General features: G+C 53.2%; 98 protein-coding genes (1 of these 98 running past the window's edge). 53 read left to right on the plus strand and 45 right to left on the minus strand.

Annotation, left to right across the window (positions count from 1 at the left end):
* Positions 1-130: 130 nt before the first annotated feature.
* A complete protein-coding gene (locus Pla22_RS23840) occupies positions 131-559 on the minus strand; it encodes a hypothetical protein (RefSeq protein ID WP_146517413.1) in 429 nt (142 codons plus the stop codon).
* A 125-nt stretch (positions 560-684) separates the two neighbouring features.
* Positions 685-993, minus strand: coding sequence for a hypothetical protein (locus Pla22_RS23845; protein WP_146517414.1), 309 nt, complete (start codon positions 991-993; stop codon positions 685-687).
* A 193-nt stretch (positions 994-1,186) separates the two neighbouring features.
* On the opposite strand from Pla22_RS23845, the gene Pla22_RS23850 reads away from it, so the two are divergent.
* Together Pla22_RS23850 and Pla22_RS23855 are read left to right on the plus strand one after the other, a co-directional pair.
* Positions 1,187-1,408, plus strand: a complete 222-nt coding sequence (locus Pla22_RS23850) for a hypothetical protein (protein ID WP_146517415.1) — start codon at positions 1,187-1,189, stop codon at positions 1,406-1,408.
* A 95-nt stretch (positions 1,409-1,503) separates the two neighbouring features.
* Positions 1,504-1,758 (plus strand): hypothetical protein, encoded by a 255-nt coding sequence (locus tag Pla22_RS23855; protein WP_146517416.1) that lies wholly within the window; start codon positions 1,504-1,506, stop codon positions 1,756-1,758.
* Between the two features lie 31 nt (positions 1,759-1,789).
* Here the strand turns inward: Pla22_RS23855 and Pla22_RS23860 are convergent, their stop codons facing one another.
* The 3 genes from Pla22_RS23860 to Pla22_RS23870 form a co-directional block, all read right to left on the minus strand.
* Complete coding sequence (locus Pla22_RS23860) at positions 1,790-2,140, minus strand: hypothetical protein (protein ID WP_146517417.1); 351 nt, start codon at positions 2,138-2,140, stop codon at positions 1,790-1,792.
* Between the two features lie 64 nt (positions 2,141-2,204).
* Complete coding sequence (locus Pla22_RS23865; RefSeq protein WP_165440815.1) at positions 2,205-2,546, minus strand: hypothetical protein; 342 nt, start codon at positions 2,544-2,546, stop codon at positions 2,205-2,207.
* A gap of 279 nt (positions 2,547-2,825) precedes the next feature.
* A complete protein-coding gene (locus Pla22_RS23870; RefSeq protein WP_146517419.1) occupies positions 2,826-6,185 on the minus strand; it encodes a DUF6797 domain-containing protein in 3,360 nt (1,119 codons plus the stop codon).
* Between the two features lie 62 nt (positions 6,186-6,247).
* Here Pla22_RS23870 and Pla22_RS23875 point away from each other — a divergent pair, with 62 nt between their 5' ends.
* Positions 6,248-6,448: a hypothetical protein gene (locus Pla22_RS23875; RefSeq protein WP_146517420.1), complete on the plus strand. Its 201-nt coding sequence runs from the start codon at positions 6,248-6,250 to the stop codon at positions 6,446-6,448.
* Positions 6,449-6,528: 80 nt separating this feature from the next.
* Here Pla22_RS23875 and Pla22_RS23880 read toward each other — a convergent pair whose 3' ends face one another.
* Both Pla22_RS23880 and Pla22_RS23885 read right to left on the minus strand, forming a co-directional pair.
* Entirely contained in the window at positions 6,529-7,896 is a 1,368-nt protein-coding gene (locus Pla22_RS23880) for a Gfo/Idh/MocA family protein (protein WP_146517421.1), read from the minus strand.
* Positions 7,897-8,384: 488 nt separating this feature from the next.
* The gene (locus Pla22_RS23885; RefSeq protein ID WP_146517422.1) at positions 8,385-9,398 is read right to left on the minus strand and encodes a PIG-L deacetylase family protein; all 1,014 of its coding nucleotides are present in this window, start codon (positions 9,396-9,398) and stop codon (positions 8,385-8,387) included.
* A 555-nt stretch (positions 9,399-9,953) separates the two neighbouring features.
* Between Pla22_RS23885 and Pla22_RS23890 the strand changes: the two genes are divergently transcribed.
* A complete protein-coding gene (locus tag Pla22_RS23890; protein WP_207310474.1) occupies positions 9,954-11,951 on the plus strand; it encodes an alpha/beta hydrolase family protein in 1,998 nt (665 codons plus the stop codon).
* A gap of 41 nt (positions 11,952-11,992) precedes the next feature.
* Here the strand turns inward: Pla22_RS23890 and Pla22_RS23895 are convergent, their stop codons facing one another.
* The 3 genes from Pla22_RS23895 to Pla22_RS23905 form a co-directional block, all read right to left on the minus strand.
* The gene (locus Pla22_RS23895) at positions 11,993-12,829 is read right to left on the minus strand and encodes a hypothetical protein (RefSeq protein ID WP_242632304.1); all 837 of its coding nucleotides are present in this window, start codon (positions 12,827-12,829) and stop codon (positions 11,993-11,995) included.
* Between the two features lie 418 nt (positions 12,830-13,247).
* Entirely contained in the window at positions 13,248-15,329 is a 2,082-nt protein-coding gene (locus Pla22_RS23900; RefSeq protein WP_146517423.1) for a CehA/McbA family metallohydrolase, read from the minus strand.
* Between the two features lie 119 nt (positions 15,330-15,448).
* Positions 15,449-15,691 (minus strand): hypothetical protein, encoded by a 243-nt coding sequence (locus tag Pla22_RS23905; RefSeq protein ID WP_146517424.1) that lies wholly within the window; start codon positions 15,689-15,691, stop codon positions 15,449-15,451.
* Positions 15,692-16,056: 365 nt separating this feature from the next.
* On the opposite strand from Pla22_RS23905, the gene Pla22_RS23910 reads away from it, so the two are divergent.
* The 6 genes from Pla22_RS23910 (at position 16,057) to Pla22_RS23935 (ending at position 26,325) form a co-directional block, all read left to right on the plus strand.
* Entirely contained in the window at positions 16,057-17,298 is a 1,242-nt protein-coding gene (locus tag Pla22_RS23910; RefSeq protein ID WP_146517425.1) for a right-handed parallel beta-helix repeat-containing protein, read from the plus strand.
* A gap of 257 nt (positions 17,299-17,555) precedes the next feature.
* On the plus strand, positions 17,556-19,313 hold the full coding sequence (locus Pla22_RS23915) for an SMP-30/gluconolactonase/LRE family protein (RefSeq protein WP_146517426.1): 1,758 nt from the start codon (positions 17,556-17,558) through the stop codon (positions 19,311-19,313).
* Between the two features lie 153 nt (positions 19,314-19,466).
* The gene (locus tag Pla22_RS23920) at positions 19,467-20,990 is read left to right on the plus strand and encodes an ATPase domain-containing protein (protein ID WP_146517427.1); all 1,524 of its coding nucleotides are present in this window, start codon (positions 19,467-19,469) and stop codon (positions 20,988-20,990) included.
* Positions 20,987-22,654 (plus strand): response regulator, encoded by a 1,668-nt coding sequence (locus Pla22_RS23925; protein WP_146517428.1) that lies wholly within the window; start codon positions 20,987-20,989, stop codon positions 22,652-22,654. The genes Pla22_RS23920 and Pla22_RS23925 overlap by 4 nt, the downstream gene beginning before the upstream one ends.
* Positions 22,632-25,778 (plus strand): PAS domain S-box protein, encoded by a 3,147-nt coding sequence (locus tag Pla22_RS23930; protein WP_146517429.1) that lies wholly within the window; start codon positions 22,632-22,634, stop codon positions 25,776-25,778. Before Pla22_RS23925 ends, Pla22_RS23930 begins: the two co-directional genes overlap by 23 nt.
* Before the next feature lie 37 nt (positions 25,779-25,815).
* The gene (locus Pla22_RS23935; protein ID WP_146517430.1) at positions 25,816-26,325 is read left to right on the plus strand and encodes an MgtC/SapB family protein; all 510 of its coding nucleotides are present in this window, start codon (positions 25,816-25,818) and stop codon (positions 26,323-26,325) included.
* A gap of 68 nt (positions 26,326-26,393) precedes the next feature.
* Here Pla22_RS23935 and Pla22_RS23940 read toward each other — a convergent pair whose 3' ends face one another.
* From Pla22_RS23940 to Pla22_RS23950, 3 genes are all read right to left on the minus strand, one after another.
* Positions 26,394-27,467, minus strand: a complete 1,074-nt coding sequence (locus Pla22_RS23940) for a CNNM domain-containing protein (protein WP_146517431.1) — start codon at positions 27,465-27,467, stop codon at positions 26,394-26,396.
* A gap of 83 nt (positions 27,468-27,550) precedes the next feature.
* The gene (locus Pla22_RS23945; RefSeq protein WP_146517432.1) at positions 27,551-28,381 is read right to left on the minus strand and encodes a transglutaminase-like domain-containing protein; all 831 of its coding nucleotides are present in this window, start codon (positions 28,379-28,381) and stop codon (positions 27,551-27,553) included.
* Positions 28,382-28,451: 70 nt separating this feature from the next.
* Positions 28,452-29,183: an Ntn hydrolase family protein gene (locus Pla22_RS23950; protein WP_146517433.1), complete on the minus strand. Its 732-nt coding sequence runs from the start codon at positions 29,181-29,183 to the stop codon at positions 28,452-28,454.
* Between the two features lie 1,070 nt (positions 29,184-30,253).
* Between Pla22_RS23950 and Pla22_RS23955 the strand changes: the two genes are divergently transcribed.
* Positions 30,254-31,624, plus strand: coding sequence for a Gfo/Idh/MocA family oxidoreductase (locus tag Pla22_RS23955; RefSeq protein ID WP_146517434.1), 1,371 nt, complete (start codon positions 30,254-30,256; stop codon positions 31,622-31,624).
* Between the two features lie 234 nt (positions 31,625-31,858).
* Here Pla22_RS23955 and Pla22_RS23960 read toward each other — a convergent pair whose 3' ends face one another.
* Both Pla22_RS23960 and Pla22_RS23965 read right to left on the minus strand, forming a co-directional pair.
* On the minus strand, positions 31,859-32,851 hold the full coding sequence (locus Pla22_RS23960) for a hypothetical protein (RefSeq protein ID WP_146517435.1): 993 nt from the start codon (positions 32,849-32,851) through the stop codon (positions 31,859-31,861).
* Between the two features lie 189 nt (positions 32,852-33,040).
* Complete coding sequence (locus Pla22_RS23965; RefSeq protein ID WP_242632305.1) at positions 33,041-34,459, minus strand: sulfatase family protein; 1,419 nt, start codon at positions 34,457-34,459, stop codon at positions 33,041-33,043.
* Positions 34,460-35,134: 675 nt separating this feature from the next.
* Between Pla22_RS23965 and Pla22_RS23970 the strand changes: the two genes are divergently transcribed.
* Positions 35,135-36,166, plus strand: coding sequence for a transporter (locus tag Pla22_RS23970; protein ID WP_146517436.1), 1,032 nt, complete (start codon positions 35,135-35,137; stop codon positions 36,164-36,166).
* A gap of 229 nt (positions 36,167-36,395) precedes the next feature.
* On the opposite strand, the gene nhaA is transcribed toward Pla22_RS23970, so the two are convergent.
* Both nhaA and Pla22_RS23980 read right to left on the minus strand, forming a co-directional pair.
* Positions 36,396-37,619, minus strand: coding sequence for a Na+/H+ antiporter NhaA (nhaA, locus tag Pla22_RS23975; protein ID WP_242632326.1), 1,224 nt, complete (start codon positions 37,617-37,619; stop codon positions 36,396-36,398).
* Positions 37,620-37,996: 377 nt separating this feature from the next.
* Positions 37,997-39,013 (minus strand): NAD(P)H-dependent flavin oxidoreductase, encoded by a 1,017-nt coding sequence (locus tag Pla22_RS23980; RefSeq protein ID WP_207310476.1) that lies wholly within the window; start codon positions 39,011-39,013, stop codon positions 37,997-37,999.
* A gap of 27 nt (positions 39,014-39,040) precedes the next feature.
* Between Pla22_RS23980 and Pla22_RS23985 the strand changes: the two genes are divergently transcribed.
* The 6 genes from Pla22_RS23985 (at position 39,041) to Pla22_RS24005 (ending at position 41,195) form a co-directional block, all read left to right on the plus strand.
* On the plus strand, positions 39,041-39,307 hold the full coding sequence (locus Pla22_RS23985) for a hypothetical protein (RefSeq protein ID WP_146517439.1): 267 nt from the start codon (positions 39,041-39,043) through the stop codon (positions 39,305-39,307).
* Between the two features lie 33 nt (positions 39,308-39,340).
* On the plus strand, positions 39,341-39,505 hold the full coding sequence (locus tag Pla22_RS25435) for a hypothetical protein (protein WP_165440816.1): 165 nt from the start codon (positions 39,341-39,343) through the stop codon (positions 39,503-39,505).
* 134 nt (positions 39,506-39,639) lie between these two features.
* Complete coding sequence (locus Pla22_RS23990; RefSeq protein ID WP_146517440.1) at positions 39,640-39,837, plus strand: hypothetical protein; 198 nt, start codon at positions 39,640-39,642, stop codon at positions 39,835-39,837.
* A 27-nt stretch (positions 39,838-39,864) separates the two neighbouring features.
* Positions 39,865-40,296, plus strand: coding sequence for a hypothetical protein (locus Pla22_RS23995; RefSeq protein WP_146517441.1), 432 nt, complete (start codon positions 39,865-39,867; stop codon positions 40,294-40,296).
* Positions 40,297-40,312: 16 nt separating this feature from the next.
* Positions 40,313-40,729, plus strand: a complete 417-nt coding sequence (gene rnk, locus Pla22_RS24000) for a nucleoside diphosphate kinase regulator (protein ID WP_146517442.1) — start codon at positions 40,313-40,315, stop codon at positions 40,727-40,729.
* A 109-nt stretch (positions 40,730-40,838) separates the two neighbouring features.
* Positions 40,839-41,195 (plus strand): hypothetical protein, encoded by a 357-nt coding sequence (locus Pla22_RS24005; RefSeq protein ID WP_146517443.1) that lies wholly within the window; start codon positions 40,839-40,841, stop codon positions 41,193-41,195.
* Between the two features lie 14 nt (positions 41,196-41,209).
* On the opposite strand, the gene Pla22_RS24010 is transcribed toward Pla22_RS24005, so the two are convergent.
* Positions 41,210-42,610: a sigma-54-dependent transcriptional regulator gene (locus tag Pla22_RS24010; RefSeq protein ID WP_146517444.1), complete on the minus strand. Its 1,401-nt coding sequence runs from the start codon at positions 42,608-42,610 to the stop codon at positions 41,210-41,212.
* Between the two features lie 69 nt (positions 42,611-42,679).
* Positions 42,680-43,927: a two-component system sensor histidine kinase NtrB gene (locus Pla22_RS24015; protein ID WP_146517445.1), complete on the minus strand. Its 1,248-nt coding sequence runs from the start codon at positions 43,925-43,927 to the stop codon at positions 42,680-42,682.
* A 358-nt stretch (positions 43,928-44,285) separates the two neighbouring features.
* On the opposite strand from Pla22_RS24015, the gene Pla22_RS24020 reads away from it, so the two are divergent.
* Positions 44,286-44,591, plus strand: coding sequence for a hypothetical protein (locus Pla22_RS24020; RefSeq protein WP_146517446.1), 306 nt, complete (start codon positions 44,286-44,288; stop codon positions 44,589-44,591).
* A gap of 73 nt (positions 44,592-44,664) precedes the next feature.
* On the opposite strand, the gene Pla22_RS24025 is transcribed toward Pla22_RS24020, so the two are convergent.
* The 8 genes from Pla22_RS24025 to Pla22_RS24060 form a co-directional block, all read right to left on the minus strand.
* The gene (locus tag Pla22_RS24025) at positions 44,665-46,017 is read right to left on the minus strand and encodes a dihydrolipoyl dehydrogenase family protein (protein WP_146517447.1); all 1,353 of its coding nucleotides are present in this window, start codon (positions 46,015-46,017) and stop codon (positions 44,665-44,667) included.
* 113 nt (positions 46,018-46,130) lie between these two features.
* On the minus strand, positions 46,131-46,643 hold the full coding sequence (locus Pla22_RS24030; protein ID WP_146517448.1) for a carboxymuconolactone decarboxylase family protein: 513 nt from the start codon (positions 46,641-46,643) through the stop codon (positions 46,131-46,133).
* Complete coding sequence (locus Pla22_RS24035; RefSeq protein WP_146517449.1) at positions 46,631-47,863, minus strand: AI-2E family transporter; 1,233 nt, start codon at positions 47,861-47,863, stop codon at positions 46,631-46,633. Before Pla22_RS24035 ends, Pla22_RS24030 begins: the two co-directional genes overlap by 13 nt.
* A gap of 303 nt (positions 47,864-48,166) precedes the next feature.
* Positions 48,167-48,346: a YqaE/Pmp3 family membrane protein gene (locus Pla22_RS24040; protein ID WP_146517450.1), complete on the minus strand. Its 180-nt coding sequence runs from the start codon at positions 48,344-48,346 to the stop codon at positions 48,167-48,169.
* 119 nt (positions 48,347-48,465) lie between these two features.
* Positions 48,466-49,674, minus strand: a complete 1,209-nt coding sequence (locus Pla22_RS24045; RefSeq protein WP_146517451.1) for a mechanosensitive ion channel family protein — start codon at positions 49,672-49,674, stop codon at positions 48,466-48,468.
* Positions 49,675-50,004: 330 nt separating this feature from the next.
* A complete protein-coding gene (locus tag Pla22_RS24050; protein ID WP_146517452.1) occupies positions 50,005-50,361 on the minus strand; it encodes an ATP synthase F0 subunit B in 357 nt (118 codons plus the stop codon).
* Positions 50,362-50,517: 156 nt separating this feature from the next.
* Positions 50,518-51,615, minus strand: a complete 1,098-nt coding sequence (locus Pla22_RS24055; protein ID WP_146517453.1) for a baeRF3 domain-containing protein — start codon at positions 51,613-51,615, stop codon at positions 50,518-50,520.
* Between the two features lie 133 nt (positions 51,616-51,748).
* Positions 51,749-52,666 (minus strand): metallophosphoesterase, encoded by a 918-nt coding sequence (locus Pla22_RS24060; protein WP_146517454.1) that lies wholly within the window; start codon positions 52,664-52,666, stop codon positions 51,749-51,751.
* Positions 52,667-52,834: 168 nt separating this feature from the next.
* Here Pla22_RS24060 and Pla22_RS24065 point away from each other — a divergent pair, with 168 nt between their 5' ends.
* Complete coding sequence (locus Pla22_RS24065) at positions 52,835-53,038, plus strand: hypothetical protein (RefSeq protein ID WP_146517455.1); 204 nt, start codon at positions 52,835-52,837, stop codon at positions 53,036-53,038.
* On the opposite strand, the gene Pla22_RS24070 is transcribed toward Pla22_RS24065, so the two are convergent.
* Positions 53,035-54,633, minus strand: coding sequence for a glutaredoxin family protein (locus Pla22_RS24070; protein ID WP_146517456.1), 1,599 nt, complete (start codon positions 54,631-54,633; stop codon positions 53,035-53,037). The genes Pla22_RS24065 and Pla22_RS24070 overlap by 4 nt on opposite strands.
* A gap of 337 nt (positions 54,634-54,970) precedes the next feature.
* Here Pla22_RS24070 and Pla22_RS24075 point away from each other — a divergent pair, with 337 nt between their 5' ends.
* Entirely contained in the window at positions 54,971-57,721 is a 2,751-nt protein-coding gene (locus Pla22_RS24075; protein ID WP_242632306.1) for a cation-translocating P-type ATPase, read from the plus strand.
* Between the two features lie 61 nt (positions 57,722-57,782).
* Here the strand turns inward: Pla22_RS24075 and Pla22_RS24080 are convergent, their stop codons facing one another.
* Positions 57,783-58,829 carry a dihydroorotate dehydrogenase-like protein gene (locus Pla22_RS24080; RefSeq protein WP_146517457.1) on the minus strand — a complete coding sequence of 349 codons (1,047 nt, stop codon included), beginning with the start codon at positions 58,827-58,829 and terminating at the stop codon, positions 57,783-57,785.
* A 172-nt stretch (positions 58,830-59,001) separates the two neighbouring features.
* Positions 59,002-61,425, minus strand: coding sequence for a phosphoenolpyruvate synthase (ppsA, locus tag Pla22_RS24085; RefSeq protein WP_146517458.1), 2,424 nt, complete (start codon positions 61,423-61,425; stop codon positions 59,002-59,004).
* Between the two features lie 325 nt (positions 61,426-61,750).
* On the opposite strand from ppsA, the gene Pla22_RS24090 reads away from it, so the two are divergent.
* From Pla22_RS24090 to hypE, 12 genes are read left to right on the plus strand one after another with little or no spacing between them, the layout of a single operon-like run.
* Positions 61,751-62,260, plus strand: a complete 510-nt coding sequence (locus Pla22_RS24090; protein WP_146517459.1) for a cyclic nucleotide-binding domain-containing protein — start codon at positions 61,751-61,753, stop codon at positions 62,258-62,260.
* Entirely contained in the window at positions 62,257-63,378 is a 1,122-nt protein-coding gene (locus tag Pla22_RS24095; protein ID WP_146517460.1) for a 4Fe-4S dicluster domain-containing protein, read from the plus strand. Before Pla22_RS24090 ends, Pla22_RS24095 begins: the two co-directional genes overlap by 4 nt.
* Complete coding sequence (locus tag Pla22_RS24100; RefSeq protein ID WP_207310477.1) at positions 63,375-64,247, plus strand: FAD/NAD(P)-binding protein; 873 nt, start codon at positions 63,375-63,377, stop codon at positions 64,245-64,247. Before Pla22_RS24095 ends, Pla22_RS24100 begins: the two co-directional genes overlap by 4 nt.
* Positions 64,247-65,035: an NADH-quinone oxidoreductase subunit B family protein gene (locus Pla22_RS24105; protein ID WP_146517461.1), complete on the plus strand. Its 789-nt coding sequence runs from the start codon at positions 64,247-64,249 to the stop codon at positions 65,033-65,035. The genes Pla22_RS24100 and Pla22_RS24105 overlap by 1 nt, the downstream gene beginning before the upstream one ends.
* The gene (locus Pla22_RS24110; RefSeq protein ID WP_146517462.1) at positions 65,032-66,324 is read left to right on the plus strand and encodes a Ni/Fe hydrogenase subunit alpha; all 1,293 of its coding nucleotides are present in this window, start codon (positions 65,032-65,034) and stop codon (positions 66,322-66,324) included. The genes Pla22_RS24105 and Pla22_RS24110 overlap by 4 nt, the downstream gene beginning before the upstream one ends.
* Positions 66,321-66,797 carry a hydrogenase maturation protease gene (locus Pla22_RS24115; protein ID WP_146517463.1) on the plus strand — a complete coding sequence of 159 codons (477 nt, stop codon included), beginning with the start codon at positions 66,321-66,323 and terminating at the stop codon, positions 66,795-66,797. Before Pla22_RS24110 ends, Pla22_RS24115 begins: the two co-directional genes overlap by 4 nt.
* Positions 66,790-67,161, plus strand: coding sequence for a hydrogenase maturation nickel metallochaperone HypA/HybF (locus Pla22_RS24120; RefSeq protein ID WP_146517464.1), 372 nt, complete (start codon positions 66,790-66,792; stop codon positions 67,159-67,161). The genes Pla22_RS24115 and Pla22_RS24120 overlap by 8 nt, the downstream gene beginning before the upstream one ends.
* Complete coding sequence (gene hypB / locus Pla22_RS24125; protein WP_146517465.1) at positions 67,158-67,829, plus strand: hydrogenase nickel incorporation protein HypB; 672 nt, start codon at positions 67,158-67,160, stop codon at positions 67,827-67,829. Before Pla22_RS24120 ends, hypB begins: the two co-directional genes overlap by 4 nt.
* The gene (gene hypF / locus Pla22_RS24130; RefSeq protein ID WP_165440817.1) at positions 67,826-70,153 is read left to right on the plus strand and encodes a carbamoyltransferase HypF; all 2,328 of its coding nucleotides are present in this window, start codon (positions 67,826-67,828) and stop codon (positions 70,151-70,153) included. Before hypB ends, hypF begins: the two co-directional genes overlap by 4 nt.
* Entirely contained in the window at positions 70,144-70,395 is a 252-nt protein-coding gene (locus Pla22_RS24135) for a HypC/HybG/HupF family hydrogenase formation chaperone (RefSeq protein WP_146517467.1), read from the plus strand. Before hypF ends, Pla22_RS24135 begins: the two co-directional genes overlap by 10 nt.
* Entirely contained in the window at positions 70,395-71,498 is a 1,104-nt protein-coding gene (gene hypD / locus Pla22_RS24140; protein WP_146517468.1) for a hydrogenase formation protein HypD, read from the plus strand. The genes Pla22_RS24135 and hypD overlap by 1 nt, the downstream gene beginning before the upstream one ends.
* The gene (gene hypE / locus Pla22_RS24145; protein WP_146517469.1) at positions 71,495-72,553 is read left to right on the plus strand and encodes a hydrogenase expression/formation protein HypE; all 1,059 of its coding nucleotides are present in this window, start codon (positions 71,495-71,497) and stop codon (positions 72,551-72,553) included. The genes hypD and hypE overlap by 4 nt, the downstream gene beginning before the upstream one ends.
* A 117-nt stretch (positions 72,554-72,670) precedes the next feature.
* Here the strand turns inward: hypE and Pla22_RS24150 are convergent, their stop codons facing one another.
* Entirely contained in the window at positions 72,671-72,865 is a 195-nt protein-coding gene (locus Pla22_RS24150) for a hypothetical protein (RefSeq protein ID WP_242632307.1), read from the minus strand.
* A 92-nt stretch (positions 72,866-72,957) separates the two neighbouring features.
* A complete protein-coding gene (locus Pla22_RS24155; RefSeq protein WP_146517471.1) occupies positions 72,958-74,010 on the minus strand; it encodes a class I fructose-bisphosphate aldolase in 1,053 nt (350 codons plus the stop codon).
* Positions 74,011-74,514: 504 nt separating this feature from the next.
* Here Pla22_RS24155 and Pla22_RS24160 point away from each other — a divergent pair.
* The 4 genes from Pla22_RS24160 to Pla22_RS24175 all read left to right on the plus strand — a co-directional run bounded on the left by Pla22_RS24160 (position 74,515) and on the right by Pla22_RS24175 (position 82,051).
* A complete protein-coding gene (locus Pla22_RS24160) occupies positions 74,515-75,897 on the plus strand; it encodes a 2Fe-2S iron-sulfur cluster-binding protein (RefSeq protein WP_146517472.1) in 1,383 nt (460 codons plus the stop codon).
* A 167-nt stretch (positions 75,898-76,064) separates the two neighbouring features.
* Positions 76,065-76,727: a carbonate dehydratase gene (can, locus tag Pla22_RS24165; RefSeq protein WP_146517473.1), complete on the plus strand. Its 663-nt coding sequence runs from the start codon at positions 76,065-76,067 to the stop codon at positions 76,725-76,727.
* 139 nt (positions 76,728-76,866) lie between these two features.
* Positions 76,867-80,481, plus strand: coding sequence for a family 16 glycoside hydrolase (locus tag Pla22_RS24170; RefSeq protein WP_146517474.1), 3,615 nt, complete (start codon positions 76,867-76,869; stop codon positions 80,479-80,481).
* 55 nt (positions 80,482-80,536) lie between these two features.
* A complete protein-coding gene (locus Pla22_RS24175; protein ID WP_146517475.1) occupies positions 80,537-82,051 on the plus strand; it encodes a DUF7133 domain-containing protein in 1,515 nt (504 codons plus the stop codon).
* Between the two features lie 21 nt (positions 82,052-82,072).
* On the opposite strand, the gene Pla22_RS24180 is transcribed toward Pla22_RS24175, so the two are convergent.
* The 3 genes from Pla22_RS24180 to thiD all read right to left on the minus strand — a co-directional run bounded on the left by Pla22_RS24180 (position 82,073) and on the right by thiD (position 84,775).
* On the minus strand, positions 82,073-83,467 hold the full coding sequence (locus tag Pla22_RS24180; protein WP_242632308.1) for a sulfatase family protein: 1,395 nt from the start codon (positions 83,465-83,467) through the stop codon (positions 82,073-82,075).
* Positions 83,454-83,849 (minus strand): hypothetical protein, encoded by a 396-nt coding sequence (locus Pla22_RS24185; RefSeq protein WP_146517476.1) that lies wholly within the window; start codon positions 83,847-83,849, stop codon positions 83,454-83,456. Before Pla22_RS24185 ends, Pla22_RS24180 begins: the two co-directional genes overlap by 14 nt.
* Positions 83,850-83,923: 74 nt before the next feature.
* On the minus strand, positions 83,924-84,775 hold the full coding sequence (thiD, locus tag Pla22_RS24190) for a bifunctional hydroxymethylpyrimidine kinase/phosphomethylpyrimidine kinase (protein WP_242632309.1): 852 nt from the start codon (positions 84,773-84,775) through the stop codon (positions 83,924-83,926).
* Between the two features lie 138 nt (positions 84,776-84,913).
* Here thiD and Pla22_RS24195 point away from each other — a divergent pair, with 138 nt between their 5' ends.
* The 5 genes from Pla22_RS24195 to ribH all read left to right on the plus strand — a co-directional run bounded on the left by Pla22_RS24195 (position 84,914) and on the right by ribH (position 89,395).
* A complete protein-coding gene (locus Pla22_RS24195; RefSeq protein WP_146517478.1) occupies positions 84,914-85,537 on the plus strand; it encodes an HAD family hydrolase in 624 nt (207 codons plus the stop codon).
* Between the two features lie 184 nt (positions 85,538-85,721).
* Entirely contained in the window at positions 85,722-86,456 is a 735-nt protein-coding gene (locus Pla22_RS24200; protein WP_146517479.1) for a zinc ribbon domain-containing protein, read from the plus strand.
* Positions 86,457-86,581: 125 nt separating this feature from the next.
* Positions 86,582-87,259: a dephospho-CoA kinase gene (coaE, locus tag Pla22_RS24205; RefSeq protein WP_146517480.1), complete on the plus strand. Its 678-nt coding sequence runs from the start codon at positions 86,582-86,584 to the stop codon at positions 87,257-87,259.
* Between the two features lie 93 nt (positions 87,260-87,352).
* The gene (gene rho / locus Pla22_RS24210) at positions 87,353-88,906 is read left to right on the plus strand and encodes a transcription termination factor Rho (RefSeq protein ID WP_146517481.1); all 1,554 of its coding nucleotides are present in this window, start codon (positions 87,353-87,355) and stop codon (positions 88,904-88,906) included.
* 6 nt (positions 88,907-88,912) lie between these two features.
* Positions 88,913-89,395 carry a 6,7-dimethyl-8-ribityllumazine synthase gene (gene ribH, locus Pla22_RS24215; RefSeq protein WP_146517482.1) on the plus strand — a complete coding sequence of 161 codons (483 nt, stop codon included), beginning with the start codon at positions 88,913-88,915 and terminating at the stop codon, positions 89,393-89,395.
* Positions 89,396-89,433: 38 nt separating this feature from the next.
* Here ribH and Pla22_RS24220 read toward each other — a convergent pair whose 3' ends face one another.
* Positions 89,434-89,652: a hypothetical protein gene (locus Pla22_RS24220; RefSeq protein ID WP_146517483.1), complete on the minus strand. Its 219-nt coding sequence runs from the start codon at positions 89,650-89,652 to the stop codon at positions 89,434-89,436.
* Between the two features lie 349 nt (positions 89,653-90,001).
* Between Pla22_RS24220 and leuS the strand changes: the two genes are divergently transcribed.
* Both leuS and Pla22_RS24230 read left to right on the plus strand, forming a co-directional pair.
* Positions 90,002-92,845, plus strand: coding sequence for a leucine--tRNA ligase (gene leuS / locus Pla22_RS24225; RefSeq protein WP_146517484.1), 2,844 nt, complete (start codon positions 90,002-90,004; stop codon positions 92,843-92,845).
* A gap of 72 nt (positions 92,846-92,917) precedes the next feature.
* Positions 92,918-93,961, plus strand: coding sequence for a Gfo/Idh/MocA family protein (locus Pla22_RS24230; protein WP_146517485.1), 1,044 nt, complete (start codon positions 92,918-92,920; stop codon positions 93,959-93,961).
* Here the strand turns inward: Pla22_RS24230 and Pla22_RS24235 are convergent.
* A complete protein-coding gene (locus Pla22_RS24235) occupies positions 93,958-95,322 on the minus strand; it encodes a DUF1552 domain-containing protein (protein WP_146517486.1) in 1,365 nt (454 codons plus the stop codon). The genes Pla22_RS24230 and Pla22_RS24235 overlap by 4 nt on opposite strands.
* Before the next feature lie 104 nt (positions 95,323-95,426).
* On the opposite strand from Pla22_RS24235, the gene Pla22_RS24240 reads away from it, so the two are divergent.
* Positions 95,427-96,209, plus strand: coding sequence for an SDR family NAD(P)-dependent oxidoreductase (locus Pla22_RS24240; protein WP_146517487.1), 783 nt, complete (start codon positions 95,427-95,429; stop codon positions 96,207-96,209).
* Between the two features lie 93 nt (positions 96,210-96,302).
* Here the strand turns inward: Pla22_RS24240 and Pla22_RS24245 are convergent, their stop codons facing one another.
* From Pla22_RS24245 to Pla22_RS24255, 4 genes are all read right to left on the minus strand, one after another.
* The gene (locus Pla22_RS24245) at positions 96,303-96,827 is read right to left on the minus strand and encodes a 3-hydroxyacyl-ACP dehydratase FabZ family protein (protein WP_146517488.1); all 525 of its coding nucleotides are present in this window, start codon (positions 96,825-96,827) and stop codon (positions 96,303-96,305) included.
* Between the two features lie 73 nt (positions 96,828-96,900).
* Positions 96,901-96,999: a 50S ribosomal protein bL37 gene (locus tag Pla22_RS26025; RefSeq protein WP_390620303.1), complete on the minus strand. Its 99-nt coding sequence runs from the start codon at positions 96,997-96,999 to the stop codon at positions 96,901-96,903.
* Positions 97,000-97,164: 165 nt separating this feature from the next.
* Positions 97,165-98,541: a hypothetical protein gene (locus Pla22_RS25600; RefSeq protein WP_207310478.1), complete on the minus strand. Its 1,377-nt coding sequence runs from the start codon at positions 98,539-98,541 to the stop codon at positions 97,165-97,167.
* 210 nt (positions 98,542-98,751) lie between these two features.
* Positions 98,752-99,834: a sigma-70 family RNA polymerase sigma factor gene (locus Pla22_RS24255; protein WP_146517489.1), complete on the minus strand. Its 1,083-nt coding sequence runs from the start codon at positions 99,832-99,834 to the stop codon at positions 98,752-98,754.
* Between the two features lie 362 nt (positions 99,835-100,196).
* Between Pla22_RS24255 and Pla22_RS24260 the strand changes: the two genes are divergently transcribed.
* On the plus strand, positions 100,197-101,078 hold the full coding sequence (locus Pla22_RS24260) for a helix-turn-helix domain-containing protein (protein WP_146517490.1): 882 nt from the start codon (positions 100,197-100,199) through the stop codon (positions 101,076-101,078).
* 240 nt (positions 101,079-101,318) lie between these two features.
* On the opposite strand, the gene Pla22_RS24265 is transcribed toward Pla22_RS24260, so the two are convergent.
* Positions 101,319-102,221, minus strand: coding sequence for an HDOD domain-containing protein (locus Pla22_RS24265; RefSeq protein ID WP_146517491.1), 903 nt, complete (start codon positions 102,219-102,221; stop codon positions 101,319-101,321).
* 336 nt (positions 102,222-102,557) lie between these two features.
* Between Pla22_RS24265 and Pla22_RS24270 the strand changes: the two genes are divergently transcribed.
* The gene (locus tag Pla22_RS24270; RefSeq protein ID WP_146517492.1) at positions 102,558-103,139 is read left to right on the plus strand and encodes a hypothetical protein; all 582 of its coding nucleotides are present in this window, start codon (positions 102,558-102,560) and stop codon (positions 103,137-103,139) included.
* A gap of 96 nt (positions 103,140-103,235) precedes the next feature.
* Here the strand turns inward: Pla22_RS24270 and Pla22_RS24275 are convergent, their stop codons facing one another.
* Together Pla22_RS24275 and Pla22_RS24280 are read right to left on the minus strand one after the other, a co-directional pair.
* On the minus strand, positions 103,236-104,120 hold the full coding sequence (locus Pla22_RS24275) for a hypothetical protein (protein WP_146517493.1): 885 nt from the start codon (positions 104,118-104,120) through the stop codon (positions 103,236-103,238).
* A 244-nt stretch (positions 104,121-104,364) separates the two neighbouring features.
* A complete protein-coding gene (locus Pla22_RS24280; RefSeq protein WP_165440818.1) occupies positions 104,365-104,883 on the minus strand; it encodes a hypothetical protein in 519 nt (172 codons plus the stop codon).
* Between the two features lie 356 nt (positions 104,884-105,239).
* On the opposite strand from Pla22_RS24280, the gene Pla22_RS24285 reads away from it, so the two are divergent.
* From Pla22_RS24285 to Pla22_RS24295, 3 genes are read left to right on the plus strand one after another with little or no spacing between them, the layout of a single operon-like run.
* The gene (locus tag Pla22_RS24285; protein ID WP_242632310.1) at positions 105,240-107,297 is read left to right on the plus strand and encodes a multiheme c-type cytochrome; all 2,058 of its coding nucleotides are present in this window, start codon (positions 105,240-105,242) and stop codon (positions 107,295-107,297) included.
* Entirely contained in the window at positions 107,297-109,156 is a 1,860-nt protein-coding gene (locus tag Pla22_RS24290) for a hypothetical protein (RefSeq protein ID WP_242632311.1), read from the plus strand. The genes Pla22_RS24285 and Pla22_RS24290 overlap by 1 nt, the downstream gene beginning before the upstream one ends.
* 32 nt (positions 109,157-109,188) lie before the next feature.
* Entirely contained in the window at positions 109,189-110,073 is an 885-nt protein-coding gene (locus tag Pla22_RS24295; protein WP_146517495.1) for an ion transporter, read from the plus strand.
* 68 nt (positions 110,074-110,141) lie between these two features.
* On the opposite strand, the gene Pla22_RS24300 is transcribed toward Pla22_RS24295, so the two are convergent.
* The gene (locus Pla22_RS24300; protein ID WP_146517496.1) at positions 110,142-111,278 is read right to left on the minus strand and encodes a rhomboid family protein; all 1,137 of its coding nucleotides are present in this window, start codon (positions 111,276-111,278) and stop codon (positions 110,142-110,144) included.
* Between the two features lie 272 nt (positions 111,279-111,550).
* Between Pla22_RS24300 and Pla22_RS24305 the strand changes: the two genes are divergently transcribed.
* The 3 genes from Pla22_RS24305 to Pla22_RS24315 all read left to right on the plus strand — a co-directional run.
* Positions 111,551-113,074 carry a hypothetical protein gene (locus Pla22_RS24305; RefSeq protein WP_146517497.1) on the plus strand — a complete coding sequence of 508 codons (1,524 nt, stop codon included), beginning with the start codon at positions 111,551-111,553 and terminating at the stop codon, positions 113,072-113,074.
* A gap of 265 nt (positions 113,075-113,339) precedes the next feature.
* A complete protein-coding gene (locus Pla22_RS24310; protein WP_146517498.1) occupies positions 113,340-114,029 on the plus strand; it encodes a zinc metallopeptidase in 690 nt (229 codons plus the stop codon).
* Positions 114,030-114,284: 255 nt separating this feature from the next.
* On the plus strand, positions 114,285-115,343 hold the 5' portion of the coding sequence (locus Pla22_RS24315; RefSeq protein ID WP_146517499.1) for a 2-oxoacid:acceptor oxidoreductase subunit alpha. 831 nt of this gene lie beyond the right edge of the window; 1,059 of the gene's 1,890 nt are visible here — the first part of the coding sequence; the start codon lies at positions 114,285-114,287; the stop codon falls past the right edge of the window.

Here is a 115,343-nt window from a genome sequence, read left to right on the forward strand (position 1 = left end):
GCCATGCACATCATGGCAACGTGCTGGCTCGCTTTCGGACCTGGAGCGAATCAAAGATGTGTGTAACAACGAGGGGACGGACGGAAGACTTTCCACTTCAAAAACCGCGCAAGCCGTCCTCCCGTGCATGTCATGGTTCGCCGCCGTCCTGGTTCCTGAGGTACACGTGACGCCGGGATTGAATTTCGTCTTGTGTCAGGTTGCGGAATCCGTTGTTGGCGCAAGGACGCCCGAACGCAAGCATTACCGGTGCAATGCACGCGATCGCTAGCGGTGCCGGCAGCAATCCCACAATCCAGATGTGGTTAAGGAATCGAATTGGGTCAGCGGACAGCCAGCGATACGCGGCAAACACCAAGGCGAGCATGACAACAACCCAAGACGCGGCGATAGGAAAGGGCAATCGCAGAAAAAGGCGTGTGCTGCAGTGAGGGCATTTGAGTAGCGGAACAGCTAGTCGCAAACGATTGACCGATAATCGGCACACAGGACAGTCGTTGGTAGACCGAGCCGTATCGTCAAATGCTGTATGGGCCGTCGGTTCGTATGGATTCGCCATCAGCGATTAGATTTCAGTCGGCGAACGGCAGACATCACGGGGGACGGAGAGTTGATCTTCCATTTCAGCAAACGCCGCAAGCCGTCCTCCCGTGCATGTCATGGTTCTGCCTTCTTTGTGTACCGTTACGGTGTGACGACGACAAAGTAGTGTACCAAGACAAGGCAGTGGAGTCCGAATGCGAAACCAAGCCTGCGGTACGCGCGGTAGTATGATGAACGTCGTTCGGCGGGAACTAGGGATGGCCCGAATGACGCAAGTATGCCCTGTCGTATTTGCGGCAGCTTGGCATAGGCGAGATCAATGACACCGCAAGCATAGATGAACGCAACAATCCAAAGGTTGAGCGGCCAAGCAGTTGCGATCGCGATGCCAAAGATGAGAAGAATGGGGAAGTGGATGATGGCGTTCGCAGCAAGTTCGTAGCGTCTCATATGCGTTACCGTCGACAGTGCGTTGCGAAATTTCGTTCAGTGGCAGAACGTCAGGCATCACCGGGTACGGAGAGTAAAGGCAACCATTTGCGAAGACGCGCAAGCCGTACTCCGGTGAATGCCATGGTTATACGCCGTGGCCCGTAGCCAATGAGTCAGGGGTTGAAGTGTTTCGTGGAATATAGGTCAGGCTGTGCATCGCGGCAACGTCGTGGACAAAGGGACAAGGAAACGAAGGGTACGTCGCCATCATCTTGCCGCGAAGAAGTGGGCAAAGATGATGATGGCGACGTTCCCTTCGTTTCCGGCGGGTGACAGCGGAGTGATCGTGGACAGCACGGCAACAGCCGCAAGCGACCGCGCACTTGGCACCGCCTTGGAGGTCGCGACGTTCCGAATGGCCGGCGATCAATGAACCAACGCGGCCAAAGAAGGATCGCCAGCCATTCGGTACGTCGCGACCGGAATGACAAGCAGACGCAAAAGCGTTGAAGCGGAGCTCGAGCATGGATGATCTGGAACCGCGTAGATCGCGGCAGCGTGCTCGACGTTGCGAAACACGGCACGGCCGAGTTGGCCTTCGGGTCGGCCATTAGTCGTCAGCGTCTCAAGACCGAGCACATCGTGGCGTCACAAGCCCGCGTTAAGTCGGATAACGGTAGCGATATGCGGGCGGCGGCGAATGAATCAACCATTGCGAGAACGGCTACCACCGCCGCTCCGTATCATCGCATTGTTCGCCGCCTCCAAGTGAAGAAAGGATGACCATCGCGTTAGACGTGAGTTGCGAATGAAATTATTCCGCATTGTCATCTTTGCTGAGGAGGACGAGACAATAGGCCCGAGCATGATGTCGTAGAATTCCGATGCTCGCGGTGCCAATGGGTGTTTCACGTACGGGCGTCCATCCGTCGGCCAGCAGCTCGGGTAGCACGCCTAGCTCATTTGTTGAGTAAGGTTTGTCGCGAGGACGATCCTTATCGCCGTAGAGATGCCAGCTACCACCGTCTGCAAGGTCAACGACAATGTAGCGGTATTGCATGGATGCGGGCTCTGGCGCGAGGCTACAAGATGGATGGAGTTCATTCGGCGAACGGCGGCGTTGACCGAGCACCGCCAATTTGGTTTCCATTTGCAAACGCGCCATGCGGTGCTTCGGTCCAACGCATGGTTCGCCGCAACTATTGAGTCGTCGATGACGTCGTTGCAGTTTAGATTTCGCTTCCGTTCGGTTTTAACGTACTCCTGGCATTCGCCGCAAGTTGCTCTGCGGCTGCATGGCCTTTGCTCGTCAGCACAAATACTCCAACCTTCAATCCATCGTTAGACGAAAACCCGCGTTGCTCCAAACTATTGATCGCGTCCATCCAAGCCTCGGTTGTCATTGGATTTTGATTCGGAACGAGGTCCGCGCCATTAACGTACACCTCAAGTTTGCCATCGAATCGCGTCCAATAGAACATCGAATCGCTCGGAGCAGCTGCGGTCAGAATCTGGGTTTCCTCAGTTGAGAGTTGGCGCGACGATGCGTTGCATCCGGTACCAAGGAGCATGACGACACAGATCAAGAAGGTAGTTAAATCTCGCATTGCTTGTGATCTGTCGACGAACTTGTTTCTCACCTGAGGGTGAGGGTGGGAATACTTGGTTTTGACTTGTTCTTACTGGTTGGTGCCACTTGTTCTCACCGGCAAGCGCACCTTCGGTACCGTGGGTGGTGGTCCTCATTTTGATACAACCCAACGGCCACGCACTTATTCTCACCGGTTGGCTGATCCCGCGTCAAGCAAAATGCAAGCAATTTGATTCCGGTTTGCTGGGTCCTCGCAACATCACTCTGTAGCCAATGGAGCATGCTGCGGCGGGACCGCGTTGATCGTCCAGTAGATCTCTTCATCAAACGGATTTCCGTACGCATCTTTCAAATGCAACCTCAGATGCAGTTGGTGGACGGGCGCGATCTTGGGCGTGACTAGGCGGACCCGTGTACCAGTCCCACGTGCACGAGCCTCCCCTGTAACAGCCTCCCCTGTAACGGCCTCCCCTGTAACAGCCTTCGGTGTATCAGCCCCCCGTGTATCAGACCCACGCGCACCTGGCCCCAGCACATCCAGCGATTCGACTACAACGGACTCGATCGCCAGAGGTTCGGTTCCCTGCTCTTGGGTCCCCGGAACATATTGGTCCGATCCATAGTTGCGACTCCATTGGTAATCCCACTGGTTGCCAACATACGATGCGATATCCTTCGCCGACGAAGGACTCAGCTTAAAGTTGAAGTCGAGTTCCAAGCCGCCTGGAACAACGCGAGCATCGACCACCATTGGCGCTGGCTTTCCGGTGTAGCGCAGTCTTTGAATTCCGCCATCGGCTAAGCCGACGCGACCGCCTCCGTTCCAGCCCTGCAATCCCGTCGCGTAAACCTGCCCGTCTTTCGGGTTCACGCGTCCACGCATGATGCCCGTTGCGAAGTTGAATGGCAGTTTGACAATTGCCGCTTGCGATAGCTCACCAACGTCCTGGATCATCAGGTACGACATCCACCCCTTCCCAAAACAGGTATGCAACAAATGTTTTGAAAGTGGTCCGAACCGATGGTCTTCGACGTAGATCTGACCACCCGATGAATTGTCAAATTCTTGCGGCATCCATACCAGCGGCGGTTCAAACGTCTCAGGTGCCTGCACCTGAGTGATGTCGATCGCTCCTCCGCCAGGTTCCCACATGCCAGGGATCGAATAAGTGGGTACCCAGCCGTAGAAACCACCGGGTTTAAGCAGATTGATCTTAGAAGCAGGCGTCCACTGGCCTTGGTTGTCGCTATTGACGATTCTAGCGAGCGTCGACGTATCGCCCGGAAGGACGCCCATTCCATTAGGAGTGCGAAAACCGGTGCTATAGACCTCGCGATTCTTTCCATCAGGAGAAATTTTGAAGACAACGCCTGGCAAGTCCGAGTCGGCACCGTGACCGCTCTTAGCGTAATAGAAGTTACCTTCGCTATCGGTTTGCAAGTCAAAGTTAAAGGCGTGAAAATTTACGGACACATCAGTGTCGGCGCTAAAACTTTCATAGAAATCAGCTTCACCGTTTCTATCTCGATCATGCAAACGCACGATTCGATCCTTGCACGTCACATACACATAGTCGTCGACAATCTTTAGTCCAAGTGGTTCGTATAAGCCAGCGGCGAAACGTTTCCATCGCAAGTCCATCAGATCCGTGTCAATGCCTGAAACAACCCAGACATCGCCGCCATAAGTACAGATCGCCATACGGCCGTCGGAATAGAAGTCGAGCGCCGACGTGCGAAACCAAGTGTTGGAATCCGTTGCATCGGGAAGAGTCAGCGTGTCCAAAACGTATCCACCTTCTTCCAAACCCAATGTTCCGACCGTGATGACTTGCTCAGGCCACAACGCGGGTCCTCCGGCAAGAAGTTTTCCAGGCGAAGAGGACAGAGGTTTGGTAGAGTGCGATTGGAGTTGCCTCTTCAACTTCTCGGAAGACGAAGCTTGCTCAGATGAATCGATCCACGTCCGCACGATATCAAGATCGCGTACGTTTTGATCGGCGGGAATCCGTAACATCAATCGCTCTTTCTTGTCGACTTCCCATCGAATCCCCTTGGTGTCTCCCCGAACTGCGAAGCCAGCATTCTTATTAGCCGCAAAGTCAGTTTCCAACTGGCTCTCGGTTCCGAATCCGTCAGCCAGCCACAGGACCAGTGAGCGTCCAGGTGAAATCTGTAGCGAGTGCGTAATGCTATTATCACCCGAGAATCGCGGCGCTTCTAAAATCGCTCTTCTGTCGATGGTGTAACTCAGCACCACCGCGTTGCCAGACACGTAATAACCGTGGTAGTCCATCCACTTGATGGGCATCGGCCCGCGGGGCAACAGATCTTTGCGAGGATAGTCAAGCGTTCCGTCGTGCCCCCATTGCCAACGAGCCATCGCGTTGATCTCGGTTCCCTGGGGGTTGGCTGTGCCTTCGCCGCGATCGCGAACATGCTGAGTTTGCGTCAAGTCCAGAAACCCACCGTTCCAGATTCCTGCCTGGTTCATTGAATGAAGGTCGTACGAGATCGTCAGTCCACCGAGCGGAATCGTCAACACGCTGCTGAATTCGCGTCGCAGTTGCGACCCTAACGCCGGACCCAAATCTCGCGGCACGTCGGCAATTTTGGTTCCGTTTTCAGTTCCCAGAGGAAGCCCCGCCAAGTACTCACTCGTGACGTCAAAGTATTCAGGATTGGACGGCTTCATGAACGCTTCACGAACGTAGTGAACCACTTGATACCGTTCCTTGGGCGTCAGGTGCGACATTGGTGCCATCAACCCGTTGCCATGCGAGAGCGTTAGAAACATGCGGTAAGGATCAGAACCAAATCGCAATTTTTGCGTTCCAAACGCGCGAGCCGTTGGTAGTGAGGGAGTGTTCCCATCGCTGCCGTGGCAGTTGAAACAATAACCATGATAGATACTGTGCCCTTCGTCAAAGTCATTGGCCGTCAGTTTGCTGATGATGCCGGCGTGATCCAGGTTGGCGGTATCATCAACCACGGCAAGCTGCTCTTCGGATGGCTTCAAATTCGCAGCACTGTCTTGGCCGCCCTCGGACACTTGCATGACATACTTCGCAAGGTCCAGAAAGTCTCGCTGGTTGATCAACGACGCAACCAAACCATCGGGCATCAATGACGTTTCATTGGTACGAATCGCTTCGACGTCGTCCATCGAGACAACTTTGTCGTCAGCCAAGTTTGACGCTAACCGCATCGTGATGGCATCCTCATTTCTTTCCACCATCATTCCGACCAACACTTGACCATCTACGGTCAGCACCGAATATGTCTCGAAGCCATCACGGATTTTCTTAGATGGAAACAACAGCGATTCGATGACATGGCTATCGGGCACTTTACCAATCGTTGCTAGATCGGGCCCAAGCGGTGACGTTGATCCGTCGCCGAGATGGCACGACACGCAAGACGCCGCCGACTTATAGAACAAGAGCGCACCGCGCCGAGCATCACCGCGTTGACGAGCCTCGATGGCTATACGCTCAACGCCAGCGTTCTTTAGCTGAGCCTCGAGGGGCAGCGGATGTCGCAGCGTTTCCGCATGCACTACTGACGTGATCAGAAAAGAGAACGGAATCAGTACGCGAAGAGCTATCGAAAAAATCACAGGTTCCCTTGTGTCAACTCATTACGCAGATGAAAGATACCTTCTTCATGCTGCCTACTGTTATGAAAGTAAAACGTACCGGTATTGGCACGATCATTCCTGCCGCAACGAACGAGGCTACGATTGGCGGTGGTGGAGCGACGTTGTTTCATTCGGAGGATCAGATAGCACTGCGTTTGATTGTTAGCCTGCAGCAATTTTGTGCAGCGAAGGTCTTAAGCCAGTCGCCAAAGCTGGCAGGCTCGATGCGATCTCGCTACTGAGTAAGACCGGTTGATTAAGACGAACTGATTCAAACCGGGTCGCTGGGTTTGCGGCCTTGGAAATCGTCACAGCAGGCTCACTACATTTCGATCTCGAAACCTTTGCGATTCTCACGACTCATGAATGAACTCGCTTGATCGTCGCCAATAATCTCGCGCTTCGACGGATCCCATTTCAAACTGCGATTCAATCGCATTGCTATGTTCGAGAGGTGACAGATTTCGAGCATTTGGTTGTGCGACCAAACATCTGATATTGGCTGCTCGCGTGATCTCATACTGTTGATCAAGTTCACCACGTGGTTTGGTGTGTGCGGACCACCATACACCTCTTCGATCGCGCCATCAGGCAGCGGATTGGATGCAAGGTCTTCGGCTGGCTTACCCGCAAGTTTTCCACGGTTGACGAAGAATCTTCCTTTCGTCCCTTCGAACAAGACCCCACCGTCTCCTTCGCTCGTGATAATCATCTCGACACCGTCCGCCAAATCAACCTTAACCTCGAACGTGGTCGCGACGTTGTAGCGATCTTGAGGAACCGGATAGCCGTCTTTGTACTCACATCCCATCTTGAAATCTTGCGGAGTGACTTCGATCGGAGCTGTTTGTTTTTCGCCAATCCCCCAGAAACCGATATCGACAAAGTGGGCTCCCCAGTCGGTCATCTTGCCGCCTGAATACGCAAACCAGTTGCGGAACGAATAGTGACAATTGCTGTGAAACGGAACACCACCACCGTAACCTTCTCGCACCTCGGGGAGAGCGCGGTAATCGACTTTGGGTGCCGGTCCCAACCAGAAGTCCCAATCAAGTCCTTTCGGCACGTCAGCGACGGGGATCGAAGGCGACGGCTGGAAGTCCTTGAGACCGCAGGTCACGCGCTTCAGATCTCCGATGCGCCCCCCTCGGATCATTGCCATCGCTTTGAGAAAGTTATCCTGCGACCGCTTCATGGTACCGACTTGAAAAACACGGCCTGTTTCCTTGACTACCTTTTCAATCAATTTGCCTTCGGCGATTGTTAGCGTCAGAGGTTTTTCGCAGTAGACATCTTTGCCCGCGTACATCGCTTCGATCGCAATCTTTGCGTGCCAGTGGTCGGGAGTCGCAATCAGCACCGCATCGATGTCGTCTCTTTCCAAAATACTGCGGTAGTCCTTGTAGGTATCGGGCCGCTTCGTATTCTTCTCGTTGACCATCTTTTCAGCAGTCGCACCGAGAATATTTGCATCAACATCGGCAAGCGCGACCACGTCGGTTGCTTCAAGAGCCGATTGAGTGATAACCCAACCCTGGTTACGTAAACCGATTGAAGCAAACACGGGCCGTTCGTTGGGCGAATCTGCAGCGAAAATGCGATCTGATGACGCTGGTAAAACGGCAGCCGCTCCGGCAGCCGACACAGTTTGCAAGAAACGACGACGATTTGGCTGGCGAGATCTTGGCATCAATCTATGTCCTAGTTGATTATCAGTGGCGAGTCTTGGAAGTGATAAATTGAGATTCGAAAGACCGACCGCGCCTTCACGGTCTTTGCACTTAATGTATTCAATTTCGTTAGCGATCTTAGACTATCGCTGACGCGTCGGGGCGTGTTGGAAACGAATCGTTCGGCACTTCGATGTCATGCCCGCATTCCGAATGAGCAAGCCGACATCCTGAGCTAGTCGGTATGATCGCCAATCTTAACCGAATTGCATTGACGAGAACGCGATCCAACAGAGCCGGCGACTCGTTTGGCAAATGAACGAGGTTAGGTCACAAGACTTGCTGGACGCGATCGAGCGATTTCAATCGTCGCTAACGACGCTGTACCCTTGCTTTTCGTAAGCTCGAGTCAGAGTTGCATTCTAAATTGGATCTTAGAATGCATTGAAAAGCGATTGGTGAGCTGCTCGCGGTACGCACCGACGGTGCGGATGTTGCATAGACTTTTTTAGCCTGCATTGCGATTGAGTTCGCGTTTGGAATTGTCGCTGGAATTCCGGTCGGAAGGTCCATCAAGGCTCGCGTTATCTGCTTCGACTGCCTCGACTGCTTTGTTTGGTTCGTCAAAGAATGGGAACAACCTTCGAATTTCATCGTCACTTGGCTGGGCACCGTACTCGCATATTTCGAACGTTTCCGCGTACTTGACCGCGTTGCCCCGCTCTTCGCCGTACCAACGTACGAGTGAATCGCGATAGTTCGCTGCTTCATTCTCAGAACGATTGTTCCATACCTCGCGAACCATTTCTAATCGCAGATCCTTCATTCTTGCTGGTGGCGACTTGGCTGCGGTTTCTTCGTTTCCTAGTGCACCGCCGTCGAACACTTGGGATTCGAGTTCTGCGATCGCTGCGACCTTGGTTTCAAACGCATCGTCAATCGAGACGGCAATATCAGCCTTGAAGGGATACGGATTTTTGAATCGGTCGCTGCTGTATAAGAAGACCGGATTCTTTTTCAACGCAGGAACATCGGGACAGAAAAACGGCACTGCAACCATGAAGGAAGCGTCCTGTACCAGCACGCCCACATAGCGATGATCGGGGTGATAGTCCCAAGGTCGATGAGCGATCACAACGTCCGCTTTCCATTCGCGGATCAGCCGAGTAATGATGCGCCGATTTTCAAGGGTAGGCATCAATTCGCCATCGTGAATGTCCACGACTTCCGATGTCGTGTTCATGATTTCAGACGCCTTGCGAACTTCTTCCGTCCGGCGTTTCGCGAGGGCGCCACCTGACATGGACCAATGCCCGATATCGCCATTGGTGACTGACACTAATTTCACATGGTGTCCAAGTCGCGACCATTTTACTGCGCATCCGCCGGCTCGATATTCGGCATCGTCAGGGTGAGCCCCAAAAACGATAATACGAAGTTTGCCGTCGTCATCCGAGGAAACGTCTGCAAACGCGACGGAAGTAGAAAACGTGATCGTTAGTAGACATATTAGCAAACGCATGGTCGTTCTTTTCCAGGGTTGTGGTGAGAGTCTTGTTTGGGGGTAGCATGGCTTGCGACCTAGGGGATCAATTTCCCGCAGGTGCTTTGCTCGCAGTGCTTAGTAGAAATCAGGAAAATCAAAATGTGCGAGCACGTCGGGAAGAAGTATTGTAAGTGGCCAGTCGCATCGCTCGTTCTTTGCGATATCGAAACATGACACCAGGACGTTTGAGAGCTTAGCAAAGGTGACTCGTTCGTGTGACAGAGTTGCAAGTTGGCGAGGTTTTCTATTTCACTCCGCCTTCGATGCTTTGCCTTGCAAAATTTCATTGGGGAACGCCGCGGCAATCCATTACAATCCATCTTTGCCGTCCGTGTAAGGCAAACGCCTCGTAAATGTCGCAAGAAGATATCTATTACGTGCGACGAGTTGTCCTGATTGCGTGCAGGACATCGGCATCACTGCCTCACCGTGCAAATTTGTCACAGTCTTCAAAGCCGTCCATCGCGGTTTGTTTTCGCCCCTCCCGCTCGGCAAGGTTCCGCTGTGAAGTGTTATCAGAGTTTGAAAGCGATGCTGATCTACAAACGTTTGCGTATCGTCGCGATTTTCGCGTCGACACTGATGCTCTGCCTGTCCACTTTCGGCGCCGATCAAGTGTCGGATCAACCTGACATCGACAAGAGCACGGAACTGGGAGACCGTTTGTTAGCGGAGTACTTTCAACTTGAGACCGCCGCCCTATCAACGGAGGTCGTGACGCCGGGCATGACTTTACCCAAGTTGAAGACACAACAAAGCATCGATCGACAACGCCTCGCCGAAATGCTTGGTCTTGATCCAATGCCAAAGCGAACGCCGCTTGAAGCGGTCGTGGTGAGCACCGAAGCACGCGACGGTTTCCGGGTTCAACGATTGCATTTCCAACCGTCCCCGGGTTTGTATGTTGCGGCAAATTTCTATTTGCCACTGAAGGTCGATCAAGCGTTACCAACCATCTTGTATGTATGTGGTCACGCCAACACCGAAGCCAATGGAGTTCGCCCCGGGAACAAGGCGGCCTACCATCACCATGGCGTTTGGTTCGCACGAAATGGCTATGCGTGCTTGATCGTTGATACTATCCAGCTAGGTGAATTCGCAGGGCAGCATCATGGCACCTATCGCTGGGAAAAGTGGTGGTGGAACAATCGCGGATACACTCCCGCAGGCGTCGAAGCGTGGACAGGCATTCGCGCGTTGGATTACCTAGAGACTCGCCAAGAGGTCGACGCCAACCGCTTTGGCATCACCGGGCGATCGGGCGGGGGAGCATACTCGTGGTGGATCGCAGCACTCGACCAACGTATCAAAGTGGCGGTACCAGTCGCCGGGATCACAACGTTGAGAAATCACGTTGTCGATGGATGCGTCGAAGGTCACTGCGATTGCATGTACATGATCAACACCTATCGTTGGGATTACGCTCGAGTGGCAGCATTGATGGCACCACGACCTTTGCTGATTTCCAACAGTGATAAAGACAGCCTGTTTCCGCTCGATGGCGTGGTAGAGATTCATCGCCAAGTTCGTGACGTTTACGATGTTCATAGCAAGCCCGATCATCTTGGCTTGCAGATCACCGAAGGACCACACAAAGACACGCAAGAACTCCGCGTTCATGCTTTCCGATGGTTCAACCGTTTCTTAAAGAACGATGAATCGCTCATTCGTACGCCGGCGGAGCAGTGCATTGAACTCAGCGACTTGGCCGTTTTCGACCATCCACCCAACGACGAGCAAGTGACCACGGTTGACGAATGGTTTATCCCCCAGGCCCATGAACCAATCGAGAACTGGCTCGAATCTCTGCGTGATAAATCATTTGCGGGTTGGCCAAGCGAGGACCAGGTGCGGCCACTTCGCCTAGAACTCGTTGCCGAAAACGAGAAAGACGGCGTTCGATGCGAGGTTTATGAATTCGACAGTCAACAACCGTACCGCCTTCCGTTGTTCGTTATCAGCATTAACGAGCCTTCGACCAAGGTGAATGCGTGGACACTCGAAACTTTGAACCAGGAACAGTGGGGGCGGGTAGCCGGAGGCATCGCATCAATGATGCCTCAATCGCTGCCAAACACACAGGCATCGAGTGAGGACTTTGAGATCCTCGCCGAGCGTGTGAGGCGGAGTCCCGATCGCAAGCTTGTGCTCTTTGCTCCACGTGGAATCGGCCCAACGGAGTGGACTCGAGATCCAACCGAACGAGTACACATTCGCCGTCGCTTCATGTTGTTAGGCCAGACTCAAGATGCAATGCGGATCTGGGATCTTCGGCGAGCGATAGCGGCGGTGCGAGCAATGCCTACGTACGACGATGCGTCATTAACGCTTCGCGGCAGCAACCATGCTGCGGCATGGGCGTTGTACGCTAGTTTATTTGACCAACATGTCAGTGAACTCGAAATGCGAAACCTTCCAACCAGTCATAGAGATGGAATCACGTTGCTGAACGTTGAACGAGTGGTCGATATGGCCACCGTGGTTCAGCAGGCAGGCAAGCGTTCCAAGCTCAGCATCATTCGTGACTAGTCGAACTTGAAGGAACGTGCGAAACGCAAAATCAGGCACGCTCATTTCTTTACTTCGCTGTAGCGTTCTTGAAGCAGAAATCCGGTTCTTTCGTTGGGCTTTGCTGCACGTGCACCTCCGATGCATCCTGACGCCTTCGTGCAATGTCCGTTTCCAACCAGCAGTCGCCCATCACCAAGACTTGCAATGCCAAGCGAACAGTTTGTTTCATAGCGTCCCAAGACTTGAAAGTCAGGATCGGTAACCAGAAGTATTGCCGGACTCCCGTAGCAACCGAACCACCATCGTCCGTGGGCGAAGGCTGCAGTCTGGATTCCCAAGTGTGTGTGTCCACTTTCAATCACATGTTTCTTGATGAACTGAAAGTTAGCATCGTATTCATAGACGTAGTTTTCGCTCATTTGGTCGGGTAATCCACCGACGACATAGAATCGTCCGTCTCGAAACCCAACTCCTCCCGCTCCATAAAACACCTCGTCGCATGGATGTTTTTCTAGTTCCACCAGATCATCAGTGTCGTAGACGTAAATCCAAGAATCTGCGTTCCCTTCGGGATGGTTAAATTCGCCAAGGTTGACTGCGACGAAAAGTTTTCCCTCGTGAACGCAGAGATCGCCGTGATGATTGGCGACCGGAACTTTCTTAATCACCTTTCCGTTGAGGTCCGTTTTCACGAGCGTCGTCGTGAAGCTCCAGTAGATCGCGGACGACTCTGCACAGATCCCCTGCAGATGGTGAGAGTACGTGCCTTCGCATTCTACTTGATACAAGTCATCCAACGATTGGGACGGACTGTTGTGCGGCAGATCTTCGGCAGAGACGTCAAGGTGCACTGCAACCAACCATGTCAGCATGCAAAGAACGAATCGGTTGTTCATGGTATTCTCGCCAAAGTCGTATGAAGCAGTATGAAGTCGTGATTGGTGTGCTAGAGCGAACCGTCAACGTCTGACATCCACCAGTTCTAACTCTGCTGCCTCCTTGAAGCAAACCATGTTATTCCAACCATACCCTACTTTGTTGGTGCAACATAACGCTGCCGAATGCGACACAGCGATCGCGCCGTTGGAAACAGTGACGTTCTAGTTCGCGGTACAAACGCCTTGATCCCTGAGCACCACATTCATCGACCAACAAGAACCGTTTCCTTGGACAACGCGCAATGGTTGCCGATGTTGAACCAAAACGCGTCGCCTCTTAATCGCACGAGCGTTATGCAAAGCCGAACTCAAACACGATTACGGTAGTTGTACGTTTCAAGCTACCCTCGCGCAAACTCAACATTGCGAGATGAGGTCAATCAGTTTGTTCGAGTCTCGCGATCGTGGAGTCTCGCCAAGCTTTACGGTATTGTGATAGAGCGAGACTAACATGACCTTCAGCCGCCTGCTGTATTTCGGCGAGGTCGACTCCGGACGCTCGCAATTTCGATGCAACCTGATGAGTGACGCTGATGTGATGGTCCGTCAAAGCCTTTGTGATCGCTGCGAAATCTTGTCCATGTTGATGAATCAATTGATCGGCGTATTGGGCGGGCGATGAAAACATACCATCCCCATCCGCATCGATGCGGATCGCACCGGAGCAACTAAACGCACGAGATTCGAAGTCGGGCGAATCGACGTCGTAGGGCTTCGCCATTGGCCAATAAGGGGCCGATACTCCGGGCCCCGTTGCGGTGGCGGTGACCCAGACATCATGTTTAAGTTCACCTGGCGCGATCCGCCAAGTGTGACGAAACTTCTTGCCAGCACTCCGAGATGACTCACCGGGGACTTTTTCACTAAAGCGACGTTGACCGCAAATGTACAACTCGACAGAGTCAGCTTCCGTCCACTGCGGGCCGTGGACTTCGACGACGAGTTCCAACCCATTTTGTCCAAGTGTGACAAGATCTGAATCGTTCGCTTCACGGTTGACGTTCAAGGTTGCCAATAGTCCATAGCTAACCACAACACGGCCTGCGAGAAAGGAATCGACGCATTCGTCAATATTGATCGACGCCGGGTCCGTATCGTTGCAACGGATGTAAGTTCTGCCCTGACCAACGATGTAACGCGAAACATCGTGCGAATCACTTCCGCCTACAGGGGTGGGCGAAAGTCCACGGTTCATCAGTCCACACCAATCCATAAACAGCAGCTTCACATCGTTCTTAATGGCACCCGAATTGATTACTTCCAACGCGTTGTATCGTTGCAATTGGCCATCGAGGTTTTCGCCGGTCAGACTGAGATGATGACGAGGTGAAAAGGGACGGAATCCATTATGGATGTCACGTGCATGGTTCAAGATCGCGACACGCACGCCGGGAGTTGAATAGATATCCTCAAACAGATCTTCCCAATGGTGGATGTGAAAGTCGGGAATGGGGCTGTCATCTTCGATCGGAAAAATGCAGAAGTGCCCCTTTTCAGTGGAGACTTCATTGCCAATCACAGGTGTGAATTCGGAAACCAATCCGGCAGCAATGAGCGATGGTCGAAAGTCAACATGCTTGTTGTGGTCGGTGGCGATTGCCAATTCAACACCTTCCCCGGCCAATGTGACCATTCGTTCCTCGATCGTGCAATCTCCGTGGCCAGAATGTGTCAAAGTATGCATGTGCGTGTCACAGGCAACCCATCCGGCGGTATCGACTTCGCGTCTAAGCTTCATCGACGCTCGCATGCGCTGACCAGGCATGATCTCGATGTCGGTGCTCGCGATGGAATATTCGAAACCACGTCCAGCATAAAGTTTGTAGACACCAGCCTTGACTGCGAAACTTGTCCTTCCCGAGCTCGTGTAAACAACCCCTGCACGCACTGCCGTTTCAACGTCCGGTTCCGCGATTACTGGGACTAGAGTTCCACGTTCGTCGACAATCGTGATACGGCCTGGCATAAAGCCCCCCCTCTCGTCGAACAAATCTACGTCGATTGTCGCAGCAGACCGAAGCGTCGGTGGATCCATTCGATGAATTCGGATCTCACCTACACGAATGTCATCAACGACGTCTTTGTTGTGAGGAAGAACTTCGAGCTTATTTTCCCCCTGCACCAACGCGCCATGTGGAATTTCAAAATCAGTCACCATGTCGTTTTCATCACGAACGAGCCGACCGAGCGGTTGTTCATTGATCAACACTTGCCACGCTTCCTTCACATCCTGTTGGCGAAGTGACAGCGTGTAGGCTTCAGGATTCGGTTCCGAGTGGAACCTGCGTTCAATACGAGCACCAGACGCGACCTCCGGAAACGAGCTCCATTCCCGCGTTTCACCACTGCGCAAATGAATCATCGCTTCCTCAAGACTGACCGTATCCTCCGATGGTTCCTGTGCGAATGCTGCTGAAGCAACGTTAACAAAGAACAATACGCAGATGAAGTTTTTCATGATCAATCCAAGGGCAGGGCGCGAGCCTTCGACCGGCTTAAGCGATCAATGATAACGGTTTCGCCCCATCAAATAACAATGGAAGTCAATTAGTGCTTAACAGCGTTACTCTCCCGGATTTAGAACACGGGAATAAGAGTCCAAATGATAACTAGCTGCGAGCTGGATGCGACGAACATTGGTAAATCGCAGGAATCAAACGTGGTGTCACCGAGGATCGTCCAATTCGATGCATCACGAACGGCTGAATTTCCAATCAGGTTCGCTCCTCGCCTCGGTAGGTGGGGCCGGCTCGAATCAGCGTTCTGCGAAAACAGTTCTTCGTCACTGATCGCGACAAGCAAAAGGAATACAAATCCCATTCCCGTACGTGTGATGGTGACCTTGGGTGGAGGTTAAGTGATATCCAAACCACCCCATTTCTTTTGAACAGATCGTGCCCGAGTATTCGATTGGAATCAGGCAGCACGACTGGCCATGAAGCTACCTAAGCGTGCAGCAGGACAAGACCAGCGTCCATTCTCAACGACTCAATCGCTCTTTCTTTCAAGATACATTACCGCACGGTGACAAGGTGGATACACTTCTTTGAACTGCTTGGGGAACCTATTCGTTGAGACTTGCCACACGATTTGTCAGGTCATTCGCGTGAGCGGACCTCCCTGCCGATCAACATGTCAGCAAACTGCTGTTTCAAGCCTGCAAGTCCCCGCGAGAGCCACAACGAATGATGAACCAGCTAGAGAGTACGAGCCATCCAAACTCCACAACGTTAGCAAAGCTGTCTCGTCACAGCGTTCTGATCACTGTTTTCGCAATCATCGTGAGCGTGATCAATGTCGTTTACTCAGAAACTGCGTCCGGCGATCAAGGTAGCAAGAATACGATTTGGTTAACCCCCAACGGCGATGACGCCAACTCTGGCAAGTCGGTCACCAATGGAGTTGCGTCTGGAAAACGTGCTGCAGAGCTAGCGTCGCCAGGAAGCCGTATCGTCGTGGCCGAAGGCCGATATTCGCCTCTTCGATTCGAGGGTCTCAAGGGAAGCGAGAGCGCCCCGATCCTCATCGAAGCGCAGAACAGAAGCGAAGGCAGCGAATCGGGGACCGTCGTTAGCTCTGGGAATTTCAAAGGTGGCACAGGTCTAACGTTGGTGAAATGCCAGCACGTTATTCTAAGCGGCTTTGAAGTAACGAAGACACAAAAGGGAATCGGCGTTCATAGTTGTTCGCATTGCATCATCAAGGACAACTGGCTTCACGACCTGGGTCAGGAAGCGATCCACGTCGGCCGAGGGCCAACCAATAGCGGAGACAATCCATTCACTGGCCCGGAATCGCACCATGTACGTGTAGCAAATAACAAGATCTCATCCACTGGTAAGTCGATTGCGATCTATGGCGAAGGCATCTACATCGGTACGGGGGCCATACGTGGCGACCATTCCCATGACATTGTGGTCGAAGACAATGTCTTGACTGACATTTCAGCCGAAGCTATCGAACTAAAGCCGGGAACCTACAACTTGATCGTGCGAGGGAACAAAATTTCCAACACACATCACGAGTACAACGCGGCTATCACGGTTTGTGTCGAAGGAACGACGTCCAACAATGGGAACTATTTGATAGAGAACAACGTCATCCGTGACATCAAGAAGGTCCGCTATGGCGTAGCCGGCATTGCGATCGGTCACGGCAACGCAATTATCCGCAACAATCAAATTTCCGATATCGATGGCGGCATAGGGATACAGGTTTATCGACGCTTTCAGAATGAAGACGCTTTGAAGGTTGAATTAACCAACAACACCGTACGTGCAAACGGTGTGGGAGACAGCATCACCTTGCACTACGGAAATTGCGGCCTGAAAGATTCGCCGTTAAAAGCAAACGTGTCGTTGCGTGACAACCAAACGGATGATGCCAGCGCAGGCACCGTCGTGCACACTCAATCAACGCCGAAATAGGCACTGGAGTGATTCTGGCTGCGATTGCTAGAGCTTGAGATTTGTCCTTCGATCTGATCCACTCTTTCTAAGTTTTCGGCTCAGATCTTAGATCGCTTCTGCTGCCACTCGTCCGATGCGATGTCGGGAGTCGTCTCGTAGCCCAACTCGAATGATTCAGGGCAGTCGATAGACTATGTTCGAACTAGACTGAATGACTTGCCGTGTTCTCCCTCCTTCGCCCCTTGCCCTCCTTCGCCCCTTGCCCTCGTTCGACTATGCCTATCTATCTCGCAAAAACCATTTCGATGGTCGCCTGCTTTCTCTTCCTAACTTCGTCCGCAATCGTAAACGCTGAAGAGACCTACCCCGTGCACCGCGACGCCAAGCGTACAGAAGGCGTTCCCAAAGGCGTGGTTTCAAAGCATCGGCTGACACAGAGCAAAGTCTATCCTGGCACCGAGCGTGATTACTATGTTTACGTTCCTGCACAGTATTCGCCAGACGAGCCCGCCGCGTTGATGGTTTTTCAAGACGGTAAGAATTATGTCGGCGAAAAAGGCCAATGGCGAGTGCCCGTCGTTTTTGACAACTTGATCCATCAGAAAAAGATCCCGGTCACGATCGGGCTGTTCATTGACCCAGGTGTGGTGTCCGCGGGCGACAAAGCACAAGACCGGTTCAATCGTAGTTTTGAATACGACACCCTAAGCGATCGTTACTCGCAATTCATCGTCAGCGAAATGCTACCGATGTTGCGTGAGAACTACTCGATCACTGACGACCCAAACTTGCATGGAATTGCCGGCAGCAGCAGTGGCGCGATTGCAGCCTTCGGGGTTGCCTGGCATCGGCCGGACCAGTTCCGTCGAGTGTTCAGTACCGTGGGCACTTATGTGGGACTGCGAGGCGGCAATGAATACCCGACCCTTATACGAAAGACCGAGCCGAAACCGCTTCGTGTATTTCTGCAAGACGGCCGCAACGATTTGGACATTTACGCGGGCAGTTGGTGGAATGCGAACAACACGATGTTGTCGGCGCTTCAATGGGCAGGCTACCAAGTGAACAACGAATGGGGCGACGGCGGACACAACGGCAAACACGGTGCTGCAATTTTCCCTGACGCAATGCGATGGCTTTGGAACGATTTTGAAAAGCCTATCGTGGCGGATACGTCTCAGCATCCTGAATTGAAAGACCGTATCGTTGCAGAAGAGCCTTGGGAACTAGTCAGTGAGGGGCACAAGTACACCGAGGGACCGGCCGTATCGCCCGACGGAAGCGTGTATTTCGTTGACGGACCTCGCGGCGAAATCTGGAAAGTCAATGAAGAAGGCGTCGGGGCAACTAAGTTCATCGACGACATGCCCGGCGTCAGCGCTTTGATGTTTGACGGTAAAGGTCGCTTGGTTTGTGCGCGCAATACCGCAAAGACGATTACCCGAATCACTCCCGATGGTACTCGGACGGATCTCGCCAGCGGGATGTCCTGCAACGATCTCGTTGTCTTGGATCATGGCATCTATTTCACCGGTCCAGAGGAGAAATGCATTTGGTATTTGGCGGAAGGACAGTCGGAACCTAAGAAGGTTGGCAGCGGACCTGAAAAACCAAATGGATTAATCGTTAGTCCCGACCGCCGCTTTCTTCAAGTGGTCGATGCGATGGGTCGTTACGTCTGGAGCTACCAAATCCTTGACGGCGGCAATCTTGATCACGAACAACCGTACTTCTATGTGCACAGCCCGCAAGACGAAATGAATACAGGAGCCGATGGTTGCACGATGACCGAGAGTGGCGAATTGGTCGTTGCCACGAAACTTGGCGTTCAGATTTTCGACCAGCCCGGTCGGGCTCACGTGATCCTGTCTCGTCCCAAACGCGACGGACGACTTTCCAACGTCGTTTTCGCCGGACCTGACATGAAAACAATCTACGCAACTAGCGGCACCAGCGTTTACCGCCGCAAGACGAACATGAAGGGGATAGCCCCGTGGCAGGACGCTGTGAAGCCGGAAAAACCACGGCTGTAGCCCAACTGACGAAAACCTGTCTCGGCGGTTATCGGCGAATTGCCGCGAGAAGAGCTAAATAGTGACTTCCTGATTTGTCGACGGCTCCAACAACTTTCGATAGCATCGCTACAATAGCTTCTCGTCTATTACACGACTACGGAAACTATCAATATGCCTCAGCGCGAACAGCAAGTCAGTACTGGCATCGACACACTCGATGAGATCATGCGAGGCGGATTTACGGCGGACCGTCTGTACTTGATCGAAGGCTACCCCGGTACGGGAAAGACCACGCTTGCAATGCAGTTCTTGCTCGATGGCGTATCCAAGGGCGAGCGAGGTTTGTACGTCAGCCTGTCCGAAACACGAGAAGAGCTTGAGGGCGTCGCCGCGTCGCATGGATGGTCTCTCGACGGCATTGATATCCATGAACTAGTGGACCAGGAAAAGCTGTCTCAGGAGCAAGCTCAGTACACGATGTTCGAACCATCGGAGATCGAACTTGGTGCTACGATTGATGGAGTATTAAAGAAGATTGACGCGATCAAACCCAAACGGATCGCTTTGGACTCGCTATCGGAAATGAGACTGTTGGCGCAAGGCCCCTTGCGGTACCGACGGCAAATCTTGGCGCTGAAGCAGTTCTTCGTCGGTCGCGGCTGCACGACGTTGATGCTCGATGACAAATCAGGCGGAGACCTTGCCAACGATCTTAACGACCAACAACTACAAAGCATTGCCCATGGTGTCGTTCGTCTTGAGCAGTCGTTGAACCACTACGGTGCCGAACGCAGGTACTTGCGAGTCATCAAGCATCGGGGTCGAGACTTTATCGGCGGAACTCATGATGTGTTGATCAAGCGAGGTGGCATGCAGGTGTATCCTCGCAAAACGCTCGAAGATGCCCAGTGGCAGTCCGAAGGGATCAACGTCAGCAGTGGAAACCCGGAATTAGACAATCTTCTCGGAGGCGGACTAATGGAAGGAACAAGCACGCTTCTTCTTGGCCCCGCCGGAGTCGGTAAGTCATCGACCGCAACTCAATTTGCCACTGCGGCTGCCGAGCGAGGCGAGCGATCCGTCTTCTTTCAATTTGAGGAAAGTCGGCATGCCTTTTTGCAGCGTAGTCGTGGGCTCGGTTTCGACATCGATCGGTACATCGAAAACGGCTTGATTGAGTTGCATCAGTACTCAGCTGGTGAAACGACGCCCGCAAAGTTTGCATCCCAAGTCCGTGAAGCGATTCAACCGGACGATCAGGGACGCAAGGTTTCCGTCGTCACCATCGACAGTCTCAACGGATACTTGAACTCGATGCCGCACGAGCAATTTTTGCTCATTCAACTCAATGACATTCTGCAAATGCTTGGTCGTCACGGCATCGTCTCGTTCCTCATCACCGCCCAACATGGAATGCTAGGGACCGCGATGAAGACTCCGCTGGACGCTAGTTATATGGCGGACAATGTGTTGCTGTTTCGATACTTTGAAACGTCAGGCGAAATTCGCCAAGCGATTTCGATGGTTAAAAAACGCACTGGCAAGCATGAGCGGACCATTCGCGAGTTCAATCTCACGGAACAGGGACTGCAGATCGGCCGTCCACTCGTTGATTTCCATGGCGTATTAAATGGAACTCCATCGTATCAAGGTAAGCGTGAAGACTTGATTAGTCGGAACGAAACGAGCCAATGATTGAGCCATCCAATAGCCCACTCCCTTCGCGTCACATCGACAATCAGACCGTCACGGTGCTCGCACCGACACCTCAGGATGCAAAGTATTGTCAACAGATCTTGCACGAGCACGGCATTCCCGTCGAGTTAGTGAATTCGGTCTATGAAGTGACGAATCGAATTGCTGATGGCGCGGGCGTCATCCTAATCGCGCAGGAATTCCTGACTGCGGAAGCGAGGGACAATTTGCGGCAAGCCGTTGCCGAACAACCATCTTGGTCCGACGTGCCAATCATGGTCCTACTGTCGCAACGGGAAACCACTCCCAGAGTCCTCACGGAACTCTTGACGATTGGCCACGTGACGTTGATCGAGCGTCCTCTGCGAATCGCGCTACTGGTCAGTACGCTGCGGGCCAAACTTCGTGATCGCGCCCGTCAATACAAGGTCCGCGACCTGCTACACAAAGCGCAGTTGGCAAACGCATCGAAAAGCGAATTTCTAGCGAACATGTCTCATGAAATCCGCACTCCGATGACTTCGATCCTCGGCTATGCGGAACTGATGGCAGACTTGGTGGAAAACAAGGAAGCGCTGGACTACCTATCAACGATCCGTCGCAATGGCGACTTTCTATTGGGAATTATCAACGACATTCTTGACCTGTCGAAAATCGAAGCTGGCAAGCTTGATATCGACATCGAGCGTTTCGATCCGGCTCGCGTGATCGAAGATGTACGCAGCATCATGGATGTGCGAGCCAATGAAAATGGCTTGAGTCTTGACGTGGACTATTCCAGCAGTGTTCCTCGTCTTATCGAAAGTGATGCAAAGCGATTAAGGCAGATATTGATTAACCTTGTCGGTAACGCGATCAAGTTCACCAAACAAGGTGGCGTGAAAATCAAAGTGGATTTTGCGAAGCGTCCTTCTGAGCGAGAGCCTTCCTTGAAGTCGGCGGCGGGCGAACTAAGGATTAGCATCATCGATTCCGGAATCGGCATTTCGCTCGAACAACGCAAACGTCTTTTCCAACCCTTTTCGCAAGGCGATTCGTTTATCACTCAGCAGTTCGGGGGAACAGGCCTCGGACTCGCCATCAGTCAACGTCTCGCACTCATGCTTGGCGGAGAAATTGCGGTATCGAGCAAGGTCGATGAAGGCAGCACATTCACGTTATCGATCGCGACCGGAGACGTTAGCGATAAGTCCTCATCCAAGCCCCAAGTTAGCCACGAGTCATCGACCGAAATCGAAACTCAGGGAGACCTAAGAATTGACGCAAACGTGTTGATCGTTGACGACCGCCGTGACATCCGTTTCCTTAGCAAACACATCGTCACCCAGGCTGGTGGGAAAGTCACCGAAGCTGAAGACGGCGTGCTCGCTGTAGCAACGGTCAAGGACGCGATCGCGAAGGGCGATAAGTTCGACTTGATTTTGCTCGACATGCAAATGCCTAATATGGATGGCTACCAGACGGCTCGAATCTTGCGAAAACTGGGGTATCTTGGTCCGATTATTGCTCTCACTGCCGACGCGATGCAGGGGGACATGAATAAATGTTTAGAAGCAGGATGCAACGACTATCTGTCCAAGCCAATCGACAAGTCAAAAATGATAGAAATGGTTGCTTCGTTAGTGAAGTCTCGGAGGAACGATGAATCACATTTCCAGCGATGAACAACTTCAGCAGTCGCACGAGATATTTCGACAAGTGGTTGAAGGGAATCCATTTGGCGTCTACGTGGTCGATCAAGAGTTCAAGATTCGATACATCAGCGAAGGCGCGAAAGAAACTTTTTCTGATCAAATGCCGGTCGTGGGGCGTGATTTTCCCGAAGTCATGCGAACGATATGGCCGCAGGCGTTTGCCACTGAAGCGATTAAGCGTTTTCGCCATACATTGGAAACCGGTGAACCGTACACGGCGCCGCTGCTGATCGAGCGTCGTGCCGATCGACAAACGATCGAGTCTTATGATTGGAAGATTAAGCGAATTCGCCTGCCAGGTAATCAATACGGGGTAGCGTGCTACTACTACGATGCCTCCGAGCGTCAGAGGTGGGAACAGTCGCTCCAGGATAGCAACGAACTTGTTCGAACCATCGGGGAAAATTCCACGGAAGCGTTGATCATGATGGACGCTTCGGGGTACCTGATCTATTGCAACCAGGCTTGGTTGGACATGTGTGGTTACACTCGCGAGGAACTGGAATCAAAACCGCTGCATGACTTAGTCCATCACCACTACGCAGACGGTCGCCCGTTTCCCATATCCGAATGCCCGATCGACAGGGCGCTTCCTCAAGGTAGCCAAATTCGTTTCCACGAAGACTTGTTCTTCCGGAAAGATGGAACCTCGTTTGATGTTCTGTGTTCGGCTCGACCAATCTACCGGGATGGTCAACCGCACTCCACGATCATCGAAGTTCGAGACGTCAGCGAGCAGAATGCCGCCAAGAGGGAGCTGATCGAGTCACAACAATTCCTGCAGGCAGCGTTGTCCGCAACCGGTTTGGCAGTTTGGTCGTGGGACTTGAAGACAGGCGAAGTTCGTTCGCCTCAGGATTTGCGATCACTCTTCGGGATGTCACCACAGACGCCCATGATGACGCGAGAGTTTGCCAATTGTGTTGATCCGCAAGACCGTAAACGGGTGGAAACGGCGATGCGATCGGCCATCAAAACGGGTGATGTTTGCAACGAGGAATTTCGCGTGCTGCATCCCGACGGCACAACCCGTTGGCTGCACATTCTAGGTCGATTCGTCCGAGATGAATCAGCCAATTTCGACTCGTTCTTAGGTGTCGTTGCCGACGCAACACAACGTAAGACGATCGAAATCAAGATCCGCGAAAGCGAGAAATACTTCCGCACGATGGCGGATGCTTCGCCCGCAATGTTGTGGATTACTGATCGCAATCACATGTGTACCTACCTGTCACGCTCTTGGCACGAATTCACTGGCCAGACTAAAGCGGAAGGGATGGGGCTAGGCTGGACCGACGCCACTCATCCCGATGACAAGCAACGTGCCGGTGAAGAGTTTATATCTGCGGCGAACGAGCGAAAGAATTTTATGTCGGAATACCGTTTGCGAACCGCGAACGGAGACTATCGGTACGCAGTTGATTTGGGTCGCCCACGTTTCAACGAAGCCGGTGAGTTCGAAGGTTACATCGGGTCGGTGATCGATGTCCACGAGCGGCGAGTGGCTGAAAACACGATGCGGGCCAGTGAAAGCCGACTGCGTTTGGCTGCGGAAGCGACGGGCTTTGGAACTCACGATTACGATGCAATCAGTGATTCATTGGTTTGGTCGCCCGAGCTGTATGCGATTTGCGGCATCCCATCGGAACAAGTTCCAACGCTTGATACGGTTCGACAATTGATTTCGCCCGAAGACCAAGAGACCTTCGACGAAATCATCGCCGATGCGTTCGATCCTGATGGCCCTGAACGATACGAGGCCGAATACCGAATCATTCACCGCGACGGCGAACTGCGATGGGTGGTCGACACGGGTAGGGCGATTCGTGAAGGCAAGGGCGGTGAACGGCGTTTGGTGCGAATCATTGGCACGATTCAAGATATCACCGACCGAAAGTCGTTCGAACACTCACTGCAACAGGCAAGACGGACGGCAGAGGCAGCCAACCGATCCCGCGGCGAATTCTTGGCGAACATGTCTCACGAGATCCGCACTCCGATGGCCGCAATCTTAGGTCACGCTGATATCTTAAAAGACCACCTGGTAGACCCCGACAATCTGTTGACCGTCGAAACGATCCGGCGCAACGGGAATTTCCTTCTGAACATTGTCAACGACATATTGGACTTGTCGAAAATTGACGCGGGCAAAATGGAAATCGACACCCAGCCCATTCGGCCCGATGCAATTGTCGGCGAGGTTCGTTCGTTGATGGACGTGCGAGCGGCCGAGAAGAAATTGCCTCTGATGATCGTCTTCAACGGCCACATCCCCGAGACCATAGAAACCGATGCTGTACGGCTACGACAAATCTTGTTGAATCTGGTTGGTAACGCGATCAAGTTCACCGACACGGGCGAAGTTCGGCTGGAAATCGACTATGACGCGTCTAGTCAGCGGCTCCACTTTCATGTGGTCGACACGGGGATTGGAATTCCGTCGGATAAACTTGACACGCTGTTCAAACCGTTCGTACAGGTCGACAACACGTCGACGCGATCGTATGGAGGTACCGGTTTGGGATTAGCCATTTGTAGCCGACTAGCCGAAGCCCTTGACGGTTCAGTCGCCGTTGAAAGTGAAGTTGGCAAGGGTAGTCGTTTTACGCTTTCGTTGCGAGTCGTTCGTCCAGGGCAACTGATCGAACCTAGCGTTTCCATAGGCGAGTCAAAGGAGCAACCTCATCAAGAAGTTCGTCTAACCGCCAACGTACTTGTGGTGGACGATCGTCGCGACATTCGCTATCTCGCGCAGCATTTTATTGAAAAAGCGGGTGGCAAGGTATTTACCGCCACCAACGGCCTCGAAGCGGTTGAGTTCATTACCTCGCACGAATCGCCCAAGGTCGACGTCATCGTTATGGACATGCAGATGCCAGTATTGGACGGTTACGAGGCATCCAAATTGCTGCGCAGTCGCGGATGCACACTGCCTATTCTCGCGTTGACCGCTAACGCGATGAAAAGCGACCGCCAAGCCTGCCTGGCTGCTGGATGCACCGACTATACGACCAAGCCCCTTGATCCGCGAAAATTGACCGAGACGATCGCGAGACTTCACCAAGGGATCGCCAACGAAGTGTCTGGAAACTAATGCCAATGGCCATATCCCAGCGGATCAAGGACGCCCCATGTTTCAACCGAGTGACATAGACAGCCTGGTAACGATGGCAATTGCTGCCGCCTGCGGCGGGGCACTGGGCATCGAACGAGAGATTGCCGGTAAACCAGCGGGCGTGCGCACACACATCTTTGTGTGCGCGGGGTCGGCATTGATGATGATTTTGGGCCAAGAGATCGTCGATCAATTTCAAGAGAAAGAAATCAATTCTTTGCTAAGCGTCGACCCGATTCGAATTCTACAAGCGATCGTTGTCGGGATAAGCTTTCTAGGTGCGGGAACGATCATGCACCAGAAAGATGAAAGTGTGGAAGGATTAACCACCGCCGCAACCATTTACCTGACCGCCGGGATCGGCGTCTCCGCCGCGGTCGGTCGAGTCGCCCTAGCGGTATCAGTCACACTTTTTGCGATCATCGCGCTGGTTTCGATTGGCTTCTTAGAAACTCGCATTTCGAAATTTCATCATCGCCGTCGCAGCGAGCGAAAAGTGGGTACCGACGATTCGCACAGTCCATAACTTAGGTGACGGTTATGCAATCAACGGATTGCCCTTGGTAGAACTTCATCGCAACTTGTTGCTGTTCATCATTCTTCCGGGTTTTCAGCAGTGGGCACCTTCAGGCCCTGCCGTGCAGCCCGATGCGACCATCGTTCACGAGCAACCGTTTGCATATCCACCGCCTCATCCTGTTCGTCGACAATTTCCATACCCAACAGAGTTTCCACGACGTCTTCCAGTGTTACGACACCTTCCATCCCGCCATAATCATCAACGACGAGAGCGATGTGTGCCCGGTTGTCGAGAAGCTGATCAAAGGTCTCAGCTATCGAAGTGTCTTCTTTGACGGTTTCCAGTTCTCTGACGAAGTCGGTAAGCGGACGATCAAACTCACCGGCCGCAATCGCACTAAGCAAATCAATCTTTAGCACGAACCCCGTCACATGATCGCGGCGGTCGGCGTACAGCGGTATTCTTGATACCGGAATCGTTTTAATTTCTTCCGCTACTTCACGAATCGTCTTTGCCTCTTGAAGTGCAATCACCACGATGCGAGGCGTCATGACGTCGGCTACGGTGATCGAATCGAGTTGCAACAAGTTTCGCAAAATTTTTGATTCGCGCACCTTCAGCAGACCCTCCTTGCTGCCGAGTTCCGCGATTGCTGAGATCTCAGCACGAGTGACAAGTTTTTGTTTCTCGTTTCCTGAGATCATTTTGGTCAAGAATTCTGATAGCCAAACCAATGGGAACATCAGCCAGATCAAACCCAGAACGAACAGCGAGACCGTTCCGGCAAGTTTTCGCCAGTGCAACGCTCCGATGGTCTTAGGAATGATCTCACTAAGAACCAAGATCAGGAGCGTCAATACTGCACTTGTAAGTCCGACATAGGAATCGCCGTAGACTTTTGCCGCCTGCGCGCCCACTCCCGCCGCACCGACAGTATGAGCGATCGTATTGAGGCTAAGAATTGCAGAGAGTGGTCGGTCGATGTTGGTTTTCAGTTCAATGATACGCTGCGCGGACTTGGATGGGTCTTGTCTGCGCTCGGCAATGAAGCTGGGCGTGATCGACAGAAGCACTGCCTCCGCAATGGAACAAAGAAACGAGAAGCCGATCGCGATCAGCAAATAAACAATAAGTAGGGCAAGGTCCACAACAAATTTCCTTCGAGACACGGCACCGTAGACACGTCGATTCGGCGTTCAGACCGCCATTGTAGCCGGATCGTTGAATTCCATCATGCCGTCGAAACTGCTGGATTTTTCTGCGATGCCTGCCCACCGTCGGATAGCTTCGCCCAAACCTTCTTGTCGGACAAAGTTGCACTCCCCGTGAGCGTTGAGAACGCGACATCAGCCGCATCTCGACCGACGCCAATGCGCACCAAACCAAGCGTGGACGCTAATCGTGTTGGATCGAACAAGTACCACTGACCATCCAAGAACGCCTCCATGAATCCGTGATAGTCGGGTGGTTGTAAGTCAACGGCGTACCCCGAAACATATCGCGAGGGGATTCCAATGCCTCGACATAGGCTTATCGCAAGGTGAGCATAGTCGCGGCAAACGCCCGTCCGCTGCAGCAACACGTCCGACGCGGTGGTCGTAACGACGGTGCTCCCCGGAGTGTAGTCGAGATGCTCGTACACCCAGTCACAGATAGCCTGAACACGGTCGAAACCAGGTCTGAGTTCGCCAAACTCTTCGAATGCAAATCGGGCCAGCATGTCGCTTTCGCAGTAGCGACTCGGATTCATGTACGTCAACACTTCGGGCGGCATCTGAGCCGCTTTCGACTCGCCAACGTCTCGAGGACGGTCCACCTCGGGGGTTAACTTAGCAATCGCTTCATAGGCGATGGTTAGCTCACATGGCTCGACAATGATTCGATGAAGCCGATTTCCTTCCATCCCAATCTGGCACTGCTCGACATCGACATCCGGCTCGACGCGAAGGCTTTCATCGCTGATGGACTGCCGTGACGTTGTTGCCGCAGCAATCTTTAGTAAGAACACCGTTGGCGCGTTCACTTGATAAACGAGCTTACTGCCGATCTCTATCTTGGTCATGGGTAGTCCTTTGACTTCGCGTGAGCGTTCCCTGCACATGAAACAATGCAGTTGCTCGCGCATGCCGTGGTTAGTAAGTGCTGTTGTTATTTAGAAGCGGTAGTGCCCAATCCATTGGCAATGCATGCACCGAATCCGCAAGTGCTCTTGTCCAATGGGATATGGTTCCGGCTAGATCGGCTTCCGAGAATCGTTGAAAACGCGGAGACATGTCGTTGTTCCCAAGCACCGCCAAATCAATCGGATAGTCCACATCGGTCACACTGGTACACGTGGCGTCAAAGGCTAAGAGAGCCAAAGCGATGGCTTCCAAGAGTGGTGTCTGGCTGGTAAGCAAACGGTCGAGGATGGGTTTGCCGTAATACGTACGGCCAATGACAAAGTAGGGCGAATCCACTGCGACCTCGACCCAGTTGCCCTCGGGATAGACGTAGAACAGTTGAGGACTTTCATCCGCCGTTAGTCTTCCACCAATGATTGCGTGCATGTTGAAGGTATGGTTCGTCGCAGCGAGCGAGGGCCCGTCCTCTTCCTTCACACGTCGCAATTGGTCGCCGAAAAGGTTAGCGAATTGGTAAAGACGATCGCGAACGACATCCTCGCCACGGAGGGTCTCATCAACATAGGTCAGAGTTTTGTCGCGAACCGATCGCAAGCCACTTGTCATCGTGAACAACGCTTGACCGGCGTGTTGAAATTCTGCCAGCTTCTTTTTGTTCACCTGTTCGCTGCCACGCACAATGCGTGTGTCGGCAAGCGCCACAATTCCTTCGTTGACCTTAATCCCGACACAGAACGTCATAGTTGAACTCTACAATTTGAGAATTGCTTGACTGCAGCAAGCATGAATTTGGCACCGCTTCATCCCAATCGAATGTCGTCGATCGGTTTGATGAGTGTCGAAAAAATAGGCACCAATAAAAGGTTTGAACGAAGCACAAGGCTTGGACGAAGCACAAGGTTCTAACGAAGCACATACCGGGCCAAACTACGGGGCAAGCAAATTTCTTAGCATCAGACCGTCCTGCGTGAACTCTCAGTCGTTAGTTCACTCCATTGTCCGATGTTGACGCGTCCGTTGGCTGAGCCCTCTTCTGGGCCTGTTCCGTCCTCTGGATTGCGGCCGTTATGTGGTTGTCCACATCACCGAGATTCGGTTGACGATCCGTTAGCGTGCCGCCAACATGGGATCGTGACGAAGCCAAAAACTAGGGCGGGGACCTTTCGTTGGTGTCGATAAGGACCCCCGATTGCAGGTTTGGAAGCAGAACCCTTGCTGCTAATCAATGCTCACTTCGCATGCTTTTTGAGCGATTCAACTAGCCACCATGGCCACGACGGAGCCACTTAGGGAGGCAAAATCGGGGGGCAAAATTAGGGGCAGAACAAGAATTGCAATGTCGAGCTCAGCCAAACGTCGCGTTGATAGTTCATCTGATATAATACTAGTCAGCCCGAAAGTTTGCTTAGCCCGGCCTAGTCGTCCCCATTCTCGGTCGACAAGAGTCTGTAGTCGACGACGAATCGCAGATGCAGATGAAGAACAGTCCGACAGTTTCAGCGAGCTTGGCGAACCTAAATATCCAACGGGTAAAACCAACTATGCGACAGACGCGATTCACGCGTGGATACAATTTTGTGTCGACGAGCTAGCGCGGTTTCCAACGTATCAACATGAAGCTTCCCAGCAGATCAGCTTGCCAAGATAATCATTGCTGTGACGCGAAGCCTGTTGAGGCAACGACTTGTTGAGTTGACGATCTGTTGAGTTAATAATTTCATCATCGTGATAGCTAGACCGACTAGCATCAGCGTTTCTCCTTCAATCAAAACCTCCTTACACGTTCCCCGACTTTCCCCGAGAGGATTTATATGACTTCTAAACGTACATTCAGCCGACGCGATTTCCTTCAGACGACGAGTGCGGCGACAGCGGCTGGCGTTTTCATGGGCACGAGTGCCATCACTCGCGGGCAAGATTCGCCGAATGAGCGTCCTGTCTTCGCAACGATCGGTCTACGCAATCAGGGCTGGACGATCACAAACAAGTCGACCCAGTTTGCTGACTTCGCCGCCTTCGCGGACGTAGACGCGACCGTTCTTGAAGAGAACCTTAAGAAGCTGGAAGAAAAGACCGGCAAGAAGGCTGACGGGTACAAAGACTATCGTGAAGTCCTCGATCGCGATGATATCGATGCCGTCATGATTGCGGCACCCGATCACTGGCACACGAAAATTTCGGTCGAAGCGATGTTGGCCGGCAAGGACGTCTACTGCGAAAAACCGTTGACGTTAACGATTGACGAAGGCAAATTGATCGAAAAGGTGGTGAAACAAACCGGACGCGTCTTCCAAGTAGGAACGATGCAGCGAACCGAATGCGAGCACCGATTCTTGAAAGCGATCGCGTTGATTCGCGACGGCAGGATCGGAGACATCCGCAAGGTTACTTGTGGCATTAACGGAGCCACGGGATCGCCGGTCATCCCGGCCATCGATGTCCCGGAAGGACTTGATTGGGACATGTGGCTCGGCCCTGCACCTAAGGTTCCTTATCGAGCCTTGCCAGAAATGCGTGAAGGCTACGGCGGCGGCGTGCCACTTTACACCAACTGTCACTACGCTTGGCGGAACTGGTACGAGTACTCTGGCGGACAAATGAACGACTGGGGTGCTCACCACGTTGACATCGCAACCTGGGCGTTGGGTGCTACCGACACAGGTCCTAACACGATCACGCCCGTGAGCTACTCGCTGCCCGTGGACTACAAAGATGGCTATCCGACCGTCAGCGATCAGTACAATTCGCCGACCAAGTTTGAAATCCGAGCCAACATGCCCGGTGACATTCCGATGATCATCACCAGCGAAGGCGACAATGGAATCCTCTTTGAAGGAACGAAGGGCCGCTTCTTTGTCAATCGCGGCAAGCTAGCCGGCAAACCGGTTGAGGACTTGGAAAACAATCCGTTGCCCGAAGGCGCCGTGGAAGAAGTCTACGGCGGTCCAGTTAGCCAGAACCACACGGAAAACTTCATCGATGCAATGGCTTCGCGAAAGCAGCCGATTTCCGATGTGTGGACTCACAACCGTATGCTTGAAACTTGCCACCTTGCCAATATCGCAATTCGGCTCGGTCGTGAACTGAAGTGGGATCCCACCAAGCGCGAGATCATTGGCGACGACGAAGCCAACGCGTTCCTTTCGCGTGAAAGTCGTGACGGTTACGAAATCAACATGTAATCGTCCTTCGATCGTTTGAAGCCAACCTACATGCACGTTGCAATGTCAACGTGCTAGAATTTACAGCAGGGCCTTATGGCCCTGCTTTCGTTGACATCGGCGATCCCATTCGCCGAGCGATGACGTGAGTGCCAGGACGCGTTTGTTCGTCACTTGTTCGAACGTCTGACACCATCGCAGGAAAGGATCACGCGTCCGGCAGCGAGTTACACCCGCCACAGGGGTCCACAAGCATCACTTGTGTCGAGCCACCAAGTCTGCGATTAAAGGCTTCGATTTGCCGTAAGAAACCAGGGCAATGTCGAGATTATGATCGTGATATTTTTCGATTGCCCGCTCGATCGCCGCGATAATCCATTCGTCGCGATTGCCAAAGACGCCACCACCGACCAGGGTCAAGAAGACCTTGTTCACACCACTTTGTGACGCGTTCAAAACGGCGCTGCAGATCGTAGCTTCATACGTTGCATCGAGCACCAATTTGGCGAAATGGGTCCAGTTTTCTGTGGGTTGCTTTCCGTAAGCGACGGGCAGGCCCGAACAGTAGATTTGCGACACGTGATGCCCCGCGCCGGCGAGCGTGACCTCGGCATTCCACTGCAAACCAATTCGCAGTTCACCTCGCAATGCCTCTAGTTCTGTTTCACTGGCCGAAGACAATCGATCAGTGATTTGCTCGAGCCCCATGTCCGTGGGAAAGAGATAGCCGTTCTTCATCGACCAGAGTTGATCGTTTGTATTGGCCAAACGCTCACCCAAGTCCGCGGAACAATCAATCTGTCGTTCCGCGGTTTGCCCGATCGTATCGCCAACGCGTGCAAAGTAGTTCCGGTAGATCGTGCCGGCGCCGCACGCAATCGCGCAAGCGGGCCCCTGAGTATGATCGTTCTCGTAAATTCCTACACCCTGCTCGGGCGTCACTGAAGGACTGCTCATCTCAAGCAAGTTGAATTGCGACGCGACTTGAAACAACGCACCCGCGTTTTCAGCGTTGCGATGCAAGTGCCGAACATCGCCAATGACTTCACAAAATGTCGTACGGCCAGGCACCCAGTTTGACTCAGCGACTCGGGACCGAAGTTCGTCAAGTTTTGGCGTTTCCAAACGACCATACGCAATGCGGTTTCCATTGGGGCAAACGATACGATCACCATCAACCGACAGTTCACTTTGAACCTGTTGCGGGGAAATTTCCTTGATCCCAGTAATGTCTTCAAACCAAGTCATGTCGTTCCGTCGGAATTCCAGGGTGTGACAGTATGCAAAGTGAGATCGCACAGTACGATCAAATTATTAGAACGATACGAGAGGACGTCGACCGCCCAACGCGACCTACTAAACCGAATTCCTAGTCGCGAACTCACGGGTTCGACACGGATGAAGCTTCTAAGGTTCGACGTGTGATGCCTAACTCAACTACTTTGCGGCAGCTTTCAATTCAGCAAATCGTCCACGCATCTCAGCTAACTTGGTTTGATATTGGGCGTTCGCAGCAAGATCATTCTCTTCCATGGGATCGGCACTCAGATCAAAGAGTTGCTCGCGATCAAATTCAGGCCAGTAAAAGTACTTCCAGTTCTTTCGCACCAGGGCTTCGGATGCGGGAATAAAATCCGTACTGTTCAGCATCGGATGTTCGTAGAAAAACTCCGTCCGCCACTCCGGTTTGTCCTTCAACAAGTACAGTGGGCTCAGGTCTTGCCCTTGCATGTTCTCGGGAGCGTCGATACCGGTGGCTGCCAAAATGGTGGGGGCAAGATCCACATTCAACGTGAATTCATCGTTGGTTTGCCCAGCGGTATTCTTTGACATGCGCGGGTCGCGAACGATCAGCGGCACTCGAATGCTTTCTTGATGCGGGTACCATTTGTCCGCGAGTCCGTGTTCAGCATGGTAGTAGCCGTTATCGGTGGTGAAAATCACTAATGTATTTTGATCCAATCCCTGCTTCTTGAGCTCGGCAAGAATGTTTCCACAAGTCGTGTCGACTTCCGTTGCCAAGCGATAGTAGTTCTTCATCATCGATTGATACTTCTCCGGCGTATCGAATCGCCAGTGCCAGCGATTGCGACCTTCATTCTTCTCGTTCCCGACAAAATCAGGTAGCCGTTCAAAAGATGCTTGGGTTGCATTTTCTGCAACCGGAATCGTGATGTCTTCGTAGAGTTGCATGCTTTCGGGCTGAGGCAGAAACTGAAGCGGACTGGAATCCTCGGCATGAGTAGCGAAGAATGCAACAGTCAGACAGAACGGTTTGTCACGAGGTCGTTCACGCAAGAAGTCCATCGCATCAACTTCATTCTTGCGGGTCACATGGATTTTGGTCCCATCGGGTTGGTTGATCCAATGCCTACCATAATACGACCGGCTAAAATCGAACTCGTTCGCTGGAATCGAACCGTTGTGCCACTTGCCAACATGGCCTACGTAATAGCCATTTTGTCGTAACAGACCCGGAAACGATTCCTCCCAGGGAGTTTGCCATGGTTTGAATGAGCGATTTCCGTGTCGTGACATCCATTGCCCCGTGAACAAACTCGCCCGACTGATCCCGCAAATCGATGTTGTGACACAGTTATGAGTGAACCGAACACCTTGATGGGCAAGCGCATCCAAAGTCGGTGTTTTCACAACGGGGTTTCCGGCAACTCCTAACGTGTCATGTCGCCAATCGTCAGCGTACAAGAGCAAAACGTTCATTGCTTCGTCGTTGGCGTGGGGAGACTCTTCCGCATTGGAGTCTTTGAGGTTTGATAGCGAAATCCCGACGAGCACGAGAGCAACCAACGCGGAAAACTTGCGACCGGCATTCATGGTTTTAATAAAGTTAGGCATGAAGATCATTTTGTGGACTTGGTGGAGGCTCGCATCGCCTATTGGTGGATCAATCTACAACATGACATCACTGGGGAAGATCGATTCCAATTCGGTGTGATTCAATTGAAGGACGCCATTCTAAACGAACCGCAATGACACGTGACGCCGTTTGAGCACCGGCATGGCACAACCTTTCTCCATTTCAGCCGTCATCGCGTGACGTTGCCCCGTCCTGATGATTGCGTTTCGATCCTACGTTTGACACGTCCGTGCGTTGAATAATCATGCTCATCCCAGGACGGACGTCTTGTGTGGCTTCCGTGCAATACGCACGCCAGCACGATGGTCGTGGCCTCCTTTTCCGGAATACTCAGAATTCGATACTCGCGAGCTTCAAAAAATTACACCAACGACCTGATCTTCGATGCGGCTATGTTCGCATGAACGGAGCAAGAGCTAGATCATCAAGATTCGACTTTTACATAGAGTTTGCCGATTGAAAGGAATTCGGCGATTAGAGAGAGCGATTGGCAAGCCAGGCCAAAAAATCAGATGCTGCGTGCATATCAGAAATACCTACTCCACCGTCAAGCTGTTTTATCGCCATGATCGCTCAATCACGTCGATAGCCAAAAAGTGAGGAGCGGCTATCGGTCATCATTTTACAGAATGGATTTTAGAATGAAGTTACGGATGCCAATTAGACTAGCTGCGCTGATAGTGCTGGCGCTTAATGTCGCCAGCCAAGCCGACGACCATATGCGTTCGCGCGCTGACAAACATGCTCCGGCCGCGCTGATGGGCGACCACATCCATGATCCCGGTGAATGGATGGTTGAATACAAGTACATGAACATGTACATGGACGGGAATCGTGCTGGTTCGCATCGTCTAAGTGACGCCGAATCGGTCGCATTCGGTGCGTCCAGCGATCCGGTTACCAACCGAGGTGCGTCACCCACCGCGATGACACATGAAATGCACATGCTTCATCTCATGCGAGGAATAACCGAAGACATCACTTTGTACACGATGATCATGATGCCTAGCATTACCATGGATCACATACGCGGTCCAATGAATCCGGCGGGTCCTGGCACATCGTTTACAACGCACAATAGTGGGTTTGGAGACTTAACGATCGGTGCGCTACTTCGACTCTACACGGACGTTGACGATGACGTGATCTTTAATCTCGGTGCATCACTACCCACTGGTGACATCTTTAGAACCACGTCTGAACCAACCGGTGGTGCTGTTGAACAGCCGTTGCCGTACCCGATGCGTTTGGGCTCGGGAACATTCAATGCTCGTCCTGGAATCACCTGGAAGCACTACTATCAGTTTGGCTCGTTTGGCACCCAGTTTCAAACGAACTTGCCGGTCGGTCGCAACTATCGCGACTATTCCATTGGCGACGAATTTCGACTGAATGCTTGGTACAGCCATCTGATCACACACAATCTCTCCACAAGCGTTCGACTAGAAAATCTCTGGCTTACCAACTATGACGGCGAAGACCCACAATCGACTGATGCACTCATTAGCACGAACGTCGAGAGCTTTCGGGGTGGATACTCACTGAATCTTGGATTGGGCATCGCAGCACTAGTCAGTGGACATCTGCTTAACGTCGAATTTGTGCCGACTTTGTATCAGGACCTTGACGGCATTCAGCTTGAAACGGATTGGTCCATTGCAGCAAGTTGGTCAAAGAGCTTTTAGACAAATCGAGTCATTACGTACATTGTCTCACGATCGTGCTCGCCCAAGCAAGCACGATCATGGCTCGATCACAGGATGGTAGCGCCTAGCGTTGTTCATTCGACGCTATGGCTAGCCATTCATGGGCATTCATTCACGCCATGTAATTGCCGTCTCTTGGCATAAGCATATCGAGGCCGCTAAACGATCTGCCTGAGCCTCATTCACTTGAGGCTCATTCACACGAGTCTCATTCGCTCACTTGCACTCGCGGCAGCGTCCAAATCAGCAACCCCATGCCAAGCAGACCGCTGGCAGCGGAACCTACTAAGACTCCGGTTTTCGCCGTATCAAGACCATCTGCACCGAAGGCAAGCCCATCAATGAACAACGCCATCGTGAATCCAATCCCCGCGAGGCAACTGCCGCCCACAAGAATTGGCCAGCCGATGGAATCCGGAAGTTTCGCCCAACCCAGTCGCACCACTATCCAACTGAACAACAAGATTCCCAGCGGTTTGCCAATCACAAGGCCTAGTACGACCGCAATCGCAACGGAATCACCCAAATTCGACAGCTCGATCACTACTCCCGCATTGGCCAGAGCGAACAACGGCATGATGACAAAAGCCGTCCAAGGATGGAGTGTAATTTCGAGGTATTCAAGCGGTGACACCAGTTCGCGTGTAAGCCGTTGAACTTCATGGACTGCACCAATGCGATGGCGATGCAACGCCCATCGCTTGTCCTCGAAGTCCTCCTTCTTTCGATTGAGATACTCGCGAAATCGTTCAGGCAACAAAACTGCACGAGCAGGTGTCTGCAGACCAAGAATGACACCGATCAATGTCGCGTGAATCCCGGACTCATGCAGCATCAGCCAAGCGACCGCGCCAACAATCACATACGGCGGAAAACTCCGAACACCAATTCGGGATAGCACCTGTACGGTCACGATGCACAGAACTGCTAAGAGTAAGTACCCATAGTCGAGCGAACTGGTGTACCCGATCGCGATGACTAGAATTGCCCCGATGTCGTCAACAATCGCCAGTGACAAGAGCAACACTCGCAGGGAATGGGGGACGCGTGGCCCCAATAGCGCCAAGCATCCGATTACGAATGCGATATCGGTCGCCATTGGGATGCCCCAGCCACGCATTCCAGGTTGGCCATACTGCAACGTCAAATAGATTGCCGCCGGTACGACCATGCCACCGATTGCCGCTGCGATCGGCAGCGAAGCTAGCTTCCAACTTGAAAGCGACCCATGAGCCAGTTCGCGTTTCACTTCTAATCCGATAACGAAAAAGAAGATAGCCATCAATCCATCGTTGATGACGTGATGCAATGAATGATGAAAGACAAAGCTTCCAAATCCAAGCGTAATGTCAGTGTGCCAAAATGCGAGATAGCTAGCTGCGTGAGAAGAGTTCGCAGCGAACAAAGCCACAAGCGTGCACGCAACCAACACCAAACCGCTGGCTGCTTCGATATGCAGGAACCGCGCTAAGGGGCGAAGAATGCGATCAACGGGCTGCTCGGGCAGCGGAAAATCAACGTCATCTTGGGTATCAGGTGAAGTAGATTCGTTGATTGTTTGCATTATTCATTGGCTTGGTGTTCCGTGGCTCAACCATGTCAAACATCCACATTGCAAATCTGGTGCCGATACCGTTCATTTTCAAATTGCTGCAGATTCGCAACCAAGAAAGGAAACCTGCGTTGACGGTGTCTACCACAGGTGACGCTATTGAGCCGATCCGCAAGAAGACGAGCGAGACGGAAATGAGGAACGCCACGCTGCCGTTTCATTCTTCGAATTGGAAATTAAGCAACTCTCGTTGACCCTCATTTGCATTCGGAAAGCTGGTGAATCGTCGCGACTGCTTCACTGACAATTCTATCCACCACGTCACTCGCGGTCGCGACGTCTTTCACCTGTCCGGTCACCTGACCGGCATACATGGCCAACTTGTGGAGTTCGCCGGTCATGGACTTTAGCGGTGAGTCGGTGCTTCTGAAATACACGGGACGACCTTCCTCTTCCGCAATCTGTTCACGCGGCTCAATCCTTTCGCCATGCCCAAAGGGCTCAGACTCAATTCCTTGCGTCGCCTCGCTCTTCAAAACCCTTACGGGTGAATGAGGCGGCCAGTTAATGGTGAATGCATCCGTATGAATGGTATCGCCGGCGTTTGCGTCCAAAACTCTACGCTTGTGGATGTCGTGAGCAAAGGATTCCACGGTGGCAAGAAAGGCGGTTCCACAGTGGATGCCTTGTGCACCTAAAGCAAGCGCGGCGACCAAGCTACGACCACTTGCAAAACCTCCCGAACCAACCACTGGTACTGAAACAGCGTCCACTATCTCAGGCACTAACACCAGAGACGATACGACGCCATGCACGTGCCCGCCTGCTTCGACTCCCTGTGCGACAATCACGTCCGCGCCACTGGCTTCGGCAAGGACCGCTTGCTCGACGCTTCCGACTTGATGGATGACACAGCATCCCGCATCCTTGGCTCGTCGAACCGCGCCGGGCACCACATCCCAAAAGAACACCAAATTTGGCACTTGAAGCCGTATGCACTCGTCGAGTTCTGCATCGAAAAGTTCACTCTGGGTTGCTGCCGGAATCAGATTCACGGCAAACGGCTGGTCTGTCAGGGAGCGAACCTGGTGAACTTGTTGTCGAATCTTCTCGGGTGACTCTCGCACCATCCCTAAGCAGCCAAAGGCACCCGCCTGCGAAACTGCTGCTGCCAACTCGGCTCGCGCCACGCCACCCATCCCCGCTTGAAGAATCGGGAAACGGCACCCCAACCGTTCGCAGAGCGGTGTAAAGAGATCAGAGAACTTCGCCACGATCATTCACTCAGCTAACATGAAGGGATGAATTGCGACTTAGACACCAGCATTCCTGATTGGATCATCGAACACCCTGAAACGTCTCGCATTTTTCTCGAATTGGAACTTGATACCAGTTGCGGAGGAAAGTCGCTTTCGTATCTATGTATTCACAAGGACTTAGATCCCACCGTCGTTCTACGCCACCTGCGACAAGTGATCGCTGTCAGTGAGAACGGCAAACGTAGCCTTGATGGAAGCGCTAAGCGAAATTTCAACGCAACTAAAGACGACAGCTCGGATCGGTTCTAAGCCGAAACAGTTCTACTCTTGCAACACTACATCGTGATCACTACATCGTGGTCACTTAGTCGTGATCACTTAGTTGTGATCACTAAGAATGTCGTTGCCTATGACGATCATACCGTCGAAACGGATCACGACCTAGATCCTCGATGGCGACAACCGGGGTTACCGTATCGCACCTTGAGTTGTCACTTCTTAGGGTAATCCTCAACTCCTAGCACCAAAACAACCCACTCTACGCGTCTGAGCATGAATTCCAGGCCCGCGGCACACTTGTTGCATCTCTTCGTTATGCACCGCAGGGGTACAAACCAAAGTCGTCCAAAGGAGCCATTAACATGCTAATGCGAAATCCCGATTACGCCGCCGATGCGAGCGTGTCTATCGACAAACTGCACGAGACCACTGCGGATGCGCCCACCGGCACCGGAGCTTCGCAAGACAAGAATGAATATTCATCTCGCGAGATTCTCTTCGGGCAAATTGTCTTGGCGTTGCTATTTGTAATCGCAATCTTGCTGCGATGGTCGACTTAATCAGGTTCGATCACGGATGCTCGATGAGTGCGTGACATTGATCGATCGGCGAATGCATGGATGGAAGCGATGCACTACTACAGATGCGACCTACAAAAGCAGTGGATCAACGACTATCGCGTCGCGTTCACTCGCGGCACTCATCATTTGATTCGAAACATCTCGATCGACTTCAATGCGAACGAGATTTTCGTTCGCGGCGATGCTCGAACTTACTATGCCGCACAGTTCGCAATACACACGGCCAAGACGCTCGGCTCGCGACACCATCGTTTCCCTGACACCGCCCTCTTGCTTCGCGTTCAAGACCAGTTGCTCGACGTATGCGTTCGACAACGCGTTGACCGCGATACATCGCTTTGCGTTGTTCGATTGGTGAAGTTGAACCTTCGCGACACGACTGTGGCGGCATTCCGTTCGTTTAACAATTCTATCAGTCAAATTCATCAAACCAATTGAGGCGTAGGTCACTCCCATGACAAAAAAGAAGACGATTACTGTTACGAGCGAAGATCGTGAGCGTCTCGAACGACTTTTCGTCAGTTCGCTTGCTGCTGCTTTCTTGGACAAACCTTACCTGAATGATTTGAGGCAGGAACTAGAACAAGCCAACGTAGTGGGTCGAGGGGAAGTTCCTGCTGATGTTGTCACGATGAATTCGACGGTTGTCATCAAAGACATGAAAAGCAAAGAAACGGAGACGTTCACGCTGGTGTATCCAGATGAAGCAAACATCGCTGACGGAAGATTGTCGATCTTGGCTCCCTTGGGAATCGCGATTCTCGGCTATCGCGTTGGGGACACGATTCGTTGGAAGATTCCCAACGGTGAAGGTCGTTGGCGAGTTGAACGAATTGTCTATCAGCCTGAACGAGAAGGGATTCCCGCCTAGAATTCCCGAATCATTGGTCACGAAAAACAACGCCAACATTGTCATTAAGACGTAGAATAGTAAGTATCCGTTTCTGGTTTGGTCCCACCTCTTTTTTGGAGAGTGTTTGATGAAGATTTCAGTCACAACGTCGATGAACCAACTCAGTTCGCAAGCTCGTGATTCCGCGGAACGAATGCTAAGGAGCACGCTTGCTAGATTCACTGAAAAGATTGCTCAGGTATCGGTTCTCATAGATGACGAGAATGGACCTCGCGGCGGCGTCGACAAGCATTGTCGCGTTAACGTGTTGATGCCAGGCGTCGGCGTTGTCACCACATCGGCGCGACACGAAAAAGTTCTGGCTGCGGTCAGCGAGGCGGCACGTCGCGCACGGCGGATAGTCGTTTCGAAAACGAAGCGTCCACAATCGCTGCGAATGCGTCGCCGCTCACATCACAATCAACATGCTCCTCAAGTTGATTGAGCGTTGATGAACGCTTAGCGAAAGTCGCTGGCATTGATATCGTGGCGTTTCAGTAATTTGTTTAGCCCCTGACGCGACAGTCCGGCTTGACGTGCAGCGCTCGCGATGACGCCGCCATGTTTCTTCAATAGCGCCGTGAGATAGGTTCGATCGGCGCTGTCGAGTGCCTCGTCTCTAGAGATCTCTGAAATGTCCAACTCAGCATGTGATCGACGGTCATAATTACGCAGTTGCGAAGGCAAATCTCCCACTTCGATCTCGGCTCCGCGTGCCAGCGTAAGCGTTCGCTCGATTACATTTCGCAGCTCACGAATGTTTCCGGGCCAGTGGTATCGCCGAAAGCAATCCAAGGTTTCCTCTGAAAATCCAATGACGGGCGAGTCCTTGGGACGCAGTCGTTGAAGAAAGTGATTCGCCAATAACAACACGTCGTCACCTCGTTCGCGCAGCGGTGCGAGCTCGATGTGAATCACCGCCAAGCGGTAAAACAAGTCCTGGCGAAAGCGTCCGGCATCTACTTCCGCCTGCAGGTCGCGATTCGTTGCGCAAATGAAGCGAGTGTCTACCTTGACGGCTTTGCTGTCCCCCAACGGTGTGAAAGTTTGCTCCTGGACCGCACGCAATAGCTTTGCTTGGGACGTAGCTGGCAATTCACCCAATTCGTCTAGGAAAGCGGTGCCGTGATCACAATAACGCAGCAGACCTTGTTGATCACTCGCCGCACCGGTAAAGGATCCCTTCACATGCCCAAACAGCACAGACTCAAATAGTGATTCAGGAATCGCGGTGCAATCGATAACCTGAAATGCATTATTAGATCTTGGCCCATTGTCATGAATGACCTTGGCAATCACTTCCTTTCCGGTACCGCTTTCTCCGGTGAGCAGAACGTTGGTGTTGCTTGCGGCTACCCGATCGACAATGTCCATCAACCGAAGCATGGGATCACTTTGCCCAATGATCTCGGGAAACCGATTCTGAGATTGGCTAGGCTTGGCCGCCGTCGTAGCCTCTGTAGATGCCGCCACAGGTCTTTCGATGGCGCGCTCGATCGCCGTGAGTAGTTCGTCAAACTTGACGGGCTTAAGCAAGTAGTCAGCAATTCCAAGCCGAACGCTTTCGATCGCACTGGGGATGGACGGAACCCCGGTGACCACGATCATCGGAATGTGCGAATACTTCGTACGGCCTTCCTTTAACAGTTCGAGCTTCAAGTTCCCGGGCATGTTCAAGTCGGTAAGAATCAGATCGAACGAGTGGCCGCGAAGCACTTCAACGGCATCGGAAGCATCCTCAACACAAACGCAATCAAACCCCTCATCGCGAAGTAGTTCAGCAGTTGTGTTTCGATACAGAGGCTCGTCATCTGCAATGAGAATGCGATGAGGACGAGCGTTGTCGGATAGCTTGTTCATTGTTCGATCTATGCCTGAAGGTTTCGATGACATCCTACGAGGGTCTATTTAGAGACGACAATCCATAGCTCACGCTAATCGTCTCGGCAGTGTCACTGTGAACCGGGTGCCTTTTCCAACTTCACTTGTCACCTTCACCGATCCGCTCATCGCCTCGATGATGCTGCGTGATACAGACAGCCCTAACCCCATGCCCTGACCCACTGTTTCAGTCTTGGTGCTAAAGAAGGGATCGAAAATCTGGTCTAAATGTTCGGCGGCAATCCCGTGCCCTTCGTCAGAAACGTCGACGAGGACATGATTCTTTCTTGTCTCGATTGCGACGCTCACCAGTTGCCCTGGCTTGGACGCCTGCATCGCATTGTGAATCAAGTTCAACAAAACTTGCTTTAACTCGCCCTCTCTCAATACTACTTCGCTTCCGCTCAAATCCTGGTCCGCTTTTAACTTCTCAAACGCCGTTATCACTTTTACCCCCGTTTTGCGAGATAGAGGTTGGGAAAGGGCGATGACCTCTTCAATCGTTTGACAAATCGAAAATCGCGTCGCAGTCTGCTGGCTGGGCCGATAGAGCTGGTACATCTGGTGAGTGATTCCACTGATACGATCAATTTCACGATCGATGAGTTCGAATTTTTCGAAATGCCGTACTTCAGCAGGCAGGTGACGCCTAATCAACAGCAATGCGTTGCGAATTCCAGCCAAGGGATTATTGATTTCGTGGGCGACACCGGCCGCCAATTCACCGAGCGCCGCAAGCTGTTGCATCTTTGACCGATGCTTCTCTAATTCGGCGACACGTGCCGTTCGTTCCTGAACCAACTGTTCCAAGTGTTCATTGTGCAATCGCAATTGCTCACGTAATGCGCGACGATCGGCGATGTCGCGAACGCTAGTCCGATAACCTAGCGAACGGCCGTTCGCGTCCGTCATCGGACGCCAGGAAACCGCGACCCATCGATGTGATCCATCGCGATGCAATACTTTAAACTCGATATTGTTCCCGGAGCTGCCGCTAGCCATTTGCTCCACATACTCAGCCATCCGTGCATGGTCCGATTCATCTATCACCCGGTACGGGTAATCTTCCATCTTCAAGCACTCTTCTGCTGTGTAGCCAGTGAACCGTTCGACCGCCGAGTTCACCCAAAGTAGTTTGCCGTTGCTTCCGTGCCAGCTTTCCCAGTCGTAAGTACACTCCGCGATCGCACGAAAGTACTCGGGGTCGATCTCTTCGGATTTCATGGACTCCTGCTTTGGCATCGGCTCGGAATTGTTCAAAGGGTTCGCACAGTCGGTGGATTGGGTCTGTTTCATCCTTTCATTCTATTGGCACAGCGGCACTGGCCATAAGCCGATCCACGTACTTTCGATCGTCCATGGGCGGAAACTTTGCCAAGGTTCTACGCATTCAATATGCCTTGCAGCGAACGACAACGCCCGTTTACGCAGCGGAAACCCTGGTTGACGCGAAGCAACGCGATGTACCGCGAGAATGATCAAAATCGCCGGAAATCCTCCGTATTATTGCATTTGAATGGAGTTGATACCATTCCGGCCCAATGGTTGCACCGCTTGTGGTTCAGTCGAAGCGAGATGGCAAACGCGTTAAGCAGTACACAACGAAATTGAACACGTTTCCTTTCGCGATCCGCTCAATGCAAAGGAGCACCCGATGATTTCGTTGCTGATCGTTCCACCCTACTGCGATTCACTCGATCGAGATACGAAGGCTCACGAAAATCAGCCGCCGCGTCGAGATCATGTGCTTGCTTCCAGTTCTCGTTTTGCTAATCAAACTGCAAAGCAAGACAACGGTAACTCAAATCGAGACGAAGAACGCTACCTTCTTCGGATTCTAATTCCGCTCTTTTTGTTGTCCGTCATTCCGTTGTTGGTGGTGTCCGCTATTCTCTGGCTGAACCCTGACGCGTTCATGTATCAGTTTGGTCCCGAAAGCCATCCTGATCTTGGTAAGTGATAGATGGACAACGTGCCGCCGACAATGCAGCGTGTCGTTTGCCGGACGGACCAGTTTTGGTCAATAGCTCAGCCTACAACATTCGCCGAACATCCGACGCGAATGTAGGGAAAGCGAACAATGTTGATTTCATATCCGTTGCGGTAAGTCCGTGTTTCATTGCCAGTGCAAACAGGTTGATCGTCTCCTGCGACGCAGGCCCAAGTAAATGTGCTCCGACAATGAGATCACTTTCTTTGTCGATGATCACTTTGTACCCCGCGACCATCGTCCCCAGTTTGCGGACGGATCCCCAGGTCGATGTATCGTCAAAGCGTACATTGACATCGGCCGAGCTTTTCTCGGCTTGTTCTTCCGACAACCCAACGGATGCAATCGAAGGTGTGGTAAAGGCAACCTTGGCAACCGGGCCGTAATCGGGAATCGCTTGCAGATTACCTGATTGCAGATTCTTCGATACGATGCGAGCTTCTTCGTTGGCCACCGGAGTCAACCGCGGCATGTCGCTGGCGGCGCAATCGCCAGTAGCAAACACATTCGGGTTAGACGTGCTGCGCATGTACTTGTCTACCTTGATCCCGTCCCGGTCATGATCAATATCGGCGCGCCCTAGATTCAGACTTGAAATGTTTGGCACCCGACCAGCACCGTGAACAACAAGCCCCACGTCCATAACATCGCCATTGTCTAAAGAAACACGAAACGCCCCGTCGGAAAGCTTATCGATCTGGTTCACTTCACAATCTGTGTGAAATTCAAGACCTTGCGATTTGGAGTACTCCACAAGCATAGCGACGAGGTCGGGGTCGAAACCGGAAAGAACAGATTTACCGCGTTCCACCACGATGACTCGGCGGCCGGTGCGAGCGACAACGTGCGCGAACTCCATGGACACGTATCCTCCTCCAATGAAGAGCAGTTCGCCCGGAAGCTCGGACAGATCCAAAAATTCGTCGCTAAGAATGGCATGTTCGCTACCTGAAAATTCCAGCGGTGCCGGCATCGCTCCAGTTGCAATTAGGATGCGATCTGCAGTCAGCTTTTCTTGACCCACCTCTAAATGGGTAGATCCTGTGAACTTTGCTGCGCCATGAAACGTCGCTATACCCGCTTCACGAAATGAAGCTTCGCTTTCTTTGACGACAGGTTCGGTAAAGGTACGCTTGAATGACTGCAGCAATGACCAGTCAATTTCAACGTTCGCTTCCGCGATCAACTTCCCACTCGCGCTTCGGACTCCATTGACGAGTGATCCGGCATTTGTAAATACCTTTTTGGGATTGCAACCTCGCAATGCGCACGTGCCACCAAACTCACGTGCTTCAACGATAGCCACGCGATGTCCAGCCTTGGCACTTTTTTTGGCAACCGTTCCGCCGGATGGCCCCGTACCTAGGACTACTACATCGAAATGTTGTACAGCCATGATGGACTTCTAGTAGCTTTCGCTAAATGACGTTGATCGAGTTCTCTCGACGAATAGAAATGCAATGATGCTTCAGGGGTTCAAGCGATGACGACTAGCATAGAAACCTTGCCTTAGGGCAGCTCGATCGCTAAACCGTGATTCACGCGATTGGTGAAGTTCGCAAGCGCTACCGCCGCCGCGAGTGTGACGAGTTGTCGATCATCGAGAAACGTTTTGACTTTTTCCACGACGTTCGAATCGACATTTGCAGTCTGAGTTAATTGATCAGCGTACTGCAGGACAGCCCGTTCTTGTTCATCGAACAGGTCGAGCGCGTCCGCGTTCATCGAGTCCAACTGTTCTTCCGATAAGCCGGCTTTCAAAGCAGCTTGACGGTGATAGTGCGAGCAATAGTCACACGAATTCAGTTGAGACGCTTTGTAGTAGGCGAGCTCTCTAAACTTTGCAGGCAGGTCGTTTTGCAACCCATCGTTGATCTGAGTTACACCGCCAAGTACATCCGGTTGATGAGCCAAGGTGCTGAATAAATTGAGTGACTGGCCGAACTTCTTTTCGATGGACTTGAGCAACGGTTTTGAGTCTTCGGGAGCTTCATCGAGTTGAAGCGGATCTACGTATGACATGGTGAACTTTCCTTAGTAGCGAAATGAGGCGAAGGTACAGTTTGGTTCTTTCCCGCCGAAGTCTCATCGTCAGTCGCGTCAGTGGTTGGTTCCTCGTTGTCAGGGGTTGGCTCAGGCACTTCCGCGCCGAGGATGTAGGCCAGCGGCTGAAGTCCGTCATAACCTTCGCAAGCCATTCGTGTGGCGATCAATATTGGCACCGACAAGAAGACTCCCATGATGCCCCACATCCAACCCCAAAGAACGATTGATAGGAATACAATCACAGGGCTCATACTCATCGTCCGTCCAAGGATAGCCGGCGTAATGAACTGACCTTCAAGCGATGTCAAAGCAAGAAACGCTGTTGTGACCAAGAACGCGTAATAGACATGTTCAAAGTTGACGAGCGCCACAACAAACACAATTGCAGCACCCGTGATGGCTCCGAGAAACGGAATGAAGTTAAAGGCGAACGCCATTACTCCCCAAAGGATTGGCGAAGGCATCCCTAACAGCCACATTGTAATGCCCACACAAACACCAAGGCAAACGTTGATGGTAGCGATCCGTGCGAGATAGTTTCCCAAACCTTCTTGCACGTTCTGGATCACCTCCACAAGCTTTCGCCGAGCCGTGAAGTCAGGCAGAGCATGCATCACGCTCCTGAGAAGGTTGTCGCCGGTTGCAAGAAGAAAGTAGAGCAATACGATGCACACGGTTAGAAACGAAACGAAGTTCCCAGTACCGCTTAGATAGGTCCAACCACTCGTCCAACCCGGTTGCTTAATTTCGACTGGCACTGGTTCTTCCTCACCCGGTTCCTGTGCGGTTTCTCCTTCTGCTTCAGCCAGAGTTTCGGTTGCCTCGTCAACATCTTTCAGCCGTTCCGTGACAAACGACAGCTTGTCTTTCACGATCGCCAGATGCTGCGGGGCATTCGCGATTGTCTGCTTTGCTGGCTCAAGCACCACGTAGGTTCCAAGTCCTAGCATTAACGCGATTCCGGCAATAATTCCCGCAGCGGTCACGAATGGGGGAACACCGACGCGGCGAGCCCGTCGAACGATGGGACGTAATGTCAGATAGAGCACCAACGCCATCACGACTGGTATGAATAAGGTACGAGCAAAGTACAAGGCGTAGATCACAAGCATCACCGCGCAAATGCGGGCTGAAACAACACCGGATTTTTGGAGCGTGGGATGAGTATCGGCCTGTGTACTAAGCTGATCGGTCATTGCACCACCGAACCCCGCCTAGCATTCATCAACCCAGTCCGTCTGTATTCCGCCGATGATTCCACCGGAATAATAACCAAAGCAGATAAAGGAAGCTCTGCTCGATGACCCGACTGGCACCATGCATTATTTTCCAACGCCAGAAGAAGAAAACGAGCACCTCGTACGACCAGTTGATCACTTTGTCTGAAAACCGACGCCAGGAAATCTTTGGCTGCAGACGACGCTTTCTGTCGGGGTGATATTTTAAGCATGAGAAATCCTTGACGCTTTAGCGAGTATGGTCGTTGTTACGGTAGATATTCAAAGACGCTTTAGACCGGGTCGATCAGCGGCCATTACATAGATGGCATGAAGTACACCAGGCACAAATCCTAAGACCGTTAGAACACAGTTGATCCAAAAGTGTTTGCTGAGTCCAAACTGCATGTACACGGAGACGGGTGGTACAAGAAAGGCGATCAACAGTCGTATGAAGTCCATGGTTGGTGCCTCGTGGTTTGAGAGGAGAGGAAGCCGACCCTAAGCCTGGCGATACCCATCGCAACATCCATCGCAATTGGCATACCAAAGCCTTGACTAAACGTAGGATTGAATGTTGCTCATAGTTGCAGTTTTTCTGCAACGCTAGCGTCCTTGAACGTGAGCGTGCGATAGGGAAATGGAATCTCAATATTCGCATCATCAAGTGCTCGCTTGATAGCCGCGACAACCACATCGCGACTGCGGCGAACTTCGGTAGGCTTCGATCCAGTCCACCAAGCGACCTCGAAATTAACACTCGAATCAGCGAACTCTTTAGCGAACACTTCGACCGTTCGGACTCCTTGGACCGAGTCGCAACTTTGAACGGCTTCACGAATCACGTCACGAGCCTCGTCAACGTCCACGTCATAGGCCACACCGCAGGTAATGCGGACTCGTCGTTGGGGCTGATCAGTCAAGACATCCACGTTGTTTTTGAACAAAGTAGCGTTCGGGATGACCGCCAACTCACCATCGAGACGTCGAATCATTGTGTTACGAATCGAGATCTGTTCCACCTTCCCGGTGATTCCGTCACATGCAATGAAGTCCCCGCGGTCGAACGGGTAACCCCATAGAATCAGGATTCCGGCAAAGAAGTTTTCGAAGATGTCCTTGAACGCAAAACCGATCGCGACCGACCCTAATCCAAGCACGGTTAACGCCTTTGATGGCGTCATGCCTGGAAAGGCGACCACCACCGCCGTTAACAACCCAAGTATCCATACTGCGATGGAGGCCAGCTGATAAATCAGGTCCTTTAAGCTGGAACGAAGCCCGCGATTGCCTAGCATTTTGACAAGAGTCCAGCCAACGACTTTGGCGAGCAACGCGGTAAATGCCAAGACAATTATGGCAGCGATCAGCAGCGGTGACCGAACCAAAAAGTCTCGCCATAGCGAGTCCAGGGACAATGCGATGACTTCTTTGCTCGAACTTAAGTCAACGGTAGCATCAACCTCTAACTTGTTGATCACTGCGATAACGTCTTGAGTTCGACTCGCGGTAGCAGCGGCCCATTCACGGTGCTCGTTGTTATCGGCTACGCCCGACAAGGTCACGATGCCATTGTCGGAACCAACATCAAGCGATGAATACCAGCCCGAAGATTCAAATATTCGGCGAAGACGTTGCGCGATATCAGAGTCGGCAGCAACGTCGTCGACCTCCACCATGTTGGTCGGCCCAGATTCCGACTCCGATTTGTCCGCCGGGTTGTCTTGCGCATTGACGGAAAGCGTGAGGGCGAGAACAACCGCACCAATGAGCGTGGTGTGTCGGAACATAAAAGACCTGACATGTCGTGATGGACGGAGTGACTTGGCAGAACTCCGTTATGCATTAGCATGCTGGACTTCTGTCAACACGCGTCTATCGCGAATGGCATGCCGCTGAAAGATGGCGTCTACGCAGGCCGCCATTAGCCCATCCACTGAACGGCAGTCAGCCAACGTGGAGGATCTTAGGCCAGTTCCTCACTTTAACACGCGAGCGGGGTGCATCCTGGTTGGACGCTAACATTCGCCCGAGTGATGGTCGCCGACGAGAAATCCTTGATCCCTTGAGGGGTAAGGTGATTGAGTTAGCTCGATCTCGCTACATCAATTGTCACGCATCTATTTAGGTGACGTCGCAGGTGGGGGCGACTGATCTGAGTCATCGACGGGAACAGGCTCAACCACTCGTTTCTCACTTAGCTCGTCCAACTTTTCGGTCAGTTCTTCCTGAGCATCCGCGACGATGACATTGGCATCCCTTTTCGCGTCTAGGATTCGCTCCTCAGCGGCATCTCTAGCATCAGCAACGATCTCCACAGCGTCCGCTTCAGATTCAGCAACCAACTCTGCCGCTCGCTGTCGTGCGTCGTCAAGATTTTCCTGAGCAAGTTCAGCCTCTTCACGAAGCGTCGTGGGCTCACCTTGGCAGCCGGCGATGGCTAGACAAGACAGCAACGTAATGCTGAGCAGTCTCATAAGATTGGACCTATAGAATTGGATGTAGCGTAAAGATCGGTTTGGCGACTTGTTTATGTGGAGACAACACGAGTGACGAAACGTGCACATACGGGCCGCCACGCGAACCTAAGATGATTCAGCGGCCCTTACGAATAGCAATAAAAGAAACGCCACTCAGAACCTGAATATGGCAGCGACCTTCTCTTCACGTTGATTGCCATCGAATCGCCGTACTTCGCCCCCGCGACGCAGCGTTTCTCGCAGTACTGTGTTGAGATCGTTCGAGTTTTCAGGCGACCCGCAAATCATCAACAACTCGATGCGTCCTTTCTGACCTGCGTCACGAATTTCCGCCATATCTCGTGACCCTTTGGAGTTCGCAATTGCGGCACCGAGTCTCTCAAATAGTTTCGCATCGTCCGACCCGATTTGATTCTTTACCGCCTCGATGACGCGTTGATGGAGCGTATCGTCAGACCAGTGCGACGGACTTCCTTCGACCTTTGCGTCGATTGACAATCCAGTCGTCGATTCGAAATGCCCTGATACCTCCTTCGTAGCAACCACAACTAGCGGAGCCCCGGTGTTGTAGATCGCGCCGGCAACTTGGTCACCTACCAGCGACAGATATTGGTCTCGGTCGGCTTCGATCTTATCTTCGCCCTCACCGTGGCCATGGAACATCGCAGTGGACGTTCCAGCAGTGTTGCCAACGCTGCGATGACTCGTGTTCTGTAAACTTTCTTCCGGATCACGAGGCAGTACGAGATCGTGAAATTTCGCGGGAAGTGCTTCCGTCTCCACCATCTCAATTGTTTCACCATCACTGGCAAACAATTTTGCTTCATCCCACGTTAAGGTAAGCACGAAGAAACCACCGTCTGATGATCCAGATCGGAGAAGCGGCAGCAGGAAAAATGAGTCATCAACGACCACACGTTCGTCAACTTGGTGTTTCAGTTCGATAAAACGGACATCGTCCTTGGTCAACAACACCGCCAAACCTTCTCCTTGATGCTGCCAAAAACTCGAGTTGGTTGATAACGACTCAATGGGGTCAAGAATCGAACGGTCATGCCCAGAGTCCTTCAACTTCTGGCCTGCTTTGCCAACGAGGTTCTTAAATCGAATGATATCCTGTTGAGTTTCAGGTCCTGAACGATGCGTGGGCATGAGTATTGTGACACAGGGATCGCCAGAGATCTCGGCGAGTTGCTTCAATTCATCTCGCATCAATGGACGTAGGGAAAAGTCTTGGCTAGCTGTGGACATCTGAATCTCGCTTGAAAGAGGAAGCGTGTTGTTTCCAAACCGTTCAACGCAAATTGGATGCCGATAATCGAGTCAATCGAACTGCCCAGCATTCATCTGCGGCACAAGAAATTTGCTCGCAGGACAAGAACGCCTACATAAAGTTGAAGTGGCTCAGCCGATCCTTGCACACAGGATCCAATCGAGGCACACGTAAGAATCGAAATTCGGAGGGTTGACCACTCTCGGGAATTTCAACCGCTGTTAAATGCCCCGCATCAAGAAACACACCGCTATCCAAATTAAGCGTGCCATCGTGGATGACGGATTTGAAAACCAACTCGTCGTCTCGCCAAGGAGTCGTGTCAGCAACAAATGAATAGAGATAGCACAGCGGTGTATGCCCGTGAATCACAAGTTCTGAAAAACCTGGAGTATGGCCCAGCCAATCGCGATTCCAACACAGATCACTCGCATCCATATTCAGTTGAGATTCGATCGCTTGTCGAACGTCACTCATCGCAATGTGTTCCGGACGCATTCCTGAATGCACAAACAAACAATTCCGCGCGATATGGTGAGTCCTGCACCGGCTAAGCAAATCAAGATGACGTTGCGGAAGTCGCCACTCTTTATCATCCAGCTTTGATGAAACCGTTTCGAAGTGCTTGATGGGATGGTCATTTCGGAACGCCCAAAATTCGCGAATATCCGCAACCTCTCGACCGTAGGATTTCAAGGTCGCCCAAACCTCATTGCTCCGCAACAAACAACTGATTGCGGCACCGCTGAAGATCGACTCGGGCATGTTGCTAAGATCAACATTCGCACCGGCCAATTGCTGCAGTGCTAACAACATCACCTCGTGATTCCCCAACAATACAATAAGATTGATGCCACGATCTTCCAGCTCAACCAACTGAGCGTGAACGCCTTGAGAATCCTCGCCCTTGGAAGAAAGATCTCCCGTGGACAAGAACGTGTCGCCGGGGGCGAGGTCCAAAATCTCCAACATTTTTGCCAGCGTTTGACTGCATCCGTGAATATCCCCCACTGCTACAAAACGGCTCATCGTGCGGACACCTCATCACAAGTGACCTGTCCACCTCTGCGTGCTTCAATTACCGTCGTCATCGTATTCCTGATCTAGCGTGATTGGGTTATCGCAGCAGTATACCGCGTGGAAGTCTCGGGCGAAGAGATGCCATGGTCACTCTTTGAGCCCGGGATGCGACGGCACGTGACTTCCCCGATAGTTAATGCCTCATCCGCGAGCCAACAAGCCACGCCAATCAATCGCACCGAGCGAATTCTAAAGCGAAGCACGGAAGCAACCGCAACCATTGCCGTCGACGAACCGCCTCGATCCCCCCACCACTTCATGATTCAAGACGGTTTCGAACTGAAGCAGTTCCCATGCGGCCAAGATACCGTACGCAACTAGTGGCCCCACGTCAGCGATGACGGAAAAAAGATCATCGCAATGCCGAGAGCAAGAATCACGACTCCGCTAATCAGTTTTAGCCAACGTCCTTCGCGTTCTTGCAACTTGCGATGAGAAAGAGTTGCCACGACGATGGTCAACAAGAACGCGTCGTCGAGCATGTAGGCAGCGATGTACAACGCGAGATACGCGTAGTTCTGCCACGCGGGCAAACCATGCAGGGTTAAAATTTGAGTGTAAAGCGCGGGAAGTCCCGCCGTGCACAGCAACTCCACCGTATTGACGACAACGGCTAGCACCACAGCACCTCCGACCGCCACGCTTAGGTACTTAGCCTCCACGATCTTCCTGACTCGCCGGTATAGCCCCGGCTTTTGACTTTCAGGTATCGAAAAAGAAATCCCTTTTTTGAAGGCGAAGAAATCTTTTACATTCACGATTCCGATCAGCAAAGCAAAAACGCCAAGTATGACCTGGACAGGACGAGCAATCCCGATCAACAAAAAGACGTTCAACCATGTTGCCATGAACGCGTAGTAAGCCAACCCGCTGACGACGACAAACGTGCCGGCAATAAGAATGATTTTGCGACGGTCTTTAATGTTGACTAAGACCGATAGCAGGAACACCAACACCCACATCGCGCAAGGGTTAAATCCGTCAACGATTCCCACCGCGAAGGTAAACAGGGGCAATCCCAAGTCATCCACGCGCAATCGACCCAATACGGGAACATCAATCACTTCTTCCGGCATCGCCTCCTGCTGTGTCACTGATTCCACAGATGCGATGCCTATATCATCCTCGTTCGCTTCATCGGGCAATTCGAAATCGAACTCAGGTTCATCGTCCTGCATGGGAAGGTTGGCAAAATGCAACATCGTCGACGAAGCTGTCGATTCCCCGTCTGGTTGAACATTGCTCCGTTGGATCAACTGTTCGATCTGAATCCCCGTAATGTCGTCACCTTGGAAACCGACGATCACGTGCCCGGCTAGATCAAAGGTAGGCAATCCCGGAACACTACCACCGGCATGGCACAAGGCTTGCCAACGAGCACGAGCTAAATCATCACTTCCGACATCCGATATCCGAAAACGAATGGCTGGCCAACGCGGTTGCAGCCGCGAAAGAAATTGCTTTGCGTCTGCACATCGCGGGCACGTATTTCGTGTGTAGACGTCGGCGGTAAATAGTCCTTCGATCGCAGGCCCACTTTCGGCCGCACTTTGAAATCCGAAGTAGACGCGGTCCAAGCAGTAAAAAGCTGGAACGCTGGGTTTGTCGCGTCCAGCCTTCTTACTAATTTTGTAAAGCCGGGCGAGTTGCGGGCGTTCCTTGACAACATCATGAACAACAACGTCCAACCCGGGAACACGGCGGGCGAGATCCTCAACATACCGTTCGACGGTTCGCGTCGATGGAAGATCACCACGAACGAATACCTCCATGAATACCACGTTGACATCCGGATTCGCGACGGGCGGATCCTGAGCAAGAACGCCCGGACCCCACACCATCATCATTAGGATACTTGCGAGCGGGATTAGCTTTGGAAACATGTCGTTGACGATGATCAGGTGGATGCGGAACACGGACCGATGTCCAATGTGGGGTGACTTTCGCAACCGGTATGCCAGTCGATGCATTGCCAGTAGGGTTAAACAGTCGCAGTCTCATGCGAATGCGGGTCTGGTTGATTTACCTGATGATGATGCAGTTCGAATTTTCAAAACTGCGGTTCGTACAGAGTCCTGCTGTTTGTGCAAATGATTGGCACGTTGATCGGACTGAGCCAATCCGCTCGCTTTACTGTGCGAACGATGCAAGACTTTGGGGCGAACTATGTCTCGGCTTCGCGATAGGGCGACTCCGACAAGCCACAGCTTGCTTGGCATTGCAATTGCATCGCACACCCATGCGACAGCACCTTTGAAACGCATCCCTGATCCGGTGAGCTGCACCGCAGACTTCCATCAATCTGATTCGCTGGCAATGAATAACGAAACTGCTCCGTCGAAAGCTGTCTACGCATCCACTTCCGAAACCGTGCTTGACTCACTTGGCACCAATGTTTCTCTGGGGCTAACATCCGACGAGGCAAAGGCTCGATTGCAGCAGTTTGGACCTAACGCACTGCAATCCGCGGCGGTCGTACGGTGGTATCACGTTCTCGGTCGACAATTTACCGACGTTTTGATTGTGATCTTGGCGATTGCGGCAGTTGTCTCGTTTGCGGTGGGAGAGGTTGCGGACGCTTTGACGATCGTCGCAATCGTCTTGCTCAATGGTGTCCTGGGCTTTGTCCAAGAGTGGAAGGCAGAACGCGCGATAGAAGCGTTGCAGAAAATGCTGAGCCCACAATGCACCGTGGTTCGCGATGGAGACGAGAAGAAAATTGACGCGGTGGAACTGGTGCCCGGCGACATCGTTCAGTTGGAAACAGGCGATTCCGTTCCCGCAGACTTGCGCTTCATTCAAGCACGCAATGTACGTGTCGATGAATCTGCCTTGACGGGCGAATCCGATTCGATTCCCAAGCAGACTCAGGCCGTTGATGCTGGTGCCCCTTTAGCGGAACGTGCCTGCATGGCATGGATGGGTACTGCCGTAACGGCGGGTCGCGCCGCGTGTGTCGTCACCGCGACCGGCCCGCAAACTCAATTCGGTCAAATTGCCAAGATGACCGAATCGCTCGGTCACGAAACAACTCCTTTGCAGATTCAACTAAGCCGACTTGGGAAACAACTTGGTGCGTTTGCAGTTTTCGTTTCTATCGCAGTCGCGGTTGCCGGTTGGTGGATGGGGCAACCCGTTTTCGACATGTTCCTCACTGGAATCTCCCTGGCGGTTGCGGTCGTTCCCGAGGGATTGCCAGCGGTTGTCACCCTTACCCTTGCACTTGGGGTGCGAGAGATGGTGAGGCGCAAAGCTCTGCTTCGACGACTCAGAGCAGCGGAAACACTTGGTGCCGCCACGATTGTTTGCACTGACAAAACAGGAACGCTCACTCAGAACCAAATGACCGTCCGCAAGATCTGGCTTGCCGCCGGAGAGGTCGATGTGACTGGAATCGGATATGACCCAGCGGGTCATTTCGTTTCGCAAGGTGAAAAACTTGACTACCGATCAAGAAGCGATTTGATCGCCATGCTGGAATCCGGACTACGATGCAACCACGCCAAGCTTCGTCACGATAGCGATGGTTGGCACGAAAGCGGCGAACCCACCGAAGCTGCAATCGTGGTAGCTGCCCACAAAGCTTGGTTGGACCCAGTCAACGAGCACGAAACGATCGAAGAGTTCTCGTTCACATCGTCGCGCAAACGAATGACAATTGTTCAATGCGAAACGCAGAATGCCACTGCCCATAGCAAGGGGGCTCCCGAGGTGCTGTTGCCTTTGTGCTCACGAATTCGTGATGGCGACCAAGTTCGTGACTTCAACCAAACGGACCGCGACGCAGTCGAAACTGCAATCACAACCATGGCTGAGCTCGGTCTACGTACGCTGGCAATCGCTCGTCGCGAATTCTCCCGAGAACACGTGAACGTATGCGACGAGAATGAGATCGAACAAGACTTCACGCTGCTAGGAATCGTTGGAATGCTTGATCCGCCAAGATCGGAAGTTTCTGAAGCAATCTCGTTAGCTGTATCCGCTGGCATTCGTGTGCTGATGATCACCGGCGATTCGCCTCAGACCGCTACAGCGATTGCTCAAAAGATAGGACTGCCGGTCGAACGTTCGGTTACGGGCGGTGAGATTGATCAGTTCGATTCCGACCAACTGAGTCGTTTACTGGAAAAAGATGTTGTCTTCGCTCGAACCACGCCCGAACACAAACTGCGGATTGTTGAATCCTTGCAAGCGGCCGGTCACGTCGTAGGCATGACCGGTGACGGTGTCAACGACGCGCCGGCCTTAAAGCGTGCGGACATCGGCATCGCGATGGGGCGACGAGGCACAGATGTCGCGAAGGGAGCATCGGACATGATCCTAACCGACGATAACTTCAGCAGTATTATCAGCGCGATCGAAGAAGGACGTCGCCAGTATGCTAACATCCAAAAGTTTGTTCGCTATCTTTTGTCGTCCAACACTGGCGAGGTGGTGCTGATCTTCGTGAACATTCTGATCGGTGGTCCGCTGGTCTTGTTGCCTGTCCAGATTCTATGGATGAACTTGGTAACAGACGGGCTAAGCGCTGTGGCGTTGGGATTGGAACCTGCCGACAAATCAATGATGCAACGGCCTCCGCGGCGTCCTGATTCGCCAGTCATTGATGGCTACGGATTTGCATTGATTGCTGCGCTGGGAACCTACATCGGCTTGGCGACGCTGTGGCTTTTCCACAATTACCTGATCAGCGATGATGCGAGGAAAATTGCGGTTGCTCAAACAGTTGCGTTCACTTGCATTGTGATGATTGAGAAAGCGAATGTGTTCAACTTCCGATCGTTGACCAATCCACTGCATCGACTTGGATTGCTGACCAATCCTTGGGTGTTGATCGCTGTCGCCTTCACCATCGCATTGCAGGTCGCGGCGGTGTATGTACCGTTTCTTCAGGACGCTCTTCACACCGTTCCTTTGAACCTAGGCGACTGGGCACGAATCGCAGCTCTTTCGCTTCCGATCCTGTTGGTTACCGAGAGCGTCAAGTGGTGGCGTGCGACCTAGCGATTCAAGCTTGCAGTGGGGAAATCACCGCAAAGAGTTTGCAATCGAGCCGGTGCGGTGACTAAGTCTTTAGATGTCCAAACGAGTCCCCTCGATTGATGTCCGCGACGGGAGTCGGATCGAAATAGTGATTCGAGCGAGATAGCGGATCGACGTATTCCAACCGCATCAAACGCTCGGGACCAAGTTCGACCTTTGGCCTAGCTTTCAAGAAACTTTGAAGCGAATCGAAACGGCTGGTGTCGAGGAAGCGGGCAATTGCGGTCGAGATCTTTCGGATAGCGTCAGGTCCCTCTCGGTAGATCTCCGAAGTCACCATCACAACGTCCGCGCCAGCAATCATGCTCTTGATCGCGTCTTCTCCGGTCCGCACACCACCACTGGCGGCAATCGACATGCCCAGTCCATTGGTTCGGGCACGAACAATGCCTTCCAGGATGCTGCCCAACGAATCAGTCGGTGAAAGCTCCCAACGAATCGTCCAGTGCATGCGATCAATACTAACGTCCCAGTGAGGCACGTGGGTGAACAGCACCAACCCTTTCGCACCACAAGTTTTCATTTGATGAGCGATCGCCGCTAGGTTTGTAAACCGTTGATTCAACTTAACGGCGACCGGAATCGTCACACTTGCGCATAACTTGTGCACAATATCGCACAACTTTGATTCAACCTCAGCAGCAGGTTCGTCAGGATTCGTGATGATGGGTTGCCAGTTCAGTTCCAAAGCATCCGCACCGCTCGATTCTATTTGCTTTGCAAAGTCCAGCCACTTTCCAGACGCACCTCCGTTGATACTTGCGATGATGGGAACAGATTCACGTTGCTTCAATAGCTCAAGGGTCTTGAGATAGCAATCAACGCCACCATTGTACTTATCCTGCTGAGGCTGATATCCGCTTTGCTCAATTGCAGCCATCGGATCGCTCGCTTGAAGCTGCTGGTGAACGATCTGCTCTTGCAGTATCGAGGGCAAGACGATTGCACCAGCTCCGGCGAGAACGAATTGGCGAACCGATTCAGGAGACATCGTGAGCGGACAGGATCCGACGATCACAGGTGAATCCAATTGAAGACCCAGGTAATTGGCCGATAGTTCAGAGGACATGACAACACCGCTTGTAAAAGATTCGTACAAACACCGACAGATGCAATCGCCGTTCCGCAAAGCCTCGTCTGTTCAATTTGATGAAAACCGACGTCCATTGGTGTCAGTCCCACCGCGCTCAATCGACTGCATCCAAAATTGCGAAGACGTGCTTTCGAGACTAAACCGCGAACTAAACGGCACTGCGTTCCACGTCCAAAACCTGCAGTGTGGTTTTAAGAATCGCGTCCGGTGTAAGCGAAATGCTGTCGATGCCCTGCTGGACCAGAAACTCTGCAAAGTCGGGATAGTCGCTCGGCGCTTGTCCGCAAATGCCAATTTTGACATTGTGAATCTTGGCGGTTTGGATGACTGATGCGATCAAGCGTTTGACTGCGTCGTTGCGCTCATCGAAAACGTGTGCAACAATGGCGGAGTCGCGGTCCACGCCGAGAGTAAGTTGTGTCAGGTCATTAGAACCGATCGAAAATCCGTCGAATATCTCAGCAAACTGATCCGCCAAGATCACGTTGCTGGGAATTTCGCACATGACATAAAATTCTAAGCCGTCTTGTCCGCGGACCAGATCGTACTTGGCCATCTCTTCCTGGACTTTGCGGCCTTCTTCAACCGTACGACAAAATGGAATCATCAGCTTAACGTTCTTCAACCCCATCTGGTTGCGAACCTTGTGCATGGCCTTGCATTCGAGGCCGAACGCATCTCGAAATGATTCATCGTAGTATCGAGACGCGCCACGAAAACCAAGCATAGGATTCTCTTCGTGCGGTTCGTACGCTGCACCGCCGATCAGGTTCGCATACTCGTTCGTCTTAAAATCACTGAGCCGTACAATTACATCGTTGGGTGCAAACGCCGCAGCAATCAACCCAACGCCTTCGGCAAGACGGTCAATGTAGAATTGTGGTTTGTTGTCGTAGCCCAGCGTTGCCTCGTCGACTTGCCGGCGAGTTGCCCCGTCCAATTTGTCGTAGTCAAGCAAGGCTTGGGGGTGGACCTTCACGTACGTGCTGATGATGAACTCTTCACGAGCAAGCCCCACGCCGTCGTTGGGAATGGCGGCTAGCGAGAACGCTTCGTCGGGCGAACCGACGTTCATCATCATCTTGGTTCTTGGTCGCTGCATTCCGGTTGCGTCGATTGTTTCGACATCAAATGCTAATTCACCTTCGTAGACGACACCTTCGTCCCCCTCGGCGCAGTTGATCGTGACGATCTGACCGTCTTGCAAACGATCTGTCGCATGAATGGTTCCCACGATCGCCGGTAAATTCAGTTCACGACTGACGATGGCAGCGTGACAGGTTCGACCACCGCGATTGGTGATGATGCCTGCAGCGCGCTTCATCACGGGTTCCCAGTCGGGGTCAGTTTTGTCCGTGACCAGGATTTCCCCTTCTTGGAAATCAGCCAACCGTCCCACGTCGTGGACCAAACGCACCGGTCCCGATGCGATGCGTTCACCGACGCTGCGACCAGTCAAGATTTTCGCCGACGTCTCTTTCAGGTGGTAACGCTCAATCGCCGTCACCTGCTTCCGCGACTGTACCGTTTCCGGTCGAGCTTGCACGATAAACAGCTCGCCGGTTTGTCCGTCTTTGGCCCATTCCATATCCATCGGGCAAATGTCACCGCGAAGTTGGCTGTAATGGTCTTCGATTTCGCAGGCCCATCGAGCAAGCTGCAGAATATCATCGTCACTCAAAGCAAAACGATTCGCTTGTTCAGGGTCGACCGGCACGTTCTTGGTCATCTTGCTGCCGCCGCAGTCATAGATCATTTTCAGTTCTTTGCGACCAATTGCTTTCTTAAGAATCGGACGAAATCCCTGACGAAGCGTCGGCTTGTAAACGTAGTATTCGTCCGGATTCACGCTCCCTTGGACGACGTTTTCGCCCAACCCGTATGCAGCGTTGATCAGGACAACGTCGCTGAATCCACTTTCCGTGTCGATAGAAAACATCACGCCTGAAGTTGCCAAATCTGACCGGACCATCTTTTGAATGCCAATCGACAATGCCACTTGCATTGAATCATAGCCATGACGAGCCCGGTACGAGATTGCGCGATCGGTAAACAACGAAGCGAAGCAACGTCGACAGGCATCTAGCACCGACGCTTGCCCACGCACGTTCAAGTACGTTTCTTGCTGACCGGCAAAACTGGCATCGGGCAGATCCTCGGCTGTCGCACTGCTGCGAACCGCCACGTCCGCTAGATGATCTTGTCCTTTGCAAAGGTGGTGATAGGCGTCCGTGATCGCGTGGGACAGTTCAGCGGGAAGCGGTGTATCGAGAATCATGTGCCGCACAATTTGTCCGTGGTGCTGCAAGCTTCCCACATCGCTGACGTTCATCCCACTAAGAACTTGTGCGATTTTTTCGTCAAGCCCGGAATCATGCAAGAACGTGCGGTACGCGTCCGCGGTGGTGGCGAAACCGTTGGGGATGCGAACACCGCGGGGCGTCAGTTGGCGACACATTTCACCAAGTGATGCGTTCTTTCCGCCGACGGTCGAAACGTCAGCCATCGAGATTTGGTCAAACCAGCGAACCAAGTCGGTCGCAGAGGTGGATGGAACACTAGCAACGCTCATGACTGGTAACTCGCTAAAGAGGAAGACTTGTTATTGGTCGGCTTACTCAAGCGATTTGCAATGCAACCAACGTGCCAGCGATCGGAACGATAAGATGGGACCTCTGGCGACGCAATTCGTGCTCATCCGCACGAAACCATGAGCCCTGACGCTCATTCATAACTCACATTGCGGGTATTTTTTGACGGTACACGAAGTGCATCCTTAGGTGTGCAATGCTAAGGGTGCATGAGCAAAAGTGCTTCGGCGAAAAAGCACCAGTGGACGTTCCTTGGCTTGGCCTGATTTAAGCGCGATATCAACACGTGAAGGACGAACTTCAACAATGGACACGCATCAACTTAAGTTCATCCTTGAAGAACTGCGTTTTTCCGCTGCACTACCGGATGAGATGTTACAACAGATTGCCTGCATTTCGTCGCTTCAAACCTTTGCCATTGGTTCATTAGTGTTTCGTGAAAGTGCGATCGTCCGTGATCTGTTTTTAGTTCGACGTGGGCGTTTGGCCTTGGAGATGCTTGTTCCTCAACGCGGGGCAGTGCGCATCGTAACGATCGGCCCCGGCGAGATGGCGGGCTGGTCGGCGTTGTTGAGCGAGGGACGTATGACGGCAAGCGCAATCGCGATCGAAGAGGTGGAGGCTGTGGTTGCTCCGGCCAAGCAACTTCACGACCTATGCGAAGCGAATCATGAGTTCGGCTATCGGTTGATGCATCAAATGGCAGATGCGCTTTCCAAACGCTTGGTTGCGACAAGGTTGCAAATGCTTGACCTGTTCGCGGACCACACCAGCACGAGCAATGCAACCTCCGGCAAACCGATGAGCGACGCATGACGACGCAGAACGACCGACGACATGACCGGCGGTTTTTGAGCAAAGCGAGCTTCGGTGATCTCTTCGCGCTGCTGCGGCAGCAAGGTTACACCGTGATCGGCCCCACGATCGATCAACAAGCCATCGTCTACGCTGAAATACAATCCGCTGATGACCTACCACGTGGATGGACCGACGATCAATCGCCGGGACAGTATCGCTTGAAACAGCGCGACGATGACGCTCTTTTCGGCTACGTCGTGGGACCACACTCGTGGAAACAGTTTTTATTCCCACCCCGAGCTGTGCTATCGGAAGCTGACAAAACCGACGAAGGCTGGCAGTTTTCTAGCATAGAGGACGATCCGCCAAAGTACGCCTTCTTAGGAGTGCGTGCCTGTGAACTGGCCGCGATGCGAGTGCAAGATCGGGTCTTTCTTTCGGGAGCCTACGTCGATCCCATCTACCAAGGGCGTCGCAATAACACATTGATCGTTGCGGTAAATTGCACACAGGCCGCTTCGACATGCTTCTGTACCTCGATGAACACGGGTCCCGAATGCACTAGCGGTTTCGATCTAGCGCTAACTGAATTGCCCGACGGTTTCGTCGTTGAATCGGCCACCACGGATGGCGCCGAGATCGCTGCTGCTCTAAGAACCCACGAAGTGACAATCGAGCAACTGCGATCGGCTCAAACCGCTCGGCAACAAGCCGTCGTTCAGATCACTCGCAAACTAGACACAACCAACATTTGCGACACATTGATGTCGAACCTGGACCACCCTCGATGGGACGAAGTCGCCGAGCGATGCCTTTCCTGTACTAATTGCACCATGGTTTGCCCGACATGCTTTTGCAGTAGTGTCACTGAGGTCAGCGACCTCGCCGGTGAACATGTGCAGCGTGAGCGAACGTGGGATTCGTGTTTCAATGTCGACTTTAGCTACATGAACGGTGGCAATGTTCGCGACAATGTTCGATCGCGATACCGTCAATGGTTGACCCACAAACTGGCTTCATGGATCGACCAATTCGACACATCGGGCTGTGTTGGTTGCGGTCGCTGCATCACGTGGTGTCCCGTCGGCATCGACCTGACTGAAGAAGTAGCCGCCATTCGCGGAGAAACCTCGTGAGCCTTCAATCAACTCATCTACCGAACATCAATTCGGGTGCCAATCCTTGGCAAACTCACACGGTTTCGATCCGGAGCATTCGGCAAGAGATCGACGGTGTAGCGACGTACGATCTGACGTTTCGAGATGCAGCATTGCAGGAATCGTATCGGTTTGCACCCGGGCAATTCAACATGCTGTACTTGCCTAGCGCGGGGGAGATAGCGATTTCGATAAGCGACGATCCGAAACGCACCGACAGCCTTGCGCACACGATCCGCGTCGCTGGAAATGTGACGCGATCGTTGGCGGGCATGAGCGTCGGTCAGACACTTGGATTAAGAGGACCATTTGGAACAAGCTGGCCAATGGCCCAAAGCGTTGGACGAGATGTTGTGATTGTCGCCGGAGGAATCGGACTGGCACCACTACGTCCTGTTATCCACACTCTGCTAAACGAAAGACGTCAGTTCGGTCGTTTAAACCTACTGTATGGAGCCCGCTCGCCTGACACGATTCTGTACCATGATCAGTACGATGATTGGACGCGCCGCGGACTGATTATCCATACCACGGTCGACCGATCGCAGGCGGGATGGTTAGGAAATGTTGGCGTGGTGACGACATTGCTGGAACAATTGCGCACCTTTGATCCGCGAAACACAATTCTGTTGTGCTGCGGTCCTGAAGTGATGATGCGGTTTACGGTATTGGCCGCGATGTCTCGTGGACTTTCGCCGCAACAAATTTGGATTTCGATGGAACGCAACATGCAATGTGCCGTTGGCTTGTGCGGGCATTGCCAACTCGGCCCAGCCTTTGTTTGCAAGGACGGACCGATCTTCCGCTACGACCAAATCGCTTCTCTATTGGACGTCGAGGGATTGTAATGAGCAAACCGAAACTCGGCGTTTTTAAGTTCGCATCCTGTGATGGTTGTCAGTTGTCGCTGCTGTCGGCTGAGGATCAATTGTTGGAATTGGCCGGTGCGGTTGAAATCGGATATTTCTTAGAAGCGACCAGCAAGATTGCGCCGGGGCCTTACGACATTGCATTGGTGGAAGGTTCGATCACCACGCCTCATGACGTCGAGCGGATTCAGCAAGTTCGACGCGACTGCAAGTTCTTAATCACGATCGGTGCTTGTGCGACCGCTGGCGGCATCCAAGCACTTCGCAACTGGGCCGACTGCGACGAATTTGTGCAGGCCGTTTACGCTTCGCCTCAATTTATCTCGACACTTGCGACATCGACCGCGATCGCTGATCACGTCAGCGTCGACTTTGAATTGCGAGGTTGCCCGATCAACCAGTACCAATTGATCGAGGTCATCGGATCACTTTTAGCTGGCCGCCGACCGCGAACTCGGGTGCACTCGGTTTGTCTGGAATGCAAGCGACGTGGCACCGTGTGCGTGATGGTTGCCCAAGGCACAGCATGCCTTGGGCCTGTCACGCAAGCGGGATGCAATGCGATTTGCCCGTCGTTTAATCGCGGCTGCTACGGTTGCCACGGCCCCGCGGCACAACCAAACTTGGTCAGCATTACCAATCAATTCGCAAGTGACGGGGTACCGAAAGAACAAATCGTTCGCAGCCTGCGCAGCTTCAATGGTTACGCGCCGGAGTTCCGTGTCGAGGGCGATCGTTTGGACGCGTCGCAGGAGTCGGGCGAATGACGCAGCGAACGATCAAAGTCAACGCAATGACGCGAGTCGAAGGCGAAGGCGGCTTGTACCTGAAACTACGCGGCAATGTGGTGGAAGAAATTCGGTTGGAGATCTACGAACCGCCGCGATTTTTCGAGGCCTTTCTTCGCGGTCGACCGCTGGAGGAAGTCCCCGACATCACGGCGCGGATTTGCGGGATCTGTCCGGTCGCGTATCAGATGAGCAGCATCCATGCGTTGGAGTCCGCGCTGGGCATGACCATCAGCCCGGAAATTCGCAAGCTACGCCGATTACTGTACTGCGGCGAATGGATTGAAAGCCACGCGTTGCATGTTTATTTGCTCAACGCGCCCGATTTCCTGGGGTACGACAGCGGGTTGGACATGGCCGCCGAGTATCCCGACGAAGTCAATCGTGGCTTGCGAATGAAGAAGCACGGCAACCAAATTCTGGAAGCCCTCGGTGGTCGCGCGATCCATCCGATCAACGTGGCCGTCGGAGGATTCTATCGTTGTCCTCGACGCGACGAACTGCAACGTTTGATTCCTGATCTGCAATGGTGCCTAGACGCGGCGATCGAAACGACTCGCTGGGTAGCGACTTTCGATTTTCCAAATTTCCAAAGCGACTATCAACTCGTTTCGTTATCGCACGACGACGAGTACCCGATGAACGAAGGTCGTATCGCGACGTCGCTTGGCGAGTCGATTGCTGTTTCGGATTTCGAGAACGAGTTTGAAGAACGTCAAGTCGCGCACTCGACGGCCTTGCACTCGTTGCGTAAGAAAACCGGCGCAGCGTACTTTCTTGGTCCTCTCGCGCGAGTTGGCTTGAACACGGATCGTCTTTCACCGACGGCGAAACGTTTGGCCGATGAAGTAGGCATCACGTGGCCTTGTTACAACCCATTTCAAAGCATCGTGGCCCGCAGCCTGGAATTGGTTCACGCTTTTGAAGAAGCCCTCGCGATCTTGCGCGAGTACCAACCGGCTCGTCCGGCCAAGATCAACTATGAAATTCAGAGCGGGGAAGGGTGCGCCGCAACGGAAGCCCCACGCGGTTTGCTGTACCATCGCTACCACTTCGACGACGACGGAAAAATTGCCGAAGCCAAGATTGTCCCGCCGACATCCCAAAACCAGCCTCAGATCGAATCCGACTTACGACGCTGGGTCACGCAAATTCTGACTGACGACGACGCGGCCACGGCTAGGAAGTGCGAAAACCTGGTGCGTTGCTACGACCCCTGCATCAGTTGCTCGACTCATTTTTTGAAACTGAAGGTCGACCGCGTATGACGAAACCGAAAACTTTGGTCGTCGGTATCGGCAGCCCCCATGGCGACGACGCCATTGGTTGGCTGGTTGCCGACGCACTAAAAGAAAGCACCGACGGCGGTGAGACTCGGATCGAAAAAGCAGCATCGCCGATTGAGATTTTCAACGCGATCGACGATTGCGAGCGACTGATCCTGTGCGATGGTTGCAGCGGACTGGGCAGCCCCGGTGACACGCGACGTTGGCAATGGCCATCGTCAGAATTCGGTCAGGTGAATTGGTCCGGAACGCACGACTTTTCGCTGATCGCAACCCTGCAGTTGGGTGAACGATTAAACCGTTTGCCACCGCAAGTCGTCGTGTGGGCGATCGAAATTGACACCAACCGCGTCGGCGACACACTTTCACCTAGCGTCGCTTCGGCCATCCCAGACTTCGTTCAGCAAATCAAACAGGAAATGGCCAAGGACTGCATCGAACCACATCATGCATGAACACTCGCTCGTCAAAAACCTGCTCCGACAAGCCGATGCGATTCGTCGGCAACATGATGCCAAGCGTGTTGACGAGATTCGTGTGGAGATCGGACCGCTTTCGGGCGTCGAACCGTTGTTGCTGGCTAGTGCGTTTAAGCAACTTGCTTGCGAAGAAATATTTTGCAACGCACAACTGATCATTGACCAAGTCGAATTGGTTGCCCGGTGCAATGCGTGCGAAAAGCAATTTGTGATCCACGACTTCGACTTTCGCTGTGCCGATTGCGGACGCGGTGTGGATGTGATTCGCGGCGATGAACTGCAGTTGGTCAGCGTGTCGCTAGCGAGCGACGAACCCGCCACCACAGGAAAGACGCGATGACGACTGAAACGATTACCGTCCGCCGCGACGTGGCTGCCGAAGCAAAGCAAGACGCTGCGATGGAGCGAACGCGGCTTGGCAAGCGAGGCACGTTGGTGGTCAATCTCTTGTCGTCGCCTGGTTCAGGCAAGACCAGTTTGTTGGAAGCGACCGCTCGCTACTTTGCGGGGCGACATAGCATGGCGGTGTTGGTAGGCGACTTGGAAACCGACCGTGATGCACGCCGACTTTCTCCGTTGGTGCCTACCGCGCAACTGACCACGGGCGGCGCGTGCCATTTGGAATTGCCTTTGGTGCGTCGCGGCTTGGACGCTCTGGGTGATCCGCAAGTTGATTTCCTGTTCATTGAAAACATCGGCAATCTGGTTTGTCCTGCGTCGCACGATCTGGGCGAACACTTGCGGATCGTCTTGGTCAGCACCACCGAAGGCGACGACAAGCCTGGCAAGTACCCAAAGATGTTTCGCACCAGTGCAGCAATGGTGGTAACGAAAACGGATTTGTTGCCGCACGTCCCATTCTCGGTGACTGCGGTCGTCGATGATGCCAGGCGAATCCAGCCCGATTTGGAAGCGATCGAAGTTTGCTCGCTGGACAATACCGGCATTGCCCAATGGTGCGAATTTCTGCAGCGGGAACGATCAAAACGATTGGCCGAGTTTCTATGAAAACAGTAACTTCGCCCCAACTGCGGGTCGCCAAACGATTGACCCTGACTGGCAGTGTGCAAGGAATCGGCATGCGCCCCGCGATCGCACGTCTTGCCGAACAGTCGCGGGTACACGGCTTCGTTCGCAACACGTGTAGCGGCGTCGAAGTACATGTCGAGGGCGATACCGAATCTGTCGCCCGGTTCACCGACGCACTTCGCAGTCACCTGCCGACCGCTTCAGAACTAGATTCGCTGCAGCAAATCGCCGCCGAAGTCGAGCAGTTCGACTCCTTCGCGATCATCCAGCCAAGTGAGCTGAACCAGCAAGACAGCTTAACGACTCGAGTGCCAGCCGATTTGGTCGTCTGCGATCGTTGCCGCGAAGAGATTCGTGATGCAGCGAATCGGCGATACGATTATCCGTTCACAAGCTGCACCGACTGCGGACCGCGGTATTCCATCATCCAGCGGATGCCCTACGAACGATCGCAAACAAGTATGACCGAGTTCGCGTTATGCGAAACTTGCCAAGCAGAATACGCATCTGCATCGGATCGACGTTTTCATTCGCAGACCAACGCGTGTTCAAAATGCGGTCCGCAGCTATGGGCGTGCGACGCAAACCATCGCACAATCGCCGGCGGTCACGATGCGATCGAACTAGCCGCGACGGCCATTCGCAACGGACAAATCGTGGCGCTGCGTGGGCTGGGCGGTTATCAATTGATCGTCGACGCAGGCTCTCAATCCGCGATCGAGCGACTACGCCGTCGCAAACAACGCCAGGGCAAACCGCTGGCCGTGATGGTGGGCAGTCTGTCGAAGGCGGAACCGTTTGCGACCATGAATGATGTGGAACGCGAACAATTGACGTGTTCCGCGGGTCCAATTGTGGTCGCAGCGGCAACAGCGAACGCCCGCATTTGCCGGGCCGTCACGCAATTCGCTTCTGAATCCTCTGCTCAATCCGCAATTCAGGAGTTGGGAACGATTGGTTTGTTCTTGCCCACCACTCCATTGCATCAACGGTTACTTGACCGTGTCGATGGCCCGTTGGTTTGCACCAGCGGGAACCTCGAAGGCGAACCGTTGGCGTTTGAACGCGATGCTGCGATGGACGATTTACACTCGATCGCTGACGTGTGGTTGCACCATGACCGCCCGATTACCCGACCGATCGACGACAGTGTTGTGCGAGTGATTGCCGGTCGTGCTGTTTCGCTGCGACTCGCACGTGGCTATGCCCCGTTGAACCTTAACATCGTCATCGAGCGTCCAACGATCGCAGTGGGCGGACATCAAAAAGTGGCGATTGCACTGAGCAATGGTAGGCAATCCCTTCTTGGTCCTCACATCGGCGACATGAATACGATTGCCGCACGCCAACGTTTTGCAGATCAAGTCCATGACCTGACCGAACTATACGGGGTGCATGATTTTGACATCGTCTGTGATTTGCACCCGGACTATTTTACGACCCAGTGGTCACAGAATCAGCCCAACCGTTGCGTGCAAGTGCAGCATCATCACGCTCATATCGCTGCCGGTATGTTGCAGCACGGTTGGCAGGATCAGCAAGTCCTGGGTGTGGCGTTTGACGGCACGGGATACGGAACTGACGGAACGATTTGGGGCGGCGAGTTTCTGCGATGCACGGCAAGCAGTTTCGAGCGAGTTGGACATCTCAGGCAGTTCGGTTTGGTCGGCGGAGATCAAGCGATTCGTGAACCTTGGCGAGTGGCGACGTCGCTCGTGCGAGACGCCTTGGGTGATTCGCAAGCAGCCGAATTGTCGTTCCAATCGCGTGATGCACGGACGCTGATTCCGCTATTGTCGCGTCCCGCTTTGTCGACTGTCACCACTAGCGCGGGACGATTGTTTGACGGAGTGGCCGCGTTAGTATTGCAAATCGAAAGTTGTCAGTACGAAGGTCAAGCAGCGATATCGTTGGAAGCAGTGTGCGATCAATCGGCACTTGGGCACTACCGCTTTCCGATCATCCAAGGGCAACCCAAAATTGTCGACTGGCGTCCGATGATTCGTGAGCTGATGCAAGATCGCGCCGATGGAGTTCCACCTGATGTGATGGCGATGCGTTTTCACCGCGGTCTAGCGATCGCGATCACTGAATTCTGTGACGCGTATTCGCCGCTATCGGTGGTTCTCGGTGGCGGAGTGTTTCAAAATCGAATCTTGGTCGAATTGCTGGCTGACCAAATGCGAGCACGACCGCTTGGCCTGCCAGGGATGATTCCCGTCGGCGACGGCGGGCTTGCTGCTGGTCAATTACTCATCGCCGATGCATTGGCACGTCAAGGGAGTTCGCAACTATGTGCTTAGGCATTCCCGGCAAGGTCGTTCAATTCACTCAGCAAGAAACTCCGTTTGCGAAAGCCGAGATCGAGTTCGATGGCGTGCGTCGCGTCTGCCACATGGCGTGTGTTCCCGAAGCCGAGGTTGGCGACTACGTCATCGTTCACGCGGGCATCGCGATTAGCCGGATAGATGCCGACGAGGCGCAGCGTGTTTTCCAAGAGCTGGCGAAGCTGGATGACGACGATGGCTGGAAGGACGAGCCGTAATGAAGTACTTAGACGAATATCGTGATCCCGCTTCGGCCAAGAAGTTAGTCGAAGCGATCCGTCGCCAAGTGACTCGCCCGTGGACGTTGATGGAGGTCTGTGGCGGACAAACTCATGGCTTGCTACGAAACGGGATTGAAGCAGAGCTGCAAGGAACGGTCGAATTGATTCACGGCCCCGGATGCCCCGTTTGTGTCACGGCGATGGAGTCGATTGATTTTGCTCAGCAGCTTGCCATGCTGCATACGACTTCGACCAACAACGTGGTCCTGGCTAGCTTTGGCGACATGATGCGAGTCCCTGGTAGCCACGGTTCGCTGCTGGACACCAAGGCCAATGGCGGGAATGTGAAAACAGTGTACTCACCACTGGACGCTGTCGAGTTGGCGAAACGTCATCCGGAGAAACAGGTCGTGTTCTTTGCCGTCGGTTTTGAAACGACGGCTCCGGCGACTGCGTTGGCGGTGAAGCAAGCGGCCAACGATGGCATCCACAATTTCAGCTTGCTGGTTTCGCACGTTCGTGTGCAACCGGCGATGGAAGCTCTACTGCAGTCGCCGCACAACCGAGTGCAAGCGTTCTTGGCGGCCGGTCATGTTTGCGCCGTGATGGGCTACGAGTCCTATGAACCGATGGTCGAGCGCTACCGCTTGCCAATCGTTGTGACTGGATTCGAGCCACTTGATCTGCTCGAAGGCATTTTGAATTGTGTCCGACAACTCGAACAGGGCGAAGCTCGCGTTGACAACGCCTACTCGCGCGGCGTCAGCCGCCAAGGTAACCAAGCGGCTCAGGACATCGTTCGTGAAGTCTATGAAGTTTGCGACCGTCCCTGGCGTGGCTTTGGTATCGTCACGAATGGTGGATTGCAGCTTAACCAAGATTGGCGGCACTTTGACGCGAGATCGCGCTTCGATTTCATTCGCAGTCTGCCAGTGATCGAACCGGCGGAATGCGAAAGTGCTCATGTATTGGCCGGACGCATCAAACCGCCCGAGTGTGCTGCGTTTGGAAAGGCTTGCACGCCCGACGCACCAATGGGAGCACCGATGGTTTCATCCGAAGGAGCCTGCGCCGCGTACTACAAATGGCACACACCATGAATCAAACCTCTTGGGAACTTCACTGTCCCGTGGCCGTCAACAACGACAGCCCGCGTGTCATGCTTGCTCACGGCGAAGGTGGGCGGATGATGCGAAAGTTGATTCGCGAGACGATCGTTGACATCCTTTCGAGCGAATCACTCGCTGAGATGGATGACGCAGCAAGATTGCCGGCGATCGACGGACCGCTGGCCATGACAACGGACAGCTTCGTAGTCTCGCCGCTCTTTTTTCCTGGAGGAGACATCGGATCTTTATGCGTTTACGGAACGGTCAATGACTTGGCCGTTAGCGGCGCAAAACCGCTCTACCTGACGCTGTCTTTGATCCTGGAAGAAGGCCTGCCGATCGCGGTCTTGCAAGAGGTTTTGCAAAGCGTTGCACGAGCAGCGAATCAGACCGGCATCAAAATTGTCGCGGGCGACACGAAGGTCGTACCGCGCGGGGCCGCCGATGGGTTATTCATCAACACGACCGGAATCGGTGAATTGGTCGATCCCGTGCCGCCAGGACCGCAAGCTCTTTGCGAAGGTGACGAATTGATTGTCACCGGCCCGGTCGGTCGTCACGGCATCGCTGTTTTGTGTGCAAGAGAAGAACTAGCCCTGCAACCTGCACCGACAAGCGATTGTGGATCGCTGGTGGCAGCGACCATGCAACTTCGTCATCGCCTTGGTACGCGACTGCGGACGATGCGCGACGCGACACGCGGCGGCGTCGGTGCGGTGCTGCATGAATGGTCCGAATCGAGTGGATTGACTCTAGCAGTTAACGAGAAAGACATTCCCGTTTCGCCCGACGTCCGCGGCGCGAGTGAATTGCTGGGACTGGATCCGATTCACATCGCCAACGAAGGCACGATGCTAATCGCTGTCGAATCGGGAGCAAGCGAGGATGCTCTCGAAGCACTTCGATCGCTTCCCGAGACACAGTATTCCGCCAAGATCGGCACGGCCATCACAAGGCAAGCCACCCCCGTCACGATCACTCGGATGTTCGGTCGCCCTCAACCGCTTGACCAACCTCAGGGTGCTCCCCAGCCAAGGATCTGCTGAGATGATCTCTCGTCTCGCCGACAACCGGTAATTTTTGAGCAAACGGCAGATTCATAAGCCCCTCTGCAAGTAGCTAATGGCGAATCACTATTCGCGAAGTTAGCGTGTTGACTCCAATCAAGCGTGGGCATGACTAAACGTCGGAGGATCGCTGGCCGGAAAACTCTCGCGACCTGCTTCGTCGATCAGCTCGTCATCCTGTTGATGCGTCGCTGATTCGCCGCGCCAGCGAGTCGCCAGCGCTGCAGCTTGGCGGACCCGTTCGAGCAACTCCGGATAGCGCTGGGGAGGTGGTTGATCTCGAAATTGCATGACCTCTTCTCTTGATCCCCCTAGATGTTTTGAAACCTCATCAAGATGATCGCAGAGGCTTTGCCATTCTGAGTTCATAAAACTATCGTTCATCATGCAACCGTTATGTTGGAGTCCAAGTACACGTCCTGAATTCGATTGAGCAGTTCAATGCCGTCAGCCATTGGCCGTTGAAAAGCTTTGCGTCCTGAAATGAGCCCCGTTCCACCGGCGCGTTTATTGACGACTGCCGTCTTCACCGCGTCGGCTAGGTCCGATGCTCCCGATGAGGCTCCACCTGAATTGATTAACCCCGCTCGTCCCATGTAGCAATTTGCAACTTGATAGCGACACAGATCAATCGGATGATCGGAAGTCAGCTTTTCGTATACGAGGGGCGACGTCTTACCAAACTTGATCGCTGTGAATCCTCCATTATTCGTTGCGAGCTTCTGCTTGATAATGTCGGCTTGCAATGTTACGCCCAGATGATTCGCTTGGCCTGTCAGGTCGGCGGACGTGTGATAGTCCTTGTCAGTCTTGAAGGCTGAATTCCGAAGGTAGCACCAAAGCACCGTCGCCATGCCCAAATCGTGAGCGCGTTCAAACGCGGCGGAAACTTCTACAATCTGTCGTCGCGATTCTGACGAACCGAAGTAAATTGTTGCTCCAACCGCCACCGCTCCCATGTCAAACGCTCGATCGACGCTACCGAATAGAACTTGATCGTACGAGTTTGGATAAGTGAGCAATTCGTTGTGGTTAATCTTCACGATGAAAGGGATTCGGTGTGCGAACTTGCGCGACACTGCGCCTAATACGCCCAGTGTCGATGCGACCGCGTTGCACCCACCTTCCATAGCCAACCGCACAATGTTCTCTGGATCAAAGTAGTCGGGGTTGGGTGCGAACGACGCTCCGCCTGAGTGCTCAATCCCCTGGTCGACTGGCAAGATCGACACGTAGCCGGTTTGCGCCAGTCGTCCGTGGGTAAACAGACGTGCCAAGTTGTTGATCACACGTTGGCTTCGATCGGAATGACACACGACACGATCGAGGAAATCAGGCCCTGGCACGTGCATACGACTTCGCGGAATGGTTTGGCACTGATGTTCCAGGAGAGACGCCGCGTCCTCACCCAGCAGTTCAGCGATCGTAGCGGACATAGAATTGCCTTGCGTTGAATTTGGTAGTGCTGAAACCTCACACAACATGCGCGAACTGTCTCATACGAACAAGAAACTTGGGCAAGGTGTGTTGCGATGGCTGATGTGCAAAGCGGATACCAAGATCAGTGCAGGCTGCGCAGAGCGAACTTTTAGCCATGAAATATCGCTGCCACTTCAAGCCGTCGTTGCTGGAACTGAGTCGACTCGGTCGCAACAACACATCCAGTTCGCTCGTCGCTGGTTGTCCCCAAACTGGTGCCCGGCGTGGTGGATTAAGGGCCCAGTAAGCTGGATCGGAAGGCCCAGTGTGCTGGATGAGAAGGGCCGGCGTGCTGGATCGGAAGGCTTTCGGCTTTCAATCTTTATGAAGCGTCAACGAGACTCCAAAAGATCTGCCAAAATTGGTTCAATCGAAGAGCAGAGAAGCGTTTTGAAAGAAGGGCGAGCTAAGTTTTTACAACTTGTTTCATAGACGCACGCTTCTGGGATTTAGTCGCAGCGATGGTAGGGATAATTCTAATTGGATCGGTCGTTGCCTACCTTTTGGTCGCCGAGTTCGTCTATCGAGATACCGAGCGTCGATACCGGACCGACTTGGGCGAGGACGGTAAAAATATTCTTACGATCGCGAAACCGACCTCCGCACTGAACGACGAGTCTAAACGGAACGACGAGTCCAAACCGGTCGACGATTCCACGCAGGTCGCCACCGAGGGATGGAAGGGTTGGCGTGAAATGGTGGTCGCAGCGATCAAGGATGAATCGCCCGATTGTCGCTCGTTCTACTTAACGCCAAGGGACATGCAATCGCTACCGAGGTTCATGGGCGGACAATCCATCTTGGTTCGATGCCCTGTCGCCAACCCTGTCGCCAACCCTGTCGCCAACCCTGTCGCCAACCCTGTCGCCAACCCTGTCGCCAACCGTGACACTGCGAACGCGACTGAACCAAGCACTCCGCGTTCAGTGTCTCGATGCTACAGCTTGTCGAGTGCCCCGGCGGACCCCATGTATCGCATTACCGTCAAACGGGTACCCGACGGACGGATGAGTCGCCAACTGCACGACACAATCAAGCTGGGTGATTTGATCGAAGTCCAGTCGCCACGTGGACGATTCGTCATCGACACTCATCGCACCGACCGTCCTTTGCTCCTGATCGCTGCGGGAATAGGGATCACCCCGATGCTATCGATGCTGCTTCAGAGTCTGTCGGAAACTCCGCAACGGCAAGTGCACCTTTACTATCAGCTTCGCGATCACGACAACACGCCGTTCCTTTCGTTTCTTCGCCAATTGGCACGCACAGCCGATGGGAAAGAGCGATTCAAACTGCACGTCTGGTTTAGTCGCCCCACTGCGGACAATAAAGCAAATCACTCAGACGCAGTCGGACGAATCACCGCCGATCAAATTGTTTCACGACTCAATAGCACCGATGGCGACTATCGCATTTGCGGACCTGCCGAGTTCATGTCCACCATTGCCGAAGGCTTAATAGATTCAGGAGTCATCGAGTCGTCAGTGCAATATGAGTCCTTTGGCGGACAACCGGCAGGACGAGGGGCTATCGCTGTACGGAATGGTGCGAAAACTGAAGATTCAACATCGTCAAACAGTTCCGATGCGAAATTCAAGGTGCAGTTTACGAAGAGCCAAATCTCTAGCGAATTCAATTCTAGCGACGACACGCTGCTTGAGGTTGCAGAGTCCGCGGGCGTCTCGGTCGACTCTTCGTGCCGTTCGGGTCAATGCGGATCATGCGTTCATCGATTGATCCGAGGAAGCGTTGAATATCCTGAACTTCCAGAGTGTGAATTTGGTGAGGATGAAGTCGTTCTTTGTGCGGCCCGCCCCGTCAGCGACATCGAAATTGAAGCTTGAACCAAAGCAACAATTCATTTGTTCAAGTTTTGGTTGCCCACCACACGGCATGTGTTGGGAAGTGTCGATCTTGCCGCGTCGATGCGTTAGACTGGCCGGACCACACAACCTTGTCAGGATACCGATTGTAAAATCGCAATCCAGCTCATCGACCGGAAGAACTCACCATGAACATCTCGCAATTGCTTCACAACAATCAATCATGGGCTGACCAGCAGATCGCTGATGACCCAGAGTTCTTTCAACGCTTATCTCAAATTCAGGCGCCCGAGTATCTTTGGATTGGATGCGCCGACAGTCGCGTCCCCGCAAACCAGATTGTTGGCATGGCACCGGGCGAATTGTTTGTTCACCGCAATGTGGCCAACTTGGTTGTGCACACAGACCTAAATTGCCTGTCCGTGATTCAGTTCGCGGTCCAAGTGCTGAAGGTCAAGCATATCATCGTCTGTGGACACTACGGTTGCGGCGGCGTGACGGCGGCATTGTTCCACAAAGAACTTGGGTTGATCGAAAACTGGCTTCGGCATATCCAAGACACCATTGGCGTTCATGAGCAATTGCTTGACTCCCTTGAATGCCCGCGCGATCGAACAAATCGACTATGTGAGATCAACGTTATCGAACAGGTGATGAATGTATGCAGAACCACCATCACCCGGGACGCGTGGCGACAAGGCCAATCGTTAGCCGTACACGGTTGGATCTATGCACTCACCGACGGACGTTTACAGGACTTGCAGATCAGTGTTGAAAGCCCTGATCAAATGCAAAAGGCGTACGAAACGGCGATCAGTAGCTTGGGATCGCGCCCGCTTCCACAATCATGAAACCGTCGGTTTTCTACGAGCAATAGCACCGTCCTTCATCCATGAGATCGCACGTGATGTGGGGGCATGTTTTTTATTGCGTGGGAAGTAAGATAGGGGCCACCAGTTTGTCCCGCTCATCGTCCCACCGAGTGCAACTATGCCATCCGCGTTAGGTCGCAGCCCAAGTTTCATCATAGCGTTTTTGTTCCTTGCTATGACCTGCCCAGCCATAGCAGGCGAAAACACCGACTCTGTTAGTGACCCCGACTTCGCAGTCCAAGGCGAATACGTCACCGATAATCGTGGCATGCATGTGATCGCGCGCGGTGACGGCGATTTTGAAATCGTGATCTATGAAGGCGGCCTTCCGGGTGCTGGCATGTCCAGCGAACCACCGCGACGAATCGACGGTGACATTGACGTTGTCGAGCAGTTAATCGAGTCAATGGAAATGACGCGTGTTGAGCGAGTAAGTTCAACCGAAGGTGCCAAGCCCCCACCCAACGCCATTGTGTTGTTCGATGGAACAAAAGAGTCCGTTGAAAAGAACTGGAAGGGTGGACGGGTCGAGGACGGATTGCTGTGTGAAGGCACCACCACACGAGAGAACTTCCAAGACTATCGACTGCACCTTGAATTCCGCACACCTTGGATGCCAAAGGATGAAGGCCAAAAGCGTGGTAACAGTGGTGTCTATCACCAAGGTCGTTACGAAACACAAGTCTTGGATTCTTTCGGTCTTGAAGGGTTGGACAACGAAACAGGGTCGATCTATACGATTAGCGCTCCATCGACCAACGTTTGCTTTCCTCCGATGCGTTGGCAAACTTACGATGTTGATTTTACCGCAGCACGGTTTGACGAGACGGGGCAGAAAACATCGGACGCACGACTCACAGTTCGACTCAATGGAATCTTGGTCCAATCGGATGTCGCCGCGTCTTATGCCACTCGCGCTTCGATAATGAACGAAGGGCCTGAACCCGGTCCGATCTACCTTCAAGATCACGGCAATCCGGTTCGATTCCGAAACATTTGGTTGGTTCCCCGCGATTTGCAAGCCGAAGCTCGCCGTCCGATCGTGATAGGCTACGAGCGTTTTTATGCTTCGCGAAGTGAACCATCCGCGGATGCGGGTGAGTTATTGATCAGTGGATTGGCATGTTCGGCGTGCCATGAACATGCAACGAGTGTCGATTTACCGACGCAGCGTGGACCTGATTTGAGCGATGTCGCGACGCGTGTCCGAACGGATGCGTTGGTTGCGATGATCGCTGATCCCCACACTGCTAAGCCACACACTACCATGCCCGATCCCTGGGGCACGCTTTCGACAGACGAGCGAAATCTGCGAGGTCGTGCAATCGCGAGTTACCTCAGCTTTGCCGACACCAAAGCTGCTGGCCAACCGCGCCGCCCGGAAGAACAAAAGGCGGCTCCCGAGTGGATAGCGGACGGTGAAGCCTTGTATCACTCAGTCGGCTGTGTGGCTTGTCATCAATCATTTGATGGATCGCAGGTGAACGCGTCGACGACGGTGGGACTGGGTGATCCCGCCAACAAGTATTCGTTAGCTTCGCTGGCGGCGTTTCTTCAGAACCCTGATCACGTTCGGAAAGGACTTCGGATGCCCGGAGTTGCGGGTCCACCCTTGGACGCTAAGAAGATCGCCGCGTATTTGCTGCGGGATGTGACATCGATTCTGCAGCCGGGTCAAATGCAACGTGAAGTTTTTCATGGCGTGTATGACTCGCTGCCCGAGTTCCATCGCTTGACCGCCGAAGCAACTTCCCAGGTCACTGGATTTAAGATCGACGACATTGAGCCCAAGGTTGAATTTGTGCTGCGTTTCCGCGGCAGTTTCGATTTAAAGAAATCAGGCAAAATCCAATTTCGATTGTCCAACGATGATCAAGCAAAGCTAATCATTGGTGACAACGAGATGCAAAATTGGAATAGCAGAATGTCGCCGATGATCGGCACGTTCAATCTTGAAGCTGGTCGTCAGAACTTTGAGCTTCAGTATTGGCAACGAGGTGGGGGAATCGGTTTGGCCGTGGAAATCAACCATCCCGACTATGGCTGGACCGACTTAGCAAACGTACTGACGACGAGCATAGCCACGGATGCACATGATTGGACCACTAACCATCAACAGCCTGCCCCCGAACTAGTCCAGCAAGGTCGAATCTGGTTCGCCGAGAGCGGCTGCGTGAACTGCCATGCGATGTCCAAGGAAGCGTTTGCCTCAACGAAGAAGGGGCCTGCCCTTGCTGATGCCAATATAGAACGCGGTTGTCTCGCAACCGACGTTGCTGACACACTTCCCAATTATGAACTCACCGGCAATCAACGCATGGCAATTGCCCAGGCTCTTCGCTCCTATCGCGACCCGATTCGCGAAACAGACGACCAACGATTGCAACACTTAACGATGGCCGCTTTGAATTGCTACGCGTGTCATCGGCGGGGCGAATGGGGCGGGCCCGAATCAACACGCAACGGTCTATTTCATTCGACCGTTCCTGAAATGGGTGAAGAAGGTCGCCTTCCACCGACCCTCGACGGTGTCGGCGACAAGCTGAACGACCAATACCTGGCGAAAGTGTTTGCCAATGGTGCCAATGATCGACCCTACATGAAAACCCGGATGCCTAGGTATTCAGACGAGTCGTTGAAAGGCTTCCAGCAATCGCTAGTTCGCACCGATCGACGAAATGAAGTCGACAATATCGAATGGAATGTATCACCCGATGAAATCGTCATCACGGGCCGCGAATGTGTGGGCAGTGGTGGGTTGTCTTGCGTGAAGTGCCATCGTTTCGGCGACGAAGTCGGAACAGGCATTGGCGCGATCGACATGTTGAAGATGCCGGTACGCCTGCGACGCGATTGGTTCCACCGATATCTGATGGACCCGACAAAGTACCGACCTGGAACACGCATGCCCAATAGTTTCCCCGAAGGAATCTCGGCCTTTGAGTCTGCTTTTGACGGTGACCCCGCCAAGCAAATTGAGGCGATGTGGACCTACCTTTCGCAAGGCGAATCAGCGCGCGAACCGATCGGACTCAAAGCAGAAGCCATCTTGCTAACCGCCAGTGAGCGACCTCGCATTCATCGCAACTTCTTTAGTGACGTCAGCAACCGATCCGTCGCGGTCGGCTACCCCGCAATGGTCAATTTGATCTGGGACACCGAGCAAATGGCGTTGGCAAAAGTGTGGAAGAACAGCTTCGTCGACGCTTCAATTCACTGGGTTGGGCGCGGGCAAGGACGTAACAGACCGCTTGGCGACGCCGTCGTCTCGTTCGAGTCATCATCGCCGTTGGCATTGCTCAGTCGCGTCGATGCCGAGTGGCCAACGGAATCGGCGCGCGATCGTGGCGTCAAGTTCATCGGCTACCGGTTGGACAGCGATGGAAATCCTCAGTTTCGTTACCGAATGGGTGATTTCGAGATCGTTGATCGCATTGTTCCCGCCGCGACACTACAACCACAAGATCCCAAAGCGGACCAACTTCGCCGGCCTGTTCAATTGGCCCGCACTCTCGAAGTCTCACCGGTAGGCGAAACCGCAGACAAGCTAGTTTGGCGAATCGGTTCGAACAATGTTGAAGTGATCGCGAAGAATCACTTTACGGTCGCCGGCGCCGAAGTGCTGATCGACGGGGTTGATGCATCCGTTATGAAGATCGGCGATCACGATGAGATTCGCGCAAGCGTTCCGGGCGACGCCAAAATCATTTTATCGCAGATGATTGCCTGGTGACCATTTCCCGTTCTGCTGCCTTCCCCATTCCAACACTCTTGATTCTGTGATCTCCATGCGTTTTAAAGCCGCAATCATTGCCGTCAGTATCTTGCCCTTGCTAAGCGTTCCCACACTTGCCGTTGGCCAAGAACAACCTAACGAGTCCGACTACTATCGTTTGACGACGTTCGAGCTACCCGAGGGTGAAACGATTGAAGCATGTGGATTGCAAGTGATCCCCAACGGAAACCTTGCCATCTGCACTCGTCGAGGTGACGTTTTCATGGTTACCGATCCATTGTCGGATACTGTTTCAGCGAGCCAATTCAGCTTGTACGCTCGCGGTCTGCACGAACCACTGAGTCTCGGTTGGCATGACGGGTGGTTGTACGCCACTCAACGTCCCGAGGTTACTCGCATGAGAGATTCGGATGGTGATGGTAGAGCAGACGAATTTGAAACCGTTGCCGACGGATGGGGCGTGTCCGGCGACTACCACGAGTACGCGTTCGGCAGCAAACCTGAAGCGGATGGTTCAATGGTGGTGACGCTCTGCCTGACCGGTTCGTTTAACAGTGACGTTCCCTTTCGCGGATGGGCGATGCGTATCACTCCCGATGGGAAAACGATACCGATGACAAGCGGCGTTCGTTCGCCCGGTGGTGTCGGCAAAAACGCAAACGGCGACATCTTCTACACGGACAACCAAGGCCCTTGGAACGGAACCTGTGGGCTGAAACTGCTCAAGCAAGGTATGTTTGTTGGACATCCCGGTGGATGGAAGTGGTACGACGATTGCCGAGACGTCATGGGTGCAACGCCAACTGAACCCGTCAGCGGCAGTCGGTTGAATGTTGAAATGAAACGAATCCCCGAGTTGATTCCACCGGCGATCAAGTTTCCCTATGACAAGATGGGAAAGAGCGCATCGGGAATTGCCTGCGATACGAGCGAAGGAAAGTTTGGGCCATTTGCTGGCCAACTGTTCGTCGGTGACCAAACGCAAAGCATGATCATGCGGGTGGACTTAGAAGTGGTCGACGGGCTCTATCAAGGAGCCTGCTTTCCTTTCCGAAAAGGTTTCGCGTCCGGGAACGTAGGAGTGGAAATGGGCCCCAGCGGATCGCTTTTTGTCGGTGGAACGAGTCGCGGCTGGGGCAGTGTTGGGAATCGTCCCTTTGCCGTTGAACGATTGAATTGGACTGGCGAGCTTCCCACCGAAATTCATTCGATGAGATTGGCGGCCGATGGGTCCGAAGGATTTGATCTGACGTTCACCCAACCGATGACGCAAGAGTCTGCAACAGATTTGGCGAGCTACCAAATATCGACTTACACATACGAATACCGCTCGGAATACGGAAGCCCCGAGGTCGACGCGACCACCCCGACGATTACTTCGGCAACGCTTTCCGAAGACGGCTTAACGCTTCGACTACTCATCGACGGACTGCAGATTGACCACGTCCACGAACTGCATTGCCAAGGCCTGCGAAGTCGCGAAGGGCTGCCCCTGTTGCATGATGCCGCGTATTACACCGTCAACCGATTTCGTCCCGCAGCAAAAAACACTTCGTCCCAGCCTTAAAGAGCTGGGCCGACCGTGCGATTACGGTTTCCAATAGTCCGCAATATCTTTCGTCATCTCAGCAACCAACTTTGGATGATCTTCAGCGACATTTTCCATTTCGCTTGGATCACTTTGCAAATCGAATAGTTGGGGGGAAGACGAACGATCTGCGTGAGCGGACGCATACCGATTCACTTCGCCATCCTGGCCCATCAATAGCTTCCACCGTCCTTTGATCGTCCAAAGGTACAACAGCGAAGCCGATGGATCGTTTAGGTCGGCGATATCATGCGCGAAGCCCTCTCCGTAAATTTGATCACGTTGAATTTCAGATTGATCTAGCAAATGAGGCAAGAGGTTGAGCCCTGGGAATTCTGCAGGAACCTCTGCCCCAGCCACAGCCAAAATGGTGGCGGGGATGTCCAAGCTTGTCGCAAGTTCTTGGCGCTGCTGTGGTGCAATCTTATTAGGCCAATGATAGAGAATCGGTGTGCGAATTCCTCCTTCATTGGGAGACTGTTTGGATCGAGGTGCAAACCCGCGTCGGTCGACGTTTTGAATCCAGCCGTTGTCGGTAACGTAGACGATCAAAGTATTCTCACTGAGCTTGCGTTGCTCGATCTCGCCAATCAACTCTCCGCAAGTTTCGTCAAACCATTCACACATCGCGTGGTACTTCGCAAGCGGCAATGAGTCAGTCTTAGCGGTGTACTTCTTGAGTAATCGCGGCGGAGGATTGTGAGGCTCGTGGGGTAGGAACGGAGCGTACCAAAGAAAAAACGGCTTCGATTGTTCCTGAGCTTCGTCCAGAAAATCCCTGATTGGCTCGATTCCTTTTCGCCCAATCGTTAATCCATCGTCACCGTGTCGACCGCCCTGTTGCGGAAACCCTCGCGTCATTCCATGCGTGAATCCACTACGTTGGAAGCTGCCTTCCCATAGCTTGCCGCTTTGGTGCGAAAGGTATCCCACTTCCTTCAAGCGAGCGGGAAGGGTCTTAAACCGATCAATGTTTGAAATCAGTTCTTCGCACCTAACCTTATACAAGTCGCTACCGACCGCTGCGTACTTCGGTGAAGGGTCATTCCCGGTAATGCCGTGTGACGATGCGTAATGTCCCGTCAACAAGGTCGCCAGGGATGGCCGGCACAAGGCGGTGGGAACATAGCCACGATCAAATCTCGCCCCCTCACGAGCCAAGCGATCTAGATTCGGCGTTTCAATTTCAGAATGCCCCATGAAGCCGTAATCATTCCAGGCTTGATCGTCCGAAATGATCAGGACAACATTGGGCGGCGAGGAATCTTGACGGGCATCGTCCCTGGCAACTGAATCATCAGCCATCAATGCACCAGTCAGCAATCGATCCGTCACTAGCAGCCAAACGGCAATGCAGACTACGCGTGAAGGCAGTCCAAACTTATTCGTCGTCATCAATGGGTTCATCCAGGATCAAGTCATCGAAATCGTACCAAGCCGAAATGGTATGGTTGTGACAGTCGACGAAATACTTCCATCGTTTCGCAACGTAATCCCAAGATTGCTTGGTGATCACACCTTGGTGAACGGATTCAGGTAGATGAATCCGAACATCATCATAGAGAAAAAGCGCCGGTGCCTCGATGTGATCGGGGTGCGGATTCATTCGCTCGCAAAGAGCCTTCAAAGCGCGTCGCAGATTCTCTCGCTGGGAAATCGTCTGGTCATAAATCACTTCTTCGCGATTCTTTTTATGCGTCAGCTTGATCGCCGCAGACTCACTTTGGTCATCCGGAACGAACAATCGAATCGCTATGTCTTCCGCGTTGATTTCCATCACGTCACCTTTTGAAACGAAAGAATCCTCGCATCGCATGTCAATTGCGATTCATTGTAACTCGTTCACCCGGGTCAGGCGGGATCGTCTGGCAAACCGTCGTGCAAGATTCTCGATTCAATGGGGCCGACTCCTTTGCCAAACCCCGGTGCGATACTGATTGCGTGGTTTACGGCCATGATCGCAAACTGGATTGCCGACTCCACTTGCGGCACCTTGCCGTTTCCATCGGTCGTGAGCGTCATACGGGCCGTGATTGTGGCTGCCAGCGAACAACCGGCTCCATGCGTTTGGTTGGTCGGGTGGTTTTGCGTTTCGATCGTTGCGACTTTCTCTTCGTCGGCTAACACATGCACTCGCGATCCGTCAATGATTCCCGCCTTTACTAAAACGGCCGATGGTCCTAGCTCTCGCAGTTCCGCCGCGGCTTGCACCATCTCGTCGAGTCCATCGACATCACGGCCTATCAGGCGCTGTAATTCCAAAGCGTTCGGAGTTGCCAATGTTGCTTGTGGCAACAAATAATCACGGTACGCAGAGACGGCGGTATCATCAGCGAGCAAGTCCCCGTGCTTACTCACCAGCACGGGATCGATGATCAGGTCCCCGCCATAGCCCTCGAGTTTTCCCGCAATCGCAGCAATCGCGTCTGCGTTGCCCAACGCACCGGTCTTAATCGCCAAAGGAGGAATGTCGTTAAGCACACAATCCAACTGCTGTTCGATTAGTCCGACGTCGAGAAGTTCGATGCGATGCACACCAACCGTGTTTTGCACCGTAACCATCGTCAACACGGTCATTCCATAGACGCCGTTTTGCTGAAACGCTTTCAGATCAGCCTGAATACCTGCGCCGCCACTGGGATCCGATCCCCCGATTGCGAGTGCAATGGAATCGCGGGCGAGTGTGATTGTTCGAGTAGCCATGTTCGCGATTCGCTGAGTCAGAAGGAAACCAATGCTTAGGCAACTTAGAACACCACTGGCAACCTCTCAAGGCGTTGCCACGCGAGAGCTTCGAATTTCCGGTTGCATGAAACCTTTGTCCCATCAACACTCTTTCCTATGAGCACCAACACCGAACCATCGCTGACCACTGAACTGTTAGCGAATTACGCCGAACGCTATGACGGACTTATCTTCGATTGCGACGGCACGCTATCGCACTCGATGCCGCTTCATTACATCGCGTGGCGCGACACTATGGCTCGATACGGGATTGAGTTTTTGGAAGACCGATTCTATTCCATGGGTGGAATGCCCAGTGAGCAGATTATCGCAATCCTTTCCCAAGAACAAAACGTTTCCGTTCCTACGGATCAGGCTGCCGCAGAAAAAGAAGCAGCCTTTGCGGATCAGATTTTAGACCTGATGCCGGTGACTGCGATCGTTGAAGTAGTTCGCCAGCACGTGGGTCGATTGCCCATGTCGGTAGCTAGCGGCGGCATTCGGCCAATCATCGATCAGCAGCTTCAGCAGATCGGGTTGGACTCGATTTTTGCCGCGATCGTAACCGCCGAGGACACGGAACGTCACAAACCTGAACCGGATGTATTCCTGGAAGCGGCCAGACGCCTGAACATTCCACCAGAAAGATGCATCGTGTTTGAGGATTCACCTCTGGGGTTTACCGCGGCCTTTCGTGCGGGCATGGATTGCGTCGACGTACGCCCATTCCATCAAAAGTAATCGCGTGCAAATGTAAATGCGTGCCCGCCGATTGTGTATTTCTTTGCCACAACCTGCTGCTGGACTGCTGTGGCGTCGTGTCGAACATCGCTTGAGCGGATATGCTAGAGACTAGCAACGATTGAAACGACGTTGCTGCCTCATTTCGCTTTTCTGTTTCGGTTTCACGCTCCCAATATGCTCCATGTCTAGCCAATCCAAGATTGAACTTTCGCCGCAGTTACTCCGAAGACTCCACCGCATCCATCGCCAATTGGCGGATTTAAGGTCTCAGGTCAAACGAGCACCGATTCAGATCAAGGCCAGCCAAGCCCGCGTCGATCAGGCGGAAGCAAAAGTCGAGGATGCCAAAGAGAGACTTAAGCAGGCGAAGAAGACTGCGGACCAAAAGCAACTGCAACTTAAAGAGCGAGAAGACCGAATTGTGACGCTTGAGCGAAAGCTCAACGAAGCAGCCAGCAACGTTGAATTCACCACCTTCCAAGAACAAATCGCTGCCGATCGAAAGGCCAACGAAGTACTCAGCGATGAGGTCTTTGAGGTGCTGGAACAAATTGACGAGATCAACGCTCAACTCGAAGGTGTTACCAAAGACCTTGAGTCAGAGAAAAGCGATCACGAAAAACGCGTCAGCGAAATCAAAGCACGTCAGGAAGTTGCCGAAGGCGACCTGAAACGCGCCGAAGCAGAATTAGAGAGCAGCGAAACAGAAATTCCTGCGGTCGTTCGAAGCGATTACGATCGCGTTGTAGGGGCAAAGGGCGAAGACGCGCTGGCTCCCGTCGACGAAGACTCCTGTGGATGCTGCTGCCAAACCCTAACCACTCAGTACGTAGAACAACTGCGGATGTCAAAGTTAACCCGATGTCCAAGTTGCCACGCATTCCTATACCTGCCTGAAGACCGCCGGGTGAAATAGTCCATTGAGCCAAAATTTTTTCAACAAATTTTCAATTGCTCCTTGGGGGAACGAATCTGCAATTCGGATGGCCCGACCTTACGATCTTGACCCTCAATTATGAAGCCCCTCTGAGGAATCTGATCATGTTTGTTCTTGGCATCATTGGGAGCATCGCGGGCGGCAAATCCACCGCTAGCGCGATATTACAGGAACTCGGTGCCACTTGGATCAACGCTGATGCGATCGCCCGATCCGTCCTCGATCGCCCCGAAGTCGTTGAGAAATTGATCGGTTATTTCGGTGATTCCATCGTCCTAAAGAGTCCCCCGAAACAGGGTACACACCCCCAAATAGACCGCGCCGCGCTTGGAAAGCTTGTTTTCGGGGATGACGATTCCAAGCGTTTAGCCTTACTATACTTAGAAAGTGTCGTTCACCCGATCGTTCGCCACGAAATCATGTCGATTCTAAAACAGTGCAGCCAGCAACAAGTTCAAGTTGCATTGCTAGATGTACCGTTACTTTTCGAATCGCACTGGGACGTCGCGTGCGATTCTATTTGGTGCATCGACGCACCACTGCAAACCAGAATCACCCGAGTTCAACAGCGAGGCTGGTCGGCCGATGAATTGATTCGCCGAGAAGCGAACCAACTGAGCATTGATCGAAAGCGTGCACTCAGTGATTTGGTAATCGATAACAACTCATCCATCACCTACTTCACCAATATTATTCGCCAACATTGGCAATCCCTCATGCAATCACTTTCGCCGATCGGTGAAGTGAACACTTCAGTAGTCCATGACTCCCATTGTCTTTGACTCATAGCTTGAAACGGGAACCTCCCGCTCTTACCTCTTCTCTTCCCACCTGGCGACATCGCCAATCCCTTCTCCCTTTCTCTTCATTCCATCATGCCTTCCCAACGCCATACACCCCGAGATGACCGGGGCCCCGAAAAGCGTGGACATTCAGAACACACGTCGTCGTCATCAAACGACAGCCCCCGCAGTGGCCAGCGAGAGTATCGCGACTACAAAAACAATCGTGGACGCCCACGACATCCTGACAAGGAAGTGGACAAGCGCGTCCGAGAACTCGACGCCGAAAGAGATCCACTTTCGTTGCCAGAGGAGATCGTTAGCGAAGCGACCAAGGCCGGCCAACGTGTTGGGATTCCACTTACGCGGCAAGATGATGCCCAATGGAATATCTCTGACCTGCAACAATCGCCGCTTGAAACCCTAAAAGCAATTGCGGGTACGTTCGGGATCGCACCTAGCGATGGCGCAAGTAAGCAAGAGCTAATCTTCGAGATCCTAAAGTCTCGGATGAAAGCTAACGGCTTGATGTTCGGCGAGGGAACCCTAGAGATACTTCCCGATGGGTTCGGGTTCCTGCGATCATCAAACTACCACTACTTATCGTGCCCTGATGATATCTACGTTTCGCCAAGTCAAATTCGTCGATTCGGTTTGCAAACGGGAAGTCACGTCGCCGGTCAGATTCGCCCACCGAAAGAGAACGAGCGTTACTTTGCCTTGCTGCGTATCGAAGCGATCAATCGACTTGATCCATCGGCACGCCGAAAGACAGTTCCGTTTGACGATTTGACTCCGCTGCATCCTGACAAGCGAATCATCATGGAGCATGCCTCAAGCGATATGTCCACTCGCATTGTCGACATGCTAACACCGATTGGTTTTGGGCAACGGGGGCTGATCGTTAGCCCACCTCGCGCAGGAAAAACGATCCTGATGCAGCAGATGGCGCGATCGGTATTGACGAATTATCCTAACGCCTACGTATTCATCTTGTTGATCGATGAGCGTCCCGAAGAGGTCACGGATATGGAACGCGAGGTCCGCGGTCCTCAGTGTGAAGTGATCAGCAGCACATTTGACGAACCGGCCCAGCGACACATCCAGGTCGCCCAGATGGTGATCGAGAAAGCGAAGCGGATGGTTGAATCGGGGACGGACGTCGTTATCTTTCTTGATTCCATCACTCGGTTCGCTCGAGCCCACAACAGCGAGGGTGAATCCACGGGCAAACTACTCACCGGTGGTTTAGACGCGGGAGCACTGCAGAAACCGAAAGCCTTTTTTGGGTCAGCAAGAAAAGTCGAAGAGGGCGGTTCGTTGACCATTCTCGCGACCGCCTTGGTTGATACGGGAAGCCGGATGGACGATGTAATCTTTGAAGAGTTCAAGGGTACCGGTAACCTTGAAATCGTACTTGATCGAGACTTAGTGGATCGACGGATATGGCCAGCGATTGATATTTCGCGAAGCGGTACCCGTCGCGAAGAAATGTTACTGGACCCGAACGAGTACAAACGCATATCAGCGCTTCGCCGATCGATCGCTGACCAATCGCCCGCCGATGCGATGCACAGTTTGGTGAAGCAACTGGCGAAGACTCAAAACAACGCAGAATTTCTGCTCAGCGTGAAAGACGAAGACTAAGCACCTATGAATTCATCGTTACCTGAGATCACCGGATTGGACGGTGATTTGCCAGAGGGAAAAATTGCGATCATCGCCAGTCGTTACAACCCGGCCATCTGCGACAAACTAGTCGCGGGCGCGGTCGCAACGCTAACCGAAGCAGGCTACCCCGAAAGTTCAATCCTAGTGGTGCGTGTTCCGGGTGCTTGGGAACTTCCCACGATTGTGCAAACCGTGCTTGATCATCAAGACGTCATCGCGGCAATTGCGTTGGGGTGCGTGATCAAGGGCGAGACCACTCACGACGAACACATCAATCGAGCTGTGAGCTTGTCGTTGATGGAAATGGGAGTCGACACGGGAATCCCGATCGCTTTTGGACTGCTGACCTGCAACACACTCGAGCAGGCGATTCAGCGCAGCGGGGGTAACGTTGGCAATAAAGGCAACGAATCCGCAGAAGCCATCCTTGAACTGCTGAGGCTAAACGAAAAGCTGTCGAAGTAACGACATTCTCTTTCTAGCCAAAGCTGAACGTGAACCAATTATTCCGATCGCACTTCGATCGCGTTGATCAGTTTTTCGGTACCCATAGTGGTACGGGCAAGTGCGAATGCCACTGAACGGTCTTCTTCCCGTTCGACATGGCCGGTTAGCTTTAGACCCTGCACGTCCTCGACGCATTGCACATGCTCGAGTCCATTTCGGCGCAGTGCGGTCGTCACTTTTTCGCAGAGTTGACGTTTTTCTAAGCTGCTGTCCATCACTGATTTCACTTGCGAGTTTTCCCGTTTTTCGTCGAATGTCGAATTGAAGGTGCCGGTTATCCCTATCGTACCAAGGTCACATCTAGGGAATTGAGACTGACACAATTCGATGCAGAGCCCTCGACGCTTTGGTGACTGCGTCAAGGCCACCGAATTCTTCGGTCAACCTGCCAAATCTAACAGCCTGCGCCATGCAACTTCTATTCTCTTGCTCAATCCTACCTTTCGCCACGGGACTAAACGCCTAAAATCCACCAGCAATCGCAGATATATACCGTTCGCATCTGAACAATCCACAGCAACACACGCTGCGTGTTCAATTCTCCTTTGTTGGCCCACTTCTTACATGGCACGCTACAACCCGTCCGAAATTGAACCGAAATGGCAGTCTTTTTGGGACTCAGATCAAACATTTGCGACCGACAGGCTGCCCAAGGCGTCAAAACGGTATATTTTGGACATGTTTCCCTACCCCAGTGGTGACGGATTGCATGTGGGGCATCCGGAGGGCTACACCGCTACCGACATCGTTTCTCGCTTCTGTCGAGCCCGTGGGATCAGCGTTCTGCATCCGATGGGGTTCGATGCATTTGGTTTACCCGCCGAGGAACACGCGATAAAGACGGGCGAACACCCGCGAATTCAAACTCAGCGAAACATAGACAACTTTACTCGGCAACTGAAAATGCTGGGTTTCAGTTACGACTGGGATCGTGTTCTCTCTACTACCGACGAGGATTACTTCAAGTGGACCCAGTGGATCTTCCTAGAACTCTTTGACACCTGGTTCGACGAGGAATCCAACAAAGGTCGCCCCATTTCGGAACTGCCGATTCCGGACCCAATCCGCCAGGAAGGCCAAGCTAGCATCGAGGCCTATCGGGATTCAAAGCGTTTGGCCTACCAGGATGATGCATTGGTGAACTGGTGTCCCGCCTTGGGCACAGTCCTCGCTAACGAGGAAGTCAAAGACGGACTGAGCGACCGTGGCGACCATCCCGTCCAACGAATCCCCCTTCGACAATGGATGCTGCGGATTACCGCCTACGCCGAACGATTGCTCGAAGGGCTCGACGACCTCGATTGGCCAGTCGGGATTAAGAAGTTGCAACAGGATTGGATCGGCCGTAGCACAGGAGCCGAGGTCGACTTTTACATCGGTGGCACCGACGACTCGACATGGCGCAGCCAACGGAAATCGGGTGGACTGCCCGAGGTCGCAGACGACGATTCGCTTCGTGTCTACACCACCCGCCCCGATACGCTTTTTGGTGCGACCTACATGGTCGTCTCGCCAGAGCATCCGCTCGTGGACAAGTTGACCGTAGATGCACAACGCCAAGCTGTAAGCGATTACCGCGAAAAAGCGTCCTTCAAGAGCGATCGCGAACGCACGGATGGCGGCAAGGAAAAAACGGGCGTCTTCACTGGGTCACACGCGATCAATCCGGTCACCGGCAAACCGATTCCAGTTTGGATTGCTGATTATGTTCTGGCGGGCTATGGAACCGGCGCGATCATGGCGGTACCGGCGCACGATGATCGCGACTTTGAATTTGCTAAGCAATTCGAATTGCCCGTGATTCCCGTCGTTGATCCACCGGCGGACCTCGAAGACCGTGAAGCGATCCTCGCTGGCGAAGTCTGCTTCGTCGCCGAAGGTCAAGCTATCAACAGCGGTGAATTTGATGGGCAAACCACCGAACAAGTTAAGGCAGCAGTAACGGCTTCGCTGGCCAACGATGGCTTGGGACGCGAAGCCGTCAATTTCAAATTGCGAGATTGGCTATTCAGTCGCCAACGTTTCTGGGGCGAACCTTTTCCCATCTTGCATGAAGTTGACGCTGATAACGAACCCACCGGTATCAAGCGAGCGGTCCCGTTTGATCAATTACCCGTAACGCTTCCCGATTTGGAAGACTTCAAACCGCACGGTCGGCCCGAACCACCATTGGCTAAGGCGGACGACGATTGGTTGTACACCACGATCGACGGCAAACGCTATCGTCGCGAGACTAATACGATGCCTCAGTGGGCAGGATCTTGCTGGTACTTCTTGCGGTACATCGATCCCAAGAACAAGACCGCAATGGTCGACCCCGAACTTGAGAAGGCTTGGATGCCCGTGGACCTCTATGTCGGCGGCGCGGAACACGCGGTTTTGCATTTGCTCTACTCGCGGTTTTGGCACAAGGTCCTGTACGACCGAGGTCATGTTTCGACACCCGAGCCATTTGGCCGACTGGTCAACCAAGGCATGATCTTGGGTGCGCCCCAGTACCACATGTCGCCAACCGCCTACCAAGAATCCAAGTCGACGCTTGCCGATATTGGCTTGGAGGGAACAACCGTTGGCGAAGGTGACAAAGCGACCGTTGTTCTTCGTCACATCGATGACCATTCGGATCTTCGTGACGACGAAACGGAAAAGAAGAAAGGCAAGACCACCATTTCGGGCACAGACATTGGCGTGTTGGCGAAGGCTGACAAGATGTCCAAGAGCCGTGGAAACGTGGTAAACCCCGACGACATCGTGCGCGAGTATGGTGCCGACTCGTTAAGACTTTACGAAATGTTCATGGGGCCACTCGAAGCAACCAAACCATGGTCGATGGATGGAGTCGGCGGAGTACGCAACTTCCTTGATCGCGTTTGGCGGATGATCGTCGATTCTCGATCCGACAACGACGATTTGAATTCAGCCATCAACGACGAATCGCTAAACGAAGACGACAATCGGGTTCTTCACCAAACGATCAAGAAAGTCACCGAAGACACCGAAGCGATGAGCTTCAACACCGCGATCGCGCGAATGATGGAGTTCACCAATCACTTCAGCAAGAGTGATTCTCGTCCAAGAGCGACAATGAACACATTCCTGATTTTGCTAGCGCCTTACGCTCCTCACTTGGCAGAGGAACTGTGGTCGAAACTTGGTGGGACCGGTTCGATCGCTCGTCAGCCTTGGCCGACCTGGGACGAATCAGCGATAGCCTCATCGACGATTGAAGTCCCGGTTCAGGTAAACGGAAAGATCAAGGCCAAGCTGCAGGTTGCCGCAGACATCGGAAAGGATGACCTCGCCAAAGTCGCGTTGGCTGATTCCGCAATCAAGGATCTGATCGAAGGTAAAACGATTGTGAAGCAGATCGTAGTGCCAGGACGTTTGGTCAACTTGGTCGTCAAGTAAGCTACTCGGTCCTCTCAAGAAACCTCCGCTTTCCCCTCCTCCCTTATCCCCTCCCTGTTAGATAAAAGCACTATGAGTATTGGCATCGGAATCATCGGTTGCGGCATGATCGCGAACTTTCACGCTCGCGCAATCGCGGACGCAAAAGGTGCTCATCTCGTGGGCGTGGCGGCTAGGCGTCCAGATGCGGCAGCGGAATTTGCCGCTCAGCACAACGTGAAAGCCTTTGAATCCATTGAATCGATGCTTGCCGATCCTTCGATTCAGGTGATTTCGGTTTGCACGCCAAGCGGCGCTCATTTGGATCCCGCAGTGGCGGCCGCTCGCGCGGGCAAGCATGTGGTGGTTGAGAAACCACTAGAAGTTACCACCGAACGCTGCGACGAGATCATCCAGGCGTGCGATGAGGCTGGCGTGCGATTGGCAGTCACCTTCCAAAGTCGCTTTCACGAATCTAGCCAATTAATGAAGACTGCCGTCGAGCAGGGACGCTTTGGCAAAATCACCATGGGCGATGCTTACGTGAAGTGGTATCGAAGCCAAGAGTACTACGACAGCGGTGCCTGGCGCGGGACCTGGAAACTCGACGGCGGTGGAGCGTTGATGAACCAAGCGATCCATTCCGTGGACTTGTTGCTTTGGTTGATGGGTGATGTTGCTGAAATCAGTGCGATGACCGCGACAATGACTCACGAGCGCATTGAAGTCGAAGACGTTGCCGTTGCGACGTTGCGTTTTAAAAACGGTGCCCTTGGTGTGATCGAAGCCACCACGACTGCGTATCCGGGATCACTGAAACGAATTGAAATCAGTGGCTCGCATGGCACGGCTATCTTGGAAGAAGAAGACATCAAGCAATGGGAATTTGCCGAAGAAACAGCCGACGATGAACAGGTGCGCCAGACCATGGCTGGCAAAACCAAGACCGGTGGTGGTGCTGGTGATCCCAAAGCGATCGGCCATCACGGACATAGCCTGCTGTTTGAAGAAGTTGTCGCTTCCATCAACGAGGATCGGCCATCGATCCTAGATGGTCACGAAGGTCGCCGCAGTGTTGAAGTGATCCGCGCTATCTACGACAGCGCGGCAACGGGAAAAACCATCAAGCTCGGTTAACTTAGCTTGTCCAGCGGTCCCTTGCTGTCTCCAAAACTATCGGCTTTCGCACCCATCTGTTGCATCATCCATACGTAAAGATTGCACAGAGGCGTTTCTTTCTGGTATCGGATGTGTCGACCGGTTTTGATTCGCCCGCCGGCACCGCCGGCCAAGATGATCGGCAAATCGTCATGATTGTGGCGATCACCGTCACTGATGCCGCTGCCGTAAACCAACATGCAATTATCCAGCAACGTACCGTTGCCTTCGGGGACCTGCTTCATGCGGCTTAACAGGTAATTGAAGCGATCGATGTGGTATCGATTGATCCTCGCAATGTTATCTTGCTTATGCGGACTCTTGCCATGGTGCGAGGATTCATGATGCCCCTCGGTGACTCCGATATCCGGATACGATCGGTTGCTACCAGCGTTAGTGAACATGAACGAAAGAATACGCGTGCTATCGGTTTGGTACGCCAGCGTGACCATGTCCATCATTAGTTCGGCATGCTTGCTTAGTTCTTTCGGCACGCCGCTCGGCCTTGGGTAATCCGGCACGCCGTCTTCACTCATGCGGAGCTTCTCTGCACCGCCGACACGTTTTTCAACGTCGCGAACCGAGTACAGGTATTCATCAAGCTTGCGCTGGTCCACGGGCGGCAGCGTTTTGTGAAGTTGTTTCGCATCCTCAAGCACAAAGTCAAGGATGCTCTTGCGATACTTTTCGCGAACACTAATGGCTTGCTTCGTTTCCTTGACGACTTGGCCCGAAAACAATCGATCAAATAAGGCGCCCGGATCAATCTCTTTCGCCATTGGGTTGGTCGGGCCTCGCCACGACATGTTCGATGCGTAGGCGCAACTGTATCCGCTGTCACAATTGCCAGCTTGGGCACTTGTTTCGAGACCAAGTTCAAGCGACGCAAAACGCGTCTTGTCGCCAACGTACTTCGCGGTCATCTGGTCAACCGAGATGCCGTTTTGAATGTCCGCCCCATTGGTTTTGCGAGGATGCGACCCGGTCAAGAAAGCAGCAACACTTCGAGCATGGTCACCGCCCCCGTCCCCATGTGCGCGGGCTCCGTCGAGAGTAAGCCCCGTTAGGACGTTGATGTCTTTTTGGTGATCAGCAATTCGAGCTAGAGTGGGAGGAAGATCGAACTTGAATCCGTCTTGCTTCGGCGTCCAGTCAGGCATGTGCATGCCATTGGGAACGTAGAAAAATCCCATCCGCAATGGCGGCTTTCCGTCGGACGCCGACGCAGCAAGTAAACGGGTGGGAGACATAACGTTTAGCAGCGGCAACGCAACGGCGGTCCCCATCCCCCGCAAGACGGTTCGGCGGGACAGACTTTGAGCGTGAGTGTTTCGAGGCATGTTGATTTCTCGTAAGAGCTCAGTAATTCCAGACGCATTTGTAGAACGTTACGTTACCGCTATTGTACCTAGCGTGGCCGCCTAATGACGACAGGGATTTGCTGATGCACTGGAAACCGAAAAACTCGATTGCGATTGTGACGGGTGCGAGCAGTGGAATTGGGTCCTCGCTTAGCCAATTGCTGTGCCAGGCTGGTTGTCACGTGGTCGCGGTTGCTCGTCGGGCCGAACGATTAGAAGAGCTTGCGGGTACCGTTCCCAATGGATCGCTGTCCACCGTTGTAGGTGACATCACCCAACCGGAAACGCGATCACGCGTTTTAGACGTGGCGACAACCCAAGGCGACGGCCGACTTGACTTGCTGATCAATAACGCGGGCATCGGAGCGATCGGACCGTTCTCGGACGCTTCCCCGGAACGACTGCGGCAAATCATGGAAGTGAACTTTTTCGCTCCCGTTGAACTGACCCGCATTTGCATCCCAGCTTTGCGACTCGGGCGTTCACCGGTGATCTGCAACATCAGCAGCGTACTAGGTCACCGAGCAGTTCCGAACAAAAGCGAATACTGCGCCAGTAAGTTTGCCATTCACGGGTTCAGCGATTCGCTTCGTGCCGAACTAGCGTGCGACGGAATTCAGGTCACCTTGGTGAGCCCTAGCACGACCCGCAGCGAATTTTTTGACTCGCTCATCGACACCGCTTCCGACAGCTCATCTAAAAGCCTGGGAAGCTGGTCTCCCCAAAAAGTGGCCCGCTCAACGATTGCTGCAATCCGCTGGCGGCGCAGCGAGGTTGTGTTGAGCCTTGGTGGGAAGGCACTTGTCTATGCCGATCGACTTTCGCCACCACTCTTGAATGCGATTCTCGCAAAGTCCAAAGCATAAAGCGGATCGAAACATAAGCGGATCGAACGAAGACAGCGTCACGAACCGATGCTCGAGAGCGCCGCTGTAGACCGCTGCTCTAGACCGCTGCTTCTAGGAAGAAAGCTTCTCAGCCATCGCGTTTTCGATTGCTTCGACCGGGATCGGGATCCCCTTCAAAGTTCCCTCAACGACAATCAAATCACCCACGACTCCTTGGAAGGAAGCGACGATCATTCGATTTCGGCGAGCCTTAACCAGCTTGACCATCAGGATCAATTTATCGCCAGGCATTACGACGCCGCGAAACCGCACATCGTCGACTCCGCCAAAACCGACAATCTCGGCGCCAAGCAGATCGTTCTTTTGGGTGAAGTAGCTCGAAAGCTGAGCCACACATTCCAACATGACCACGCCGGGCATCAACGGCATTCCGGGCATGTGGCCACGGACCCAAAACTCTTGGTCCGTAATTTCTTTAAGGGCGGCGCAGCAGTTCGTCTCGAGATCCTCGTAAAGGATCGCGGTGAGCTGTTCCATTTCAAATCGCTGCGGATTCAATTTGCGAATCGCCTCGATGTCCGCAATGGGATTATCGAGGTCAAGCAGCGAGGGGTCGATGATGAATTTACTCTTCACGGCCGTCTTCAAAAGTCATTTGTGCGAGACTGTGGAAAGAGGATGACTGCGGCAAGCTGGAAAACCAACTTGTTTAGGTCTTCACCTTTCGACGCTTGGCCTTACGCGCCTTGGCGCTTGCCGGACGTCGGCCGTGGTTGGCTTTTTTAAGTTTATGGTGTGGCTTCGCCATGATCTCAAACTGGATAGAGGAAACGTTGGAAACGGGTTGGGCCGAATGATGTCGACGGTACCCGAATCGAGAAAGATAGCATGAAATGCCCGCGACGTGTACCCACGGACGCGTGGGCCAAAGTCAGGAATTTTCGCGAAACATACGTGATTCGGTGAGGCGACACTAGCGGTATCGAGCGGTACCATCAGCCCAATTTGCCGCCGAATTTAGATCTGAACCACCCCGGGACATCCCCATTTCAGGTTGAGGCTGGGCCGAACTGTATCGTCCGCTATTGCGAACCGAGGGTGGCATCATGGGTGCGATCGGTTGCTGGTTTCGTTGACGAACGATCGCTTGGCTTTGCCAATCGTCTTGGTTTCCCGAGGTGGCAACCCGGGATTGTTGTCCGTTGGCACGTGGATCATTGACCCCTTGGCGGTTGTCAGGTCCTTGGCGGTTTTCTGGCGGTCTCGAAATCGCATTGCTGGCGAGCCCCGCTCCGGCGTTCGGCTGATTCGCCGCCACAGGAACAGCAGCACCAGTTTGATGAATTTGTTGTTGGCGTTTGTACCAACCTCCGTCAGAAAGGCTTGCCAGAGCGGTCGCTTGGGAATCTTGAGATGCGATATCGCGAGGCACCGTAGGAGCATTGAGGCGATCGGGCTGCTGCTGGAATGGTGGCGATTGACCACTTGCCAGTGCGATCGCAGATTGCGGCGAGGATGGCGCTAAGTTGGGATTGGATGAACGGGATCCGGGGTTGGAAGTCCGAGGTTGCAGTTTGGCAAATTTTGCGACCGGGCCACTGCCTTCGGCCACCCAAGCCAACCAGTACTCCTGCAACTGAGCGAGCGAGTCGTATCCGTAATGCTTCTTAATATTCGCCGTCCAGGATGGGTTCTGCATGTAGTCTTGCAGGAACGTGATGAACGTCTGCGCGTCTTGCTGTTCGATCAAAAATCGGCACACCGAGTATCCCTGGGCGTACATCGGCAGCACATCGCTAGGGTATTCCGTTAACAGAAACAAACGGTTCATTGCGATGCCTCGGCGTGAACCTAAAAACTCCCGCAACTTCGCTTCGTGCTTACTTCGTTCGGATTCGTGCTCAACCGTTGTGCAGATTCCTTCGTCAGCCCAGCGGGGCAATGGACGACCAAAATGAGTTGCGAGCACAGTGTGCGTTACTTCATGCGGCAACACGCTGTCGAGAATCCGCTCAGGCGTGCCAACGACCTCCATTTGGAAATCTCGCACCGGCGATCGGTTGTACGTCGTGACCCCTTGCGCAGCCAAGTTTGGTCCCGATACCACTCGAACAGGACAGGGCGTAGGCCATGGCGGCAATCGTTGGCCGAGCCAGTATTCGGCGAGTTGATCGCGGTAGTTTTCGGCCGCTTCGCCCACCGATCGAGCCAAGGCAGGCGTTGGAGCTTGAATGATGAAGTTCTGAGTGCGAAACCCAGCGGCTTCTGCGGTGGTGCCAACCAGGGCAAGTAGAAAAAGCAAGCCGGCTGCGGGTATGCCACGAAGGCACACAGAGGTTCGGGCATCCATGCCGCGGAGACTCCATCAGTGGGTAGTGCCTGACAGAAGGAGCATTCGTGCATCCCGCTCGAAATCAGACCTGCGGGAGTGTAGGGCAATTCAGCAAACTAGGGAAAGGCTAAAAACGTGAGTCAAAACCCACGAATTTTGCCAAAAAGCACGATCGGGTCTGTGGGCGACGCGTGGGTGACGGACGCCTACGTTGGACTGGATTTCTCTTTAAGCTGCGTCGACGGGCAAATCCGGCAATTCGATATCGCCGGCCATTTGACGCAGCTTTTCCATCGCCCGGCGCTCCAATTGACGAACTCGTTCTTTCGAAATTCCTAGTCGATCAGCCAGCGATTGAAGCGTGTGGACTTTTCGATGCGATCCCAGGGAAAATCGAGCACGGATGATTAGCTTTTCTCTTCGATCCAAGTCGTTAAGCATCACAGCCATGCGTGCCCTTAGCTCATGCCAGCGTTTTTCGCTGATCGCGCTGGAACGCTTCTCGTCGCTGATCTCGATCTCCATATCCTGCAGACCACCAAGCACCTTTTGTCGGTCTTCTTGATTTTCCACAACAGTGCGATACGAATTTCGGCGAACGACCTGGGTTGCGTAAGTGCTGAAACGGAAACCTCGCCCGAAGTCGAACTTTTCGACTGCTCGCATCAATCCGATGATGCCATCGCTAAGAAGATCGTCGAAGGTATTGTTGGGGTTCACAAACTTCTTGACGATCGAGAACACTAACCGCAAATTCGCTTCGACAATGCGATCACGGTGCCATTCCGCCAGTGCCACCAGACGTTCGATCAGTTCCAAGCGAACTCGCGAAGGACGTTCAGGGTTGAGCAAACTGCGGTGCACGGACGCTTGGTGCATCAGAAAGTTCATTCGCTGGAACAACATCACTTCTTGCTCAGGCTTCAGCAACGGAGCCTCGCAGAGACGACTGAGGTGAATGGGTAGATCAATCCCGCTTTTACGCAACGTCGCCATGCCCAATTCGGTCTTTCGCGGCGATAGACCAAGCGTTCCAGCAAACACCTCGGCTCCCATCCCAGGATCCGAGAACCGCGTATTGGTAATGAATGCCAATTCTCGTTTGAGCCAAAGTTTGGTGGCAGCCCGCAGGGTTTCGTTATCGGCATCCCGGTAGTCTCGACACTGCTGATCAACGTCGTGGTTAGCGACTTCTAACTCGGAGCAGCGAACCCAGGCCGGGATCCGAGCGGGCGTCTTCGAAGGCGTGGTTTGAGCACTGGCACGCGACTTTTTCGCAGGCACTCGCTTGAGTGAGGTGGCGGCTGGCATTTGAGGAGCTCCGAGGCTTGTCTGGTGAGCGAGACTTTCAACAACTTCAATGAACGTTCACCTGAGCAACAACAAACAACATGCCAAGATGGACGGTGTGAACGTTTTTTTCATCCAAAACGTCCACTAGGTATATCGGTGATTCGCAACCTCGGCAAGCGAATTATCCAACAAAGTCTTTATTTTTTCGCCGATATCCCTCTAAATTGATTCGCAGTGCGGCTTTTCGACAAAACTGATTAGGTCGCGATTTGTCCCTCGCTGCCCATCATTGACTGGTCGCCTACAATCCAACGCAATCTGAAATCGTCCATGCAATCGTCCAAAACGTCCGTCCGATCGACCCCGAAGGTCATTCCGCCATGGCAGCCCGCCAACCCCAGTATTCACCCAAGCAAGTCGCTGAAGCCTTAGGCGCCAGCGAATCGTCGCTGAAACGTTGGTGTGATCGGGGCGCCATCGCCACCATCCGCACGGTGGGCGGACACCGGCGAATCACGTTGGACGGGCTAAGAGATTTTTTGGAAACGTCAGGTCGTGAATTGTTAGCCCCTCAAGTTCTAGGACTCCCCAAGCTGGGAGTCGGACGGTCGAGTGAAATTTCCGGCAGCGACGACCCGGACCAGCGGGCATTCCGCAAGGCCATCGTTAACGGCGACGAGGAGGCTTGCCGGAAGGTCCTGCAGCATCGTTTGGATCAGGGGATGCTAAGGAGCGAAGCGGCAGAGTTCTTTATCGCCGACGCGATGCATGAAGTGGGGGCCGCGTGGCAATGCAATTCGGTAGACGTCTATCAAGAGAGACGAGGCTGCGAAATCTGCATTCGGTTGATTAGTGAATTGCGTGCCGGTTTGCCTCCCCTTCGCGACGATGCACCGATCGCGATTGGCGGTACACCCACTGGTGATATCTACCAGCTACCGACGGCGCTAGTGGAGTTGGCACTTCGAGAAGTGGGCTGGAATGCCGTCAATCTCGGCTGCAATTTGCCTTGGGATAGCTTTGTCCAAGCCTCCCATGACTATCAACCTGAAATGATGTGGTTGAGCGTGTCGCATATTGACGACGCACCATCATTTGTAATCGAGCAGAATCGGCTGGCTGATTCCTTGGGGGAAAACGTAACGATGTTGATTGGCGGCCAAGCTCTTACCGACCAAATTCGACCTCGTTTACGCTACACCGCGTTTTGCGACAGCATTGGTCATCTCACCGAACTTGCCGCCATGATGAGGCTAAAATAGACGAGGCTAAAATAGATGAGGCTGAAATGGATAAGGCTGAAATGGATAAGGCTCAATGAGCCGTCCACTAGCACTGCATTCCGCTGACGCGCGCGTGCAAAACACCGGTGGATCTTGCTTGTAAACTGAAAAACCGCATTGGCAGCTTATCGATGGTGGAATGCCCCCAAACCACCGACGAAAAGATGCTACCAATGCGGTTTTCGCTATTTCAAACCGGCCGGAAATTTACCGTTGGACTTAGACAAATTCTCGAAGAGATTTCTTGGCGGCAGGCAACTTCATCAGAGGTGCGAAGTCAGCATTGGATTCGTCGACTTCATCGAACAGCTCGGCCAACGTTTCACTGGACTTGCCGCTGAGTCGTTCGTAGCCAGATTGAAACTCGGCTTGTTCGTCCCATTCAAGATCGTTGCACGACGGTAGCAGCGAAGCGAGCGCAACACAGGCAGCTCCGATTTGCTTTTCGTTAAGTGACTTGCAGTCCGCTTCGAGCAAGTCGTCCAAGTGCGTGTGCATCTTGATCAACGCGACAAAGTCCTCGGGAAGGTTCCATCGCTCGGCCAACATCGCGGCTGCTTCCGCGTGATCCCAACCGAACATCTCTTTTTCAAGTCCGCTCAAGCGACGACCTTCGCTGGCACGACGTTGAACCAACCCTTCGTATTCGGCAGGCAGTTCCTTAAGCAACAAGGGAATCGCCATGTCCTGCAACAATGCTCCGGCGAACAAATCTTCTGAGTTAGAAACCGAAAGCGCTCGGCCTAATTTTCGAGCGAAGATGGCGCGGCGAAGTGAGTCTTGCCACAGAGCCTTCAAATCGAAGGGACCGAACTTTGGATTCGGGATAACGCTGAAGACGGCGTTCCAAAGTGCAAAGTTGGTAACCGCTCGCGTTCCCACCAAGGTCAACGCTTGGTTCACGCTGACGATTTCACGGCTGAACCCGAAGTAAGACGAATTGACGAACTTCAACACTTGCCCCATCAAGCCGGGGTCCGCCTCGATCGGCTTAGCAAAATCGTTGGGACCGCACTGTGAATTCTGAGACATCTGCAAGAGGCTGATGGCACTGCTGGGCAATGCCGGCAGGACTTCACTGCGAAAGACGTCTTCAAGTTGGATTTTTGTAATGGTCGTCATCGCAAGACTTATTCGTTGTTAGATAGTGAGGGGTAGCCAGGAAGGATTGCTGCAAAAGAAACCTAGCTTGATCCCGGCTCTGAAGCGGAATGGACGCCAAAGAGAAATCATTCTGTTCATCAAATCGATCTGGTGGTTTGCCGGTCGTACCGGTGGTAACGACGGAGCAGCCTTGGCCGTTTCTTCAACATATGAGGCGAAATCGCATCATGAACGTTGCTTGGCCTCCACACGGTGTCCTGGCCTTGTTCTCGTCCCCAACGCTAAACGCTTGACATCGCTGAACTTGCGTCGATTCCTCAAATAAGCGGATCACCATGTGCGTAAGTGTCTGGCATGCACTTGCCTCACATTCACCCTGCTGATCGATCACGACTGAAGCGATGGGCAACTCAACAAGCAACCATATGCACGCTCGTGTTTTTGGTTGTCAGCTTGCTTGGCGCGTACTCGCGACCACCGGGCTATGCAGAGCAGAGCCATTCGATGAGGGATCTCGAATCGTCCAACGCGCTAGCTTGGCCCTCGGAAACCGACGCTCCAGAGTTTTTGCAAACAGAGTCTCAGGACACAGACACCTTGTATCGAGAGACTCTTGTCACTGAGTCCCAAGAACCTTCGATGCGTGAGGTTGCGTCCTACGCGTATGTCCCCGAGGGATGGCGCCGAACTTCGCAGGGCTGGGAATTCGCGTCGGACTGGCATGACGAATCGCAATACCAGACTCCGGTAATGACGAAGTCGATCAATCGCTGGATCGAAGTGCAGAAGAATCGTGAACCACATTGGGTCCAAGCGACACTCGATGCCGTGCGGCGATTGCCACCTTTAACGTTCGCGATCTTGCAAGTTGCCGCCGTGGCGGTGGCAATCTCGATCACCTCAACACCCAAGCCTCAGCAAGACACCCATTCTTGATAAAACGAATGCCGAGTGCAAAATGCACTCGGCACAATTGGTTTGAGGCGTCGGTGGAACTTGAAGGCTTTGAAGGTCTCTGGACCAGGCTATTTGCTATTTAGGCAGACGAGCCGTGCGTTGCGCACCGTCTTGCAGTTGCTCGGTCATCCGCGCCCGGTATTCCATCATGCTGTTAGGCCCCTGAAATCCAACTACGGTTTCATCCCAATCCAGTTTCTTACTAATCATGCGGCCGGCATCGATATCGAAGCGAATTTCGCCGTTGCTGAGTTGCTGAATGACTTGAGCCTTGATTGAATCGCTGCCCATAGGCGTGAGCGGTTCGCTGCGAATGGAGATGGTTGCAACACCCGTCTTCACTTGCTCGAGCTTGTAAACCTCTTGAATCTTGATCGTCTTCACTTCGCCGTCATCGGTACGAGCCTTAACTTCGCGAGGCACGGTCCACGTGTCGTCGATAGCAAGTGCCTGCTCGGGGAGCGCGAGTGCAAGCGACCCCATGCCGAGCTGAGCTTTCGTACCGCCAAAGTCTTCTCGCTCTAACTCTTCGCCGCGAGTATCAATCTTGATGGTCGCCAGTTTCTGCCCAATTTGCTCAGCAACCTTTTCGAACACTTGATTGGGTTCCTCGCCACTGGCGCTATCCCAGCGGAGCTCTTCTTGGTCGCCCTGCTGCTGCGTCATTTCGACGGAATCGATGATGTGATTGAATGTGAAATCCGTCTCGTTTGCCTCGGAAACATCCCAGTGCCGTTCGCTGACCGTATGAACGTTACTAATTTCTTCTTCGCCGCGAATCCGTGTCTTGGTCTTGGCGACGTGAGTGACTTCGTAACGAATCTTTTCGCCAGCCTTAAGCTTGTAGCGAAGCTGGTACGTTTCGGGATCTGCAGCGGCGGCTGGTTTGGCAACGGCCGGTGCAATCACCAATCCAACGGCAACAAACCAACAAGCGATCTTCAAGGCACGCAATTTCACGTTCGTAGTCTCCCTACTCGACGAGGTTCCAGTTTCACGTCGGCAGGATGTCAAAATCGAGGCTTGGCGACAAGACCGAAACTGACCAATCGCAGTGTGCGCAAGCTTGGCAACGTGGCAGCCCGCCCGTATCGGACCAAGCAGGACCGCAGCCATCTATTACTTGGGAAGGACCACCGACAAGTGCGGTAAAAGCGGTGTCGATCGTCGCAGTTGTAAATTGGTCCCAGTTATGAAGTCATGACTACGAAGTGAAGACTGAGCTAGCTTCGAAAAAGAGCCAGCGAACGGCTCCCTGGATGCGAGCAGCAGTGCCAAGCTGTTCTCCCAGGCCCGGCAAAGCCATAGCACAGAACAACACCATCACAAATCCACCGAAGCCGGCTGCCGAGGTTGCCGATTGCGAAACTCCGCCACCCAAACGTCCCCACAGTGATGCACACTGAAGTTTCGGTGGAGGCGTGAGATCACGAAGTCGTCGAAGTCCTACCTGCACGGTTCCATCGGGTGCATTGAAGAACCACTGGGCGTTGACTTCGAAGCGTGTTCCGTCGTGTTCGAGTATCCACGACTGGCCGACCTTTAACTTGCCAGCCTCTTTTTTCGAAATCAGAACAGTGAAACCGTCGATCGATGTGTCTTGAACTTGGACCGTAGCGGTTTTACGTCCGACGGTGATCCGCCCGCGACTATGGGCTTCGTCCAGGGCACAGCGAAAGAAATCGTGTTCGATCATTCCGTCAGTCAAATTCTGGGTCGTCATCGTGTCGAGACTCCGCGCGTCGGGCGCTAGGAAAGCTTGGGCGATGCCAAACGTTCCCATGGGTGGGCGTAGATAAGGAAACGGCTCCCCCCGTGGAGCGTTAAAAAGTGCGATCACTAGTTTTTCATCCCAGGGAATCGCTCTCACAGGAAGCCTACCCCATCTCTGCCGATTAGGCCGGAAACTTTAGCCAATCTCTAAAGAACGAACGCCAAATGGGCATTACCACTGGCAACCCTTGACGGTGATGCCGATTGCTCCGCCAAGACCCAACAATCCCATTACAGGGGTCGTTTCGTGTCGATGGGTAAAACGGACCCGTCACCGTGCCCCCGTACGCGATTTCCTAACTGCCAATGTACCAGCCTTCAGCCCTGTCGAAACGCATGGCGGTTGTGATCGCGTTAACGTGCTTGGCAGCCATCAGCGATTTTTCAAACGGTTCAGTAGCGATTGCGCAAAACCCGCACTGGCAATCTTCCAACGGGAAACGGGCCGATGCTTATCGATCGACCGGAACTCCTTATCGCCTCGCCCTGCGTCCCGATAAGGACGTATCCGAACAAGACGACCTGTTGGGCGGCGGTGATCTAAGCGGCGATGATTTGCTTGGGGGAAACGATCTAGTCGGTGGAGATGACCTGCTCGGCAGGAATGACCTGCTAAGTGGCGGTGACTTACTCGACCAAGGTTTCGGAGGGGACGACCCGCTAAGCCAATTTTCGGCAGCCGTGCCCGAGCCGATCAAGCAGGCCCCAAGCGCGCCGGATCCTCACGAAAAATTGTGGACCGAAAACTGCTATCCCTCGGCCGAATCGTGTCGCGCGTGCCACCCTGGCCATTACGATGAGTGGCGTTCGAGCGGTCATGCTTACGCGGCAGTATCGCCAATGTTCAATCGCTTTGAACAAGCAATGACTGAATTGACACAGGGCACCGTCGGTTCGTTCTGCGTTCGATGTCACTCCCCCGTTCAAACACAACTCAAGATCCCGCGACACGCAAGCATCCTCGACGCACCGCCCGTAGTGCGTGAGGGCGTGACATGCATCGCCTGTCATCGTGTTCGCGAACACTACTGGCGCGGAAGCAACGGCGATCGGCGCATCGAACCTGGTGATATCCACGCACCCGTCGGTGGCGCAACGGGCGGCCATGGACTGGCAACCGCGCTTTCGCAATCCGAAAAACTCAAGTTGAAACCCGCAGCCGGACAAACCGGCCCCGGCCAAGACATTCACGGATCGAGCTATTTCTTTGAACCGTTGAAGAACAGCGACATCTGCGTCTCCTGTCACCAAGTCGCGGTCCATCCCGGTATTTTCCTCGAAGTGGTCCATGGCCAATATCGAAACGGGCCGGCGGCTGCCAAAGGAATCTCTTGTGCGGATTGCCACATGGGCGCCGTCCCTGGTAAGCCCGCCGGCTACGAATGCGGAACGATCGCGGAACTAAGCGGTAAGCCATATGGCGAACCCAAGAAACGGTCCTATCACGGATTTTGGGGTCCGGGATATTCAATCGCTCACCCAGGAATTTTTCCTCTTAACCACAAAGCCAAAGACTACTCACCAAGAGAGTGGTTGGAATTTGATTACGAAGCTGGCTGGGGAACCGAAGAGTTTGAACGCAACGTGCCGCCGGGGATGCATTTCCCTGCGCCTTGGGACAACACCGATGATCGTCGGGACGGACGAAAGGTTATCGACGAGAACCTAGCGAAGGCTCATGAAAAGCGATCCAACGCGGTGATGACGATGGAAGCCGGACTAAAGGTCAAAGGTCCGCACTTCATCACAAAACCACGAGCGGGCCAAGGCATGACAATCTCGTATCGAGTCGAAAACTCAAGCGAAGGGCATAATCTGCCAACGGGTTCGCTCGGGGCTCAGCCGCAATTATGGCTCAATGTCGCACTGATTGACCCAACCGGAAAACGAGTTTGGGAAAGCGGTTATCTCGACCGCAACGCTGACCTCGCCGACATGCACTCGGTCGAAGTAGCGAAGCATCGAATTCCTCGCGACAAAGACCTGTTCAACTTGCAAACTAAGTTTCTGATCAACAACGTTCGCGGGACTGATCGCGAAGCCGCCCTTCCGCTGAACTTTAGTTTGGACCAGTTGGTGTTCTTGCGACCAGGAGCCGTTCCGGTATCCGTGCTGAATCACCCTCCCTTGATTCGAATGGAAGCGCATTCCATTGCCCCGCTAGACCATCGCAATCCGAAATTTCACATTCCCGCATCAGCGATGCAACGACGAGGGACTTACCGCTTAAGTGTTCGCATGAGGAATCGCACCGAACCGATGTACTTCATGCGTCAAATTGGATGCACACCTGACATGATTCGTCGGATGAACGAAAACATGTTGGACCTTTGCACCAGCAGCCACACGTTCATGGTGAAGTGATGGCCAAGATACACAACACACTCGTAGCGTTAGCGATTGGCCTGCAGGCTGCTTCCGCGTCGGCGCAAGAAGCACCGGATACCGTTCCCATGCGATTGCCGCGCGTTGAAGCGCCGGCACCTCATCGCGTCGTGAAGAAGGTCGACGGCGGCTTTGTTCTTACCGAGCAAACCGAAACGACGACCAGCCCAACCTTCGTGCCGCAGTTCATGCCGCAGTTCATGCCGCCGTTCAGTCAGCTTGAATATCCGACTGTGCCCTTCAAGGTTGCCGGAACGGGAAACCTTGTACGCAACCCGCACTATGTTGCCCCCTCGGCTCAAAGCCATTTACCAGCGAGTTTGCCGCCAAACTCGACGTCGGATTTTTTAGCGAGGCCCGCATCGAACTCGCCAACCCAACCGATGTCGGAATCATTCTCGGACGAATCTTCTCACTACCCATTGCCGTTCAAACTAAGCCTTCCTGGCGGTCCGGTGAACGCCTGCGATACGGAATTTGCATACAACGATTTCTCTGCGACTCCGTTGCCAAACGCCGCGATGTATCACGATGGAGATCGTGAACAGTGGGTTTACGATGCCAAGCGTGCTGTCCCGACACAGCATCCGTGGATCGAATGGGGACGAATCTTCTACGGTGACGGCATCACGCCTCGCGGTCGCAATTGGTTCGGCAAGACGAACATGGTGCGACCTGAATTCTACATGTACGGTGACTTTCGATCGGGTATCGCCACCGGACGTAATGCGGCGGGGCGGACCGACAACTGGGCCAACCGGCTGAACTTGGATCTCGATTTGCGGATCACAGACACCGAACGTTTCCACGCGTTCGTGGGACCGATCGATAGCGGCGGAAGATTCACGCGTTGGGAAAGGGTGGCTGGCGATTGGCGTTTCGAAGACGAAATTGATTTCACCCCCGTGACGGGATTCTTCGAAGGCGACTTAGGTGCGATGTGGGGTGGCGTCACAGGTCAATCGTCTCCCATGGAGTTACCAATCACTCTGGGACTAGTCCCACTGCTGTTTCAAAACGGAATTTGGATGGAAGACGCAGTCACGGGTGCTGCGTTCTCGCTACCTTCGCGTCATTCGCGTTTGTTCAACTGGTCGAACTACGACGCCACTTTCTTCGCCGCCTTTGACCAAATCAATTCGACCGCGTTTGGTGCCGATGAACACGCAGCCCAGGCCTTCGGGACTGCTTGGTTTATCGAAGCTTATGGCGGGTACATCGAATCAGGTTATGCCTACCTGAATGATCGCAATAACTCCGATCGCAGCTACCACAACATCACAACCAGCTTCACGCGCCGGTACTTTGATCGAATCAGCAACAGTGTGCGTGTGATCGTCAACACGGGCCAAGAAGGGCCGAAGGCAAATCGCACGGCGGACGGAGCGTTGCTGTTGGTTGAAAATAGTTGGATCACCTCATCGCCGCTTCGAGTAGTTCCGTACGCGAACTTCTTTGTTGGTTGGGATCGCCCTCAATCCGTCGCTCGCGCGGGTGTTTCTGGGGGAATCCTTCGAAACACGGGAATCAATTTCGACACCGATGGACTTAGCGGTTTCGCGACACTCGATCCGACCGCTAGCGATACAGCCGGCGGCAGTATCGGCATCGACATCCTGGGTGACGACCTGGACCGCCAATGGCTGCTCGAGGCATCCTACCTGACCCCGCACGGCAATCTGAACCGACAAGTGCCCGATGACCAATTCGGCATCGGTTCTCGATATCAATTTCCGATATCGCACCGCAGCTTGCTACGTTTTGACGTCATGCACGGATGGCGACGAGGACTCGACGATGTATATGGGACGCGAATGGAGTATCGTTGGAAGTTCTAGTTTGAAACGATTCCGCGGAACTTAAGCAGCTCATGAGCGTTACGAAGAAAGCCAGCATCCAGCGTCGCCGCGATCAGCAACGTCCGACCGACGCGGGTTGGCGTCAAGAGCTCTACGACATCATCTTTGAAGCCGAAACGCCCTCGGGACGCTGGTTCGATATCGTACTGCTGATCGCGATCTTGCTTAGCATCGCTATCGTGTCTTTAGAAACGGTCGAAGGCTGGAGTTCCGTCAGCTTTTTGGAAGCCGGCGAATGGACACTGACGGCGTTGTTCACGCTTGAGTACCTGATGCGGTTGGCTTGCGTAAGGCACCCGCTGAAGTACGCCCGCAGCTTTTGGGGCATCATTGATTTGCTGAGCATCTTGCCATCCTATGTCGGCTTGTTCTTGGGACGCTCGTCTCGCTCGTTCGTAATCCTGCGCAGTATTCGATTGTTGCGTGTGTTTCGCGTACTGAAACTGTGGCGGATGATGGACGAGGCCGACGAATTGGGAACCGCGGTTTGGCGAGCCCGCAACAAAATCGTTGTTTTCCTAGCGGTCGTTTTGGTGGCTGTTACGATTAGCGGAACGTTGATGTTCCACATTGAATCTGTTGCGGCGGTAGAGTTTGATCCAGAAAACGTCAAAACAACTCAGTTCACTTCCATACCGCAAGCGATGTACTGGGCTATCGTGACCATGACCACGGTGGGATACGGCGATGTCGTGCCCCAGACGATCGTGGGCAAGGTTATCGCCGCTGCACTGATCTTGCTGGGGTACAGCCTGATCATCGTCCCATCGACGTTCGTCACTGCTGAAATCATGAGTCACACGACGCATGAATCAAAAATCACGTGCGAACATTGTGGCGTCGAAGACGTCCGCGAAGATGCTGCGTATTGCTACCGCTGCGGCACGAGGTTGTAAGTCGCCGTGGGTCACCAGCACCTACGCTCGCGCTGCACATGTTGGATCGTGCTGAAACCTTGAACGGATCAATCGTCACCGCGGTATTTGCGACTTGCTTTTTCGAGAACGGCAACCTCAGCATCCGTCAGCGACTCGCGACCCTGAAGGTGTATTTTTTCGAGCACTTGGTCGAGCGACAATTCTAAACGCTCAAGCTCAGGATCGAGTCGAGGCTTGGCGGCGAGTTGATCCAACAATTTCGGTTCAACTTTCGATTGAAGCTCTGCATGAGTTTCAGGTGTGTGCAGCCGGATGGTCGCCGGAGACTTCACTCGTCGACGACCAGATCGCCCCTGGCTTCCCCCAATTGATGGCTTCCAACTCTTTTGCTTTGGATTCCCAAGTTCTCCCAACCAAGGGACTCGGTCCCAATAGCGTTCCAATCGCCACCCGGCTTTGAAGTAACCAAAACCAAACACTGCGCCGCCGAGATGCGCCGCGTGAGCAACACCGCTGTGCATCGCGTCGCCGCTAAGCGTTAACAGTACCGGATGCAAATCAAAAACGAAGTACAGCAACACCAACCAACGTATCTCGATCGGAAACAGAAAGTAAATGCGAATTCGTTCATAGGGATAGTGGATGGCGTATAAGACAAGCACTCCCCAAATTGCACCCGAAGCACCGATCGCCGGGGTCATGTCGCCGGTATAAAAACCCAACGCAATAAAGGCGACGCTGGCTGCAATTGCCGAAGCAAAATAAAACAGCGCAAACTCGCGCGGCCCATACATGTTCTCGAGACGTGAACCAAACCAAAACAAAAACAGCATGTTGAAAAGCAAATGCCAAATTCCGAATCGATCATGACAGAACGCCGACGTCACCAGTCGCCATACTTGCCCCTGCATCACCTTGCGTGAATCCAGTTCAAAAGCTTCTTGCACGATCGATTGCCGAGGCATCATCGATGCTGCTTGTGCCAATGAACGGGCATCAATGTCGTCAAATCTATCTCGGCTTTCATACTGCTGTGCAATTGCATCAATACGATGCTGCATTTCGGCAGGCCCCACGGGGCGCGTCAAAAGAATTTGCAGCACGAAGACAATGATGTTCGCAACCAAAATCGTCTTACAAACCGTTGGCATATCAGCAAAGCCTGACGCTCCTTGCCCACGACCGCTCGAGTTTCGGTAGTAATCTCGGCTTTCAAGACCCATAGATTTCAGGTGTTTTGGTAGGTTGGAAAAAGGTCACACTCGATCTCACCACTGGCCTCCCTATTGGTCGTCATTGGAATATCCGAAAGAATCGGCACCTGTACGGGAACTCAGGTGCACGAAAACACGTCGGATTTGAGTTCAAAGCCTGCCATTCTATTGAAGCAAAGATGCACCAGATTAGCGTGGATAGTGGCGTCATGACAATCATTACGAAGGTTGTGACGCAGTATTGATCACACATCTCCTCCTTTTCGTCTCGGTGTTCTGTTATGAGTTTGCTGCCTCCGCGTGAAGATCAATTGCAATCGACACAGGGAAGTACAGGTCACGACGAACAAATTAAGCAGCGACGCCCCAGTACAATTGGCAAGGATTTATTTCCTATTCCGCTTGCACCCATCGAACAGTTCTTGGTGCTTGACGATCGGCCCGATTGCCCGATGACCAGCTTCATTGAACTCCATTTTGCATCGGAGTTACAACGAGACCTGTTGTCTCAGGCACTCACGCAAACCGTGCATCAACATCCGTTCTTGGCGTCGAGACTAGTCACACTCGATGGCGAGATGCATTGGAACTACGATCCCGATTTCGAACCTCAGTTGCGAGACCCGACCCTCGTTCCAATTTTGGCAACGCGAGACGCTGACCATGAACCAAGCCCACGACCAATAGACTTGCGCCGCGAACCTGGATGCCGATATTGGTACGGCGTCAACGAGGTCACGGGCAAGAGTTGCTTGACGATTCAATTGCATCATGCAGCCTGTGATGGTGTTGGTTTGCGACGAGTAATCATCGACACCTTGACTGCCTACGCCAAACTCTCAACACCGCCGGTTGAAGGCGAGGAACCTAAGAAAAAGAAAAAACGCGATCAACTCGACGCGAAGAGGCTACTCGCCCGAGCCGACTTTTCGGAAATCGATCAGAAGCCAGTGACGCATCCGATAAGCGGATGGCAGCGCATGAAGAACAACTTCTATTTCTACTTCTTGAAACCGCAACCCTTAGTCGGAACCCCAGTTGCGAGTTCATCATCTGAAAACAACGCGCCGCTTCGCCATCATATCTTTGACGTGGAAACTTCGACGAAGCTAACGGAATGTTGTCGTAAAAACGAGATTGCATTCAACGACTTGGCTTTAACTATTTTGTTTCGGGCCTGTCGCCACTGGAACGAACTCCACGGACTAACGAAAGCAAAGACTCGCATCCGTGTGCTGATGCCTATTGATTTGCGCGGGCGTTCGGACCTGCAGACTCCTGCGACCAACCGACTTAGCTTCTCGTTTCTCGGCCGCACTCATTCCCAATGCGACGATTGGGTTACTTTGCTCTCGAGCGTTCAAAAAGAAACCAACGCGATCAAGTCAAGCCGCGTCTACATGGATTTCCTTAACGGTTTGGCCACCGCGGTCAAACATCCTAAGCGATTTGCTCGAGCAATCGGTATCAATCGCAACATGACCACTAGCGTGTTGACGTATACGGGCGATATCGCTCGAGGCATGAAGAACCACTTTCCCGAAGAGGATGGTCGGCGGAAGATCGGCGACTCGTATCTCGAAAACATTCTGATCGCACCGCCTGCTCGCGAGAACACAAACATCACCATGGGACTGTGTATCAATTGGGGCCAGATCTGTATTTCAGCCAACTGGAACCGAACCGCAATCACTCGCGAAGAGTGCGGCGAGTTTTTAAAGATCTACGCCAGCGCTATGATTGAATGGCTCAATACCATGTCTCACGAATCGCTTGGCAAATCCGACATGACCGCGGATGAGTAGGTGGTAAGTTGCTGCTCATTAGGTGTTGGTGATTAGACGCTGGTCATTAGACGCTGGTCGCAGAGGCGATAACCGATCAGACGATAAGCGCTGGAGAGATGGAGAGATGGTCGTTAGGCATTGGGCGTCGCGCGAAGCTTTGACCATTGGCAATTCGATCCGTGGCGGCCAGAACGATGTTGCTCCTATCGATGGCCTAGCGCGGACCTGTTAGCCTCTGCTGCAGTTCCTTGCTTCCAATGCCACCGCCTGAAAGGCTTGATTCGTGGACGACCCGTTTTTCCTGTTGTTGCTCTTTGGCATTCCCGTCATTAGCCAAGTGGTGTCGAGTCAAATGCGGAAGCGTTTTGTCGAGCACTCTGCGGACCCAATGCCGTTAACCGGCAAGCAGGCAGCCGAGCGGATGCTGGCGGAAAACGGGATTATCGACGTCCGCGTGATCTCGACAGCGGGGCAACTGACCGATCACTACGATCCGAGCAAAAAAACGGTCAACCTTAGCGAAGTCGTCTACAACCAAAGCAATGTCGCCGCGGTGGCCGTGGCAACTCATGAATGCGGCCATGCGGTTCAAGACGCGACCGGCTATACGATGCTGACCATGCGTTCCAAGATGGTTCCATTGTTAAGGATTAGCAATTTTGCGATTCCTGTGTTGGCGTTCGGCGGAGCCGGGATATCGCAAATTGCTGGCAACCACGGCACCGCAATTCTTTGCCTCGTAGGCTTGGGAGCACCAACTATGTTCAGTTTGGTCACCTTGCCAGTGGAATTTAACGCCAGCCGTCGGGCGCTCAATTGGTTGGAAGATGCGGGGATAGCGACCGGCGAGAAGTACTCCGGGGCCCGCAAAGCGCTCTTTTGGGCGGCGATGACCTACGTTGTTGCGGCCCTCGGGGCGATCGTCCAGGCTCTTTATTTCGCGAAGATATTCCTGGGACGTGGCCGCAGGTAGGCGTTCGAAGTTGTTTTATTGAAATCCGGGGCGTTTTAGCGAAATCCGGGGTGTTTTAGTGAAATAATGACGCATCCCGCCCAGACTGCCCGTTACCAAAACGCGGGGAATTCATAGAATTTCGGTAAGCATTTTCACCGGAAAGATCGATACAACCGGTAAAGTCCCACTCGACCACGTCCAATGCATGGGTTTATCCAGATCCGTGGACGTCGGTATTTTCACCCGCACTCTCTAATTCCCCCCCTGCGCGTAATGGCCACTGGCACGTCCACGACCTCCAAAAAAGTCAATTCCGTTTCTGGCATCACTGTTCGATTGTGCGGTGACTCAGGCGACGGAATGCAATTGCTGGGTACCCAGCTTACCAACACCAGTGCGCTCGCTGGCAACGACGTCGCGACTTTCCCCGACTTCCCTGCCGAGATCCGCGCCCCTCGCGGAACTCGTGCTGGAGTGTCAGGGTTCCAGGTTCAGTTCGCCAGCGAAGAGATCTTCACCCCCGGTGACGTGCTTGACGCCTTGGTCGTGATGAATCCGGCTGCCATGGTGACGAACCTGGGAGACCTTCGAAAAGGCGGAATCCTGATCGCCAACGAGGATGGCTTCAATGATAAAGAATTCAAGCTGGCCAAAGTGGAATCCAATCCGCTCGACGCAAGCGTTATTGAAGAAACCTATCGGGTGATCAAGGTCCCGATGACCCAGTTGACCCGAGACGCAGTCGCTGAGTTTGGCCTGGGTACCAAGATCGCCGATCGTTGCAAGAACTTCTTTGCGATGGGAATGGTGTACTGGCTCTTTGGACGCTCCCTCGATCCAACCTTGCGTTTCATCGAGGCGAAGTTTGGTAAGAAACCCGAAGTGGCCGCCGCCAATGTCGCGGCTTTGCGTGCGGGATGGGCATTCGGTGAAACAACCGAAGCTTTCGGTGAGAGTTACCAAGTCGAAGCCGCCGAGTTACCACCTGGCACTTATCGCAACATCATGGGCAACCAAGCGTTGGCTTGGGGATTGATCGCCGCTTCCAAGAAAAGCGGCAAGGATATGTTTTACGGAACTTATCCGATCACACCCGCTAGTGACATCTTGCACGAATTGACCAAGTACAAGAACTGCGGCGTGCGAACGTTCCAAGCAGAGGACGAAATTGCGGCAATCTGTTCCACCATTGGCGCCGCGTTCGGTGGCAGCATGGGCGTGACGGCTTCAAGTGGTCCTGGAATCGCCTTAAAGGGCGAGGCAATGGGACTAGGCATGATGCTGGAACTGCCGATGATCATCATCAACGTGCAGCGGGGTGGACCGAGCACC

The sequence above is a fragment of the Rubripirellula amarantea genome, assembly GCF_007859865.1.
Lineage (GTDB): Bacteria > Planctomycetota > Planctomycetia > Pirellulales > Pirellulaceae > Rubripirellula > Rubripirellula amarantea.

Coding starts and splice junctions, on each gene's coding strand:
- Pla22_RS23840 (WP_146517413.1), bottom strand. CDS start 559: ATGGCGAATCCATACGAACCGACGGCCCATACAGCATTTGACGATACG.
- Pla22_RS23845 (WP_146517414.1), bottom strand. CDS start 993: ATGAGACGCTACGAACTTGCTGCGAACGCCATCATCCACTTCCCCATT.
- Pla22_RS23855 (WP_146517416.1), top strand. CDS start 1,504: ATGATCTGGAACCGCGTAGATCGCGGCAGCGTGCTCGACGTTGCGAAA.
- Pla22_RS23860 (WP_146517417.1), bottom strand. CDS start 2,140: ATGGCGCGTTTGCAAATGGAAACCAAATTGGCGGTGCTCGGTCAACGC.
- Pla22_RS23865 (WP_165440815.1), bottom strand. CDS start 2,546: ATGCTCCTTGGTACCGGATGCAACGCATCGTCGCGCCAACTCTCAACT.
- Pla22_RS23875 (WP_146517420.1), top strand. CDS start 6,248: ATGAAAGTAAAACGTACCGGTATTGGCACGATCATTCCTGCCGCAACG.
- Pla22_RS23880 (WP_146517421.1), bottom strand. CDS start 7,896: ATGCCAAGATCTCGCCAGCCAAATCGTCGTCGTTTCTTGCAAACTGTG.
- Pla22_RS23885 (WP_146517422.1), bottom strand. CDS start 9,398: ATGCGTTTGCTAATATGTCTACTAACGATCACGTTTTCTACTTCCGTC.
- Pla22_RS23890 (WP_207310474.1), top strand. CDS start 9,954: ATGCTGATCTACAAACGTTTGCGTATCGTCGCGATTTTCGCGTCGACA.
- Pla22_RS23895 (WP_242632304.1), bottom strand. CDS start 12,829: ATGAACAACCGATTCGTTCTTTGCATGCTGACATGGTTGGTTGCAGTG.
- Pla22_RS23900 (WP_146517423.1), bottom strand. CDS start 15,329: ATGAAAAACTTCATCTGCGTATTGTTCTTTGTTAACGTTGCTTCAGCA.
- Pla22_RS23905 (WP_146517424.1), bottom strand. CDS start 15,691: ATGGGATTTGTATTCCTTTTGCTTGTCGCGATCAGTGACGAAGAACTG.
- Pla22_RS23910 (WP_146517425.1), top strand. CDS start 16,057: ATGATGAACCAGCTAGAGAGTACGAGCCATCCAAACTCCACAACGTTA.
- Pla22_RS23915 (WP_146517426.1), top strand. CDS start 17,556: ATGCCTATCTATCTCGCAAAAACCATTTCGATGGTCGCCTGCTTTCTC.
- Pla22_RS23920 (WP_146517427.1), top strand. CDS start 19,467: ATGCCTCAGCGCGAACAGCAAGTCAGTACTGGCATCGACACACTCGAT.
- Pla22_RS23925 (WP_146517428.1), top strand. CDS start 20,987: ATGATTGAGCCATCCAATAGCCCACTCCCTTCGCGTCACATCGACAAT.
- Pla22_RS23930 (WP_146517429.1), top strand. CDS start 22,632: ATGAATCACATTTCCAGCGATGAACAACTTCAGCAGTCGCACGAGATA.
- Pla22_RS23935 (WP_146517430.1), top strand. CDS start 25,816: ATGTTTCAACCGAGTGACATAGACAGCCTGGTAACGATGGCAATTGCT.
- Pla22_RS23945 (WP_146517432.1), bottom strand. CDS start 28,381: ATGACCAAGATAGAGATCGGCAGTAAGCTCGTTTATCAAGTGAACGCG.
- Pla22_RS23950 (WP_146517433.1), bottom strand. CDS start 29,183: ATGACGTTCTGTGTCGGGATTAAGGTCAACGAAGGAATTGTGGCGCTT.
- Pla22_RS23955 (WP_146517434.1), top strand. CDS start 30,254: ATGACTTCTAAACGTACATTCAGCCGACGCGATTTCCTTCAGACGACG.
- Pla22_RS23960 (WP_146517435.1), bottom strand. CDS start 32,851: ATGACTTGGTTTGAAGACATTACTGGGATCAAGGAAATTTCCCCGCAA.
- Pla22_RS23965 (WP_242632305.1), bottom strand. CDS start 34,459: ATGCCTAACTTTATTAAAACCATGAATGCCGGTCGCAAGTTTTCCGCG.
- Pla22_RS23970 (WP_146517436.1), top strand. CDS start 35,135: ATGCCAATTAGACTAGCTGCGCTGATAGTGCTGGCGCTTAATGTCGCC.
- Pla22_RS23985 (WP_146517439.1), top strand. CDS start 39,041: ATGAATTGCGACTTAGACACCAGCATTCCTGATTGGATCATCGAACAC.
- Pla22_RS23990 (WP_146517440.1), top strand. CDS start 39,640: ATGCTAATGCGAAATCCCGATTACGCCGCCGATGCGAGCGTGTCTATC.
- rnk (WP_146517442.1), top strand. CDS start 40,313: ATGACAAAAAAGAAGACGATTACTGTTACGAGCGAAGATCGTGAGCGT.
- Pla22_RS24005 (WP_146517443.1), top strand. CDS start 40,839: ATGAAGATTTCAGTCACAACGTCGATGAACCAACTCAGTTCGCAAGCT.
- Pla22_RS24010 (WP_146517444.1), bottom strand. CDS start 42,610: ATGAACAAGCTATCCGACAACGCTCGTCCTCATCGCATTCTCATTGCA.
- Pla22_RS24015 (WP_146517445.1), bottom strand. CDS start 43,927: ATGAAACAGACCCAATCCACCGACTGTGCGAACCCTTTGAACAATTCC.
- Pla22_RS24020 (WP_146517446.1), top strand. CDS start 44,286: ATGATTTCGTTGCTGATCGTTCCACCCTACTGCGATTCACTCGATCGA.
- Pla22_RS24025 (WP_146517447.1), bottom strand. CDS start 46,017: ATGGCTGTACAACATTTCGATGTAGTAGTCCTAGGTACGGGGCCATCC.
- Pla22_RS24030 (WP_146517448.1), bottom strand. CDS start 46,643: ATGTCATACGTAGATCCGCTTCAACTCGATGAAGCTCCCGAAGACTCA.
- Pla22_RS24035 (WP_146517449.1), bottom strand. CDS start 47,863: ATGACCGATCAGCTTAGTACACAGGCCGATACTCATCCCACGCTCCAA.
- Pla22_RS24040 (WP_146517450.1), bottom strand. CDS start 48,346: ATGGACTTCATACGACTGTTGATCGCCTTTCTTGTACCACCCGTCTCC.
- Pla22_RS24045 (WP_146517451.1), bottom strand. CDS start 49,674: ATGTTCCGACACACCACGCTCATTGGTGCGGTTGTTCTCGCCCTCACG.
- Pla22_RS24050 (WP_146517452.1), bottom strand. CDS start 50,361: ATGAGACTGCTCAGCATTACGTTGCTGTCTTGTCTAGCCATCGCCGGC.
- Pla22_RS24055 (WP_146517453.1), bottom strand. CDS start 51,615: ATGTCCACAGCTAGCCAAGACTTTTCCCTACGTCCATTGATGCGAGAT.
- Pla22_RS24060 (WP_146517454.1), bottom strand. CDS start 52,666: ATGAGCCGTTTTGTAGCAGTGGGGGATATTCACGGATGCAGTCAAACG.
- Pla22_RS24080 (WP_146517457.1), bottom strand. CDS start 58,829: ATGTCCTCTGAACTATCGGCCAATTACCTGGGTCTTCAATTGGATTCA.
- ppsA (WP_146517458.1), bottom strand. CDS start 61,425: ATGAGCGTTGCTAGTGTTCCATCCACCTCTGCGACCGACTTGGTTCGC.
- Pla22_RS24090 (WP_146517459.1), top strand. CDS start 61,751: ATGGACACGCATCAACTTAAGTTCATCCTTGAAGAACTGCGTTTTTCC.
- Pla22_RS24095 (WP_146517460.1), top strand. CDS start 62,257: ATGACGACGCAGAACGACCGACGACATGACCGGCGGTTTTTGAGCAAA.
- Pla22_RS24105 (WP_146517461.1), top strand. CDS start 64,247: ATGAGCAAACCGAAACTCGGCGTTTTTAAGTTCGCATCCTGTGATGGT.
- Pla22_RS24110 (WP_146517462.1), top strand. CDS start 65,032: ATGACGCAGCGAACGATCAAAGTCAACGCAATGACGCGAGTCGAAGGC.
- Pla22_RS24115 (WP_146517463.1), top strand. CDS start 66,321: ATGACGAAACCGAAAACTTTGGTCGTCGGTATCGGCAGCCCCCATGGC.
- Pla22_RS24120 (WP_146517464.1), top strand. CDS start 66,790: ATGCATGAACACTCGCTCGTCAAAAACCTGCTCCGACAAGCCGATGCG.
- hypB (WP_146517465.1), top strand. CDS start 67,158: ATGACGACTGAAACGATTACCGTCCGCCGCGACGTGGCTGCCGAAGCA.
- hypF (WP_165440817.1), top strand. CDS start 67,826: ATGAAAACAGTAACTTCGCCCCAACTGCGGGTCGCCAAACGATTGACC.
- Pla22_RS24135 (WP_146517467.1), top strand. CDS start 70,144: ATGTGCTTAGGCATTCCCGGCAAGGTCGTTCAATTCACTCAGCAAGAA.
- hypD (WP_146517468.1), top strand. CDS start 70,395: ATGAAGTACTTAGACGAATATCGTGATCCCGCTTCGGCCAAGAAGTTA.
- hypE (WP_146517469.1), top strand. CDS start 71,495: ATGAATCAAACCTCTTGGGAACTTCACTGTCCCGTGGCCGTCAACAAC.
- Pla22_RS24150 (WP_242632307.1), bottom strand. CDS start 72,865: ATGCAATTTCGAGATCAACCACCTCCCCAGCGCTATCCGGAGTTGCTC.
- Pla22_RS24155 (WP_146517471.1), bottom strand. CDS start 74,010: ATGTCCGCTACGATCGCTGAACTGCTGGGTGAGGACGCGGCGTCTCTC.
- Pla22_RS24160 (WP_146517472.1), top strand. CDS start 74,515: ATGGTAGGGATAATTCTAATTGGATCGGTCGTTGCCTACCTTTTGGTC.
- can (WP_146517473.1), top strand. CDS start 76,065: ATGAACATCTCGCAATTGCTTCACAACAATCAATCATGGGCTGACCAG.
- Pla22_RS24170 (WP_146517474.1), top strand. CDS start 76,867: ATGCCATCCGCGTTAGGTCGCAGCCCAAGTTTCATCATAGCGTTTTTG.
- Pla22_RS24175 (WP_146517475.1), top strand. CDS start 80,537: ATGCGTTTTAAAGCCGCAATCATTGCCGTCAGTATCTTGCCCTTGCTA.
- Pla22_RS24180 (WP_242632308.1), bottom strand. CDS start 83,467: ATGACGACGAATAAGTTTGGACTGCCTTCACGCGTAGTCTGCATTGCC.
- Pla22_RS24185 (WP_146517476.1), bottom strand. CDS start 83,849: ATGGAAATCAACGCGGAAGACATAGCGATTCGATTGTTCGTTCCGGAT.
- thiD (WP_242632309.1), bottom strand. CDS start 84,775: ATGGCTACTCGAACAATCACACTCGCCCGCGATTCCATTGCACTCGCA.
- Pla22_RS24195 (WP_146517478.1), top strand. CDS start 84,914: ATGAGCACCAACACCGAACCATCGCTGACCACTGAACTGTTAGCGAAT.
- Pla22_RS24200 (WP_146517479.1), top strand. CDS start 85,722: ATGTCTAGCCAATCCAAGATTGAACTTTCGCCGCAGTTACTCCGAAGA.
- coaE (WP_146517480.1), top strand. CDS start 86,582: ATGTTTGTTCTTGGCATCATTGGGAGCATCGCGGGCGGCAAATCCACC.
- rho (WP_146517481.1), top strand. CDS start 87,353: ATGCCTTCCCAACGCCATACACCCCGAGATGACCGGGGCCCCGAAAAG.
- ribH (WP_146517482.1), top strand. CDS start 88,913: ATGAATTCATCGTTACCTGAGATCACCGGATTGGACGGTGATTTGCCA.
- Pla22_RS24220 (WP_146517483.1), bottom strand. CDS start 89,652: ATGGACAGCAGCTTAGAAAAACGTCAACTCTGCGAAAAAGTGACGACC.
- leuS (WP_146517484.1), top strand. CDS start 90,002: ATGGCACGCTACAACCCGTCCGAAATTGAACCGAAATGGCAGTCTTTT.
- Pla22_RS24230 (WP_146517485.1), top strand. CDS start 92,918: ATGAGTATTGGCATCGGAATCATCGGTTGCGGCATGATCGCGAACTTT.
- Pla22_RS24235 (WP_146517486.1), bottom strand. CDS start 95,322: ATGCCTCGAAACACTCACGCTCAAAGTCTGTCCCGCCGAACCGTCTTG.
- Pla22_RS24240 (WP_146517487.1), top strand. CDS start 95,427: ATGCACTGGAAACCGAAAAACTCGATTGCGATTGTGACGGGTGCGAGC.
- Pla22_RS26025 (WP_390620303.1), bottom strand. CDS start 96,999: ATGGCGAAGCCACACCATAAACTTAAAAAAGCCAACCACGGCCGACGT.
- Pla22_RS25600 (WP_207310478.1), bottom strand. CDS start 98,541: ATGGATGCCCGAACCTCTGTGTGCCTTCGTGGCATACCCGCAGCCGGC.
- Pla22_RS24255 (WP_146517489.1), bottom strand. CDS start 99,834: ATGCCAGCCGCCACCTCACTCAAGCGAGTGCCTGCGAAAAAGTCGCGT.
- Pla22_RS24260 (WP_146517490.1), top strand. CDS start 100,197: ATGGCAGCCCGCCAACCCCAGTATTCACCCAAGCAAGTCGCTGAAGCC.
- Pla22_RS24265 (WP_146517491.1), bottom strand. CDS start 102,221: ATGACGACCATTACAAAAATCCAACTTGAAGACGTCTTTCGCAGTGAA.
- Pla22_RS24270 (WP_146517492.1), top strand. CDS start 102,558: ATGCACTTGCCTCACATTCACCCTGCTGATCGATCACGACTGAAGCGA.
- Pla22_RS24280 (WP_165440818.1), bottom strand. CDS start 104,883: ATGACGACCCAGAATTTGACTGACGGAATGATCGAACACGATTTCTTT.
- Pla22_RS24285 (WP_242632310.1), top strand. CDS start 105,240: ATGTACCAGCCTTCAGCCCTGTCGAAACGCATGGCGGTTGTGATCGCG.
- Pla22_RS24290 (WP_242632311.1), top strand. CDS start 107,297: ATGGCCAAGATACACAACACACTCGTAGCGTTAGCGATTGGCCTGCAG.
- Pla22_RS24295 (WP_146517495.1), top strand. CDS start 109,189: ATGAGCGTTACGAAGAAAGCCAGCATCCAGCGTCGCCGCGATCAGCAA.
- Pla22_RS24300 (WP_146517496.1), bottom strand. CDS start 111,278: ATGGGTCTTGAAAGCCGAGATTACTACCGAAACTCGAGCGGTCGTGGG.
- Pla22_RS24305 (WP_146517497.1), top strand. CDS start 111,551: ATGAGTTTGCTGCCTCCGCGTGAAGATCAATTGCAATCGACACAGGGA.